This is a genomic window from Paraglaciecola mesophila KMM 241 (assembly GCF_000315015.1).
GTDB lineage: Bacteria > Pseudomonadota > Gammaproteobacteria > Enterobacterales > Alteromonadaceae > Paraglaciecola > Paraglaciecola mesophila.
In genome coordinates, this window is sequence record NZ_BAEP01000089.1 from 1 (window position 1) to 115,343 (window position 115,343).

Below are 115,343 nucleotides of genomic sequence, written 5' to 3' on the forward strand. Positions count from 1 at the left end.
CCTTGCATCACGCTGATTAAAGGCTTTAAAAAAGTCTTAAATCACCTGGTTAAAACCAGTGTCAGTACAGCTGTTTTAGCGGCTGTCCCGAAGCGAGAGGCGCATTATAGAGATCCAATCTTAGAGCGCAACCCTTTATTTAAAAAAAGCGTTCAACTGAAGAATTATTAAACAATTCGTTCAAAGTAAAAGCGATACGATGATTTTTAAGACAGTAATAGTGATTCCAAGACATATTCAGTTTGTTATCATCACGCCATAACACAGCAAAATGGACTGACAATGAGCATTAGAACGTATAAAGGCATAAAGCCAACTCTGGCCGAGAGTTGTTATATAGATGAGTCAAGTGTGGTGGTCGGTGATATCGAATGCGCCGATGAGGTGAGTATTTGGCCATTGGTTGCAGCACGTGGTGACGTTAACTACATCAAGATAGGTGCTAGAAGTAATGTTCAGGATGGTTCAGTGCTGCATGTGAGCCGAGTGAGCAAAGAAAACCCTAAAGGCCATCCGCTTGTTATTGGGGAGGATGTCACTGTCGGTCATAAATGTATGTTGCATGGCTGCGTGTTAGGTAATCGCATTCTGGTTGGTATGGGTGCGATCGTAATGGATGGGGCTATTGTTGAAGATGATGTATTTATTGGAGCAGGCAGTTTAGTTCCCCCGAATAAGCGTTTAGAAAGCGGTTATCTTTATGTAGGCAGTCCAGTCAAACAAGCTAGGCCATTGAAAGATTCTGAACGTGCATTTTTGAAAGTATCGGCTGATAACTACGTCAGGCTTAAAAATGAGTATTTGGAAGAAGTATAGGCGTATCTTAGAAAGCTCAAGAAAGAGCTTTCTGACAGGTTTTACTCTAGGCTTCCATTGATTTGGCGTTAATGTGAATAACGCCGTTTTCATCCCATTGCTCATTCTCTACAAGTTCGGAGATTATTTCTTCCAAGTCGAACTGATTCGCTTGGTAAAATTCATCCATATCACCTATTGCTATTCCACGCACATGGCAATGCATGATGAGCCCAGACACTATTAGTTTTATAACCATAATGTCGTCTAGTATTTCGAAGCCATCTTGAATTTGAACAGCCTGATTCACAGCATTTCTCGCACAATTTCAATAATAGGTTCTATTTTGGGTCGAACATTTCGCCAAACATAGAAGCTTTCGGCTGCTTGACCCACTAACATACCCAGTCCATCAGCCGTTCTAATGTCAGGGTTACATTCTTCAGCCCACACCATAAAAGATGTTGCTTGTGCTTTATACGTCATGTCATAAGCATATGATGCGTTGGTAAAAATACTCGGAGTGATCTCGGGTAACCCCCCATCCAGGCTAGAAGAGGTACAGTTAACAATTAAGTCGAACTGTATTTCGGGTATGTCGTTAAAGCCTGAAGCAGTAATAGCCCCTTCTTTTTTAAACCTATCCGCTAGTTGCTGGGCTTTGCTGGCCGTACGATTAGCAATATGAATATTTTGTACCTTGGCAGTGAGTAGAGGAAGTATGACTCCACGAGTCGCCCCACCAGCGCCAATCAATAATAAACGCTTCCCGTTCAACTCCCCCCATAAGCGCTGAAGATCCTGAACTAAGCCAGCCCCGTCGGTGTTGTCACCCAAAATTGAACCGTCTTGTCGCTTATATAGCGTATTGACCGCTTCAGCAGCTTTCGCGCGTGGTGTTAGTTCATTTGCAAAGCGAAATGCATCAAGTTTGAATGGGGAAGTAACGTTTGCTCCAATGAAGCCCTCAATAAAGAATGTATTGATTGCATCATTGAACCCGTTAGCATCGGGTTGTTGACGTCCATATTCAATAACTTGTTGGGTCTGCTTGGCGAACAACGTGTGGATCAAAGGGGATTTACTGTGCTCAATGGGATTACCAAAAACTGCGTATCGGTCCATAGTCTCAAAGGTCGTAATCAATTTGTATGGCAAGACTAGCGTAAAATTATGTTCGACTGAATAGCAAAGGTGCTGAACGAAGATAAGAAAGGCTAAATTAGCAACAAGTAACTGGAAGCGACGCGCTTACGTCGCTTCCGTTTGTATTAAAATTTGTAGCCTAACATGAGCGAATATACCCATGGGTCGATATCGACTGATACTTGAGCAGGTAAATCCAAAACATCAAACTTTGCTTCTGTATCAATATCGATATAGCGCACTGACGCGTTTACTAACCAATGCTCATCTAACTTGTAGTCCATGCCTATTTGAGCAGCAATACCAAACGACTCATCAAGTCTTAAATTATTAAAAGACTGTACTTCTCGATTACCTTCAAATTGCTCATCGAAGAAAACGGTGTAGTTTAGCCCAACCCCCACATAAGGCTGAATGGTTTCAGAGATAGGGAAATAATAAAGAACACTAAGGGTCGGAGGTAATTGTTTACTTTCAGCTAATTTACCGTCACCTAACCCTAACTCATTATCGAGTGTGTTATTCAACGTAATATCATGTGTAAATGGGCTGGCTGCCAATAATTCTAAGCCAATGTTGCTGGTAAACATATAAACCGCATTCAGACCTAGCTGAGTATTGCTGTTTACTGATGCCCCCATGCCCACATTGCCAACGCTTTGCACCGTAACATTTGAACTTGATTCATCCGGAGCGACGGTTGTTAAACCAGCTCGTACTATGATGTCACCTGGTTCGTAGGCATTGGCTGCGCCCATTATGCTGGCTGTTAAAGCTAAACTGGATAACACTATTTTGAAGACTTTCATTATTACCTCTGCGTATAAATTTTAACGGCAGTGTAATGAGCAATCGCCAGTCGTTATTGATCTACATCAATATTTTTATCAGGTTATAAGTGAGGGAATTCAAGGGATGAATAAATTTGAGCTGGATCAAGAAAACAAAAGATTCGCACCGACACCAATTGATGGTGCCAAGTGCTAATACTTATCTAATAAAGGACTATTCGCTTAACCAGTCCCGAGGATGCAAATAATCTGCATACAAAGCATCTTCTTTACTGCCTGGTATTGGGTGGAAGTCATACTCCCATCGAGCAAGAGGCGGCATAGACATCAATATTGACTCTGTTCGCCCGCCCGTTTGCAAGCCAAATAAGGTTCCTCTGTCCCAAACCAAATTAAACTCCACATACCGGCCTCGTCTGTATAGTTGGAAGCTTCTTTCCTGCTCTGAATAAGACGTATCTTTGCGTTTTTCTAAAATAGGTACATAGGCATCTAAAAAACCATTACCAACGGCTTGCATGAATGCAAAACTACGTTCAAAGCCCCATTCATTTAAATCATCAAAGAAAAGCCCCCCTACTCCCCGCGTTTCATCGCGATGTTTTAAGTAAAAGTAGTCGTCACACCATTTTTTATATTTGCTATATACATCTTTACCAAAGGGCTCACATAAATCCTTGGCCGTTTGGTGCCAATGGAGTACATCTTCATGTACTGGGTAGAAAGGCGTTAAGTCGAAACCACCGCCGAACCACCAGATAGGCTCCTCACCTTCTTTTTCAGCAATAAATATGCGCACATTCGCATGGGAGGTCGGTACGTGGGGATTTTTAGGATGAATAACGAGTGAAACGCCCATCGCTTGAAAGCTCCGCCCTGCTAGCTCTGGTCGAGATGCCGTTGCAGAGGCTGGAAGTTGCCCGCCGTATACATGAGAAAAGTTAACTCCCCCCTGCTCAATCACGTGACCATTCGTCAGCACGCGCGTACGTCCGCCCCCACCTAATTCTCTCTGCCAATTATCTTCTATGAAACTACCTTTACCGTCAGCCATTTCTAGCGTTTGGCAAATATTGTCTTGCAGATTAAGCAAAAACTGTTTTACCGATTCGGTATCGGTCACGTGTGGTTGAGGCATGGTCTAATTATCTCTAATGATTTGGCCACTATGGCCGTGACGAATTTTACTCGGGCTGTGTGATCCACCAAGCGAGCCATCAATTAAGACTACTTGGTCAGAAAAATAAGATGTAACTTCAGCGGCGTTCAGCGCTGGCGGATGACCAGCGGTGTTTGCACTTGTAGAAACTAGCGGCTTATCGGCTCGTTGACAAAGGTCTTTTATAAGTGGATGGGCACTGACTCTGACAGCAATGAATTCAGACTCGCCTGTTACCCAACTCGGTGCTGTTTTCGATTTAGGAAGCAGCCAGGTTATCGGCCCAGGCCAACTTGAAAATATCTCGGTACGCTTAGTCATTTTAATTGCGCTGTCATCTACATATGGCAACACCTGTGAATAGTTATCCGCGACCAGAATCAATCCCTTGCTTACATCGCGTTGCTTTAGAGCAAGCAGTTTCGTGACCGCCTCTTCATTATCAGGATCGCACCCTAGGCCAAAGACAGCTTCCGTCGGATAGGCAAAAACCTTCCCAGCTAAATAGTCGAGTAAAAAGGGATCGTCAGTGTGGTTTGCTGTCATTTTTATATTGCTTAGAGTTTAGATGGCACTGAGTGTAAAACAGGACGCAACAAGGATAAACCTAAAGTCATTCTTGCGCAGGCTGCTTGTGCCCACATCTACGCTCAGGGCACTGCCAAATAAGTCCTGCCGCTGCTTTTTTCTCCTGCATAACAGGCCAAGCGCATTTTGGGCACGCATGGGCGACTGGTGTAAAATTCAGTGCGTAGTGACATTGAGGATACTGGTCACAGGGATAGAAGTTCTTCCCATATTTATTGGCCCTCTTTGTTAGGTGCCCTTTATGGCAAGAGGGACATTCAACCTTGTCTGTGTCTTGCGCTTTATTTGATTTTACGTAGTGGCATTCAGGAAAATTGCTGCAAGCGATATACATACCGTAGCGCCCTTTTCTAATCACCAACTCGGACTCGCATTCAGGACAATGGGAGCCTTCAATAACGGTTAATTCAGTATTGTCGCTATCATGAAGTGGTTTGCTGTATCCACATTTTGGGTAGTCACTACAACCGATAAACGCACCATTTTTGCTATGTCGAAGTTGCAATGGCGCATTGCAATCCGGGCAGGGTCCGGGGTCAAACGCGGATTCATGAGTGTTGAAAAGAGAATGATCAATTTTAGACATGTAACAGGTGTGCCTTGGCAATCACGGGTTTACGCTCTAAACCCGTGTCAGAGTGATTAATGCAACGGCCCTTCTGGCTCTTCAAATAATAAATCTTCCATTTGCGCATAAGCATTTTCTTTACCTGGTACATTGAACAGCACCATAAGCACAACCCACTTCATGTCCTCTAAACAGAATTCTTTAGAGTCGATTTCCATGACGCGATCGATAACCATCTCACGCGTTGTAGAGTCCAGCACATTGATTTGCTCTAAAAACATGAGAAAGCCACGACACTCGATATCGAGGCGCATCTCTTCTTCATGCGTATAAATACGCGTAACAAAAGAAGTAGGTCCTTTGACTAAATAAGGGTTTATGTCTGTTTCTTGTAAAGCCGCTAGTTTTTCGAGCCAAGATAATGCTTTATATATTTCATCTTGATGAAAACCGGCGCGCACCAGTTCATCGGTCAATTCATCTTGATCGACGCGAATTTCTGTTTCACTGTGAATGAAATTTTCAAAGAGATACATGAGGATATCAAACATGTTATTTTTCCCCCAATTTAAGGTAACCACCTGGGACTGCTGCTACTAACCCACGCAATTCGTATTCTAATAATTGAGACATAACCTCAGCAACTGGCATGCCACATCGCTCTACAACTATATCCAACGGTGTGGTTTCAAAATCTACACTATCTAACAATTTGTCAGAAGCCAAGCTTTGTCTCGCGCTTTTTTGCAATTCATTCTGCTGGATATTCAAGAAATTAAGTGCCAGATGCTGATATTCATCGTTAATATCACTCACGCATTCCACCAGCTTTGCACCCTGTTTTATTAAATAGTGACATCCTTTAGATAATACGTTGTTTATATTACCAGGCACCGCAAACACGTCTCTGTTTTGTTCTAGCGCATAGCGTGCGGTGATTAAGGACCCGCTTTTTATCGCAGCTTCAATGATTAATGTACCTAACGACATACCGCTGATAATACGATTCCGCCGAGGAAAATTTTCAGGCTTTGCTGGCATGTCAGGGACAAATTCAGAAACAAGCGTACCGCCTTGTTCAAGTATACAGTCAGCCATCTTAACGTGCCGCTTGGGATAAATATTATTTAGGCCTGTCCCCAGCACCGCAACAGTACTGCCCTTAACTTTCAGTACTGCGTCATGAGCAAGGCCATCGATACCTAATGCCAACCCGCTGGTTACTGTCCATCCGCATTGAGATAAACCCTGGGCAAAATACTGAGCGTTTTGCTTACCTGCGATAGAAGGATTGCGGCTTCCTACTATTGCTATCTGATGCGTATTTAATAAGTCTTTATTTCCAAAGCAATATAATAATATGGGTGGTCTGGCCGTTTGCAATAGCACTTTAGGGTAATGCTTCGAGGTTATGTTAAGCAATGAGCTACTTGTTTGCTCAGACCACTGTAAGCTTTTATCCAATTGCCGCTCATCAGGATGCTGTAGTTGCTGTATTTGCGCATCGCTGAAGCCGTAGGCAGTTAGTTGCTTTGAATCAGCATCAAATAAATCCGCTATTTGTATAGCGCTCTTGCGCAATATCGTTGCCAGTTTAGCAACAGAAAACCGTGGTAGCTGGGCGAGTATTAGCCACTGACGCTGCTCATTCTCAGAGGTTTCACTATAGGCATGTTCGTTTTCTTGATACATAAGGCTCCACTTAAACTGGCAGCCCTACGGTTTTGCAACGATAGCGCCTTTTCGAATAACTGTAGACGAACGCGTGACGAGTGCATAACTTACCTTGTCAAAGACGCTAAAGACTAAAAGTTCTCCGACCTTCATCCACGGCTGAGGCAATACATCATTTTCTGCAAAAAGTTTCTCAATCGTTTGAGCCTCGGCGAGATACTTAGGGGGCTCTCCATCGATCACTGCTGCTCCCTGTTGATAAATGCCCATTACCGTACCGCGTTTAATATTACTGCTGCCAACATCGATAACTACCACGCTAAACTTGCCTGATAATTGGTATTGGGATACATCAGCAATAATATTTCCCCTTTGCTCTATAGCTGCTGTTATATCTGTCATAGCTTTAGTAATAGCATTGGGGACTTTTTTTAAGAGTTTATCACCGCGCTTTACTTCCAAATTAGCGGATGACAACGTGACCAAGGACTGCTTGGGTAAAACTGGGGCCAGCGCTTGCCCGTCGGCCACATGGCGAATTTGCACGCCCAAAAATTCGCTTTTGGCATTAAATAGAGACTGCTGCTTACGCACGACCTGATAATGACCCAATGGCAATTTTTCGTGATTAACCAACACCAGATCGTTGTTAGAAAAGTATTCAGTTCCTTTTGTGCTACCGACAATAGATGGCAATTCAGAGTACTGCTTTTCACTCAGCACAAGTTCTTGATTAAAATACGGTTCTATCTCATGCCAAGGGAGTACAGCAATAGGTTGATTCGATTTATTGATTTGTGAGGCTGAGGGTGAGCGCACTAGATACGGCTTTTTTTCGCCACGAATTAAATCAACGAAAGGCTCTCCCGCGGCATTAATCGTTAGGCGTAATTCGTCCCCCGGAAAAATGAGATGCGGATTGATAATTTGCGTATTCGTTCGCCAAATTTGCGGCCAGTACCAGGGTTTGTGCAGAAAAAGGTTAGAGATATCCCATAATGTGTCGCCATGCTTTACGACATAAGTACGTGGGGCGTTCTCTTTTAGTGTTATCACGTCCGCATGCGCCCAAAATGGCAAAAGTAAAAGCACAAGGCTCAAGCGAAGTAGATTATTCAACATGTGGCATGGCACCTTGTATCTAGGGCTATTATGTTTTTATTCGATATCGGTTAGAATAGCCTGTTATTGCAAAGATTAAATAGCCTGATGATCAGGTTCGTATGATAATTGATACCAAGAGCACCGATGCCTCCTCGATTGACAACCGTAACATTGAGGAACCAAGTGCGATATTTTTTGAATACCTCCTTGCCATTTTCTATTTATTTGGTGGGAGCAAAATGAGTTAAATGTAAACATGGCTATATTAGATGTATTGAGATTTCCTGATGAGCGCTTGCGCACAGTTGCCACCCCTGTTGATAAAATAGACAGTTCCATAAAGACACTGGTGAGCGATATGCTTGAAACCATGAAGGATGAAAATGGAATTGGGTTAGCAGCAACACAAATAGACGTGCATAAGCGCGTAGTGGTCATTGACGTTTCTGAAGAGCAAGATAAACCACAAGTGTTTATTAATCCTGAGATCACGCACATGGATGGCACAACGATCAGTGAAGAAGGCTGCTTGTCTGTTCCTAATAACTACGCCAAAGTTGAGCGAGCAGAGAAAATAACCGTAAAAGCGTTAGATGAGAATGGCGATGCATTTACCTTGGATGCAGATGGTTTATTGGCTATTTGTATTCAACATGAGTTGGATCATTTGAAAGGTAAACTTTTTGTAGATTACTTGTCACCACTTAAGCGCCAGCGCATCCGCACTAAGTTAGAAAAAGAAGCCCGCCTAGCAGCCAAGGGTTAAGAGGTTACATTGAAATCAGGTCTTAAAATTGTTTTCGCTGGTACGCCAGAGTTTGCCGCCAATCATTTATCCGCGCTGATAGAATCTGAACATCAGGTAATCGCGGCTTACACTCAACCTGACAGGCCTGCTGGGAGGGGGAAAAGACTGCACGCTAGCGCGGTGAAACAGCTTGCCCAGCAGCACGATATACCGGTATATCAACCAGCATCACTTAAATCAGAAGAAGCCCAACAGCAACTTGCTGCATTAAATGCGGATGTCATGGTTGTCGTCGCCTATGGCTTGATTTTACCGCAGATTATTCTTGATACGCCCAAATACGGTTGCTTGAATGTACATGGTTCACTGTTACCCAAGTGGCGCGGTGCGGCCCCTATTCAAAGAGCAATATGGGCAGGTGATGCAGAAACAGGGGTCACCATTATGCAAATGGATAAAGGTTTGGATACAGGCGCGATGCTAAGCGAATTACGTATTGCGATTACCCCTACAGATACCAGCGCGACTTTATATACAAAGTTAGCGCAGCTTGGCCCTAAGGGATTATTAGAGACTTTAGCCTCTTTAAGAGACATTACGCCTCAGGCACAAGATAATACGTTAGCTACTTACGCTGAAAAGCTATCCAAACAAGAAGCTAAAATTGATTGGACCATGACTGCAGCTCAGCTTGAACGTAATGTTCGTGCATTTGACCCTTGGCCTGTTGCGTATTTCGAAGCAAACGGCGCCGCTATTAAAGTGCGCAGCGCTGAAGTGCAACAGACGCCAATTCGCGATAATGCCCAGCCAGGGCAAATTGTTCAAGCAGATAAGCATGCAATTGGTGTACAAACAGGTGACGGCGTTTTTTTGATTAAAACATTACAGTTACCGGGTAAGAAGCCGCTGGCGACTCAAGACATACTCAATGGTCACAGCGATTGGTTTAGCGTCGGTACAATACTTTCATGAGCCAATCAAAAGGTAGATACCAGCAAAACTTGCGCGCCGATGCCGCCCGTGTGCTTTTTCAAATATTAGAGCAAGGTATGTCAGCTAGAGAATGCTTACCTGCAGCACAACAAGATCATAATGAAAAAGACAAAGCATGGTTGCAAGAAATGACTTACGGCGTACTTCGCCAGCTGCCCTTACTACAGCACTGGCTAAGATTGTTGCTCGATAAGCCGTTAAAGAAAAATGTGAAAGTGGTAGAGCACCTAATTATGCTTGGGTTTTATCAACTTGCCTTTTCTCGAGTGTCAACTCATGCCGCTGTTTCTGAATGTGTAAATGCCTGCGTGCCATTAAATGCAATAGCAACCAAGGGTTTGGTAAATGCTGTTTTGCGTAATTTCATACGCCAAGATACGGCGCAAAATTTACCTGATAATGAACAAGTTTTGAGCGGACAGCCAAAATGGTTCTACAAAAAGCTCGTTGATGCTTACCCCGATAATTACAAGACCATACTAGACGCAATGCAGGTAAAAGCACCTATTTGGTTGCGCGTTAATAACAAGTACAAGAGTACTGATGAATATTGTCGACTTTTAGACGAAAGAGAAGTGGCCTATGAGCGTCAAGCAGCCCAGCATCAAGGTATTATTTTATCAAAAGGGTGCGACATCACGACTCTGCCAGGTTATGACGAAGGTTGGTTTGCGGTGCAAGATGGCGCAGCGCAATTAGCCGCGGGGCTGCTAGGCTCACAGCCTAATGATCGCGTATTAGATTGCTGCGCAGCGCCGGGAGGAAAAACGTGTCACATACTTGAGCTACAACCCGATATAGCCACATGCGTAGCAATAGATATAGAAAGCAGCCGCCTTAAACGCATCGAAGAAAATTTAACTCGCTTAGGGCATCAAGCAACACTCATTTGCGGTGACGCCAGCAAGCCAACATCATGGTGGGACGGCCAGTTATTCGATCGCATATTGCTAGATGCGCCTTGCTCAGCCACAGGTATTATTCGCCGCCACCCAGATATAAAGTGGTTGCGTAAATCTAGTGACATTGACGTACTTGTAGCATTACAAAGCAAAATAATCGATGCAATGTGGGCGTTGTTGAAGCCAGGTGGAACCATGCTTTACGCGACGTGTTCGATTCTTCCAGCAGAAAATCAGTTGCAAATTAGTGCGTTTTTAAATCGTACACCTGATGCGCTGTTAGACGACAAATTCGAAAATGACGCAGCACAAAAACCAGGAAGACAGATTCTACCTGGTGAAAAACAAATGGACGGTTTTTATTACGCTCGACTGCTAAAAGCCTAAAAAACCGTATATTTTCTAAACAGAGCAACACGTTAGAATGAATCTACAATGAAAATAATAATTATTGGTGCGGGCCAGGTTGGCGCAACACTCGCCGAAAACCTCGTGGGTGAAATGAACGAAATCACTGTTATAGATTCTCATCAAGACACCCTTAGACAGTTGCAAGACCGATTAGATTTACGTGTTATTAATGGCGTTGGCTCGCACCCTGATGTGTTAAAAAAGGCCGGTGCTGAAGATGCTGATATGCTCATCGCTGTTACGAGCAGCGATGAAAGCAATATGATGGCCTGTCAGGTAGCTTATAGTTTATTTAAGACCCCGACCAAAATCGCCCGTGTTCGTTCAGAGCAATACATTATTTATCAAGAGCAGCTCTTTAAGCATCAGGATGTGCCTGTTGATCACTTAATTGCTCCCGAGCAATTAGTTACCAAGGCGATTAAACGCTTAATTGACTATCCCGGTGCGCTGCAAGTCGTTGAGTTCGCTGACGGCAAAGCCAGCCTAGTGGCGGTAAAAGCCTATTACGGTGGCCTACTAGTTGGCCATGCCCTGTCAACGTTAAAGCAACACATGCCGAACGTAGAAACTCGTGTAGCTGCAATATACCGACGTGGCCGCCCTATTCGCCCGCTTGGTACTACCGTGATAGAAGCGGACGACGAAGTATTCTTTATCGCTGCGACCAAGCATATTCGTGCGGTAATGAGTGAACTACAAAAATTAGAGTCCAGTTATAAGCGCATTATGATTGCTGGCGGCGGTCTGATAGGCGCAGGCTTGGCTAAACTGCTAGAACATAATCACAACGTAAAGTTAATCGAGTACAGTCAAGAACGGGCTAAATACCTATCTGCTCACTTAGACAAAACCATCGTGTTTTGCGGTGACGCATCTGACCATGAATTGCTCACTGAGGAAAATGTTGAGCAAGTTGATGCGTTCATCGCAGTCACCAATGATGACGAAGCGAACATTATGTCTGCCATGCTCGCTAAACGCTTAGGCGCGCAAAAAGCCATGGTATTAATTCAGCGCAGTGCTTATGTAGATTTAGTGCAAGGTGGGGAAATAGACATCGCGTTCTCGCCTCAACAAGCCACCATTTCAGCTCTACTGACCCATATACGCCGTGGGGACATTGTCAATGTCTACTCACTTAGACGTGGTGCCGCAGAAGCAATTGAAGCGATAGCGCACGGCGATCAAAATACGTCTAAAGTCGTAGGACGTGAAATTCGCGACATCAAATTACCCCCAGGCACGACAATTGGCGCCATCGTCAGAGCTGACGAAGTGATTATTGCCCACAGTAATACTAAGATTGAAGCTAACGATCACGTGATCTTATTTTTGGTCGACAAAAAGTTTATTAGCCATGTTGAAAAACTGTTTCAACCCAGCGCTTTCTTCTTTGGGTAAGCAAGCACTTAAACTTAACTCCCTTAGCCTAAAGACTAGATTGGCGAATGGACGGAAGTAACCTAAAATCCGCCTCACCAATTTGGTTAATTAAAGGAATGATAATGAAAAAACTAAGTATCGTACTTACAGTCGCAGCACTCAGTATTCAGCCTCAGGCACACGCAGAAGGCTGGTTAGATTCAATTAAAAGCATGCTAGGTATGGAAACACAGCAAGAAGCTGCCACTCCTTCTATCTCCGGCATGGTTTCCTCTGTAACTGATTCTCTTGGCGTTACACAAACTCAAGCCTCTGGCGGTTTAGGCGCAATATTTAATTATGCCAAAGAAAATATCTCTTCAGATCAATACGGCCAGCTGACCGATGCTCTACCCGGCGTAAGCGGTTTATTGGAATCAGTGCCTGATATTAGCAATATGACGAGTGAAGGTGGTTTAGGAGGCATCTTAGATAAAGCTGCAAGCTATAATGAATCACTAAAAGCAATTAATGATGTGAAAAAGCAATTTGAAGCATTGGGTTTGAAGCCTGAAATGATTACGCAATTTGTTAGCAAAGCTCAAGCTTACTTGGATACCCCAGAAGGCCAGCAAGCCAAGCAATTGCTGACTCAAGGTTTAGGTAAACTACTTGGTTAAGTCCTAAAGTGAATATACCGACGCTCATATGGTAGACAAAATGAATAGTTCAAAAAGCCACTTCGTGGCTTTTTTCATTTCAGATAGCTTCGTTTAGATTCAAAAATTTACCGTTAATCAAGACTTTCAGCGAAAAAGCTAAAAATTCACACAAATGCACTTTGCATTACGTGAGTTTAGCGTTAAGGTTTTTAGACGCTGCTCAGGAAGAGGTCGTGTCAGCTCGATTGTCATGATGAATTTATGGAGGAATATTATGCTAAATACCAATTCATCTCTCAAAAAATTCCCCACTTTACCGCAAGTGCTTTTAGGCTTTTGCTGTATGTTGCTGTCGCTTTTTACCTTCGCACAGGAAGAAACTGAAGAAGAAGCGCTAGCGAGAATGCAAGCACAACTCAATGGTGAGGTAATGTCACGCCCATTTTTGGCTGAACGCCCAAAAGAAGTGGATAACTATATTGAGAGCATGCTTAAAAAGAACGTTAAGCCACCAGAATACCAAGGCACTTATTGGCGCCGAGGATATACATGTCGTGACTTGTTACGTTACAACTGGACGCAGTACCGAAACTGTCGTTACTACCATAGGTACCATGGTCGGTATTACTACTAAAACCACAATTTAATCAATAACATAAGTAAAGGTAATTACTATGAAAAATTATGTTCGTTCCGCCAAAATCGCATTCGTCGGACTCGCTATTTTAGCTTTAACAAGTTGTGCTGCGGTTCACACATCAATAGCGAAAAAGGACTTAGATGTTCAAACTAAACTCAGCACTTCAATCTTTGTTGATGCAGTTCCACCTGAAAAGCGCAAAGTGTATTTAGAAGTACGCTCTGCCGTGATGGAATTTGACCGAAATGCATTTAGACAGGCGCTTAACGAACAAATTTCTGGTAGCGGCAATGGTTACTCTTTTGTGGATAGCCCAGATAAGGCTCAGTACACCATGAGCGTTTTTGTGCGTAACCTTGAGAAAGCATCACCTAGCGCCGCTGAAAACTATCTTTCTAGTGGTTTCCAAGGTGTAGCAGCTGGTTCAGCTATTGGCTATGCCACCGGTGGTAGCTATCGAGGCGCAGCAGCAGCGGGCCTAATTGGAGGTTTAGCATCAACGGCAGCAAACGCATTCGTTAAAGATGTTACCTATTTACTTGTTGCAGATATTCAAATTCGTGAACGCGCTAAGAAAGGAGTCATCGTACGTCGTGACTCTAAGGTAAACAGCAAAATTTCTGATGACGGCGCAACAACGCAAACGTATTCTGAAGCAACAAATCAAAAAGAATATCGTACACGTGTTGTGACCACCGCTAATAAAGCAAATCTTGAACTAGAAGAAGCACAGCCTCTTATGTTCGAAAAAACGGCTTACGCTATGGCATCATTCTTCTAAATTGGAATGAAATGAAATATGGCAGTGCGAAGCTGCCTTTTTAGCATTCAAAGGCTACTCGCCGTAAAGGTGAGTAGCCTTTTTTATGGGCCAGGGAAAGTAAGCGCCTCATACCAATTCCAAAACCGAGAGCGCAGTACTAAACCCACTAGGGCTTTGCCTACGGACAAGTTTTAAAGGGAGTTACACTGCGCAGCTCGAATTCGAAAGAGCATAAGTTAATTGTTTAGTAGAGTTGGTATAACGAGCAACACATACTCAATAGCATAATTAACTGCGCCAAAAAGTCGGCGAGAACAGTACAAGCAGCGAAAACACCTCTAACCGGCCAAATAGCATGGCTAAGATAAGTAGCCATTTTCCTGTATCAGACACATCAGCAAATGAACCGGACACAGTGCCTAAACCAGGGCCTAAGTTATTCAATGTTGCAGCGGTCGCGGTAAAAGCGGATACATCATCCATCCCTGTAGCAATAAGACAGACCATGATGATAACGAAAATCATCGCATATGCAGAAAAGAATCCCCATACCGCTTCTACTACCTTATCAGGCAAGGCTCGATCTCCTAGTTTTACGGTATAGACGGCCTTAGGATGAATCAAGCGGTCAACTTCACGTTTACCTTGTAAGAAAAGTAGCAATACGCGCACAACTTTTAAGCCGCCTCCAGTTGAACCTGCACACCCACCTATGAAGCTAGAAAAAATCAACATAATTGGTAAAAAAGCGGGCCAATGTGAGAAGTCAGTAGTGGCGAAACCAGCGGTAGTACTAAATGAAACAGATTGAATCAATGCTTGGTCAAAGGCGATCCCTGCACCATCAAACCAACTGAATTTCATTAGTACGAAAAAATACACCGCGACCAGCACAAACTGAATTAGAAAGAACGCACGTAACTCAGGATCATAAAAATACCCCATTAATGTTCTGCCACTGGCAGCAGCATAATGCAGGGCGAAATTGAGCGCTGCTATCCACAGAAATATAACGCATACGATGTTAATCCAAGGACTATCAAAATAACCAATACTTGCGTCATAATTTGAAAAGCCACCTATTGCGACGGTTGAAAATGCGTGGCAAAGGGCGTCAAACCAATTCATACCAGCAAACCAATAGGCCACACCACAACAAATTGTTAACGTAAGATAGATGTACCATAAGTGCTTGGCAGTATCTGCGATGCGAGGCGTCATTTTTGAATCTTTGACTGGCCCGGGCGTTTCAGCTCGGTACAACTGCATTCCACCGACGCCAAGAATAGGCAGAATAGCAACGGCCAGTACGATGATCCCCATCCCACCTAACCATTGAAGTTGTTGCCTGTAAAACTGCACCGCTTTAGGTAGATAGTCGATCCCTTGGATCACCGTAGCCCCAGTCGTCGTTAGCCCGGAAAACGCCTCAAAGAACGCGTCAGAAACCGACATTTCAGGCTGTTCTAGTAAAAGCAGCGGTAACGCACCAAAACTTGCTAGAACAGTCCAAAAAAGTACAACGATTAAAAATCCTTCCTTAGCGCGCAAATCTCTGCGGTGAAGCCGATTTGGATACCAAAACATCAGGCCAGTGCCTAAGCACAGCAGAAAGGCGAGGAAAAACGGAAGGCCACTGCCGTCTTTGAAGTATAATGAAATGATGGCAGGTGGGATCATAGTCACACTAAACAACGCAACAAGTAGGCCTAAGATCCGAATTATCGTTCGGTATTGCATCGCTTAACTTTTACCAACTAAAATACGCACGCCAGTGCGCTTAAAAAATACCAGCATTAGTAGTCTTTCTTAATCTTTTTATTTACCAAGGGATATGAGGTGATTGTCCGCCCCAATAAATTCAAAAGCAATACACAAAGCCGAATAATAGTACAAACAGCCTTTTATGAGCATTAGCAAAGACTTAGGTAACACAGGTATTTCCGAACTGATATGGAAAATACAGAGCAACTCATTATTTTACGTATTGACGCAAAAACTCTTTTATAGGATTAAAGAGCTACAAGTCTACAGCAGCAAAACAAACAGTTTATTAACAACCTTTCCCAGTAGAAATAAAAGAAAGAGGTCTAAATAACTTTGTTGTAGGTTATCTGCTAAGTTTACGAACCATGATGTTAATGAATCGTAAGCGAACAAACCCCTATCCCTTACTATTCCTGCCTTATACTTATAGACAGCAAAACTGTATTATTTTCAGACAAAAATAGTTTAACATTTAACCTTTCCTCTCCAGTAAATTACGTGTAAAGTCTTCATCCCCTTTGGATAGCACCGAATATTTATTAATAATGTTATCCACATCGGTAAATTCTCTTAAGTAGTTACATTTTGCCTGAAGTAATTAATTTCACCCCAATAAATTCAAGGGCTGTGGATCGTTAACTTGATCCATAACGATCCGTTTAGTCTTCATCGAAAAATTTATTCAACAGAGTTATCCACAAATTGATCTGATCTCTGCATGGATGAATAGTGCTGTGTGTGGCATCCTTTACGCGTTTAAATAATTCCTGAGAAAAATACCATATGAGCAATACTGATCCCGCTACTACGCCCGTCATTCCCAATAACCCGTTTATATTAGTCGACGGATCATCTTATTTATTTCGTGCTTTTCACGGCATGCCCCCTTTGACTAATTCTAAAGGACAAGATACCGGCGCGATCTACGGTGTGATTAATATGTTGCGTAGCTTGATCAAGCAGTTTAGCCCTACGCATATGGCGGTTGTATTTGATGCTAAAGGTAAAACATTTAGGGATGATATTTATAGCGAATATAAGGCTAACCGTCCCTCCATGCCTGAAGAACTGCGCAGTCAAATTGAACCTTTGCATAAGATCATTAGGGCAATGGGCCTTCCTATTATTGTGGAGTCCGGTGTGGAAGCGGACGACGTGATCGGTACACTGGCTGATCAAGCCAGTAAACTGGGGATTCCCACGCTTATTAGCACAGGTGATAAAGACATGGCGCAGTTGGTTAATGAGCACGTAACGCTGATTAATACGATGAACAATCATGTGATGGATCCACAAGGCGTGGTCGAGAAATTTGGCATTCCCCCAGAATTAGTCATCGATTTTCTCGCTCTCAAAGGCGACAAAGTAGACAACATTCCTGGCGTACCCGGTGTAGGCGATAAAAGTGCGTTGGGCCTACTCCAAGGTATTGGCAGCATCAACGACATATACGAAAATCTTGATAAAATTGCCTCGTTAGATTTTCGTGGGGCTAAGAAAATGGCAGACAAGATGCGCGAATATGAAGAGCAAGCGCGCTTGTCTTATACATTGGCGACAATCAAGTTAGATGTCGAAATGGATTGTAACCCCACAAGCCTATCACCCATCGCGGCTGACTACGCGGTATTGAAGGAGCTCTTCGCAGAACTTGAATTCAAACGTTGGCTTAAAGATGCCACTGATGCTTTGAATAACGGAGCAGAAACAGAACAAGCAATGTCAGCCAGTGACAAGCTCCCCCCTAAGTCAGAGGTTCAAGTCACCTACCAAACAATACTCACGCAAGATGCACTTGAAAAATGGTTAGCTAAGTTGCAACAGGCTGACCTATTTGCTTTTGATACAGAAACCACAAGTTTGAATTATATGCAGGCTGAGTTGGTCGGTATGTCATTTTGTATTGAAGAGGGCGAAGCGGCTTACCTACCTTTAGCACATGATTATGTCGATGCTCCACAGCAGCTTGATCGCAGTGAAGTTTTGGCCTTGTTCAAACCTTTACTAGAAGACAAAAGCAAAGCCAAAGTTGGACAACATCTAAAATACGATAAAAACGTGCTCGCGAACTATGACATTAATCTGCAAGGTATTGCTTACGACACCATGCTTGAGTCATATGTGCTAAACAGTGTCGCAACACGCCATGATATGGACAGCTTAGCGCAGTACTACTTGGGTATATCTACAGTTCATTTTGAAGATATTGCGGGCAAAGGGGCAAAACAGCTGACCTTTAATCAGATCCCATTAGATCAGGCGGCGCATTATGCAGCCGAAGATGCCGATATCACCTTGAGATTGCACAACCATATTTGGCAAAAGCTACATCAAACCCCCGAGCTAGCGTCGGTCCTGACAGAAATCGAGGTACCCTTAGCGACCGTGCTGGCTAAAATGGAGCAGTTTGGCGTATTGATCGATAGTCAAAAACTCAGTCAACAAAGTCAGGACCTTGCTACAAGGATCATGCAGCTAGAGCGCGAAGTTCACGAATTAGCAGGTGAGGAGTTTAATTTAGGTTCAACGAAACAATTGCAGGAAATTCTGTTTAATAAATTAAGTCTTCCGGTGTTGAAGAAAACTCCTAAAGGCGCCCCCTCTACCTCTGAGGAAGTTTTACAGGAGTTAGCACTTACATACCCACTACCTAAATTATTAATGGAATTTAGGGTGTTAAGTAAGTTAAAAAATACCTATACAGATAAGCTTCCTAAAATGATAAACCCGCGTAGTGGCCGAGTGCATACTTCATATCATCAAGCCATCACTGCTACGGGGCGCCTCTCTTCTACAGAACCCAATTTGCAGAACATTCCAATTAGAACGGAACAAGGACGCAGAGTAAGACAAGCGTTTATTGCTCGCCCTGGGTACAAAATAGTTGCAGCAGATTACTCCCAAATAGAACTTAGAATTATGGCGCACCTTTCCCAAGATGAAGGTTTATTAAAGGCCTTTTCTCAAGGTAAAGATATACATACTGCCACAGCGGCAGAAGTATTTAACATTTCGCTAACGGATGTAACCACAGAACAGAGACGTAACGCCAAGGCTATTAATTTTGGGTTGATTTACGGAATGTCTGCTTTCGGCCTATCGAAGCAACTCAATGTATCTCGCCATGATGCTCAGCATTATATGGATCTTTACTTTGAACGTTATCCTGGCGTGCTGAAGTACATGGAAGACTCCCGTATTGTCGCGAAAGAAAACGGTTATGTGTCAACGGTATTTGGTCGCCGCCTCTATCTACCTGAAATTAATGCGAGTAATGGGCTGCGCCGCAAAGGCGCAGAAAGAGCCGCGATTAACGCCCCAATGCAAGGCACGGCTGCCGATATTATTAAAAAAGCTATGTTGAAAGTGGATGCTTGGATTGACACCTTACCAAGCGATCAAACGCGTATGATAATGCAAGTACACGATGAGCTAATTTTTGAAATAAAAGAACAAAGTGTAGAAAGTGACAAAAGTACTATCGTCGACCTTATGGAAAAAGCAGTTTCATTAGACGTACCGCTTATTGTTGAAGCTGGAGTTGGCGAAAATTGGGACCAAGCTCACTAGGCAGTACCTCAGGAACACAAAAAATAAGCGCTTTATGTAATTTAATTACATAAAGCGGTTGGCATTTTAATGAACTTTGCTAATATCTGTGATGTAGGGTACAGAGGTATGTATTTTCAGACCTTTGCTTCGACCCCAGCAATTTGCTGGGGTTTTTTTATGTGCGCGTGAATATCCGCCTCATGCACAGACGGCGCAAACATCTCTGAAAAACTGACGACTTTTACTACGCCAAGATAAATACTGAATTAAATTGCAAAACATTGAACTTATGTCAACGATTACGCTCTTATTATCGTGTGTGTTCTAGATGTGAAAAAACCTTGTCAATTGACAAGGTTTTTTTTTGGCCATTATTCTTGTTCTAGCGCTTCATCTTGAGCATATCCAAACCACTTATCTAGCACCCGCTCACAGTTATCTAAGCCTAATCCGTTTAATGACGAAAACAGATGGATCGTCACATCACCACAAAAAGCAAGAGATGCTTCTCTTGCCATCAGCAATTGTGCTTTACGCTTACCGGATTTAAGTTTATCCGCTTTAGTGAGTAAACCTAACACTGGCAAATCTGCTGCAACAGCCCATTGAATCAACTCTTGATCTAAATCTTTAAAAGGGTGACGAATATCCATTAATACGACAAGGCCTTTTAGGCTCTCGCGTTTTTGCAGGTATTCCCCTAACGATTTTTGCCACTTCAGTTTGATGGCCATTGGCACTTTTGCATAACCGTAACCCGGCAAATCAATTAGACGTCGGTCTTCGTCTAAATCGAAAACGTTAATCAATTGCGTGCGTCCTGGTGTTTTACTGGTGCGGGCTAAGCTTTTTTGCCGTGTCAAACGATTAAGCGCACTAGACTTACCCGCATTTGAACGCCCAGCAAAGGCGACTTCAATCCCCTGGTCTGCACATAGGTGGCTAATATCCGGCGCGCTTAAATTAAACTTGGCTTGACTATAATGACTCACACTTGCTCCTAGTAATAAAACGATTTTTGATCATTACCTTTATTGATAAGCTCATTATATCAGGTAAATACGAATCGAAAGTGGTTGTTATGTCGTATAATATTGCGCTAATCCTTTGGAATATATTTTACTGACGCTGTAAATGTGTAAAATACGCAGTTACTATTCTGATAATGGTCAATTAATCAGCAGCTTAATGAGAAAGAATATGAAAATGATGGGTTTGTTAGTTAGCGTTTTTTTAGGTTTATCTGCTAGTGCAATGGCAGCCGGTGATGTTGAAGCAGGTAAAACGAAGTCTGCTTCTTGTGGTGCTTGTCATGGTGCTGACGGAAACAGCATGATTGATATGAACCCCAAATTAGCCGGTCAACATGCTGGTTATCTTGTTAAACAGTTAAAAGAATTTAAACTTGCTTCACAAACAGGTGGTGAAGAAGGACGTAATAATGCTGTGATGAATGGTATGGCTGCCGTGCTGTCTGAGCAGGACATGCAAGATATAGCCGCTTATTTTGAAAGCCAAACACCTTCTGAAGGCGAAACACCTGAAGATGCTATTGCCGCAGGTAGTAAACTGTATCGTGGTGGTGATTTAGATCGTGGTATTACTGCATGTACAGCGTGTCATGGCCCTAGAGGGAATGGTACCAGCTTATCAGGCTTCCCTGATATTAGTGGACAACACACAACGTACCTTAAAGCCCAATTAGAAGCTTTTAGATCAGGTCAACGTGCAAATTCACATAACGGCATGATGGCGGACATAGCGAAACGCTTAACCGACCAAGATATTGACGTGTTGTCTAAATATATTTCAGGCCTTTATTAGGCAATCAAAAACGACCCTTCTGGGTCGTTTTGTGTATTTAAGACATAAAATGTAAAAGTAATAACCGAATACTATGTAAATGAGTTGTAAAATATTAGTTATCGTGTATTCTCTGTTCCCAGAAAAACAACATGGACTGCAAACGAACGTTTGCTCACGGAAGATAATTAGCAAGCAGTGCTAAAACTTAGTGCCTTTGGTGAAAAGGCAAGGACGATAATAATAAAGTGTCAGGAAGACCTAAAACTATATTCTGTTTTCGTTAAAATAAATAAAAAGTGAAAACATGAAGGACCACCATTCACTGTTCAGGAAGAACAAATGTCGGGATTCGTGTCGCAAGACACATCTATGATACGAAGGGCGATAGCTAAGCTATCGCCCTTTTTCTTATCTAAATTTCACTCCATCGATACTGAGCCATATTTAACCCGTCTAATTTAAGGTAAAATCTGCGCAAATATTGTGGAGGTTAAAATGCCTAGAAAAAAGAAGTCACGCAAAATCGGTCAAATCGGTACCCCGTTAGCACCTAAAGCTAACCGTAAACCAGCGCCGGCAAGCCCAAAACGTAATAAAAAAACCTTAGGCAAGCCCTCTGGTACCCGTAACAACCCGGAGCAAACAAGCTCACAAAGCAGACCAAGCAAAGTGCAGAAAGACCCACGGGTAGGCAGCAAGAAGCCGATACCCTTAATTGTTGATGACAAGCCTAAAGCCAGAGTTACCAAACCTAAGTTCTTCTCACCTGCTCAAGAGTTAGAAAGCATTGAACAGAACGAACGTTTCGGTATGCTGTTAGAAAAACTCGATTCTGAGGTAGCCTTAAGCCGCGAGGAGCGAGCGTTTGTCAATAAATTAACTGCTCGACATCAAGAGTTGTGTGATTTACTGGGCATATCCAACGATGATGGCAGTATGGCCGATGCAGGCAACAGCGAAAACTCAACTGACGATGATCTTTATGATCAATTTGAATCTATTGATATAAACAAATTCAAGTAAGTTTTTATATGAGTTCTATTACTATTTTACTGATCCTTGCTGCCTTCGTTATTATTGCGTCATTAGCATTCTATGCTGGCAAATTATTGTTTATGCTCAACAAGCAAAACAAAAAAATAGGCTCGAACGAAACAACAACGAGTAGAGCGGCTTATGGAAAGTATCCATACTATTTCCATGGCTGTTGAGCAGCAACAATGCAATCTATCAGAGGGAAGCATTCGCTTATATCATTTGCATGAGAGCTTACCCATTGACGATAAACCAGATTACGAGTCCCACTACCCTGGTCTATATGCCTTATATGCGAAAGTGAGTGATTTACCCACGCATGAAGCAAGAGATAAGCTTTCTACTCTTGAGCGTAAAACTCAGGATGTTGCTCGTGAAGCATTAGAAAGTGAATTAGAAAGCCAGATCTTGAAAGACGTAGCCAAGTTAAGAGCGTTTACACCTTAAACGCTCTTAACCGTTTTCTTTTATCCCTTTTTGTTAACTGGGTAACAAAAGCAGTCTTGAGTGTGGTCATTAACCAACCCAACGGCTTGCATAAATGCGTAACAAATAGTGCTACCCACGAATGAGAAGCCGTGCTTTTTCAAGGCCTTGGCCATTGCATCAGATTCGTTAGAGGTATTAGGTACCTGACTTTTCTCAGCCCAAGCGTTTATGATCGGCTCATTTGCGACAAAAGACCAAATGAATTCTGAAAAGTCAGTGCCTTCACGTTCTATTTCAAGAAACCCCCTAGCATTCTTAATAATTGAATTTATCTTAAGTCTGTTCCTGACGATCCCTTTATCTTGCATTAAGCGCTCAACGTCATCTTCTGTCATTTTACTGATGCGTTGCGGGTCAAATTGATGAAAGGCTTGATAATAGTTTTGCTGTTTTTTTAGAATAGTTATCCAACTTAAACCAGCTTGTTGGCCATCTAGGCATAATTTAGCGAAAAGCTCATATTTGTTTCTTACTGGGCGACCCCAAACTTTGTCGTGATATTCTTGATATATGGGATCCTGTGAAACCCATGCACAGCGTATATGTTGCATTTTTCGGCCTTTAAACGTTCAATAGCGTATTAATATGGTTATTTAACCTACATTCATCGATGCGCAGCAGGTATACTATCCGGCGTTTTTTCGGATTATTTTGTGGCAGCAATTAATGAATAAGTTTGATAGTAAAACCTTCCAAGGACTGATCTTATCACTCCAAGACTACTGGGCAAGACAAGGGTGCGTAATCATTCAACCTCTCGATATGGAAGTTGGCGCAGGTACTTTTCATCCCATGACGTTTTTACGCTCTATTGGTCCAGAACCGATTAGCAGTGCTTATGTTCAACCATGTCGTCGACCCACAGATGGCCGATATGGTGAGAACCCAAACAGATTACAGCATTACTACCAATTTCAGGTTATGTTGAAACCATCGCCGAGTAATATTCAAGAACTCTATTTGGGCTCCTTAAAAGAGCTAGGCTTTGATCCGTTAGTGCATGATATCCGCTTTGTGGAAGATAACTGGGAATCCCCCACCCTAGGTGCTTGGGGTCTAGGCTGGGAAGTTTGGCTAAATGGTATGGAAGTCACTCAATTCACCTATTTCCAACAGGTTGGAGGGATTGAATGTTCGCCTGTCACCGGCGAGATCACCTACGGTTTAGAGCGCCTTGCTATGTACATTCAAGGTGTAGACAGTATTTATGATCTCGTTTGGACTGACGGCCCTATGGGCAAAGTCACCTATGGTGACGTTTTCCATCAAAACGAAGTTGAGCAGTCTACTTATAATTTTGAGTATGCTGACGTAGACGCGCTGTTCGGTATGTTTGACCACTGCGAAAAAGAAAGTCAGAAGATGATTGAAGCTGGATTACCTCTACCTGCATACGAGCAGGTGATGAAAGCATCTCACGCGTTTAACCTATTAGATGCCCGCCACGCCATCTCAGTAACAGAGCGTCAACGTTACATATTGCGTGTTCGTACGCTCTCAAAAGCCTGTGCAGAGGCTTATTATCAAGCACGAGAAAAGCTTGGATTCCCAATGTGTAAGAAGGAGGCTTAATTCATGCGTTACGAAAATCTATTGGTTGAAATTGGTACCGAAGAATTACCACCTAAAGCGCTGGGTAAATTAGCTCAGGCCTTCGCTGATAACTTGCAAGGCGCTCTGGACACAGCTGAACTTAAATATACCTCGATTAAATGGTTTGCCTCCCCTCGCCGCTTAGCTGTCAATGTCATTGGACTGGCTGAGCAACAAGAAGACAAGTTGATTGAAAAGAAAGGTCCTGCCGTGTCAGTGGCATTCGATGAATCAGGCCAGGCAACGAAAGCCGCTCAAGGTTGGGCTCGTTCTAATGGCATTACCGTCGAGCAAGCGGAACGGTTAACTACCGACAAAGGCGAGTGGCTTTTATTCAAAGGTGAAGCAAAAGGCGAGCAAGTCTCTTCGTTGTTAACAGCCATGATTGATGGAGCCCTTAAAAAGCTGCCAATCCCTAAAGCGATGCGCTGGGGAAGCAGTCCCATTCAGTTTATTCGCCCTGTTCATACCGTTACTATGCTCTTTGGCGCGGATGTTATTGAAGGTAATATTTTAGGTATCGATTCAGACCGTATTATTAATGGCCATCGCTTTCATGGCGAAAAGCAATTTAGTCTATCTCATGCCGATGATTACCTTGCACAGCTTGAAGCGCACTACGTATTAGCCGATTTTTCAGCTCGTAAAGATAAAATACGTCACCAAGTTAACGCGGCAGCACAAAAAGAAGATGCTGTTGCTGATATGAATGAAGACCTGTTGGACGAAGTTACAGCGCTGGTTGAATGGCCCGTCGCATTGACCGCGAGTTTCGACGATTCCTTCTTAGAAGTTCCCAAAGAAGCCCTTATCTACACGATGAAGGACGATCAAAAGTACTTCCCGCTTATTGACCAAAACGGCCAGTTAAAGTCTCGATTCGTGTTTGTGACAAACATTGAAAGCAAAGACCCAATGCAGATCATTAGTGGCAACGAGAAAGTGATTCGACCTCGTTTGGCTGATGCGGAGTTCTTCTTTAATACCGATAAGAAGACGACGCTTGAATCACGTCTTGAAAGCCTGAAAACAGTGTTGTTTCAGAAACAGTTAGGCACCTTATACGAAAAGTCACAACGCATATCTGAGCTCGCAGGCACTATCGCGAACATGCTTAGTAGCGATGTCTCTCAGGCTTCACGCGCCGGTTTACTATCAAAAACAGATCTTATGACCAATATGGTCATGGAGTTCCCTGATGTTCAGGGTGTAATGGGTATGCATTACGCAAAACATGATGGCGAACACGATAAAGTCGCATTAGCACTGAATGAACAATACATGCCTCGTTTCGCTGGTGACCAATTGCCCACGTCGAACATCAGTTGTGCAGTAGCAATAGCAGATAAAATTGATACGCTGGTAGGTATATTTGGCATTGGCCAGGTTCCTAAAGGCGATAAAGACCCTTTCGCGCTCAGACGTGCGGCCATTGGTGTTTTACGAATTAGCGTAGAGATGAGATTACCACTGGACCTCGCTGCCTTAGTGCAAGCATCAATAAACTCGTTCGGCACTAAGTTAACTCATGTTGAAGACTTAGAGTCTCAAGTAGTTGATTTTATCTTAGGGCGCTTCAGAGCATGGTACCAAGACCAACATATTGATATCGATGTGATTCAAGCCGTAGCAGCTCGCCGCCCTACTAAACCCGCTGATTTCGCAGCACGAATAGAAGCAGTATCTGCTTTTAAGAGTCTAACCTCCGGGTTAGCACTTGCTTCTGCCAATAAACGGGTAGCAAATATTCTCGCTAAGAATAAGGTGACTGATACCAATAGTATCAATCCGAGCTTGTTTGAAAATGAGCATGAATCAGCGTTAGCTGAAGCATTGAGTGACATAGAAGAAACAGTCAATGCGTTCGTCGTGGATGCTAATTACCAAGGGGTATTTACAGAATTAGCCACACTACACGACAAAGTGGATGCGTTTTTCGACAATGTAATGGTCATGGCAGAAGATCAGAATGTAAGAAACAATCGCTTAGCCTTATTGTCAAAGTTGAGAACGCTGTTCTTACTCGTTGCCGATATTTCTATTTTGAATCAACAACAGTAAGGTAGTAGGATAAATTATGGTTTCAGGTACTCATCTATGAGCAAACTCAAACAGCTGTACAGCCTAATGGCGGTCTGCCTACTTTCTGGTTGTGCTAGCTATACGGTAGAACCTTACAAAGATATTCAGCAGCTCCCTGAATTGTATTTGAGAGGAGTGTTTACTTGGTGGGAAGCCGATCCGCAATATATACTTAAAAAACAAGGTGGTAGCACTTATGTTACCACTATTGAGCTTATAGCTGATGGCCAGCCCTATGACTTTAAATTCGCGGATAAGGATTGGACGCCAGGCTCGAGTTGCGGTTACAAAAGTCAGTATCGAGATCAAAATATTTCGTTAGGTGAAGCAGTCAATGCGGATTGTAATACCACGGACGAAAATTTTAAGTTCGTCCCTAAGGAAACTGGACGCTATGAGTTTTCAATAGACTTTACGAATATAGATAAACCCATAGTAATGATATCTAAATTGTAGAGTGACCTTTTGATAGAATTTTTGCTATTTTTCAACATGTTATATTGATTGTAATAAATGGTGGTTCTGTAAATTGATAAATATTAGCGGCAAAATTTACATTAAAGTAGCGCTTTCCATCGCTATTGGCGCTATAGGTACGTCGCTAGTTACATCAGTGCTGCTTTACTTTAGTGCCGTTAATAGTGAACAAAGTAAAGCTGAAGCCCTTATCGAGCAGATTGGGGCGACAATTCGTAGCACCGCATCTATCGCTTTGTATGTACAAGATGAAGAGCTTGGGCAAGAGATAGTGCAAGGCCTAGTTATCAATGATTTGATAGCAGGTGCACAACTAACAGATTCCCTTAGTCTAAATGTAAGTTTCGGTGACCTAGCTGATATGGACGGCTTAATCCACACTAACGTCCAACATCCTTTTATTCCAGAGCAATCCATTGGGCAGTTGTTAATTCATCCAAACCGTAATTATATTCAAAGTATTGCAAGACAAAAAGCCACCAATGACGCTTTACTATTACTACTTTATTCAGCTATCGTCGCGCTCTTCGTTTCTATTCTAGTGCATAAACTACTTACCCAACCTATTCAAAACCTTACTGCGAGTTTTCTTAAGATTGACCCTAGAAATACGCAAACAATGCGTACGTTGATCCACTACGATAATGATGAAATTGGACAATTAGTCCAGGGTATTAATGATCTAATGGGTGAATTGAAACTCACTCTAGAAAATGAAACTGATTTACGTAAAAAAACTCAGGCGTTAGAAAGTAAATTTAGACTTATTTTTGAACAAGCCAGTGCTGGTATTTGCTTAATTAACAGCGATAACATAGTTACAGCCGCCAATCCTGCGTTCTATCACATTCAACCCAGTTCTTCAGAAAGCACTCCTTTTATTGATCTTTTTGAAAACTCGAACCAATTAGAGAGTTTACTGCTTAGAATGCGTAGTGAAGAATCGGTAAATCATTTATCAATCGATCTTAAATGTAAGTCTAACGATGGCGCTGTGAATAAGTGGGTTCATTGTTTGTTTTCACGGATCACTAACCAACGGGCTCAACAGCGTGATATTGATTCTAATAGTGAAGAACCTATTATCGAAGTCATCATGTATGACGTTACATCTCGGGCAGAAAAAGAGCTTAAAACCCGTTTTGAGGCAGACCATGACGCATTAACTCATCTGAAGAATCGCCGTGCAGGTGAATTTGAAATCGATAATCTTTTACAAACAGTTAATTTGCTGGATTTGAGCTTAATCATTTTTATGATTGATTTAGACAAGTTCAAGCCTGTAAACGACACCTATGGTCATGATGCTGGCGACAGGGTTTTAATCGAAGTGAGTAAACGTTTACAGTCGGTCTTTAATGGTAAAAACGAGCTTTGTAGTCGCTGGGGTGGCGACGAGTTTGTTACCGCTTTCGTGGTAAACAGTGTCAATATGGATGAAATAACAGCGTTAGCCCAATCTACACTGAGTAGTTTAAGTCACCCTATCGAAATATCAGACGAAATAAGTTGTGAGATTGGCGGCAGTATTGGTGTTGTTATCGCTCCACAACATGCCAATAACATTAAAGAGCTACTCGCCTGTGCTGACAAGACCATGTATAAAGTCAAAGAAAGTGGCCGCGGTCATTTTAAAGTTTACGATCCCAATTGGAAATAAATTAGTTTTAATTATTTCCTTCAGATAAATATTTATTCTACCTATCGCCACAAACTTCCTTTGTCTTTCCTCGAAATTACTTTAAGTTTAACGAATGAGTAGGTAAACCTGTAGATATAAACTACTCCTTTGCTAGCGCCAAAGCGACTGCCGCTAATGCATGAATTTTGGTTGTGTCATACAGCGCGATATCTGTATGTGACTGATTCACCAACAATGGTATTTCAGTACATCCTAAGATAACACCCTCGCATCCTTCCGCGTGAAGTCTATCAATGACTTTCAAATAGCCCTGTCTCGATTTATCATTGATAACGCCTTTACATAATTCATCATAAATTACGTTATGAATAAGTGACCTATCCTCAGCGTTTGGAATTACCACATCAATGCCAAATTTAGTTGCTAAGCGGGATTTGTAGAAATCTTGTTCCTTAGTGAATGCTGTGCCTAACAACCCTACTCGCCTAATATTATCTGTTTTAAGTACCTGCCCCGTAGCATCAGCAATGTGTAAAACTGGAATGGTAACCGCAGCTGCAATGTCAGGCTCAACTTTGTGCATAGTATTGGTACAAATAACTATAAAGTCCGCACCAGCTAGCTCTAGGTTCAACGCATCTTCACTCAAAATATCGGCCAGTTCGCCCCACTCAGCCGCTTTCTGCAATAGCTCGATATCGTGAAAGTCTACGCTATTTAAAACTATTCTCGCGCTATGTAGGCATCCTAAGCGCCTATTTAATTCTCGATTAATTAACTCATAATATTGAGCCGTTGATTCCCAACTCATTCCTCCTAACATGCCAATTTTCTTCATCATATTTTCCCTGTTTAATTGGGTCACTGCATCTTGTACCAATCTGCACTAACAAATGCCTCCTCAGAATACATCCAGCGATTTTTGATTGAGCCGTCGCTATGCAGTAATGGTCGTTCCCTTTCAAATAATGAGAACGCAGAGCAAAAGCCGCTAAGGCATTCCTTGCAGGCGAATTTTAAAAGGGCTTACACTGCGTTACATGACTTCAAAAGAGAACCACTATTCAGTCATTCATGTGCCTTGTTATGCCCTTTCATCTCTCGCTAAGTGATCACTCATTAACGTGGAATGGTATTATCATACTTCGAATATAAAAAAACCCGCTAGTAATGCGGGCTTTTTCATCGTTATATCACTTTATGAAAGAGTAAACCTATACATCTAGGTTAGCTACTCTTAGTGCATTTTCTTCAATGAACGCTCGCCTTGGCTCTACGTGGTCGCCCATAAGCGTAGTAAACAGTTGATCAGCTGCTATTGCATCCTCCACTTTTACTTGTAGCATACGGCGAGACGCAGGATCCATAGTCGTTTCCCAAAGCTGGCCAGGGTTCATCTCACCTAATCCTTTATAGCGTTGGATATACTGACCTTTCTTGGATTCTGCCATCAGCCAGTCTAAGCCTTCGGCAAATGATGAAATTGTTTTGACTTTATCATTACGCTTGACGTAACCACCTTCTTCAATCAGCCCATTGATAGACTCATTCAGTTCGCGAAGACGGGTATACTCAATTGATTCAATAAACTCTTGATCGATTTTATACTCGGTATCGATTCCGTGTAGACGGATAATCAACGCGATATAATAGTTCTTACGCTCGTTGTTCAGTCTAACTTCGTAACGATACGTAGCACCATCAACTTCATTTCTTGTTAGGCTTTCAGTATAACTCTTAGCAACAACTTCTAAGCTTGCTTCGTCTTGTAAGTCTTGTAACGTAATTATTTTACTATAAATGAGACTGGTTAGAATTACCTCAGGCATAACGCGACTAACGCGTTTTATCATTTTCATACCGTTTTGATATTGATTAACAAGCTTCTCTAAAGACGCACCGCTTAAGCCAGGTGCTTCTTCGTTTACATGAATTGAAGCATTGTCTAAAGCGATAGCAGTTAAATATTTAGTCAGTGAATCGTCATCTTTCAGGTACTGTTCTTGTTTGCCTTTCTTTGTTTTATACAAAGGAGGCTGCGCGATGTAAATGTAGCCACGTTCGATAATTTCTGGCATTTGACGGTAAAAGAACGTCAATAGCAATGTACGAATGTGTGAACCATCAACATCAGCATCGGTCATAATAATAATGCGATGATAACGTAGTTTTTCTGGATCATATTCGTCACGCCCAATGCCACAGCCCAATGCAGTGATAAGCGTTGCCACCTCTTGAGACGATAGCATTTTATCAAAACGTGCTTTCTCGACGTTAAGAATTTTTCCTTTAAGAGGTAAGATTGCTTGGTTTTTTCTGTTTCTGCCCTGCTTGGCTGAACCGCCAGCAGAGTCCCCTTCCACTATATATAATTCAGATAGAGATGGATCTTTCTCTTGGCAATCTGCCAGTTTTCCTGGCAAACCAGCAAGGTCTAGCGCACCTTTTCTGCGTGTCATGTCACGTGCTTTTCGCGCCGCTTCTCTGGCTCGAGCTGCATCGATAATTTTACCAATAATGATTTTACTCGCAGATGGATTTTCTAATAGGAATTCATTTAGCTTTTCGCCCATCACAGTTTCAACGGCGGGACGCACTTCAGAGGATACTAATTTATCTTTCGTCTGTGATGAGAATTTTGGATCAGGTACTTTAACTGAAACGACCGCAGTTAGCCCTTCTCTAGCATCATCACCGCTAGCACTGGTTTTGTTCTTTTTGTTATGCCCTTCCTTCTCCATGAAGGTATTAAGCGTTCTGGTTAGCGCACCACGGAAGCCAGCCAAGTGACTCCCACCATCGCGCTGAGGAATGTTATTAGTGAAACAAAATACATTTTCTTGGAATGAATCATTCCATTGCAGCGCAACTTCTACCGAAATACCATCATCACGTTGGCTATCAAAATGAAATACTTGTTGGTGAACAGGCGTTTTGTTTTGATTCAAATATTCTACGAATGCTCGAATACCACCTTCGTACATGAAGTGATCTTTCTTACCATCACGTTCATCTTCTAATATGATACTAACACCTGAATTCAAGAATGATAATTCACGTAGACGTTTGGCCAGAATATCGTAATGAAACTCTATCCCTGTGAATGTCTCTTCGCTTGGCCAAAATCTAATACTTGTACCAGTAGTATCGGATTCTCCAATAACTTCTAGAGGCTTTTGAGGTACACCATGTTGATACTCTTGCTCGTGCACTTCACCAGCGCGACGTATCATTATTTGAAGCTTGCGGGATAGTGCGTTTACGACTGATACCCCAACACCGTGTAGTCCACCTGAAACCTTATAGGAGTTATCATCAAACTTACCACCGGCATGAAGAACGGTCATAATAACTTCGGCTGCGGAAACGCCCTCTTCTTCATGAATTTCAGTGGGTATGCCTCGTCCATCATCTTTAACTGACACAGAGCCATCAGTATGAATTTTTACATTTATGTTTGTACAGTGACCGGCAAGTGCCTCATCGATAGAGTTATCAACCACTTCAAATACCATGTGATGTAAACCTGTACCATCGTCAGTATCACCGATATACATACCAGGTCGTTTACGAACGGCATCCAGTCCTTTCAATACTTTAATACTCGACGAATCGTACTTATTCTCTTCTGCCATTTGATTAACTCTCCTCTCTCACCTGGCCATGTTCCACGTGAAACATTTTTTTATTTTGGTATTTATCTATAAATTCTAGTTGATGCTCTTCTATCGCCGTGACGAAAAGTTGAGTATTTGATTCAAGAAGTTTATCAATAAACACTTCTCGCTTTGCTGCGTCTAATTCCGCACCAACATCATCTAATAAGAAAATACAGGTCTTTTGTGTGTAGGACATTAAACACTGTGTAGTCGCTAACTGTAAAGCGGCTACAAGCATCCTCAGTTGCCCTCGAGACAACACCTCATGTGCAGGCTTGCCACTTATTCTAAATCTGACGTCAGCCTTATGAGGGCCAACGCTAATGTAACCATTTTTATAATCGCGGTCTGCTGCCTTCGATAAGGCTTCGTTTAATTCGAGACCTTTTTCCCATCCCCTATAATACGAGATTTCGACACAAAACTCAGGTAAAAATTGCGCAAGATTGGAAGTAATTAAAGGTATAAGCCGTGTCATCATTCCGTTTCGGAACTCTGTTAACTGTGAGCCATATTGTGCAAGTAAATCTGTCCAATACACCCTCTGTGGATTCGCGTAACCTACTTGTTGTTTTCGACATAGGGCGTTGTTGTGTTTCAGCAATTTAGAGTATGCACTGGAGCATGTAAGGAAACTATGTTCCACGTGAAACAAACACCAATCTATGTATTTCCGCCGTAGTTTTGGTGCTCCTAGTAAAATATCGGAACTTTGAGGAGTGAATATTTGAACGGGTAAAAGACTAACTAGATCCGAAACCTTATTTCCTTTTATGCCGTTAATACTCACACTAACCGTATCGTTGATGCTGCGAGATAACCCTAGCCGTTGAGTCGTACTATCTTCTAAGCACTCACAAAAAACGGTAAACGATTCTTGCTCGTTTTGAATGACATTTTTATGTTTTGAAGTACGGAAGGAGCGGCCAAACCCAAGGTAGTGTATGGCCTCCAGTATTGAAGACTTGCCACTACCATTGATTCCCAAGATGAAATTTACACCATGACTAGGTTTGAATGTAACATGCTGCAGATTACGCAAGTTGCGGATCTGGACTGAGTCCAGCTTCATAATAAATTCAACAAGAAGAGGACTACAGCCTCATTGGCATTATAACGTAAAGTGCAGAGTCATCAGACCCATCTTCAATTAGTGCACTACTGTTTGAATCCGCAAGGGTGAATTTCACTTCTTCAGCATTCAGTGCATTGAGCACGTCAATTAGATAGGCAACATTGAACCCTATCTCTAAATCACCACCTTGATAATCTACATCTACAATCTCTACGGCTTCTTCTTGTTCTGGGTTATTAGCAGTAATTTTTACTTCACCAGATGATAAGTTTAAGCGCACACCTTTGAATTTTTCATTTGAAAGAATCGATGCACGAGAAAAAGCGTTTTTAAGACCAAGTTTACTAGCAATAATATTCTTATCACCATCTTTTGGTAAAACTCGGCGATAATCAGGGAAACGCCCATCAACCAATTTGCTGGTGAAAATAAAGTCATTGGAAAAAATACGGATATGGTTTGAACCCACCTGTACCTTTAATGATTTGTCACTGTCTTCAATAAGCCTAGTAATCTCCATAACCCCTTTACGAGGGATAATTACCTGGCGATTAGGCAACGTAGCATCAGTATAATTTAAGCGGCATAGAGCAAGCCTGTGGCCGTCTGTGGCAACAGTGCGAATAACATTGTCTTCGGTTTCCAAAGACATGCCATTAAGATAATAACGCACATCTTGTTGAGCCATTGAGAAATGAACACTGTCAATTAATCGCTTAAGGTTTGACTGAGAAATTTCAAATTCGAGTTCCCCCTGCCAATCCTCAAGATTCGGATAATCGTTAGCAGAGAGAGTAGATAAACTATATTTGCTTCGACCACATCGAAGAATAGCTTTATTGCCATCTACATGAAAACTAATCTCGCTACCTTCAGTCAAACCACGAATGATATCTAAAAGTTTCTTGGCCGGTACTGTGATTTCACCTTCTTCAAAATCGCCCGTCAAAGTAACATTTGAAATTAATTCAACTTCCAAATCGGTACCTGTTAGCCACAAAGCATTATCGCTTACTTTGATCAATACATTGGATAGAATAGGTAATGTGTGTCTGCGTTCTACAGCGCCAGAAACTAATTGAAGCGGTTGTAGAAAGTTTTCCCTGCTTATACTGAATTTCATCTAAATTCTCGTAACTTTTTTTATGAAGATAAGGTGCGAATTAAATTTTGATAGTCTTCTTTTATATCATGACTCTCTTCTCTAAGCTGCACAATTTTCCTACATGCATGCAACACAGTTGTGTGGTCCCTACCACCAAAAGCATCGCCTATTTCTGGCAAGCTGTGGTTGGTTAACTCTTTCGACAAAGCCATGGCCATCTGTCTTGGTCGAGCCACACTTCTACTTCTGCGCTTAGATAAAATATCCGCCATCTTAATTTTGTAATACTCAGCCACCGTTTTTTGAATATTGTCTATCGTGACGAGCTTTTCTTGCAACGCTAGCAAATCACGTAACGCTTCACGAACAAAATCAATAGTGATTGGTCGGCCAGTAAAATTAGCATTAGCGATGACTCGATTAAGCGCCCCTTCAAGCTCTCTCACATTAGAGCGAAGTCGTTTAGCAATAAAGAAAGCCACTTCATCTGGCAGCACAATCTTATTCTCTAACGCCTTACGCATTAAAATGGCAACACGTGTTTCCAATTCTGGGGGTTCAATAGCAATTGTAAGTCCCCAACCGAACCGAGATTTAAGCCTGTCCTCTACCCCATCAATTTCCTTAGGGTAACGGTCAGAAGTAAGGATGATTTGCTGATTACCCTCTAACAAAGCATTGAAGGTATGAAAAAACTCTTCTTGTGAACGCTCTTTATTAGCAAAGAATTGAATATCATCGATAAGTAATGCGTCAACCGAACGGTAATAACGTTTGAACTCTTCAATCGCGTTATTCTGCAACGCTTTAACCATATCTTGAACAAATCGCTCCGAATGCATATACACGACGGTTGCGTCTTTTTTATTATCGATAATCCCATTACCGACGGCGTGTAATAAATGTGTTTTACCTAAACCAGTACCACCATAAATAAATAATGGGTTATATGCCTTACCTGGATTATCAGAAACTTGCTTAGAAGCCGCTCTTGCTAACTGGTTTGATTTACCTTCCACGAAGTTATCAAACTTGTAATTAAAATTGATATTACTTTTATGAGACGCCGCAATTTTAACATTAGGTGGGCTGTTATCTGCTTGGACGTTTACGCTGCTTCGAGCCGCTTGATGTTTTTGTAAAGATTTGATGCTGTTTTCTACTGCTGAGGATTGATGAATGGCAGGAGTAGTATTCTGCGAATAACTCTGTTGAACACTAGCGGCAGATTTTACCTCTATTCTAAGTTGAGGTACCGCATCATTAGCACAAAACTCAGCGAATAATGCTTCAATTTGAGCTATGTATTTATCACGTACCCAATCTAAAACGAATCGATTAGGGGCAAAAAGAGTCACTGCAGCAGCTTCTTCATTTGCTATCAAAGGTCTTATCCACATACTAAATTGCTGAGTCGGCAAATCTTGCTGCAGCCTTTCAAGGCAACGATTCCATAAAGACATTAAAAAACTACTCCGAACCAACAAAATAAAGGGGAAAAAAAAGTGTAATAAGACAACAGAAGAAAATCGAAAAATAAAAACTGAGCTTGAGCGATTAATTATTCAGCATCATTTGCAAAATAGGCGCTAATTATCACTCTAAACTGTGCATAAGTAAAACAACCTTTTTAGCATCGCTAAAATATTCTATAAAAAAACTATATATAATTGTTTTTTATACATATTATTATTTAAACATCACATTACAAAAATTATAACAGTTAAATATAAAATCAAAAATCGGGCCAGAAAATAATAGTAAATCAAAATAATAATAATAAATGTGGATAAAGTAGCTACACATAGACTAGTTACCCAAAGACCATCAGAAACGCTAGATGATCATTAATTACACAATGATCTCGATAACTCATTGACAAACGTTGGCCGGATCTCTAGAATTCAGCGTCCTTTTTGAGCATGCAAGTGTTCATTTGTTTTTAACCTTATGTAGCGGAACTAGGTCATGAAAAGAACTTTTCAACCAAGTAACTTAAAGCGTAAGCGTTCACACGGTTTTCGTGCCCGTATGGCGACTAAAAATGGCCGCAAGGTTATTGCCAATCGTCGTGCTAAAGGCCGTGCTCGTTTAACAGCTTAATCATTTAAAGTGGGTGAAAATTCATTTTCTCGGGAGTTGAGACTTTTAACTCCCACCCACTTTGAATTTGTTTTCAAAAATGCCACTCCTGCCGTATCCCCAAACTTAACCTTACTTGCTCGTCACAATGATAGTCCTAATCCCAGACTAGGAATAACTGTCGCTAAAAAACGTGTCAAAAAAGCACACGATCGCAATCGTATTAAACGCATTGTGCGTGAAAGTTTTCGCAATCATCAGCAAAGCTTACCTAACATTGATATAGTAGTGGTTGGTAAAAGTGGGCTTGATAAGCTCTCGAATCAGGAACTATTCCTAGTTTTAAGTAAGTTATGGAAAAAGTTAGCCAAGCGCTGCGAAAAATCCCAATAGGTTTGATTAGACTATACCAGCTATGGCTTTCACCCATGCTGGGGCAAAATTGTCGATTTCATCCAACTTGTTCTTACTATGCAATTGAAGCAATAAAACAACACGGAATCATAATTGGTGGTTGGTTAAGTATCAAACGCATACTAAAATGCCATCCGCTGCATTCTGGTGGAATCGATCTGGTGCCCGAAAAGAAGAAGCAAAACAAACACTGAAATATTTGAATTTACCCGTTTAAAGATACGGACAAATTCACAATCGAATGAAGGTCGTCGCCTAGGCAAAACGGCTTAAATTAATAATGTAGTTAATATAGAGTATTTTATGGAATCCCAACGCAGCTTTTTATTAATTGGCCTTGCCATGGTCAGCTTTCTTTTATGGCAACAATGGCAAGTGGACTATGGTCCTCAACCTGCCCAGCCAGTAGAAAGTCAACAAACAGTGGGCAGCGATGCTCCAAACAGCAATGGCGATGTACCTATTGCTACGCCAACAAATAAAAGTGCGTTACCGACTCAAAGCGTTGTTGGTAAGGTCATATCTGTGACTACTGATACGTTGCAACTGAGCATTAATACCGTAGGTGGTGATGTTATTTCAGCAAACTTGCTTAAATACCCTCTTGAGCAAGGTTCACAGGGCACCTATAGCTTACTGCGCCCTAGCGGCCCGACGATTTTTGTGGCTCAAAGTGGATTGGTCGGTACCAATGGAATAGATAAAGGCTCACGTCCTACTTATTCTGTAGGCCAAGACAATTTCGTTATGGAAGGTGACTCGCTCACAGTACCTATAACGTATACAGCTAAATCCGGTTTACGCGTGACTAAAGAATTTATATTCAGTAAAAACAGTCACGAAGTGAAAGTAAATTATCATGTTGAGAACACCTCTTCAGATGTAAAAAGCGTGAAACAGTTCGGACAGTTAAAACAGAGCACCGTGGATCAAGGCGGAAGCATGTTTATGCCAACTTATCGTGGTGGTGCATTCTCTACTGAAGACGAGCGTTACGAGAAGTACTCCTTTGATGACATGCAAGACAAAAACTTAAATCAATCCACTCCTGCTGGTTGGGCAGCAATGATTGAGCACTACTTTGTTTCTGCCTGGGTACCACCACAAGATCAGATCAACTCTCTCTATAGTAAAATGACTCAAAACGGTAACGCGATTATCGGTTTTATTGGTCAACCTGTAGATATCGAATCAGGCCAAAGTGTTGATATTCAAAGCTCGCTTTACCTTGGCCCTAAAGACCAAGATACCTTAGAAAAAATCGCGCGCGGCTTAGATTTAACAGTTGATTACGGATTTCTGTGGTGGATATCTAAATATCTCTTCGCCTTCTTGCAGTTCATTCACAGCTTAATTGGTAATTGGGGTTTCTCGATAATCCTTATCACTATTGTCGTTAAAGGCGCTATGTATCCACTAACGAAAGCACAATATGAATCAATGGCAAAAATGCGTGCTCTGAAACCGAAAATGGACGCGTTGAAAGAACGTTATGGCGACGACAAGCAGAAGATGCAGCAAGCCATGATGGAAATGTACAAGAAAGATAAAGTGAACCCTATGGGTGGTTGCTTCCCTCTTCTTTTACAAATGCCTATCTTTTTAGCCTTATATTGGGTGTTGTTAGAAAGTGTTGAATTACGTCACGCTGACTTCATTTTCTGGATCACTGATTTGTCCGTTAAAGACCCTTACTTTGTCCTACCGATATTAACTGGCCTTAGTATGTATCTTCTACAGAAGCTGCAACCTATGACAATGACAGACCCAATGCAGCAGAAAATAATGCAATTTATGCCTGTCGCTATGAGTTTGTTCTTCTTCATATTCCCAGCAGGTCTAGTGCTATATTGGTTAATCAGTAACATCATTACCCTTATACAGGCAAAGATTATTTATGCATCAATGGAAAAGCGCGGCTTAAAAACTAAGTAAATCGCCACTTCCCATGTGCAAATAGCCCGCCTTACACAACTATGTAGGCGGGCTTTTTTATATTCACACCTAGCATTACAATATGTTCATTCAAACAATAGGAAATCAACATGCCCTCATTTGATATTGTGTCAGAAATTAAATTAGAAGAAGTGAGAAACGCCGTCGAAAACGCTAACCGCGAGCTTTCGACCCGCTTTGACTTTCGTGGCGTAGAAGCCAGTTTCGAGCTTAAAGAAAACATCGTTACTATGTCTTCTGATAGTGATTTTCAGTTAAAACAAATGCTAGATATCTTGCGCGGCACTTGTGTAAAACGCGGTGTAGATACCGCAGCCTTTGAAGAAAAAGACGTTCAGCACATAGGTAAGATATACAAACAGGCTATCGCGTTTAAAGAAGGTATTGAACAGCCAGTGGCCAAAAAGCTGATCAAGATGATCAAAGACGCTAAGATTAAAGTGCAAGCTTCGATTCAGGGCGATCAAGTGCGTGTCACGGGTAAAAAACGTGATGATTTGCAGCAAGTCATGGCGTTAGCGAAAAGCAGTGACCTAGAGCAACCCCTACAATTTACCAATTTTCGAGATTAGGCAACACTGTGACTGTTGAGCAAAATACTCCAGACCAAGACACTATCGTCGCCCAAGCAACCGCGAGCGGTCGCGGCGGCGTTGGAATAGTGCGTGTATCAGGCTCCTTAGCAGCAAAAGTAGCCGAGAAATTAATTGGACATGTACCGCCCGTTCGAAATGCCCAATACGTGCCGTTTAAGGCAAATACTGGCGAACCGCTTGACCAAGGTATAGCGTTATTCTTTAAAGCGCCCCACTCCTTTACTGGCGAAGATGTTTTAGAACTACAAGGCCATGGTGGCCAAGTTGTTTTAGATATGCTCATAAAAGCAACTCTACACGTTCCTAATGTGCGTTTAGCAAGGCCAGGTGAGTTTAGTGAACGCGCCTATTTAAACGACAAACTAGATTTAGCCCAGGCTGAAGCCATAGCGGATTTAATTGATGCCAGTTCAGAGCAAGCCGCTCGCGGGGCGCTACGCTCTTTACAGGGCGAGTTTTCAACACAAATTAACTCGCTTGTTGAGTTGCTAACGCATTTGCGCATATACGTGGAAGCAGCAATTGATTTTCCTGACGAAGAAATCGACTTTCTTAGTGACGGCAAAGTACAGAATGACCTCAAGGCAATAACGAAACAATTAAGCTCAGTAAAAAGCAAAGCACAACAAGGCAGTTTGCTGCGAGAAGGTATGCGCGTTGTTATTGCCGGTCGGCCCAATGCAGGCAAATCAAGTTTATTAAATGCTTTAGCCGGGCGTGACGCAGCAATTGTTACTGCAATAGCAGGCACCACACGTGACGTGTTAAAAGAACACATCCACATTGATGGTATGCCTCTGCATATTATCGACACTGCTGGCCTTAGGGACAGCTCAGATGAAGTAGAACGCATTGGCATTGAACGCGCTTGGCAGGAAATCGAACAGGCCGATCGTGTTTTGTTCATGTTAGACAGTACCGAAACCCATGAGAACGACCCACATAAAATCTGGCCAGAATTTATGCGCCGCTTACCAAAAAATATCGGGCTGACCGTTATTCGTAATAAAGCGGATCTCTCTGGTGAAAATGTTGGAAAGGTACAATACGATGATTATCCGGTTTTCCAACTCTCAGCGAGTCACAAACAAGGCATAGAGGTACTGGCAGAGCACCTTAAGGAATGCATGGGTTTTCATTCGTCAAATGAAGGTCAATTCATCGCAAGGCGACGTCATATTGATGCTATTGAGCGAGCAGAAGAGCATTTATTATTAGGTAAGCAGCAATTAGAAGACAACCTAGCGGGTGAGCTATTAGCTGAAGAACTGCGCCTAGCCCAATCATATTTGAGTGAAATAACTGGTGAATTTAGTTCTGATGACTTGCTAGGAAAGATATTCTCATCTTTCTGCATAGGTAAATAACTCTTAGCACGCTCTAATCTGTAGGTCGGTATTCGCTAACCACTATATAACAAGGCACGCTGACTAGTGTGTCTCGTTTCTATTGTTTGAAATTTCATGTTTAAAAAACACTCAGATTAATCATTAACTTAGTCTCGAAGTAATTGGTGGCAGACACAAGGTTATATTTACTTTACTTGATAATATTTTCCCGCCTATCGTTTTATACCTTGAGTTAATACGTAGTCGCGCCAATCTATGCAAGGTACAATGAATTCAATTAATAACGAGAAAGAATAATGGTAGATTTTGAAATAATTGTCGGCAGCATGCTCGGTGCCAGCGAATACGTTGCAGAAGCGTTACAAGAAACATTGAGCAAACACCAGCTAGCTTCGAATGTACATTTGACTCCTGACTTACCTGATATTTCTCATTCAGCTATTTGGATTATTTGTACCTCTACCCATGGAGCAGGCGATTTACCAGATAACATTCAGCGTTTCGCAAAGCAAATAGAAACCACAGATGTCAGCGATGTATCTTTTATCGTCATTGGATTGGGAGACAGCAGTTATGACACTTTTTGTTCTGGCGCAGCCAAAATGGAACAAGTACTAAAGAACAGTGGTGCAAGAATGGATGCTCCAGCACTCAATATTGATGTACTTCATCACCCTATTCCGGAAAATACCGCCGTCGAGTGGTTAGAAACTTGGATAAGTAGTAGAGGTTAACAATTGGACACCTGGTTGAACGAAGCAGAACAAAAAGCACTTAATCAAGCCGTGAGCAATGATGCCAGGGTATTATATTTGATGGGTTTGAGACCCACTGTTGATGGAACAACAGGTAATACGCCCGCATTAAATTACAAATCACTATTAAGCATGCTCAACGCAAAAGAAAGCAAATTCAACCTTGGCCGGCAAGTGAATAACCTAATCAAAGAATTGCTTCATGTTGAGTTAGTCAGCTTTGTGGAAGAGGTCGATTTGAATAAGAGTTTTAACGGAAAAATTCTTACCTTACCTTTACTAAGGATCAAACCTGATGATTACAGCCAGCTCCATTTACAGTGGCAAAAGATGAGTGCAAACTGGACCCCAAACACAACTTTATATCAAGATTTAGCTAAACTGGTAGGCATCATTGATAGTGAATTTTCTGATCACGAACTGGGGGATTTTGTAGCCTATTGGTTGGGACGCCCCCAAACTCAATTTACTCAGTTTCAGTGGACGCAGAAATTTGTATTTAACGTTAAACAAAAACGCTTAGCTAAAAACATCAAGGCTATCCACAAGGTAGGTAATCAAATCGTCACAGCCAAAGCAGGTGTTGTTGCGGATGAAAATGCCAAAAATCTTGTTGCCAAATACAGTAGCAAAGCAAAAACCACCTCTAACTCATGATCATTAGCGGAAAATTAACATGCTAAGTTTGAAAGACAGAATCGCTCAACTCGGTAAAACGCTTGGCAGGAAACATATTCCTGATACCTATACTGATTATAAGACGGTAAGGCTCGAACACGAAGCTCTTGCTAATCGCGACGTGCGCCAGCTACAAAAAGACGGCAAACGCGCCCGAATTCAAACGTTACATGGACGTTCTGATCTTAATCCTAAATGGACGTTCGACAATCTTATTCAAGACAGTGACGACGTAAAAGAAGCGATAAGTATTGCCCATTCGTTTATCGCAGCCCATGAGGATCCCGCTTGGCGCAAAAGTGGCTCGCATATGATGATATTTTATGGTGATTATGGCCGTGGAAAATCTCATACCGCTGGTGCTATTGCACACGAGTTGATCAATCAATACGAGATCACTGTTTTATACAGACAACTTTCAACACTGCTAGAAATGCGCTTCTTCTCATACGATTACAGCGCGACAGATAAAGTAGGTGAGAAATTTCGTGAAATAAACCAAGAACTACTCGACGTTGATTTATTAATATTGGACGAGGTGTGTGTCAATGAGTCTGCACTTAAGAAGAACGCCCAAAGCTGGTTAGGAAATTTGTTAAGACAGCGTCTGGCACATAATAAAAACTGCATACTAATCACCAACCATAACCTGGCTGAACTCGAACAAGCCTTAGGTAGCTACTGTTTTGAGTCAATAAAAGAATACGATACCTACAAGGTTCGCTTTGAAGGCCCAAGTCGCCGAAAAGAGATTATTCCTTCACAAGTAGAGACCCACAGAGCAACCGGTTATCAGCCTAATCAAGTAAAATAAGGAATTGTCATTTGCCGCTAGATATATTTATATAGCGGCATTTCCTTGGTGATAAGAGAAAACCATAAGAGTAATCTTTCGATTAGAGCTCTCAAGCTAGCACAATAATCACGCGCTATCCCCTTCCTCTTGTTCCATAAAATTGTACTAGTCAATGCGATATAAGTGACTATATCTCCTTTACAGACTATATCCGCTCATGAGTGCTCGCTCAGCGTTAATCATGATTAAATAGGCGCTATGATCCACACTCAACCATCACCGTACGTTAGGCGATACGTTATAAGTGCTCACCTAAAAAGTTAATAAACGCAGATAAATAGCCGAAAAGGAAAGCTCATGTTCATAAGCAAGGATCCTCATAAACAGGATCTTCGTCATTTGAATGTTACTTTAGGATCTTTTTAGACGCTCTTTTACTCTCTCTTTTAGAAATTTTCAGGAAAATTGCGTCCTAATATCCTGTTTATCTTTAGACAAAAAAAGCCCCAGCAGTCTTAATTAAGTGTTTATAGTGCTGTTTTCCAATTATTTAAAAAAAAATCATAATTTAATTTTCGCTTAGATCCAGCAGTTATACACAACTCGATCGAAGATCGTGATCTAAAGGGTATAGGTCATGTAGAATAGGGTTTATGGACTGATCCTATTGAAGAAGATCACATTTTATACACAGTTAGATCAAACCTTATCCTTTATTGTGCACAAGATCCTGAATAACTGCTGTATAATCACTACATATCCACTTGATAAATATAGGCTTGGATCCGCTTGTGGATAAGATCGCTACTTACCCCCAAGCTATACAAAATAGATCAATGAATGATCACAACAAAAAGTTCAATATAACTTACTGATAATATTGAATTAATAACGCTTACACACAGATCCATCGATCACTAATAATAATAACATTAAGTAAAGATCTAAATAGATCATATAAATATTAAGCAAGATCGGTTTGATCTTCTGAATGAATTTTAAGCATTTCACTTCTGCTAAATAACATATAGAATACGCGCCCCTTTTTTGGGATATACATGATTGAAGAGGTACTAAATGTTTTATCAACAACAATTTGACGTAATCGTAGTTGGTGGTGGTCACGCAGGCACTGAAGCGGCACTTGCTGCTGCGCGTATGGGATCAAAAACCCTATTATTGACACATAACGTTGAAACTCTAGGCCAGATGTCATGTAACCCAGCGATTGGTGGGATCGGTAAAGGTCACCTAGTAAAAGAAATTGATGCTTTAGGTGGCAGTATGGCTAAAGCTATCGACAAGGGTGGGATCCAATTCAGAACACTGAATTCAAGCAAAGGGCCTGCCGTAAGGGCGACTCGCGCACAAGCTGATCGATCCTTATATCGATCTGCTATTCGCGATATTGTTGAGCATCAAGATAATCTCACTCTTTTCCAACAATCTTGTGACGATCTTATCGTGGAAAACGATCAAGTCACTGGTGTAGTGACTCAGATGGGTCTGAAATTCCGTGCGAAATCCGTTGTAATCACCGTAGGCACGTTTTTAGGTGGTACCATTCATATCGGTATGGAAAATTACAAAGGAGGCCGTGCTGGCGATCCTCCTTCGATTGCATTAGCAGATCGCTTACGCGCTTTACCTTTTCGTGTGTCACGCTTAAAAACGGGTACTCCCGCACGCTTGGATGCCAGAACACTCGACTACAGTGTGATGCAAGAGCAATTGGGTGACAGCCCTACTCCAGTATTTTCATTTATGGGAAAAAGGGAAGACCATCCTAGACAAATCGCGTGTTACATCACCCATACAAACAGTAAAACCCACGATATCATTCGTGGTGGGCTAGACCGCTCCCCTATGTACACTGGGGTGATAGAAGGTATTGGACCACGCTATTGTCCTTCGATAGAAGACAAAATTAATCGCTTTGCAGACAAAGATTCTCATCAAATATTTGTAGAGCCTGAAGGCTTGAACAGTATCGAAGTATATCCAAACGGAATATCGACAAGTCTGCCATTTGATGTTCAGTTTGAGCTCGTTCGTTCAATTAAAGGTTTCGAAAATGCCCATATTATCCGTCCGGGGTATGCGATCGAATATGATTTCTTTGATCCGCGAGATCTAAAACAAAGCCTTGAGACCAAATTTATTAAAGGCTTGTTCTTCGCTGGTCAAATCAACGGTACCACAGGCTATGAAGAAGCAGGGGCGCAAGGTTTAATTGCCGGAGCGAATGCATCTTTACAGTGCCAAGGGAAGGATCCATTGATCCTGCGTCGCGATGAAGCATACATGGGCGTACTGATCGACGATCTCGCTACCATGGGCACCAAAGAACCCTATCGCATGTTCACTAGCCGCGCTGAATACCGTTTGTTGTTACGTGAAGATAACGCAGACATTAGATTAACGGCCAAGGGTCATGAGCTAGGTTTAGTTGACGAACAACGCTGGCAAGCATTCAATATTAAACTGGAAGCCATAGAGCTTGAACGCCAGCGTCTGCGAGATACTTGGGTACATCCTAAGCATGCAGCAGCAGAAGCACTGAATCCATTGTTAAAAAATGCATTAAGCAAAGAAAATACCTTAGAAGATTTAATCCGTCGTCCTGAAATGACGTATGAAACGTTAATGAAACTCACTGATTTTGGCCCAGGGATCGCCGATCCTAAAGCGGCTGAGCAAGTGGAAATACAGATCAAATATGCGGGCTATATTGAACGCCAACAAGATGAGATCGCAAAATCACGTAAAAACGAAAATACTTTGATCCCCATTGATTTCGATTACAGCCAGATTTCAGGTCTATCAAATGAAGTTGTGGCAAAGCTAAGCGACGCCAAGCCCGAAACATTAGGCTTAGCTTCACGTATATCAGGTATTACCCCTGCCGCTATTTCTTTGCTTCTGGTCTATTTGAAAAAGCACGGCTTGCTTAGAAAAACAGAGCGTAAAACTGCATAATGTCAGATAACACAGAGTACTTAACGGGTTTACTTACTACTCATATCAAGCGCACTGAGCTACAGGTAACAAAAGATCAGATCAGCCAGTTAGTTGGTTTTGTCCAAATGATCGATAAATGGAATAAAACCTACAACCTAACGTCAGTACGAGATGTTGAGTCTATGTTGTTAAAACACATCATGGACTCCATCGTTGTTGCTCCTCATTTATCCCAAAATCACTACATTGATGTGGGAACAGGTCCTGGTTTACCAGGGATACCACTTGCTATTATGTTACCGGAAACACATTTCACCTTGCTTGATAGCCTGGGGAAGCGCGTAAGATTTATGAAGCAAGTTGCTTACGAGTTGAAACTCGATAATATTCAGCCCGTTCAGTCTAGAGTAGAAGATTATGTCAGCCCTCATCAGCTCAATGGTGTTTTAAGCCGAGCGTTCGCGTCACTGAATGATATGTTGAACTGGTGTCAGCACTTGATTGGAAATGACGGAACTTTCATCGCGCTTAAAGGGCAATTACCTCAACAAGAAATAGATGATTTGCCTGCGGGCTTTGCCGTCACTGAGATTGTCCAGTTGCAGGTACCTGAATTGGATGGTGATAGGCATCTGATAAAGATTGTTAAGTCATAAATGAACATTTCTTTTTAACGTTAAAAGCATTATCTTCTGCAGATAATTTTTTTATCACGCTATTTGTCTGAATCTCACTCAATAGCGTCAAATAACCACTGGAATACTATTTTGGGAAAAGTCATTGCCATAGCCAATCAAAAAGGTGGCGTAGGTAAAACCACTACTGCGGTGAACGTGGCTGCTTCAATGGCGGCAACTAAGCGTAAAGTCTTGTTGATCGACTTAGATCCACAAGGTAATGCCACCATGGGTAGCGGTGTTGATAAATACGACGCCCCCAATACGTGTTATGAACTATTGATCGAAGAAAAACCGATCAAGGATGTGGTTATTTCAGATACTTCGGGTAAATATGACCTGATTGCCGCTAATACAGATGTAACCGCTGCCGAAATTAAATTGATGGAAGTGTTCGCCCGCGAAGTGCGGTTACGCAATGCACTCGCTCCTGTGCGCAATTACTATGACTTCATTTTTATTGATTGCCCTCCTTCGCTTAACCAACTCACCGTTAACGCTATGGCGGCTGCTGATTCAGTGTTAGTACCCATGCAGTGCGAATACTATGCGCTTGAAGGGCTAACCGCATTGATGGATACCATTAAAAAGCTTGCTTCAGTGGTAAATCCAGAATTAACAATTGAAGGGGTGTTGCGCACCATGTACGATCCGCGCAATCGCCTTGCTAACGATGTATCCGAGCAATTAAAGCGTCATTTTGGTGAACAGGTATATCGCACGGTTATTCCGCGCAATGTACGTTTAGCGGAAGCACCAAGTTTTGGTACACCTGCGATGTATTACGACCGCTCTTCAACAGGGTCAAAAGCATACTTAGCGCTTGCCGGTGAAATACTGCGTCGCAGTAAAAAAGAAAATATAGCTAACGTTAGTTAACTTAATATCAATACGGGTCGAATAGAGAAATACATGTCAGCAAAAAAACGAGGATTAGGAAGAGGACTAGATGCGTTGTTGGCGACAAGTCAGGCATCACGAAATGCGGAAGGTCAGCATACGCAACAAAATGACAGCGAATTACAGCAATTAGCCGTTGAGTTTCTTAAGCCTGGAAAATACCAACCCCGTAAAGACATGTCGCCAGATGCTTTGGAAGAATTAGCATCTTCTATTCGCTCACAGGGTATTATCCAACCTATTATCGTGCGTGCGGTAGGCATTAACGAATTTGAAATTATTGCAGGAGAGCGTCGTTGGCGTGCATCGCAGTTAGCTGGTTTAGACACAGTACCTTGCTTAGTCAAAGACGTACCCGACGAAGCTGCCGTTGCTATTGCGCTTATTGAAAACATTCAGCGTGAAGATCTAAACGCAATGGAAGAAGCTCAAGCATTAGAGCGTCTCATGAGTGAATTCGAATTAACCCATCAAGAAGTAGCCACCGCAGTCGGCAAATCTCGTACGACCGTGACGAACTTACTGCGCCTCAATAATTTGCATGAAGACGTTAAATTATTATTGGAGCACGGTGACATTGAAATGGGTCATGCTAGAGCGTTACTTGGCTTAGAAGGTGATTCCCAGCTAGAAGCTGCTCATATCGTGTCTGGTAAAGGCTTGACCGTTAGAGACACTGAAAACTTAGTTCGCAAATTCCTAGAGCCTGCCAGCCCTAAAGAAGAGAAGAAACTTGATCCCGACGTGCTACGTTTACAAGACCAATTGTCGCAAAACTTAGGTGCTCCAGTACAAATTGCGCACAATGCTAAAGGGAAAGGCAAAGTCGTGATTAATTTCTCTAGTTTAGACGAATTAGACGGAATTTTGTTGCACATAAAGTAATGTTACAAATAGGCAGTCGAAATACCCTTTTCAGTTGTAAATTCGTCGCAGATAAGTATACTTTCGGCGCTTTTGAAGGTATCAGCAAGTAGAGGAATAAGTTGATAGCGAGTTTAACCGCACCAGGTCGAGCGTTGGCAAAAAATATTTTTTACTGCCAAATGACTATTATCATCGCCTTAAGTGCATTTTTTGCCGTAATTTACGGACAAAACTCGGCAATATCATCCTTGTTTGGTGGAGTTATTTGTTTGCTCCCAAACGTCATTTTCGCTTACTTTGCCTTTAGATATGCCGGTGCTAGTAAGAACAAACTGGTTGTACAGCAATTTAATAAAGGCTCAAAACTCAAATTTTTCGCCACCATAGTGTTATTCATCGTGGCATATCAATGGAAAGACCTTCAGCCTCTACCATTGATGTTGAGTTACGTAGTGACTTTAGTAAGCCAATGGCCAGTAATATTATTTTTAGGTCGCGTTAAACAATAACGAGACCAACACAGATTTTTTAACTTTACATACTTGGGTGGCAAAATGGCAGGATCTGCTGGCGAACAAACCATTAGTGGTTATATTCAGCACCATTTGACCAATGCATCGGTCGGCGAAGGTTTCTGGACCTTCCACGTCGATACATTAGCGTGGTCTGTGGTACTCGGATTAGTATTTATATTGAGCTTTCGCGCGGTTGCGAAAAAAGCGAGTGCAGGCGTGCCAGGCAAATGGCAAGCCTGTGTTGAACTGATTGTTGAGTTTGTTGACGACACAGTAAAAAGTACCTATCACGGTAAAAGTGCCCTAATCGCACCATTAGCGTTAACCATATTCGTATGGGTATTGCTAATGAACTTGATGGACTTAATTCCAGTTGATTTTCTTCCTACGGCCGCGGCATTAATTGCTGGTGAGTCGATGGATGTTATTGCTGCTGGCCAGTCTCATACTTACATGAAAGTGGTACCGACCACTGATGTAAACATGACTTTCGCATTGTCGTTAGGCGTGTTTGCACTCATGATTTTTTACTCTGTAAAAATCAAAGGTTTCGGCGGCTTCATGAAAGAGCTTTATGCTCATCCGTTTAATACGCCTTGGTTATACTGGTTCAACTTTATTCTTGAGTTGGTGTCTTTGGTTGCCAAGCCGTTGTCATTATCACTTCGTTTGTTCGGTAACTTATATGCCGGCGAGCTTATCTTTATTCTTATTGCAGGAACTATAGGCGTGTGGCAGTTGCCAATTCACTTCTTATGGGCTGCATTTCACTTGTTAGTTATTCCATTACAGGCGTTTATTTTCATGATGTTGACCATCGTGTATTTAAGCCTAGCGAGTGAAGAACACTAGTTTTACAACGTTTTATTTTTTTAACATTAACTTAAACACAAAGGTGAAAATCTATGGAAATCTTAGGAAATCTTTATATCGCGGTTGGTATTTTGATAGGACTATGCGCATTGGGCCCAGCGATCGGTTTCGGTCTTCTAGGTGGTAAATTTCTTGAGTCTGCTGCTCGTCAACCTGAGCTAGCGCCTCAACTACAAGTTAAAATGTTCATTGTTGCCGGTCTTATCGATGCAATCGCAATGATCGGTGTTGCTATCGCTCTTTTCTTATTGTTCGTTGAAAGCGCGAAGTTTGCTGTTTAAGCACCTAACTAGACAATAACGAATATAGGAGGAGCGGTTTTGAATATCAATGCCACTCTATTTGGCGAACTTCTAGCATTTATATTCTTCGTGTGGTTCTGCATGAAGTTTGTATGGCCCCCAATTATGGGCGCGATTGAAGAACGCCAAAAGAAAATTGCTGATGGTCTTGCTGCGTCTGAACGCGGTGAAAAAGATCTAGAACTAGCTCAAGCGAAAGCGACAGAGCAGTTGAAAGAGGCGAAAACTCAAGCAGCTGGAATTATCGAGCAGGCTAAGAAGCGTGGTTCTCAAATAGTTGATGAAGAAACGCAACGTGCCCACCAAGAGCGTGAGAATATCATTGCTCAAGGTCATGCTGAAATCGAAGCTGAGCGTAACCGTGCAAAAGAAGATTTGCGTAAGCAAGTCGCAGCGTTAGCTGTAGCCGGTGCTGAGAGAATTCTTGAGCGTCAAATTGATGCTGCAGCGCAAAGTGACATAGTTGAAAAACTTGTCGCCGAGCTATAAGGGGAATTTGAGCTATGTCTGAATTGACAACGATTGCTCGCCCTTACGCAAAAGCTGCGTTCGATTATGCGGTTGAGCAGAAAATCATTGCAGGCTGGCAGGAAATGCTAGTTTTTGCTGCGCAAGTTGCACAAAATCCAGACATTAAAAACTTGATGTCTGGAGCGGTTGCTCCTGAGTCGCTAGCAGAGATTTTTAATAAAATCTGTGGTGAACAACTTGACCAACATGGTCAAAACTTGGTGAAAGTTTTGGCTGAAAATAAACGCCTTCAAGCGTTACCTGATATCGCTGAATTGTTTAGTGAATTCAAAGCTGAATTCGACAAAGAGATCGAGGTTGATGTTACATCAGCCACAGAACTCAATGCTAAACAACAAGCAGACATCAGTGCGGCTCTTGAAAAGCGTCTTGCACGAAAAGTTAAGCTGAATTGTAGCGTCGACCCTACCCTGATTGCCGGAGTTAAAATAAAAGCCGGTGATACAGTGATTGATGGATCGGTTAAAAGTAAATTAAACCGTCTCACAGACGCGTTACAAGCATAACGGGGAAAAGAGCATGCAACTGAATTCCACTGAAATTGCAGAACTGATCAAACAGCGAATTGAACAGTTTGAAGTAGTAAGTGAAGCTCGTAACGAAGGAACTATCGTTGGTGTAACCGACGGTATTATCCGTATTCATGGCCTTGCAGATGTAATGCAAGGTGAGATGATTGAGCTTCCTGGTAATCGCTACGCTATCGCATTGAACCTAGAGCGCGACTCTGTAGGTGCGGTTGTTATGGGTCCTTACGCTGACCTTCAAGAAGGCGCAAAGGTAACTTCATCAGGCCGTATCCTTGAAGTACCAGTTGGTCGTGGTTTACTAGGTCGTGTTGTTAACACACTTGGTGCTCCGATCGATGGTAAAGGCGCAATCGAAGCTGATGGTTTTGAACCTGTAGAAAAAATTGCCCCTGGCGTTATTGAACGTCAATCGGTAGATCAACCAATCCAAACTGGTTATAAATCAGTTGATGCCATGATCCCAGTTGGTCGTGGACAACGTGAATTGGTTATCGGTGACCGTCAAACAGGTAAAACTGCTTTGGCCATCGATGCAATCATCAACCAGAAAGATTCTGGCGTTAAATGTGTTTACGTAGCGGTTGGCCAAAAGGCATCAACTATCGCTAACGTAGTACGTAAGCTTGAAGAGCACGGCGCAATGGCTCATACCATTGTTGTTGCAGCATCAGCTTCTGAATCAGCAGCATTGCAATACCTTGCTCCTTATTCTGGTTGTACTATGGGTGAATACTTCCGTGACCGCGGTGAAGATGCGTTGATCGTATACGATGACCTGTCTAAGCAAGCTGTTGCTTATCGTCAAATTTCACTATTACTACGTCGTCCGCCGGGTCGTGAAGCATATCCTGGTGACGTTTTCTATTTGCACTCGCGTCTTCTAGAGCGTGCGGCACGTGTTAACGAAAACTACGTAGAGAATTTCACCAAGGGTGAAGTAAAAGGTAAAACAGGCTCTTTGACTGCATTACCGATTATCGAAACCCAAGCAGGTGATGTATCAGCATTCGTACCTACTAACGTAATCTCAATTACCGATGGTCAGATCTTTTTAGAAACTGACTTGTTTAACTCAGGTATTCGTCCTGCTGTTAACGCAGGTATTTCAGTATCACGTGTTGGTGGCGCAGCCCAGACTAAAATCGTTAAGAAGTTAGGTGGTGGTATCCGTCTAGCGCTTGCTCAGTATCGTGAATTGGCTGCTTTCTCTCAATTCGCATCTGACCTTGACGAAGCGACTCGTGCTCAATTAGAGCATGGTGAGCGTGTTATGGAATTAATGAAACAGAACCAATATGCACCGCTTTCAGTGGCTGACATGTCTGTTTCATTGTTCGCTGTTGAAAAAGGTTACTTGAAAGACGTTGAGCTAGACAAGATCTTAGATTTTGAAGCTGCGTTGCACTCGTACATGAACAGCGAATACGCAGAGCTGATAAAAACTATCAATGATACAGGTAATTTCAACGGTGAAATTGAAGCCACGTTAGCTGAAGCTTTAGAGAAATTTAAAGCGACACAAACTTGGTAATCAATGGCACTGCCTTTACTGGCAGTGCATTCGTTGAATAATCGGAGATAGATTTATGGCTAGCGGTAAAGAGATAAAAGGTAAGATCGGGAGTATTAAAAATACTCAGAAAATCACCAGTGCTATGGAGATGGTTGCTGCGTCTAAAATGAAAAAGGCGCAAGACCGTATGACTGCAAGTCGTCCATACGCTGAGAATATTCGAAACGTGATCGGTCACCTGGCTAACGCTAACCTTGAATATCGCCATCCTTATTTAGAAGACCGTGAAGTTAAACGTGTCGGCTATATCGTTATCTCGACTGACCGTGGTTTGTGTGGTGGCTTGAACACCAATGAATTCAAAAAGGTCACGAAAGATGCGAAGAAATGGCAAGAACAAGGTGTAGAAGTTGATTTTGCAGCTCTAGGTTCTAAATCATGTGCGTTCTTTAATCGTTTCGGCGGCAATATGTTGGCTGCTGAATCTGGACTTGGTGATGCACCAAGTGTGAAAGACGTGATTGGTTTAGTGCGTATTATGCTTAACGCCTTCAACGAAGGTAAAATCGACCGCCTGTATTTGGTGTTTAATAAGTTTGTTAACACCATGGCTCAAGAGCCACTGATCGATCAATTGTTACCTTTGCCTAAATCTGAAGATAAAGCATTAAAGCACCGCTGGGATTACATTTACGAACCGGATCCAAAACCTATTTTGGACACGTTATTGGTTCGTTATATTGAATCTCAAGTATATCAAGGCGTAGTCGAAAACGCAGCGTCCGAGCAAGCTGCTCGTATGGTCGCGATGAAAGCGGCCACAGATAATGCTGGTGACTTAATTGATGACTTACAACTGATATACAACAAAGCACGTCAAGCAGCGATCACACAGGAAATCAGTGAGATTGTAAGCGGCGCGGCAGCGGTGTAGGCAAAGGTTTTAGAATTTAAGAGGAATTAACATGAGTCAAGGTAAGGTCGTCCAAATCATTGGCGCCGTTGTGGATATTGAATTTCCACAAGATTCGGTTCCAAAAATATATGACGCATTGCGTATCACTGAAGGTGATTTGCAAGGTTTGACCCTAGAAGTGCAGCAGCAACTAGGTGGTGGCGTAGTACGTACAATCGCCATGGGTTCTACTGACGGCTTACGCCGTGGCCTAGCGGTTGAAAATAGTGGTGAAGGCATTCAGGTTCCAGTGGGTAAGGCTACTCTTGGTCGTATCATGGATGTACTGGGTAACCCTATTGACGAAGCTGGCCCTATTGGTGAAGAAGAGCGTATGTCTATTCACCGTGCTGCACCTACATATGAAGAACAGTCAAGTTCAGTTGAGCTACTCGAAACAGGCATCAAAGTTATCGACTTGGTATGCCCGTTTGCCAAAGGTGGTAAAGTTGGATTGTTCGGTGGTGCCGGCGTAGGTAAAACTGTAAACATGATGGAGCTTATCCGTAACATCGCTATCGAGCACAGTGGTTACTCTGTATTCGCAGGTGTTGGTGAGCGTACTCGTGAAGGTAACGATTTCTATCATGAAATGAACGAATCTAACGTACTTGATAAAGTATCGTTGGTTTACGGTCAAATGAACGAGCCTCCTGGAAACCGTTTACGCGTGGCGTTGACTGGTTTAACCATGGCTGAAAAATTCCGTGACGAAGGTCGTGACGTACTTTTCTTCGTAGATAACATCTACCGTTATACGCTTGCTGGTACTGAAGTATCTGCATTGCTAGGTCGTATGCCATCTGCGGTAGGTTATCAGCCTACATTGGCTGAAGAGATGGGTGTGCTTCAAGAGCGTATCGCATCAACTAAGACGGGTTCAATCACTTCAATTCAAGCGGTATACGTACCGGCGGATGATTTGACCGATCCATCACCTGCAACTACCTTCGCTCACTTAGATGCGACAGTTGTATTGTCACGTGATATCGCCTCTCTTGGTATCTACCCAGCTGTTGATCCACTTGATTCAACTTCACGCCAGCTTGACCCACTTGTTATTGGTCAAGAGCATTATGATACTGCACGTGGTGTTCAATCGGTTCTTCAACGTTATAAAGAGCTTAAAGACATCATCGCTATTTTGGGCATGGACGAATTATCTGAAGAAGATAAATTGTCTGTATCACGTGCTCGTAAAATTCAGCGCTTCTTGTCTCAGCCTTTCTTCGTTGCTGAAGTATTCACCGGTTCACCTGGTAAATATGTATCATTGAAAGATACGATCAGCGGCTTTAAAGGCATTCTTGAAGGCGAATTTGACGACCTTCCTGAACAAGCTTTCTACATGGTTGGTTCAATCGAAGAAGCATCTGAGAAAGCCAAAAAAATGTAAGCGTATCTGCGGATACGTTTAACTTTTTTTGTTAGGAGGGTATATGGCAATGACAATTCAACTGGATGTGGTAAGCGCAGAAGACAGTATTTTTTCTGGATTAGTGCAGAGCATTCAAGTCACCGGTAGTGAAGGTGAGCTTGGTGTTCAGTATGGTCATGCTCCTTTGTTGACTACCATCAAAGCTGGAATGGTTAATGTGGTTAAGCAGCACGGCGAAGAAGAATTGATTTATGTTGCTGGTGGTGTACTCGAAGTACAACCCGGTCATATATCAGTACTTGCAGATACCGCACTTCGAGCTGGTGACTTGGATGAGCAAGCCGTTCTTGAGGCAAAAAAACGTCTTGAAGAAAATATTGCAAATCCTAGTGCTGATTTCGAGTATGCAGAGGCTGCTGCAGAGCTTGCCGAAACCATCGCGCAGTTAAGATTGATTCAAAAGCTACGCAAATAATTGAGCAAGTTATTGAGATAGAAATGTTTCATGTGAAACCCGGCTATAGGCCGGGTTTTTTATGTTCGGTAGTTTCGCTATTACACTATATTCTTAATATGGCTTTCTAGCGCTCTGCTAATGTTTTCCAACACACTTCTGACCTGTTGCAATACAGTTTCATGTCTAGCAGAGTTGTAATCCCTACACGCGATTGAGGAGCATATTTCATCCAACAAGGAGGCTTCCTTCTCAAAAGCATAACGATTGAACAGCTCTTGCGCATTTTTAATCAATTGGGTGGTCTTGATGTCATCCCCTGCGCGTAATGCTTGTGCAATATCGCCAAGTTGGTTTTCACATTGACTTATGGCATCAGGTAACTGGGCTAGATAAAGTGGAAATGAATGGTTGAAATTGACTACTGCTAACGCTACGTCCACGCCCGGCATATTAATACAAGCATAAGCATACCTTAATGCTTGCGGTAGGGTTGTCTGTAAAGCGACTTCATCATTGTTTTTAACGGATTTCTCAATTCGGCTAAATACATCACCAATATTAGCTAAGCCGAACGAACCCGCTGCACCCTTAATTTTGTGTATCGAAGCAGTTATTTCAGCTAAATCCCGCTTGTGCCAGGCTTGCTCTATGGAACCCAGTTCTCCCCGTAAATCGGTAATATAACCTTGCACAAGTGGCAGCATTTTATCGTCGTCAATATTTGCTTGCTCTGCTTTTGCTAAATTTAAATAGCGACTGACTTTGCTGAAAAAAACTTCTCTATCTATAGGTTTGGCTAAGTGATCAGCAAATCCTATTCTCAGATAGTGGTCTACTTCGTGTTTCATGGTATTGGCGGTTAACGCTATTGCAGGTGTTTTATTGCCAGAACCGCGGACCGCTTTAAGTGTCTCGATGCCGTCTAATTCAGGCATATGAATATCCAGCAACAATAAATCAAATTGGCCGGTGTGCATCGCCTGGAGCGCTTGATGGCCATCAGCCACTTCCACTACGTTAATGTTCATACGCTTAAGTAACAAGGCAACGAGCTCTCGATTATTAGGATGATCATCCGCAAGAAGTACGTTGCATGCTGCAAATTTAGGCACGTCCGTTTCATGGGTAATTTGATGAATATTCGACATATCAATTTCACCAACAGTGCTTAGCCAATGTACATTTTTGGGTGTGACCAACTTAATACTGACGGCGAAGGTGCTGCCTTTTCTGAGTTGGCTAAGTGCGGATATATCACCGCCTAATCCTTGAGCTAATCGTTTGGCAATACTTAACCCTAACCCAGTCCCGCCAACCTGACGGTTGATCACACTGTCTGCTTGGGTAAAAGGATGAAATAACTTGTGCATATCGCTTTGGCTTATCCCTTCACCAGTGTCGATTACCTTAATTATTAAGGTGGTATTAGCGATACTTACATTTAACGTGATATGACCGCTTTGGGTGAATTTAAGGGCGTTATTGGTCAGATTAAACAATATTTGCTTAAGCCTAATGGCATCAGTGATGATTTTATCTGGCAATGGGAAGTCATAGTTAACATGAAAGCCAATGCCCTTGTCTCGCGCACGTTTACCTGCGACCGATTCAATCTCTCCTAATAAGGTAAATAAGTGGCAAGGTTGCGCGTCAAATTCTAGTTTATTCGCGTCGATCTTACTTAAATCTAATATGTCGTTGATGATGCGAAGTAAATGCGCACCATTTTGGTAGATAATATTTGTAACGCGCTCTTGTTCGGCTTTGTCTATATCGCCTAATAAGATCCCGTCAGCGTAACCTATGATCGATGTGAGAGGGGTACGTATCTCATGACTCATATTGGCTAGAAAATGATCTTTGGCTGAATTGGCTTCGACCAGCTCTTGATTCGTTTTAGCTAGCTTTGTATTTGCCTCACTGAGTGCCTGCGTTCTTATCTTTACCTTGTATTCCAACTGTCGCTTAAGCGCGGCGTTTCTTGAGTTCACTAAACGCATTTTCTCCGCTAATGCAAAGGCCAATATTAGGGTGTCTGCTGCGATACCCATCAAACCTAACAGATAAATATCGAGGTTGATATCAGACAGTATTCTCAGATTAAGTAGATTTCCGATGAGATTAGGGATGATGACGCACAGTATCGCGATAGTGAAATAGCGTGCTGGCCGATAGCCCTTGCTCCAAGATATTATGCCAATGGTTAAGCCTGTCAACAAAACCGCTGAGGTCATAATGGACACAATAATAAGACCTAGCGCTTGACTGTAAATCTCCAAGGGTAAAAACAATAAACATAAACAACCAAGTGCAAGTAATAAGTACATGGCAGGTTTAGATGACACATTTAACCGAAAAAACTCTATTTGAAAAAAAGCTGAAAACGCTGAACCCAAAAGAAAGCCTGACATTAACCAATCTTTAGCGCTGAACATATGCAAATATTCGAAAATACCAAAAACTGCAGCCCATCCACTGGTGTAAAAAAGCGTAGAAAGAGCGTAATACAAGTACTGATTGTCACGCATTACTAAATAGATAAATAAATTGTATATGCCTAATGCTAAACACACGCCAATGCATAAAAACAATATAATGTTATCTACTGCGACGACTTCCTGCATTTTCTGATCAGCCTGCAGTGCAATCTTGATAGGGGCGAAAAAGAAATCGCTGTTAAACACCATCAACACGGTAACGCTTTCGCCAAAGGGGATCTCTATCTTACTTCCATAATGAAGAGGGTAAATATTAGTGTGATCGAGCCCACTAAATGAAGAAACAGCAGGACTGTAGTCTTGATAAACCGCAACTTGAATTGACTCTACAACAGAGCCATATGGATGAATAAACCAATCTCTGATTTGCGTGTCATTGTGAATCTCGAACGCGGTGACATACCTGTCTTTAAACATGTCACTCATGTTGTGCTTGTTAAACATCTTCAGCCAATCGGCTAGGGGGGCTTTATATTTTGGTAGCTGAGAATTGCCAATGCTAACATATTGTAAACTATGGCTAATATCTTGTTGTTGAATTTTAGATGCAGAGAATTGCGTTATTGAGCTATTTTGTGCCTCAACCTCGAAACTAAAAAATGACAAAAACAAAATGACAAAAAATACAGACTTCACACTAGCACCACCTAACTAAAGCGGCTCTGAAAGCTGAGCTTTGATCCGCAAACTGTAATCGCAACATCCAGCGATAAAAATCGAAATATGTCGCTGATCTACGACTGCATGAAAGTATGCACGACAATCCTTTATACGGTTAGCGTTTTTACCATTTTGCTCATAATTCCTGATGATATGAACAAAAAATAGGCACTTCTTACATCAATTCAGATCGCCCGATTAGGTTATGTGCTTCGAGGTATGACGGGCAAAAACGCGATTTTGCATTTCACCGAATGTAGTTACTAACTCACTTGTGTCTATCTCTTGGGTTAACGTAAGCGCATGAGCTAGGGCTTCCAACGTAGATAAGCCACCTGCAATGGATGTTTTACGAATGTCATATTGACTCGTGGGGGGAGTAGCAAAATGCCATGACGAATATTGCTTTAACCACGGATTTAGCTGCCATACTTTGTATGCCTTACGCCATGTGGCATCAATCAGGATCAGCGTGTCAATTGATGTACGTTGCTTTCTACACAGCGATTCCAAGGCAACGCTGTCTTCATTAGGGTACACAACGGCTACCTTCCCGCCACGCGTTTTAATACTTCGTTGAAGCCCTGTAAAGTCTTCGGCAGACTCTCCTAGCCAGATCTCACTTTCGGGGATACAAAGCTTGATTAACTTTGCACTATTTTTAGCATGCCTTGCCTCACTGGGATGTTGCAGAATGACAATTCGCTGTGAACTGACAAGCTCGCATAATAAATCGCAGATACATACGGATTGAGGGTAATCGCAACGTCGGCAAACAGCTCTTTTCACTCTTAAAATCCTATATAACGCAGTGCTTTTACTCTGCGTTCTCACAACCTGAAAAGGAACAAGCATTACGACATAGCGACGCCTTAATCAAAAGCCGTTGAAGGCATTCTGAGAGGCGCTTAATAATGCAGATTGGTATAATGTCTAATCCACGTTCGCTTTTAGGTAAACAATGCCATGTCACACAATCCCCATTATAAACAAATTTGGCAAACAGTTTGTGCTATCCCAGCCGGCAAAGTCGCTAGTTATGGACAGATTGCTGATCTTGCCGGTTTGCCAGGCCGTGCACGCCTAGTGGGTAAATCTTTGGGTTACATTCCCTCTGATATGAACGTGCCTTGGTATCGAGTGTTACGTTCATCGGGCCAACTGGCTTTTCCTAAAGGGTCAGAGCAAGCCATGAAACAGACCGGGTTGTTACAAGACGAGAATGTGGCGGTGTTAAGTCACAGAGTCAAATTAGCCAGTTTTCAGTGGCAGCCCACTTTAGAAGAGATGCTTTGGAAGCTCCAGCAATAGGGTAAATAAATGCTAGTTTGCACTTACTAACAAAATTTAATAAACGTATTTGCAGTAAGACGGCCTGTTATCTGGTCAACATTAATGTCTTTATCCATGATAAGTGCACTGTGTAATGTGTTTCCGGGGTAAAGCAGCAGCCTATTCTGCTTATAAGGTATCTCATGAATACAGGTATAAGCTTGATGGGCTGTGGTGCAGTATTGTCGCGTGTCGGACGAGGCCAAAATTCGGGTCACTTCTGTTCCATAGGCTTGTTCATTACTCTTAGTGACTCGTTCAATACCACTGCGAGTATGGCGGTAGAAGCCGGTTCCACCATGCTCGGTTGTATTTAAATAGTGTACAACAGCCAAGGAGTTTGGATCGTTAGTATCGAAATGAGGTAGTGTTTGTTGGGGCAACAATTGGTTAGGTTGTTTCGTGACTTATGAAAAGTAGTTATCTACCGGAGCGGACGCTAATTCACGGGCGATGTTAAAAATGTTATACAGCCCCTTCATCAAAGGCTTTAAGCTAGCGAGTACATATTCCTTCGGTAACTTACTGCGAACACCTGGATAGTAAGTGGCTTCATCAGGGGCAAAATGTGCAGTGTGCTGAGCGAGACTCAGCACACTAGTGAGAGAGTCAAAGTAATTATCTATGATCAACACAGGCGTTCTTTGATGCCCTATCTTGATCACTTGGATCTGATGATTTGGGTTTATCCGCAGTTGTTCTGTGGTCAATGTTACAGCCGACTCTCCCATATTCATTGCCCTCTTTTACTGACAGTAATGGCGAATAAAATCTAGATGATTAGGTAATTGATTAACGCGTCGCTCAGTTTGCTGTTTTACGCTGGCTAAGAATTTAGCCAGTTCTTGTTCTGGCATTAAATCCACTATGGGGTGATATGCTTTTGGCGTTATACCCTGCCCTAGCATCACTTGTAACCAAGATGCTTCTCCGAATAGTTCACCATTGCCTTGATACACGTGGCCGCTTTGGGCAAATTGATCCATTCGCGCCTGTAGCGAATCAGGTATTGGCATATCTTTACAATAGCGCCAAAATGCTGAGTCTTTACGTGCGGTCGCGTGGTAATGCAAAATAATGAAATCACGAATATTATCGATTTCTTCACGCATGGATGCATTAAATCGATCCCTGAGCGCTGCTTCCATTTTCTTGGTGGGTAATGACTGCATCAAACGTATAATACTTTGTTGTATAAGATGTATGCTGGTGGACTCGAGTGGCTCAATAAAGCCACCAGCCAGACCAATCGCAACACAATTTTTATTCCACAGTTTACGCCTTACACCCGTCTTAAATTTCAGTACTCTTGGGGGATTTAACGTTTTACCCTGAATATTCGCTAACAGTTGTGTTTTGGCCTCATCGTCGCTGATATATTTGCTACAAAACACCATGCCATTTCCCATACGAGTTTGCAGTGGTATTTGCCACTGCCACCCTGCATGATGGGCAATTGAGCGCGTGTATGGAACCGTTTCGTCGTTCAATTCAGTTTGAACAGTGACGGCACTATCGCAAGGTAACCAATGGCTCCAATCTTCGTAACCAGTGTTCAATGCTTGTTCTATCAGTAACCCCCTAAATCCGGTGCAGTCGATAAATAGGTCACCCTGAATTTGACGCCCATTATCTAGGGTGAGTGACTGAATAAAGCCGTTGTCGTGATCAAGATTGACTTTGTCGATTTTGCCTTCAATTCGCTGTACCCCGCATTGCTGAGCAATATTGCGTAAAAATTTAGCATATAGGCCAGCATCAAGATGAAAAGCATGATTACGTTCTTGTTTTGGTGCTATTGCGAATTTCCCCATTCTGCAAGCAAGATGCTCAGGGCAGTAATCACCTATCTCAGAAGCAATATCTAGCTGTCTTCCTCGCAACCAAAAATGTTGAAAACCAGCCGCCCAGCATCCATGGTTGAATCGACCAAAAGAATGAATATAAGATTGCGGCTTTTGGTACCAATCATCGAATTTTATACCCAACTTAAATGTCGCATTGGTGGCAGCCATAAACTCTGATTCTTTAATTTTCAGCAGGTCGTGAAACAAATGCAAAGTTGGTATGGTTGCCTCACCGACGCCCACTGTGGGAATAGCGTCTGACTCAACCAGGGTTACGTCTATATTTTTACCAAATAGCTTTCCAAGAGCTGCCGCTGACATCCAGCCGGCTGTGCCGCCACCAGCAATAACAATTTTTTTTATCGCGTCCTGTTGCATAATTTTTCACTCGATTTGTTAACGTTATTATCTTCTGAGTTTATTTTGTAGATCAGCGCGCAGTTTTCTAATGTTTGTCTCATCCATTGGGCTCGCCAGTATGCTTTTAGATGTTTCTGGGATATGCGAAAAATCCTCTGGATGGTGCTTAAATACATAATGGTCAAACTGGTTTTTCCATGCATTTCGCTGCTGCTCAGGTAAGTCACGAATACTCATCATGGCTAATAACAAGGCATTCATAGGTCTACCCATTTGTGCTGGCGTGTCGCGCCACCAATGAGTAATAAGCACATTAAACTCGCTTAACCCTTGCACATGGTGCCACCACATACTGGGGAGGATAAGTGCGTCTCCTGTTTCTAATTCAGCCATTTGAGCCGCTCCTAACGCCAGTGCGAATTTCGGATACTTCACCAAGTCGGGCTGATTAAAATCCACAGTGCTAATTGCTTGACCACCTGGGGCCTTATCCAACGGACCAACGTATAGATTTTCTAATTGCTCAGGTGGAAACAAGGTAAAGCGACGTTTACCAACCGCGCAGCACGCTAGGTTTTGGGCAAAATCATAATGCGCGGCTATATGACTCGCATTACCCAACCAAATATTCACTAATGGGGCGTTAAGCTCGGGTAAGGTTTCTATTTGCTCGAGTAAACCAGGCAAACTTTGCTCAAGGCTGGTGGCGCTAACATACACGCACTGCCCTGTTTTATTGTGAGCGTTGTGCAGAATATCTGTCAGTATTTGCGGCATGCGCTGTTGGCTTGACTCAAAGTTAAACCCTGTCATTGCAGTGTTATAGAACACTCGACCTTGGGCGGAGCTCGGCAAATAATGAGTATGAAAAGAGGCACCTTTATCGAACTGTAAAAGGTGTTGTGCCGCTGCTTCATCAGAACGTTTAGCGGCATTTACCAATGGCCAGTGGTTGCAATAACCTTTCAGTACAATGGGTTGTTGGCTGTTGAGCAAAGCTTCAGGGATATTCTTAGGTGTGATCCCCTCAAGATGTTTAACCGTTTGAGTGATCTGCTTCGCGTTTGATAAAGGCACGTCAGTGTTCTCCGATTATTCCTCTTGTGCGACCCGCTTGTTTTTCAAGGCCACTAAATCATTGAAATGCACTTGCGAGGCTAAAATCAGATAAGCAGCTTGTAAATACCCTGCTTTATGTAACTGCACTATATTGTCTGAACTAAGGGTATTGAGTACGTCTTCATTAATGGTATAGAAACCCACTAATTTATGATTAGCACCGTTATCTAAGGTGATATCAAGTGTCATAGGCTCCAACAAATTTAGGCTTATCAGCGCATTTACGAAGTTGTCATTGCCTTGCAGGCCATGATGCAAGGTTTCAAGTATGGCGGCTATGTCTTCTAAGTATTGACTATTTCCACCGTATTCTAAAAACAACTCGACACCCTGCGTTTTACTGACGCGTGGAGAATCAATATCCAAGGTAATCACACGTTGCTGCTCAGTCACGCCATCGGTAGTCACGTCTTGCCTACCAATGAAGAAAGGCATACGTTGAACAGACAAGGGGATGTAGTTTGCACACCATTTTGAGGATTCTAGAAATAAGTTTTCTTGCTGCTCGAAACCAAAAAGAGCGACAGGCGTGAACTGGGCACTGCTTTGGTCTTTGTGAAATACGATGGGGTAATGCGCTTGCACACTACGTATCTCGTCAACAAAGGTGGGCGAAAACCAAAGGTTGTCTCCGTATTTATCAGCGCGCTGAGTAATAAGACGCAGATCACTATGCTCAACACTGTTCAGTAATACATGGTTTGCCATAAACGTCCCATTCGTTATTGTTATGCATATCACTATTCGCTCTTATCTATACTTAACTAGTACTCGTTAGAGGCACTGCACAAAAACCACAGGACTTATGTAAAGCATAAGCCTGTGGCTACCTTTTTATTTTTATAAACAGAGTGTGGAGTTAAAACGTATACCTCGCTCCTACGTTATAACGCGCTCCTGTTTGAGTTAACTTATAGATTAAACGGTTATCACGACCAAATTCATTGGTGTATTCGTCAGTAATGTTAATGCCTTCAACAAAAACGGTCAGTCCTTCAAGCTGCTTAACCTCATAACTGATGTTAAAGTCAATTTGATAATAAGCGTCGGTAAAAATAGGCGCGGTTAAATCACCGTTTACCCGGCGCTCATTTAAATACTCATCCCGCCAGTTGTAAGCTACTCGAGCCTGTAAACCATCTTTGTCGTAGAACAATACTAAGTTAGCTGTGTCACTTAAACCCACAAGTGCTTCGGTATCACTCAGTGAAGACTTATCGTATTCTAAACCTGAGTCCACCATGGTGTAGTTGGCAATACCCCCAAAACCAGACTCACCAAACAGATGTTGAACGTTAAACTCTATCCCATCTATTGTGTGCTCAGTGTCGCCATTGACAGGTACGTTAATTCTGAAGTTAACCAGGTTATCTGTCGCTGGGTCGCCTAGTATTGTGCCGCCATCTAACTCCCCATTCTCATCGAAGTTAGGGGTAACATTCGGATCATCTGCGAAGTTTTCGAAGATGTAAGCTCGAAGCTCTTGGTTACTCGCACCTGCGCCCAATGCGGCGACAGCAGCATCAAACTTCTCTCCGTCCAGTGGGTTAGCAAGATTAAATATGGTTGAATCAACAGTGCCCGTGGTTATCCAATTAGTGACGTCTTTTCTGAAGTAGCCCAATGAAACGTAACTCCCTTCATCGTAATACCACTCGGCAGAAAGGTCATAATTCACAGATTCTAATGGACGCAAGCCTGGGTTACCTGAATTTCCGGAATAGCCACTCAAGCTACCTGATGTATTGATAGTTGTGCCGCCCTGTAATTCGCCGTAGCCAGCTCGTGAGATAGTTTTCCCCACAGCTGCGCGTAAAATGACGTCATCCGTTACGGAAATATTAAAGTTGAAACTCGGTAAAAATTGAGAATAATCAGCCTCTTGGCTTAACGTCTCTACCTCAGTAACACCGGTGACAGCGGTTGACGTATCTTCTGACCATTCAACACGGCTATAGCCGGGAGCGGATGCGGTTGAGGTAACATCGGTTCTTTCGTAACGCATGCCCAAGTGAGCATCGTATGGCATATCACCTAACTCACCTTCGTAGTGCAATTGCACGAATGCGGCGGTCGTTTCTTCTTCGGTGAAACGGTTAGTATCAGCGTCCCAGTCGGTTGAAGCACAAAAGTGTCCCTCTCCATTTGGCCCCGCAGATGCGCCCTCAGGTGCTAAACAATCACCCCATACGGTGTCTACATTTGCAACCGGGTCGGCAAATTCAGCAGCCCTCACTATCTCATCAAAATCAGCGAACCAAATGCGGTTGAATAAGTCATATTCGCTTTGGGTGGCTGTACCTCCGAAGTTACCTGCATCGGCGTCGAACTTGTCTAGAATAGTGTCTTCGGTCCAATTAACATCGGCAAAATCACCTTCAACCCCTACGCCGGCCCAGTCCGCTCTTTGTACTTGAGTATGCCGGTAGCGGTTATTAACGGTGTTGATTGATACACCAAAGTCGATACTGGCTTCATCGTTGTAGTGATATTTACCTGTAACTTGGGTCTGATCAATTTCAGAGGTGTAAAAATCGTTAGCAAACCAACTGCCCGACAAGCGCATGGTGTTAGGGTTAAAGTTCTCAATATTACCTGTGGCAATACCGGGTAAATCACCCGTTAAGTCTAAGCCTGTGCGTGTTCGAGTATAAGAAGGTAATTGTAAGTTGTTGCGCGTACCATGGCGCGGGTCCGACGCCTTCATTTCGGCTTCAGAACTATGGTGATCTAGGGCAAACTGTAAATCGTCGTTGACCTGCCAGTCTAAATTTAGGCCAATAGAATCAATGCTCTCTTCGCGCCCCCAAGCACCTACGGTTAAAGAGGTATCTTGCAAATCAGCGTCACTGTTGATTTGGTATAGCTCTGAGTAGATTAATGGCACTGCATTGGGTTCACCGGCCCATACCGACTCGCTGCGATCCCCTGCATAGGTAAACCACACAGATGCATCAGTATGTTGCTCTTCTATATTGTTGCGGATTAAAGTGTAATCTAGGGTGGCGGTCAGGTTATCTGTTGGTCTAAATTGCAGAACCAGCTGTCCATTGGTTCGTTCGCGCTGGCGCTCTTCAAATACATATCTAGGTTGCTGTGGATTAGAATAAATACCTGATGTAGGGCGATTGATACCGCCCTCTTCACCAGCGGGAACACCTCCCCAGCCTGTATTCGTATAGTCACTTGCGCGATAACCTTGGTCTGCTAAAAACTGCTGCATGCCGCTTTCGCGTTCTTGATAACTACCAGATATTGAAATACCAAAGGTTTCATCAGCAAAGGTTTGCGAGTACAAACCGCTTATTTCGGGCGTAACATCACCCTTATCTGTAGACTTATCGTCCACTAATTTAGCGCCAAACGTTGCTTTTGTGCCCGGAGATTGAAAGGGTCTATGCGTTGATAAATTAATGGTTGCGCCTATACCACCTGAGGTAACGCTGGCATCAGCGGTTTTATAAACTTCAACGCCTGATACACTTTCGGAGGCTAAGTTTGCGAAGTCGAATGTTCTGCTGCCGGTTGTGGTCGGCAATTGGCGACCGTTTAGGGTAATTAAGTTATTGGCTGCGCCAAAGCCGCGTACAGTAACCTGCGAGCCCTCACCACTGGCGCGATCAATGGATACACCGGTAATACGCTGTAATGATTCAGCTAAGTTTGTATCGGGGAACTTCCCCATGTCTTCTGCAGATATAGCATCCACTATGCCGCTTGAATCGCGCTTTATATCCATGGCGCGTAATAAACTGCCGCGAATCCCGCTGACTTGTATCACTTCTACATCTTCTGGTGCTGCTTGATCTTGGGCCATGACAGGCATTGTTATTGTTGCTGCACTACTGAGGAGTAGTGAAATACTGCTAGTCAGTAGTGACTGCTTAAATCTTTTGCGTGTGTTCATAAATGTACCTTGTGATCCTGATTTATAATCATCAAATGAGGCGCGTTCCTTGGTGTTCCAGCTAGCGTTGAACTAACAGCAAGATGTAAACGCAGGATTACGTTAAAGTCATGTTAACTATATGTCAATTGATGGTATTTAACTTACTGTTAACAAAAATTGTTATTAATTTATTTTTTTTCGTGAATTGTCTCTTTACAACGCAATTGCGGAATATCGGTGCCAAATAAAACCCAAATTGATCAAATGTGAACAAGACAGCGATAAAAACTCCATTGATAAAACGCCGCAAGTGCCGCTATATTTGCGCTAATTTGTAAAATCGTTTATTTTTCTCTCAACCAGCGTTCTTCACCCAATTGGAATCTATTTTTAGTGTTGAAAACTATCCCTGTGAGCGATTTAGAAGTCGGCATGTATGTAGACTCAATTGCAGAGCAAAATGGCAATCTTAAAATCAAAAGCAGAGGAAGGGTGACGACAAACGCGGCGATCACCGCTATGAAGAAGCAGGGTATTGTTTCTATCGTCATTGATTTAAGTAAGCAACTGATAAAAGAAGAAGAGCCTTCTCCTGAAGTGGAGCCACCTCCAGAGCAGGATATTCCTTTTGTTGATGAAATAAGTAAGGCAGCAAAGCTTCACGAGAAAGGTAAAGTACTGCAGCGGCGAATGCTTCAGGCGGCGGATAAAGGTTTGCCGATTGACATTGCCATTCCAAAAGAGTTTACCTCTAATTTGGTGTCTTCTATTGATCGTAACCCAAATGCACTTTTGTGTATGACCAAAATTCGCGAAAAAGACAGTTACCTACTTGAGCACTCCCTGAACGTTGCTATCTTGCTAGCCAATTTTGCCAATTATTTGGAAATGCCAGAAGATGAGGTGCAAGAGCTCGCCCTATCGGGCTTCTTGCACGATATTGGAAAAATCAAAGTACCTGATGAGATCCTGCATAAACCGGGTCGTTTGACTGATCAGGAAATGGTGATAATGCGTGATCACGTTTATTACGGTATCCGAGTATTAGAAGACATGGGTATACCAGAGCGTATGATCGAAACCATCTCACAACACCATGAGCGACTCGACGGTTATGGTTACCCAGATGGCGCCCGAGGAGATGAAATAACCAAATTTGGTCGTATGATAGCCATAGTGGATACCTATGATGCCATTACCGCAGATCGTTGCTATAAAGCGGGAATGCCCTCGCAAAAAGCACTAAAAATACTGCATGAGGAAACACCGTTAAAGTACGATCAACACTTAGTTGAGCAGTTTATAAAGTGTATTGGTGTGTATCCAGTGGGAAGTTTAGTGAAACTTTCAAGCGAGAAAATAGCTGTTGTGATTAAGCAAAATGAGAATAACCCCCTTAAACCGTTGGTGAAGGTTTTTTATTCAGTGCGCAGCGCTCACTATTTGCAACCAGTAGAGATTGACTTACTTCACTCTCAGTATCGCGTTGAAAAGGCGGTGCTGGCCAGTGAATTCAAATTAGATTTCAATCGTTATTTCAACGAATCGATCGCCATTTAGCTACTGCGGGCGTCCTGCAGTATCACTTTGACCTGATCGGTGGTGACGTCTGAAGGGCATACGCCTTTACTCACAAGTACATCGCGAATTTGCTCTGCATCGTTAGCGGCTAATACATTGCTATTTCGTTGGATATAACGAGTAAGCTGCTGCTGTAATTTTCGTGTTAAACAAGACATCTGCGCATTTAAACCAGTTAGTTATCTATCAGTTAAAATAGGTATGCCATGTTAGGGCATACTCAGTACTACATCTCTTTTCTATAAAAAGCATATAGCAAGCCACATAATTAAAAATGATAAAAATCAATGTGTTAATTTCTGAATTCGAGGTTTTTTACAGTTACTGTCAAATTTTTCGACACTTATATCCATGGTATTCGCCATGTTTTTGACCATTCTAAAATCGCCAAATAGTGATATTTAGAAGAAATAGTGGTTAACTCGAGTGGTCGGCATACTAGGGCACTCGCCCTTATAATTAAACCCCAGTGCTAGTGGAAATGCTGCTTATATATGCAGTTAGGTTGTAAAGAACATGAAGCGCGATTGTCATGTGTTCGAAAGCTTCCGTGTTTCACATGAAAATCAGGCAAGGGTAACTATTTAAAAAACACGAAAATGAGTAACACAAGTATTTTTCAAATTATTGCGGCGACACTAACCTTTGTATTTCAGATTTACGCTCGGCCAACAAGTTCACGAAGCTAGACACGGTTGGGTTCATAGGAGAGTGTTTATATTGAGCGACGAAAGGAATGGGTACGCTGATTTCATTGATCTTCACGAAAGCACAAACTATTGCTAACCAATCATTTAAAGCAATACTGTGCCACGCCTATACCGAGCCATGAACCCACTTCAACCATCAAGGTTTGCATTGAGCGTGGCTGGCTAGAGATTACAGGCGTCACGCCGGCGGCTTTAAATGCATTCAATGTTTGCTCGTATAAACCAACTGCTTCTTCACGCTTAAATACAATAAACGGGCTATCACGCAGCACGATTAGCGCAATGCTAGGCACCTTAGTGAGGTGATGGTCTTGGGGTAAAACTAACACAAACTCGTCGTTGTAAATCAGCTCGGTTTTGAGTTCCATAGGTTGAGCAGCGTCAGAGATAGGGCTAGTCAAAGCAATATCAATGTCGTTGTTCTTAAATGCTTGCTGCTGACCATGAACGGTTAAATCAAGCAATGTGACCTGCACATTGGGGTGCGAGACACTGTGCTGCCTGACTAAGTCAGGTAAGAAATTCGAACACGCTGAGCTGATATAACCAATGCTAAGCTGCCCTGCTTCACCTTTGGCCACTCTACGTACTTTTTCGGTGGCGCTTTTTTGCAGCGCTATCATGCGGTTACTTTCAATGAGCAATGCTTCCCCAGCAGAGGTGAGTTTAACCTCTCGGGTGTTACGCCAGAAAAGCTTTACCCCTAGTTCGTTTTCTAAGTCTGATATTTGCCGACTCACTGCCGGTTGAACCGTGTGAAGTGCTTGGGTAGCACCAGCAAAACTGCGGTGCGAAAAATAAGTCGGCGTAATTGCGCTAGAGCTACCGCCTGAAATCAAGCGCTGTTTCAGCTTAAATAAAAAAAGCCCCAATGTTTCATTAACACAGGGACTTTTTTATGAATAAATTTGTTGGTATATCGTTACTCTATATTGGCTATCTGCTCGCGCATTTGCTCAATCAATACCTTTAACTCGACCGCTGATTGCGTGATGTCGCTATTGATTGACTTAGAGCCTAGTGTGTTTGACTCACGGTTAAACTCTTGCATCATAAAATCTAACCGACGACCTACTGGGCCGCCTTTTTTAAGAATTTTACGGGTCTCACCAATATGCGATACTAAGCGGTCTAGCTCTTCCGCTACGTCGACTTTTTGCGCCAGGATGATCATCTCTTGCTCTACGCGAGTAGCATCGAGTTCAATCTTAGCTTCTTCAAAGCGGGCAAGAATCTTGTCTTTTTGCCACTTGAGCACATCAGGCATGTGCTGGGTCACTTTATCGACTTCCACTTGAATGCCATCAAGGCGTTGCTCGATCATCGCTCTAAGGTTAGTACCTTCGGTGGCGCGGGCCGTGATAAAATCACTTAAAGTGGCGTCGAATTCAGCTAAAACATCGGCTTGAATCCCTTCCATATCAGTTTCTTCTGCGGCGATAACACCGGGCCAGCGCAATACGTCTAACGGGTTTACACCTGATGATTGGCCATGAGATTGCACCCAGTCGGCTGCATTCATCACTTGGCGCGCCAAATCTTCATTCAAACTTAATTTACCGACCGCTGCATCGTTCGCTACAAAACGCAGTGCACATTCTACTTTTCCACGTTGTAATTGTTTGCGAAACCGTTCGCGCAATATGGGCTCTAGGCTTTTGAATTGCTCAGGCAGACGAAAATAGGTTTCAAGAAAACGTTGGTTAACAGAGCGGATTTCCCATACGGCTGTACCCCACTGTGCTTTAAGTTCGCGACGGGCAAATGCGGTCATGCTGTAAATCATTAGGTTCATTCCTTGGTGAAAACTGATGGGTATTATACCCCTGTGACATCAATGCGCGATAGCTAACATTTTTTAAGACCTTTTCAGTAACAGAATAAGTGCAATATTGGCCACATTTTTGTAAGAACCCGCGCTGTCATTTGGGTATAATGCGCGCAAATTATTTAAAGGAGTTATCCATGCGCCCGAACGACAGAACTGCAAGCCAAATTCGCCCAGTTACTATTACCCGCAATTTCACTTGTCATGCAGAAGGTTCTGTATTGATTGAGTTCGGCAACACGAAAGTATTGTGCAACGCCTCTGTTACTGAAGGTGTGCCACGTTTCATGAAAGGCCAAGGCAAAGGCTGGGTGAATGCTGAGTACAGCATGTTGCCACGTGCGACCCATACTCGTTCGGATCGTGAAGCAGCTCGTGGTAAACAAGGTGGTCGCACATTGGAAATTCAGCGTTTAATCGCTCGTTCATTGCGTGCCGCCCTTGATTTAAAACTGCTTGGCGAAAATACCATAGTCGTAGATTGCGATGTGATTCAGGCCGACGGCGGCACTCGTACTGCATCTATCACAGGTGCATGTGTGGCGCTCGTTGATGCGCTAACGTGGATGCGCAGCAAAGGGATAATCAAAACCAACCCTATGAAACACATGATAGCGGCGATTTCTGTTGGTATTTATAAAGGCAATGCGATTGCTGACTTGGAATACACAGAGGACTCAGAAGCAGAAACCGATATGAATGTGGTGATGACCGATACGGGTAAAATGATCGAGGTACAAGGTACTGCCGAAGGCGAACCTTTTAGTATCGAAGAAATGCACGAAATGTTAGAGCTAGCAAAACACGGTATCCGTGAATTGTTCGACGAGCAAAAAGCAGCACTTAACTAAGAATTAGCCAATCAACATCTCAAAACATAGGTAGATAAATGCTAGATTATCAAAAAGAGTTTATTGAGTTTGCCTTGGGCCGTGGTGTGCTCAAATTTGGTGAATTCACTTTGAAATCTGGGCGCAAAAGCCCGTATTTTTTCAATGCCGGTTTGTTTAATACAGGCCGTGATTTGGCCAAATTAGGTCAGTACTATGCTCAAGCGCTGCAAGCGTCAAATATTGAATACGATTTGCTATTCGGGCCTGCTTATAAAGGGATCCCCATCGCAACAACAACTGCTGTAGCATTGGCTGACAAGCACGATGTTGATAAGCCCTACTGCTTTAACCGAAAAGAAGCCAAAACCCACGGTGAAGGTGGAAATTTGGTGGGCAGTGCATTAGCTGGCAAAGTTATGTTAGTAGATGATGTCATCACAGCGGGCACGGCAATACGTGAATCTATGGCATTAATTGCGGCCCATGATGCGAGCCTAGCGGGTGTGTTGATTGCACTTGATCGCCAAGAGAAAGGCCAAGGTGAGTTGTCTGCCATTCAAGAAGTCGAGCGAGATTTTGCCACGCAAGTGGTGTCTATTGTTAGCTTGGCTGATTTAATTGAGTACTTGCAAACCCAAGTTTCAACGCAACCTGATTTGGCTGAGCATTTGGCAAATATTAAGCAGTACCGTGTTGATTATGGGATCTGAAGTGACATCTGCTAATTTTGAGGACGCTAATCATCAACTTGACGCTCTTGGTCTGCGTTGCCCTGAGCCTGTGATGATGGTGCGATTAAGCATACGTAACATGCAACTCGGGGAAACCTTGGCAATCAGCGCCGATGATCACTCTACTACCCGCGATATCCCTAGCTTTTGTCGCTTTATGGGGCATACTTTACTTGCCAGTGAAGTGGACGCAAAGCCCTATCGCTACTTGATCCGTAAAGACAAAAGTTAGTACTTACTTTCTATATGCTCTTAGAATTAATGTAATTTCGATACAAGCCGCTGTTCTAAACAGCAGCGGCTTGTAACAATAGATTCATTAATATGCGTTTACTGCTAGTACAATCGCAATGCAGCTCTTCGGCGCATACGTTGTGTTCAGCCAATAAGCGTTTAAGTACATCTACCCGTAATTGAATGGGCACAAACTGTTCTTGGTCGCGTGACTTAGGGCTATAAGTTTGCATGTTCTATCCACCCGTTATAAAGATTAATGAAGAGCGTGCTCCTCGTTGAGCTGTGACTGCATGAACTTCTGATGAAAGCCCGCCCCTAGTGCCAAAGACTTAATACAGTCGATAACACAACGCTGTAGTTTAGGTTGCTGGTAACTGAGGGTCAGTTCTGGCTTGAGGCGTTTTTGTGCCTGATCGTATATGGCTAAACTAAGGGTTTTTTGTCCTAGCTTTTGCAGAGTATCGGCCAATAGCACTGCGGTTGCGGTGAAATCAACGACTTTTGAAGAGGTTTGCCTATCAGCTTGGGTCATCACTATTTCAGCGGTTTCATAGGCGCAGCCCAAATAAGGTAGTGCTTGTTGCCACGCACCCTGCTCTCGGTAATATTGGCCTGTGTCTTGGGTTTCACGTAGATGAGTATGTGCGGCCATAGGGTTGGTTGCTAACCACTGGCGGTGGTTGGGGCATAGAAAGTTCTGTGACATATCGATTCTCGTGTTGATTGCGTAAAATTAAATTAACGCAAATGAGAATGATTATCAATTATTATTGTTAAATTTATTAACCTTTCTCGAGAGGCCTAGAATAGGTGCTTAAGAAAGGTTAATGACGTATTTTAACTGATTGTTTTAATTAGTTAATTTTCTTTACAGCATTTTAAACTAAGGCTTTTTAAATTTTAGCGTCCAGCGATCAGTATTCCCTGTTACGCTTTTTGCACCGACTTCAAACCTAAGCTCATCATCTTCTCTGTAATGCAAATCGCTCACATCCACTAGCTCGAAGCCTGCTTGCTGAATTTCATGAATAGCCAATACTGGGTCTACTCTGCGGCGGTTTGCATTGCTCGCTGGCTCGTTATGGCGCGCGGTATGGTCAACCACCGCATAGATACCACCTGACTTGAGTGCGGCAAAAGCCACTTCATTCATTTTACGACGGCCTTGCTCGTTAAAGTTATGATAGTTGCGAAATGTGAGCACCATATCTAAGTTGCTTACATCGAGTGAGTCAACATCAAGAGAATAGAAACGGGCCCCGTCCTCACGCCACAAACGGGCATCTTGTGCGGTCACTTTCGCTTTTTCAAATCCAGGTTCTTTGAAGAGAGTGTCAGCGACGCGACCTGCCCCTATTGCTGCGTAGTACTGCCCTTCATCAGCAACCACTGGAGCTAATATCTTGGTGTACCATCCCCCTCCAGGTATAAGCTCGACAATATGCATATCAGGTTTTAATCCAAAGAACGCTAAGGTTTCTAGGGGTTTTCGGTTGTCGTCCCGTGCGGTCTCTTGGGTGCTTCTTATGTCACTGGTCATAGCGGCTTGGATTTTTTCTTTAAGGGTGTGTTGATCGGCCATTGCCGAGCCTGCCAATAAAAAACTGCTGGCAGTCAAAACAGTTAATGCGAGTTTGCTTAATTTCATGTGTCGCTCCAAAGTGGTAAATAGTATTGTGGTGCTAAGGGGTTTAAATAAATCACCGAGTTGAGTGTGGCGCGCAATATTTTTAAGGCATCACAACTCGACTGTTCTCAAATTCTAGGCTTCAGGTGTTTTATATATCTGACCGTTTTTCATCACAAAACTGATTTGCTGCATTCTTTTGATATCGTCTAGCGGGTCACCAGAGACTGCGACTAAATCTGCTAACTTTCCATCTTCGATGGTACCTAAAGAATCGAGTTGGTCGATTAATATTGCGCCATGATAGGTTGCGGCTCGAATAGCCTCTATGGGCTTCATGCCTGCTTCGACCATAAGCACAAACTCTAAGCCGTTATCACCGTGAGCGGATACACCTGAATCTGTACCAAATGCAATTTTAACCCCGGCTTTGTGTGCATTAGCCAAAGTTTGCAGGATCAGAGGCCCTATGGTCGCAGCTTTTGGTCGTACTAACTCTGGGAAGAATCCATCAATTTTGGCTTTCTCAGCTACCCAATTACCAGCCATCACGGTAGGAACATAGTAAGTCTGATGCTTTTTCATCAGTTTAAAGGTTTGTTTGTCCATGTAGGTGCCATGCTCGATGGATGTCACCCCTGCTTTAATCGCACGCTCCATGCCTTCTTTACCATGAGCATGAACGGCGATTGTCATACCATAATCTTTAGCGGTATCAACAATAGCCTTTAATTCATCATCCATAAACTGTGGGTTTTGGCCGCTTTTAGCTACTGATAGCACGCCTCCGGTAGCCGTAATCTTAATTAGATCAGCGCCATCTTTGTAACGTTGACGAACCGCCTTACGCGCTTCTGCTACACCATTAATTACGCCGTCAGTGGCGCCTGGGTCGCCTTGGATTTTCTTTGCGGTACCGTTGGTTGGGTCAGCATGCCCGCCCGTTGTGGCAATCGATTTTGCCGCTGTGAAAATACGTGGTCCTTCAACTACTCCCTTATTAATCGCATTGCGTAGGGCCACCGATTCGTTGTAACCATCGCCTAAGTTACGAATAGTGGTGAAACCCGCCAGCAGCGTACGCTTAGCGTACTGAACGCCTTTTATGGCGTAGTCGGCTTCATTTAAGGTAAAACGCTCCATGTAACTCGAGGGGCCGTTATGTTGCGAGGTAACGTGGGTGTGCATATCCATTAAGCCAGGCATAAGGGTGTGCGTTTTAAGATCGACCAGTTCATCTTGTTCGCCGCCGGTAATATAGCCTTGGTGGATTTCTCTGATTTTATTGCCATCAACCACCACGGTCACTTCACTCATTACTTTGTCTGAATTGGCGGGGATAAGTTTACCTGCTTGTATATAGGTGGCTGCTAGGGCTTGGGTGCATATCAGTGATGCGGCTAGGGCAACGCTGAGCATTGAAACTCGCATAGTATTATTCTCGTTTTAGCTAGTGAGTGTTCAGATTAGGGGAATAAGGTCGGTAGGTCAAAACGATGCGAGGTACTAAATGTTAACAAAATGTTATGTCGCTAAGGTGATCACAACACAATGATTCTAATCGACAAAAGTTAACTGGAAGGGATGAAAAAGTAGGATGACTATAACTTACCTAAACAAAAGCGATAATCCCCACTACTAATATACAAAGCGTCATTCTTTTGCTCGGCTTGCTCAATTAATTGGTAATAAACGTTCTGATGCAATCGCGCCCATAAATTGCGTCTTACATTGATATAGGGCAAAGCAAGGTTGTTTTTGCTGTCTTCTTTTAACTCAACAGGATTTTGCGCGCTAACGATTATTTGCTCCTCGGTCTGAGTCGTAAATACCAGTAAATCGCCTTGTTGTTCCCACTGGGTGATCACGTAAGGTACGTCTTCTACCGTGATACCGAGCTTTTCAACTGGGGTGACCAAAAAGTATTGGTCACCCTCTTTTTTCAATACACTAGCAAACAGTTTCACCAACGCTTTGCGACCAATAGGCGTACCCATGTAAAACCAGCTCCCATCGTGCTTTATGACAAGATCCATATCGCCACAAAAATCTGGATTCCACTTATCAACCGGCGGCAGCTTGCCTTGTTGATCGCCAAGCTGCTTTTGTAGTGTAGCTAAGTCCATATTGAAGACGGCCTATTCTTGATCTGCTGCGATTGCGGTCTTGACCTCTCGAAGTTTGGCTTTAATACGGCGCATATTTTCAGGACCTGTACGCAGCAACTGTTTTTGAGGTGACGCTAAGGCTTCTAAACGCTGATCTTTAAACTTAAACATGACACTGTCAGTGTAAACTTCAACAGGAACAGGTACTTCTGGTGTATCAAGTAATAAGTCAATGGCATCAAGTAAGGTGTCATCGAAATCTTGCCCAGGGCTGCTGATCTCTGCAAATATCTTGTTGATAGCAGGTTTGTATTCTTGATAAAGCTGCTCCAAAGATTGTGGATCAAGTGATTCAAGTACATCTACATAAGGCGTATAGCGTTTGTAGCTAGCTGGGTCTATCCACTCTTTGTCTGCTTGTTGGAATGTGCGAAAAGTTTGTTCGGGCTTTTTCAGCACCTGATGATTCGCGGGTAATTCTTCATCTGCCAAGTTGTTGGTGGTGATAACGAAACGTTGTAGCAGGTCATCATTAACTAGTAGACGAGCAAGCTCTCCATAATCTGACAACTTTAATAATTCGGTTTTGACTGCGCCATCGCTGGTATCAAGTGGCTCCGGCTCAGGGATGGGCTCAGGCTCAATTTCTGGCTCAGGCATTTCTTCGGGCTCTGGTGCCATAGGCTGTTCTTCTGGCAAAGGTAACGGGGCAACTTCAGGAATAGTGGTTACAGGTACTTCAACCGGAGGCTCAGGCTCTACAGGTTTATCAGCCGGCCAAAAAAGCACTGCGCCAATCACTACGATCAATACAACCGCGATCACTACATAAGGCACTAATGATTTATTTTTTACGTCTTCTTCACTCATAAAAACTCCTTTAGAGGCATCAATTTGGCCTGAAACTGTGACTGAGCATATATATACTTTATTGAGAGCACGTCGCTTCATACTGGCTAAGTTATAGTGTTGTGATAAAAGATCAATCTATCAAGGGCTATATATCTCAATTCATTGAAATTAATCTGACAGGTAGCAACCTTCAAAGCTTCGTTTTAATAACCCTTCCAATTATGGGGTTGTTAAACTTTGTTAATAAAATGTTGCTAGCGAGCAGCGAACACCTTAATTTAGAAGGTATTAGTTGAAATAAGTTCGTTTAGGCAGCTTTGCAATGAGTTATATAATTTACGCTATACCCTTTTTCTTTTTGTTGATCGCGTTAGAGCTATTGGCGGAGCATTTCAGAAAAACAGATTACTACCGGACTAATGATGCGATTAATAGCTTAACGGCGGGTGTACTGAGCCGTATGTTCGGTATTTTAAAAGCCTTAGCGCCCTTCACGATATATGTGATGTTATATGACAACTATGCGCTTTTTACCTCGGGAGATAGCATCTGGCTTGGGCTGATTGCATTTGTGCTGTATGACTTTTGCTATTACTGGAATCACAGATTTGGCCATGAAATGAGTATTTTATGGGCTGCCCACGTGGTACATCACTCTAGTGAAGAGTACAACCTCACCACCGCCTTGCGACAAACAAGCGGCAGTTTTTTAAGTTGGATATTTTACCTACCGTTGGCCTTTCTAGGTGTCGATCCGTTGCTGCTACTTACCGTGGGCTCACTCAATCTTATTTATCAGTTTTGGGTGCACACTCGCCATATTGGCAGATTGGGCTGGTTGGAATGGATATTTGTCACGCCCTCTAATCATCGAGCTCACCATGCGCAAAATCAGATTTATATCGACCGTAATTACGGAGGGGTTTTCATAATATGGGATCGGTTGTTTGGCTCATTTCAAGATGAGTTGGACCAAGAGCCCCCTATTTACGGTATTCGTAAAGCATTACACAGTTGGAACCCTATTTATGCCAACACCCATGTTTACCAGCAATTGATAAAGGATAGCTGGCGCACCAAAGCATGGTCTGACAAATTCAAAGTATGGTTTGGCAAAACTGGCTGGCGCCCCGCTGATATGGAGCGCGATTACCCCTTAGGGCGAGTAGATTTAACGCGTTTCAAAAAGTTCGACATAGTCATTTCAACACGGCGTAAAGTCTACGCACTGATACAGCATGGACTCACGACTTTTGTAGGCTTGGTATTTTTACTAAATATTACCCATTTAGCGCTTATGCAACAGCTACTAATAATTGCTTGGGTCATATTCGCCAGTGTGTCAGTAGGTGAAGTATTGGCAATGAAAGTGGCGGTTTGGTGGCTTGAGGTAGCAAAATACTTAGCGTTAGTGAGTGTGCTCGTGACTCAGCCAATCCCTTTCTGGCTAATGTTAAGCATTTCATCTTTTACGGTGGTGAGTGTTGCCATGTGGCCGAGCTTAAAAAAAGAATACACCAACATCGTCGAGCAAAAAGAGGATATGGCGATTGTAGGGTGATCTGACTTCATTTTGTGTGAGTAAAAAAGCCATCAACTGCAAAACGATCCTGTCATGCGCTGAAGGTCATACTCACTGGAGTCATTATGCTTAAGTATATACTACAAGACATTATGTCAAACAAACCTAACATTGAAGTGGCCTCAGTTGAGTCCCACGAAATGAGCCTTTACATTTTGCGCTTAACCATAGCAGGCAAGCAAGGCGTGGTGTATGACAAGTCTACGCTTAGGCCGATGCCATTTAGAAGTACGGAGCATATTCGTGAAGCACTCAAAGAATGTGATGTCGCTCACGCTGAGTTGATTCACTTGTCACCTTATGACGAAATGATTGGCAACCCAAAATCTGAACGCGCTATGGTATTGCCATTCTCAATGCAAAACCAAACATAATGAAACTTAGCGATTCTCGATAGTGTTATGTACGAAAAGGTAAGCATAATAACAACACAACGCCACGATAACGCCTATACCTAGAATTGAACCCCAAGCAACCGGATCGGTTAATATTAATGCCATCATGATTATTTCCCCTCAGTGATTTGATAACGTAATGCTAGCGGATCGCTGAGGGGCAGAATTGATCTGAATCAATTTTTACAATGGCTTATTGGCTTTTCGCTTCGATGATTTTTAACCAGTGAGTCCAGATACTTAATTGGGCCAGCGTTAACTTTATGCACACTAACAAGGGTACTGCTAACAAAACGCCGACTGCACCCCACAACCAACCCCAGACCAACAACCACAAGACAACGATAAGCGGATTAAGCTGCATATTGCGTCCTAATACGGTAGGGGTAACAAACTGGGACTCAACAAGATTTAACCCAAAGTAAACGGCTGGTGGAATGAGCGCAGTCACTTGCACGCCAAACTGAACTAAGCCTGCGAGGGTTAAAATGGTTGCTCCAATAAGTGAGCCCACATAAGGAATAAAGTTTAATAGACCTGCCAACACGCCCCAAAGTAGCGCATCTTCAATGCCGATTAAGTACAAAACGAAAGCCGTGCTCAGGCCAAGGCCGGCGTTAATAATACTGACGGTCACAATATAGCGAGATAGCTCTTTTTGAATAGTTGCCACTAGGCATCGAGCTTGGTCCTTATCGGTGATTTTCGGAAAGTGCTGGATAAACGCTTCAAATAATTGAGGGCCAAAAATAAGCAAGAAAAGGGTTAAAATGATCCCTGTCATAAGCTGAGCCAATATCAACGGAGTACTTGATAGCACAGAGAGCATGATCTCTAACCCCCCTTGCTTTAAGCGTTGAGACATCACGTTTTCATCTTTCTCAACGGGCCCCTGTTCTGCCTTATTTTTGAATAAACCGAAGAAGCTAAATTCATCATCATCGGCTTTAGCCGGCACATTACTTTCGTTTTCACCTTCCATGGCATCACTGATTGAATCGAGTTGCTCGGTAACATGCTGGGTCAACTCTGGTACTAGCTTGGCCCATTTTTGTGCGGGCTCGGCTAGTTCTGCACCAAGAAACGTAAAAGGCGCTATCAAGGTTGAAACGAGCAAAAATGCAGACACTGTTCGAGGAACATGTAAACCTTGTAGCGCAGCGACAAGTGGGCTCAAAAGCAGTGCTATAAGTGAAGTAACAACCAGAGGCATTAATAGACTTTGAGTGAAATACAGCGTGTATAAAACGCCTAAGAAAAGTAACCAAACCGCAGGTTCGGTTCTTTTTGCCCCCGGTTGACCAGAAAGTGTTGCCATTGATATCTCTTAGAATGTAGGTAATTGTTTATAGAATACACGGGAAATGTATTTGGTGAGATATAAAAATGCCCGTTAGAACTTTCGGGCGTTGACGTGTTTTTTGTTATGCGTTTGACTTAATCAATGATGCCCAAACTCAACCTTTAAAAGCTCAATAGAATCTTCAAAAGTCAGGGTTTGAATATCACCCTTACCTTCTACATTGATGGTATTGATTTGGCTGGGCCATAAATCACGCAAGGCGTTGTGGCTAATCACTAGATTATCTAATTGCTCAGGCTCAGCCGTTTCTTGATACACCCAGAAGAATTTGCCTTCTATTTCAAAGCCAGCGGATTTAAGTGGTATTGATTGGCCACCTTCTTTGCTCATAGCAAAGCGTTTACTCACGTAACCGCTAAATTGCTGTTGGGTTTTGGCTGAGCCAATAATGTCCGCATTTTTACCAAAAATATGCCGTACAGCATGCTCTGCGTCATGCAGGCTAAACCTATGCATCACTTCTATGTTTTCAGTGCGAGGGTTAAACAACACGGTACTAATGGCTGTTTTCTGTTGATGTGCAAAAACCGCACTTGTTGCTATTAGCAACAAGGCGGTTAACGTACGTATGAACAATTTAGGCATGACTAGTCATCATTCTCGTCTTCGTCATCACTTTTAAGCTCGGTCTTGATGTCTTGCATGATATCGCGAGACACTTTTTTGGTGCTCTTCTTCGCTTTGTAAGCTTCGATACGTGAAGGAATAATCTTACGAGGGTAATCATTGTTGCTTACATCTACGTCGGCGGTTTCCCAGCGCGGATCGACTGAAACGCTAACCAACTCTTTGTCCTTGTCAGTCACGATTAGTTTACTCACCGCTTTAGGGGTACGACGCCAAATTTCAGCTGGGATGTATTGATTATCCTTGCTGCCATCGGCAAAGGTAAGCTCAAGAATGATTGGCATGACCAAGCCACCTTTGTTCGAGAAATCAAGCACGTAATAGTTTTTATCTTCTTCCACGGCGCGATCAAACGCAGTGCGTTCCCAAGGCTCAAGGTCTTTCAGAAATTTGTTGTATTTATTACGCTCTTTGTTGGTCACTGTGAAGCGATCATTCTCGTCATAGAAGTCGGTAATGTCTGAGAATCTGTCAACCCAAAGCTCTTTACCTTCGGCTTTGTTACGCTCGTCGGTCAAAGACAAAGGCTTATCTAACTCTTCTTGGCGCTGACGGTCGAAGTCGATGTCTGGATTTTTGGTGTCTAAACGCAGTTTAGAGATTTTATCCAATGAGATATCAACGTGATCTGTGGTGTAAAACCAACCACGCCAGAACCAATCTAAATCAACACCACTGGCTTCTTCCATGGTGCGGAAAAAGTCTGAAGGTGTTGGGCGCTTGAACATCCAGCGTTGGGCGTATTCTTTAAAAGCAAAATCAAATAGCTCACGACCAAGAATAGTTTCACGCAATATATTAAGGGCAACGGCTGGTTTGGTATACGCGTTAGGGCCAAGGTGCAATACGCTATCAGACTGGGTCATCACAGGCACCTGCGATGAAGATTTCATGTAACCTACTACATCACGCGGCTCCACACCCCAAGGAATGGTTGGATCCCATTCGCGACCAGCAACGCCGTCTAAAAAGCTGTTTAGCCCTTCATCCATCCATGACCATTGACGCTCATCTGAGTTAACAATCATTGGGAAGTAGTTATGCCCCACCTCGTGAATAACCACGCCAATCAAGAAACGTTTTTCAGCTTGTGAATAGGTGCGGCTGCCGTCGTCCTGTAATTCAGTACGTGGGCCGTTGAATGAAATCATTGGGTATTCCATACCACCGACAGGGCCGTTTACCGATTGCGCCGTTGGGTAGGGGTAATCAAACGAAAAGCGAGAGTACACATCTAATGTATGTACTACTGATTCAGTCGAATACTTCTTCCACAAATCGCCGCCTTCTTTAGGATAAAAAGACATCGCCATGACTAAAGACTGCTCTGAACCTTTCTGTGGATGGCCTTTGGCATCCCACATGAACTTACGTGACGATGCCCATGCAAAATCGCGTACATTTTGAGCGCTGAATTTCCAGGTTTTTTCTTTGCTGGTTCCGGCCTTTTCGTTTTCCAATGCTTCATCAGCCGTTACGACAAACACAGGACGTTTTGCGGTTTCAGCTTCTTTCAAACGCTTACGTTGAGTTGAAGTAAGTACTTGCTTAGGATTTTGTAGCACACCTGTAGAGCTTACGATGTGATCCGCTGGAACGGTCATTTCAACATCATAATCACCGAACTCGAGAGTGAATTCGCCACGACCAATAAACTCTTTATTGGTCCATGCTTCGTAGTCGGTATAAGCGTGTAGGCGTGGGAACCACTGGGCAAGCAAGAATATATCGTTACCGCCATCACGTTCGTCATCAGGGAAGTGCTCATAACCAGAACGAGCTGATACGGCATCTTCTTCCACTATGTTGTAAGCAAAATCAATCGCAAAATCGACAGTCTTTCCAGGCGCTAAAGGCTGCGCCAAATCTATGCGCATATTCGTACCGACAATAACGTGGTGCAGCTTAGAACCAGTAGAATCAACGACCTTTTGAATGTCGTAGCCAAGTTCATGATCAGCCACGAATTGGTCTCGGCGCAATGCGGCTAAGCTCAATTGTGCTGGCTTACTGCCAGTTGCCCCTTGAGTGGCAGGACCACGAGCCCCAATGCCACCAAAGGTGGTAGTCATTGCTGACATGGAGTCATTTCTGAATTTATTTTGATCTAACTGCAGCCACAAATATCTTAACGTGTCAGGCGAATTATTTTTATAGGTAATGGTTTCGCTGGCTTCTAAACGACGCTTTTCTTCGTTTAAATGCACTTTTATTTTGTAGTCTACAGCTTGTTGCCAATATTGATGACCCGGTTGCCCCGCGGCATTTCGGTATACATTTGGCGTGGGAAGTGACTCATCTAACTGGCGGAACTTATCTTTAAAGTCGCCTTTGGTTTGTTCGATAGCGGCATTAGCAGCACTGACCGATAACAGCGAAATTAACGCTGTAGTGATTATTTTATTAAACATTTTATTCCCTGACTTTGTATTTCGAGCTGCATTGAATTCGTTATTATTTTTCACCGCAGCTGGGCATAATATTATAAATACAAGCTAAGATCTCGCCGCAGACTTATATGTGTTGAACTTGTTTGTAAGAAAATTGTACAGCTTGCTGAACGTATAGTTTTAAGCACTTCATATCATTTGACATATTTTGTACCTAAAAGGCCATAGCTTATAACGACTAATGCTTGTTTCTAGGCGGGTTTGTCGTACTCTAAAGGCATATTAACTCGGTAGGATTTCTCATGTCACAACTCTCGTGGCAACGGGCCGTTATCAAAGTCGGTAGTGCCCTAATCGCCCCTGATGGTAAAGCGTGTAGTAGTAAATACTTATTACCCATAGCGCAATTTATTGTGACCAGCCGCGCTCAGGGGAAAGAAGTGATTTTAGTCTCTTCAGGCAGTGTTGCCGCTGGGCGCAGTAAAATAGGTTATAAACATCACCCATCGATCGCTGAAAAACAGGCGATGGCTGCGATTGGGCAAACTCATATGATGGCGAATTGGGCGCGTTTATTTGATTTCGACTGCGCACAAATTTTGCTAACGTCTGATGATCTGCATAATCGCACGCGCTACGTCAATATCAAAAACACCTTACGAGAACTACTGCGTAACAATGCCCTGCCGATTGTGAATGAAAACGACACGGTTGCTATCAATGAACTAAAAGTAGGCGACAATGATAATTTAGCGGCTTATACCGCGTTAGTTGCCCAAGCTGATAGCTTGATTATTTGTTCTGATATTGATGGCTTGTATGAAGCAGATCCAAGGAGAAATCCACTTGCCAAATTCATTCCTACAGTACATGAGATTGACCAAAGTATTCATGACTTAGCCGGTGGCGCAGGCACGAGCGTAGGGACTGGAGGCATGCGCACCAAAATTCAGGCTGCGGAAAAGTGCGCTAAAAGTGGGATTCAAACGTTAATCGTCAATGGGCGCAATCCAGATGTGTTCGAGCAACTTGCCCAAGGGCGACAGCCCGGAACGTTATTTTTGCCCAGTAAAAACCGAGACAGTGCTCGTACTCAGTGGTTACGGCATACGTTGCGCTCAAAAGGCACGTTAGTCATTGATGATGGTGCACAAAAGGCGCTGATCCACAAAGGCGCGTCGTTGCTGCCTTCAGGTATTACCAGTGTTCTAGGCTCGTTTAAACCCGGTGAAGCAGTTGATATTCGGTTCAAAGACCAGATAATAGCTAAAGGCCTTTCCTTATATGGCAATAGTGAATTGCAGCAAATAAAGGGGCAACGAAGCGATAGAATCGAACCTATTCTTGGTTATTCATCAGGTGAGGTTGCCATTCATCGTGACGATTTGGTTTTACGCTAGCTATCGCGGTTTAACGAAGTTTAATATCAATTTAAAAGGTGTTTAAGAATGGAATTTTCAATCGCACAAGCGGCCAAAGCGGCACGTATTGCCTCGCGTCAGGTAGCTAAACTGTCTGCCACTCAAAAAGAGACACTGTTAAAAGACATCGCAGAGCGTATGTTGGCGCAAACTGAAACCATTATTTTAGCCAATGAGAAAGATTTGGCGGCAGGGCGAGATAACAATTTAGATGATGCCATGCTCGACCGTTTATTACTGACGCCGCAGCGCATCCAAGGCATTGCAAATGCGGTTTTTGATATCGCTGCTCAAGCAGATCCCGTGGGCAGCATTGACCATATGCAACAAATGCCTAGCGGCATTCAAGTGGGAAGAATGCGTATTCCCCTCGGCGTGATCGCTATGATTTACGAGTCTCGCCCGAATGTAACTATTGATGCCGCAGCGTTATGCCTAAAAGCTGGTAATGCGGTTGTATTGCGCGGTGGTAAAGAAGCGCTTCATTCGAACTTAGCGCTCGCTGCGTGTATAAGTTATGCCTTAGAGAAGCACGAAATTGATCCTGCTGCGGTGGTTGTTGTGCCAAACCCTGACAGAGCAGTCATGAATGAGCTAATGACCCTCAACGAAGATATTGATTTGATTATTCCACGGGGCGGCGAAGGTCTGATTCGGTTTGTAAGCGAAAATAGCAGAATACCAGTGATCCAGCATTACAAGGGCGTGTGTCATTTATATGTGGATGATGCCGCTGATGAAAATAAGGCACTCAACCTACTAAAGAACGGTAAAACTCAGCGCACAGGCGTATGTAACTCACTTGAGACATTATTAGTGCATCAAGATATCGCCCCAACGTTTATGCCAAAGGTGAAAGCGTTGTTTAACGAGCATAAAGTGAAAGTTCATGGCTGCGAGCGTAGCCTTCAATATTTTGATAATGCATCCCTTGCGACAGAAGATGATTGGCATGCTGAGTACTTAGCGATGGAAATCGCAGTGCGTATAGTAGATGAGTTTGATGCTGCAATAGAGCACATTGAAACATACAGCTCAGGGCATACGGAGGTGATTGCCACGCAAGACTTCAGCCGAGCTCAGCAATTTATTCGTACTTTGAATTCAGCGGTGGTGATGGCTAATGCGTCATCGCGTTTCTCGGATGGCGGCGAATTAGGTTTAGGCGCAGAAATAGGCATTTCTACAAGCAAACTACACGCTTACGGACCTATGGGCGCTGAGTCGCTAACCACACAAAAATTTATTGTGTTGGGTGATGGTGAAGTACGCGGGTAGCTATTTAATTAGCCTATTTGAGCTTTTTATAAATATGATCAGGGCGCAGAACTCGGTCCCTGTTTCACTTGGAGTTAACAGTGTATAAAGTGTTAGCGGCATGGCTGCTTACTTTTTCCCGAGCTTGGCTATATGTGAATGATAAGTGCACTCTGGTGGCCGTTGTCACCGGGCGCATAAGCATTTTTCGGCCAATATACGCACTAGGCGACTTCATTACGTCTTCGATGAACCGCTGTTCGTTCGCTATACAGCATGCGGTTAGTGTGTACTTGCTTACTTTTGTTTCATGCTTTTTTCATAGCATTTATTCATTTAAAATCAGATGTTTAATCGCAGTTGATAATTTAGCATCTTTCCTTGGCCAATTCTCCGCTGCTTGTTTCACCGGCTGCTTATTCCAGTCCCAAGCGCAATTTCTCGTGTCTTCAGCTCATGGCAAGGTTAAACCCCATTCTATCGCAACTTTAAAAGGTAATTTTTATGAAACGAATAGTCGTTGTAGGCGGCGGGGCGGGTGGTCTTGAGTTAGTTGCTCAGCTAAGCCGATATTGTCGTAAGCACGCAGCTGTGGAGCTGGTCTTAGTCGATAAGGTCAGAACACATGTATGGAAGCCACTTTTGCATGAAGTGGCTGCCGGCATTATTGATAAAAACTCCGATGGTGTAGACTATCGTATTCACGCCAGTCGTCTTAAATACGAGTTCCAGCAAGGCACGTTGAAAGGCATAGATGAACAAAATAAATCGATAGCACTGGACGCACTGTATGACGAAGAAGGTCAGTTAATTCTGCCCGAGCGCAGTATCGAATACGACATACTCGTGTTAGCGATTGGCAGTGTGAGTAACGATTTTGGTACGCCAGGCGTGAAAGAGCACAGTTATTTCTTGGATTCTTTAGAACAAGCTGAGCGTTTCCATCGGGCGTTGCTCAATCAAATGTTGAAGGTCAACCAGCCTAATACACAGCAATCAATGCTACGTGTATCGATAGTCGGGGCTGGCGCCACTGGCACCGAGTTAGCAGCGCAGTTGCATCACGTTGCAAATTTATCTCGCGCTTATGGTATGCCTGCCATGTCGGCACAGCGTTTAGAAATTTCGATCATCGAAGCTGGCCCTAGAATATTGCCTGCACTGCCAGAGCGTATCGCTTATGCGGCCAAAAACGCGCTACAAAAAATTGGTGTGAAATTATATGAAGACACTAAAGTAACTAGGGCTGAGAAAAATGGATTTGTCACTGCTGACGACGAACTCATCGAAGCGGACTTAATGGTTTGGGCGGCAGGTGTTAAAGCGCCGAACCTGATCAAAGAGCTTGATATGTTTGAAACCAATCGTGCGCAGCAAGTCCTTGTTGATCCGCAACTGAGGGCCAAAAACCATCAAGATATATACGTGCTGGGTGATTGCTGTGCGTTTCAGCAAGAAGACGGTACTTGGGTCCCCCCTCGTGCGCAATCTGCTCATCAAATGGCATCAACAGTGTACAAAAATATAGTTAATCAACTCCAAGGTAAGGAGTTTGAAAACTATCAATACAGTGATTATGGTTCCCTCGTTCATCTGAGTAAGTACAGCACAGTAGGCAGCTTAATGGGCAATCTGTCTAACAGCAGCATGTTCGTGGAAGGTAAGCTCGCGCGCTTGGTGTATACTTCACTGTATAGCATGCATCAGTTCGCGGTGCATGGTTGGTTAAAAGCAACCTTAACCATGCTTAGCCGCAGAGTCAGCAAATTCGTTGGGCCAAAACTGAAATTACATTAACATAACAATGAGTTACCCGAGCCAAGCATTCGTCTTGGCTTTTTTCCACTACCTAAAACCCACTCAAAGAGTATTTAATTAACCTCACATTTCACAATATCTGTCAAATAATTTTACATTTCGAATTTTCGGAATCTCGATTTGAACGCTAAGTATTTGTTTTTAAAAAGATTTAAACTAATGGTCTAGTAATTGCTATTGCGCATCTCAGAATGATTTCGATGTAAACAAAAGGATGTAATAAATGTTTGATTTCAAGAAGTTAGTTAAAGCCGTCGCCCTAAGTGGTGTTTTAGTAAGCAGTGTTTCTTCCCTTTCCGCCAACGCGAGTGTGTTGTTAGAGGGTTGGAGCGGAGCTGGTGAGTCAGGTTTTGGCCAAATAGCATTAGAAAAAAATGATGATGGATCAAGCGGAGAAATTTTCTTCAACAATTATGAAGGCTTGGGTTTTGACTCGGGCGTTAACTTTTTCGGACGTACTCACGATTCCTTCTACATAAACAATAATGGCAACATTAGCTTCAATGGCGCCGTGAGCTCTTTTACGCCAGAAGAGTTCCCCATTACTCGCTTTGGTGACAATGACATCGACAATGACGGCGGCGGAGGATGTGAAGTAGACTGTATTGAGATGCCTCAAGCGCAAACTAATTCAGCATTTTTCACAACCGAAAATGATGATATTCCAATGCCCGCTGATTTAAATACGATTGCTATGATTGCCCCCTTTTGGGCTGACGTAGATACAGGTTGTGAAGACTGTGGTGACGTATTTATTGGCTCGCCCAATGCTGAAACTATGGTGATTACTTGGGATAGCGTTGGCTTTTTCAATGAAGATAGTTCGCTAACGAATACCTTTCAGTTAGTCCTAATTGACCGTGCTGACACTGGTGCTGGCAACTTCGATGTGGAGTTCCGTTATGAAGACATTAACTGGACCACCGGTGATGCATCAGACGGTGAGAACGGCCTTGGTGGAACACCTGCTCAAGCGGGTTATGATGCTGGTGATGGGGTGAATTTCTTTACTCTTCCTGGTTCACGTACAGATGAAGTTGTGAATTTAGATACAGCTGATAGCAACACAGGTACTGCAGGTATTTGGAAATTTGCTATTCGTGATGGTGAATTACCGGGTGATAACGCTGAAAACCCGATTTTGCCAGTGATTAATCCTGAAACGCCATCTGACTACAACTTTGAATTCGTTATTATCGAGCCAGAAACACCGATTTTCATCGACCCAGACGTAGCGGTTGGTTATGACTATATCGTCAATAGCGGCCCTAGCATTACTTCGGTTATGTTGCCTACTGGTTTTGGTGATGACGTTTATGACCTTTGGTTGTGGGATGTTACCTTGATGGATTGGTACGACACTGGGGAAGATTTGCTTGGTGGTGTAAAGTTTGACTTCACTACAGCGGTTGACCGTTTCCGTATTCTTGGTATTGAGACTTCAGAAATGGTGGATCCAACGGATCCTAATGCGTTTGTAACTGCATTGACCTTCGATGCTGCAGGTGTAATCAACATGAACCAAAATGCAATTACCGAGTTTGTTGACGACTCTCAAGCGGTTTCTGCGCCTGCTGGACTTGGTATCTTCGCACTATCTTTATTGGTATTCTTACGCGCAAGAAAGCGTCGCGCTTAAGACTTTATCTATTGAAAAGAGGAGCGATGGCTCCTCTTTTTTTTGCCCAAACGGAGTAGTGTAATGCGTTTTATTTTTGCTTTTTTTATTCTCGGCATGAGCATTTCTAGTGCGGTACAAGCACAGAGTAAACAGAATTTTGGCTCGTGGAGCTTGTTATGCGGTGAGCACGGAAATTGTTCAGTTAGTCAGTTGGTGGCGATGGATCCAGAGGGAAAGAAGGTCTTGCTTGGCGCCAACATAAATTTCTCTATGTCCAACAGCTTTCCGGTTTTAATGCTGCGTATGCCGCCAAATTTGAACAAAACCAGCGGTGTTGGAATTAAGATAGATGATAACAAAGCCATTCAAGTTGCCTTGTCCCAATGTACCTCTGTGGCATGTCAGAGCGTGATCAAAATCGATAAAACCTTGTTTGCGGAAATGCGTGATGGTCAACTTGCAAAAGTCGCATTCGCGTTAGAAAAAAGTAAGCAACTTACCTTACCTTTATCACTTGATGGATTTGCAGACGCATATGCAGCTTTGCTTGCTACGCGCAAAGCATCTTAATTCCTAACACTTCGAGGTGGTTGTGTTTTATTTCCACCTCACGATAAGCATCTCAAGTTAAGCACCTCATTCTTTCAATTACGCATCTATCATTATGTCGCGGCGATTACACTCTCGTTTTCGCGCCTGACACTCGTCTTTATTGGCCTTAATGAAACTAAGACTTGTATCGGCAGTCAATAGCCTTTAAGTTTCTGAAAAATAGTATAAAAACCACGAAGAATTAAAAGGATGTATTGCAATGGCATATGATTTTGGTACCAATACGTTGGGGATCAGCAACCCATTTAAGCCCGAAGGTATGGCAAAAGCAGTCAGTGGAGCGGCTATTGTTGTTCTTGGGGTTATTGCGCTTTTAGGCGTGGCGGAAGACCTAAAGACGGATATGGTGTTGGCTTGGGTAAATGCGCTGCTGGGCTTGACCCTGTTAACTTTAGGATTGCGCCATGCTGGCGTTGGTTTGTTTCAGTTATTTAAGTATTTTGTTGGTCGTTCTGTGCCAACTTCCCTCGCTTACAATCATAATTCGAGTGAAAAACAAAACGCCCAGCGTGAACGCTTGCAAACGGCCTATGACGCACAAGAATTAGAATCTATGTTAATGGGACGAAAAAACGCCACCTTTACTGAGCCCGAAGGCTGGATTGCGCGCCTTATTCATACTCTATTACCGCGCTTGATATTTAGCCCCTACCCGATCCGCAACTTTGTACAGGAGTTGGGTGGTCTAGTGTGTGCCACTATCGTTGGCTTAATTGCATTTGGTGCGGCTTACTTTGTGTCTGCATCGGGCTTAGTCGGTAATGCGGGCGTCATTATTACCCCTATCCTATCTGTATTATTGTTAGTGTATTTAATTGCCCAGTGGCGTGGCACGTCGCATTCATTAGCAGCATCCAACATGCGCAAGCTGCAAGCAAAGACGGCAGCCAGTCTAGCGAAGTTGCTCGTGTTTGCCATTGTAGTACCGATCGCCATCGGTTTTGGCTACAACCAATTAGATGGCAGCACAGCTCAGGATGTTCAGCAGGTGCTAGCCGATGTTGTCGCGTTTGATGCATGGTGGAACTTATTGCTACTGATCGTACTGGTTTTGGCTGTTATTGCTTTGTCCTGGGTGATGATACGTGAGCGTTTAGCGCTGGCAAACCCAAGCACAGAAGTGAGTGAATTTCGTGAAAATTTACAAGAGTCGGTGCACCCGAATGAAATATTTATCAATATTGAAAACATTGTTTTAGCTAATCGTCGCTATAAAGAAATTCCCAATCGCATGTATCAAGAATTTGACCCTAAGCTACAAGAGCAAAGCCAAGGCAAGGGCAGTTTTAAGGGAAAACTGCTTATTGAAACGCAGCCAGAGTACAGCCAGTTAACCTTTAGCGAGAAATTTAAAGCATTTCGTCTTCTGGCAACGGTTGCCGCGCAAATCATGATATTTGTGGGGGCTTTGTTGTTCTTTTTTACTGTGCAAGATGGATATCAGTTGTATCAATTTATGGCGCAGCAGCTAATGAACATGGACGGTTTGAGCCAAGCTCGGGTTGACGTCATTTTGCAAGCATTTGGCTTGCAGTTAAGCGGGTTTCTGGTTCTGCTATTTAGTTGGTTAACTGTATCTGCAGGGGCAACTATTTTGGCCAGAGGCACACATTTATTTTGGTCTGAAATGCAATTCAGTAGCCTGTTAATGTGGATGAAAACGGAAGGAACATTTACTGAAAGTAAGGTCTCTACTGGCATGTCGATTCATGATTCAACCCGCTCTGAAAATGTCGTGGTACGCAGCTCCATTACACCTTGGATAATTACTTCTCGCGTCATGACATCAACTTTTGCTACCACGGGTACTAAAAACTTGGAAATGCCGCGTTATGTCATGCAAATGGACAAGAACAATCAAGAGTTACAGGGCATAGTTGGGGAAATTACCCAGTTTTTACGCAAGCGTGAAGCCATCGCTTCGATCACCAATGAGCAAGATTTATCCAGCGCTGAAAATATCTATCGGGTGAATGAGGCGAGCCGAGCGAAACCTGAGCGATTAGAGGGGGAGAAAAGCGAAGCGGAAAAACGCAAGCTTGAGGAGCAAGCGGCCGGTAAACTGCACCAAGACGACCCTAACGAGTCGTCTTAAATTAGATAGGATGAGCAGGTTAGCCTTGTGCTGCCTGCTCAACCATTGCGTAATAAAATTGAATTGCTTGGATATAATCTTTAACAGAGATTTGCTCATTTACCCCATGAAAACGTTTCATGGTTTTCGGGTTGAGACGCACCATCATAAATCGATATACATTGTCCGAGAGTCCATAAAAGTGAGAGGCATCCGTTCCGCCTTGGACTAAATATGGCGCTACAAGTAGGTTTTGATCTAAGCGACGAATAGTTTGCTCAATTAATTTATAACCGTAGCTTTCGGTGGACGATACCGGAGATGCCTCATTAGTCATAAAGGCTTCAATGTTTACTCTAGTGTCGTCTATAGCGCGAGTGATGTGTTGCGTGACGCTGTCTACGGTATCGCCGGGTAAAATTCTAAAGTTCACCACTGCTTGTGCTTCAGTAGGCAAAATATTCGACTTAGAGCTGCCTTTGAGCATAGTGACCGCTGTAGTGGTGCGAATGCTCGCAGCTGAACTGGGGCTTTTGAGCATCATACTTTCAACTGCAGGCGAAAAGAGCCACAAGTTAGACATAGGCAACCGCGTAGCTAAATCGGTAGCGAAACCTATATGATTGAAGGTATCTTGAATAAACCGCATGTCTGTAGCAAATGGGTTTGCTTCTACTTTTACAATAGCTTGGGCGAGAATACCGGCAGCGGTATGTTCAGGAGGTTGTGAAGAATGCCCTCCTGGCGCGTTTACCGTCAAACGTAAATTAACGAAGCCTTTCTCAGCAATACCAATGACGGCAACAGGCTCGGTAATACCGGGCAGCATATCTTGGGTTACTACGCCGCCTTCATCTAGCACAAATTCGAACTCGACATTTTTTGTCGCTAGAAAGTCAGCAATTTTGCGCGCACCTTCTTTTCCGCCTGCTTCTTCATCGTGGCCAAATGCATAGTAAATGCTTCGTTTAGGCTGGATATTCTGTTCAAGCAGCATTTCCATGGACTCCATCAGGGCTACCACACTGATCTTGTCATCTATTGTTCCTCGGCCCCAAATGGTGCCGTCAATCACCTTGCCACTAAACGGTGCTTGCTCCCATTGGCTTGCTGTTGCTTCGTCGACCGGTACTACGTCCATATGGCCCATGAATAGCGCAGGTTGTAGACTTGGGTCACTGCCCTTTAGGTGGTAAAGCAAGCTGTAATCATTGATGACTTCAAGCTCGGCTTGTTCATGAACCAGCGGAAAATTCTCTTTTAGATAATCTTGGAAGGCTAAGAAGGCGCTTTGGTCAAAATGATTGCGATCGTCATAGGAAATAGTAGGGATCTGAATCGCTTTGGTGAACCGAGATAGTACTGCTTGCTCATCAACCGTAACTGGAATGATAGGCGTATCGACCACGTACTGTTTATTTTCAAAAAAACTGCTGGCGCGGTAAAATAAAAGCCCACACAGTATCAATAATAAAACCGCAAAACTTATGATTATTTTTTTCATATTGCGCTACTTATTGCCCGTTTGAAGTTAGAATCGCCTGCCAGTATAACGCTATCTGATTCAGGGGATCTAGTTGTCAAATTCAGTCTTGTTTTCAACAGTTGCTCTGATATGGGGTACAACGTGGATCGCTATTACCTTTCAGTTAGGAGAAATTAATCCTATTTTGTCTGTGGCTATTCGCTTCACTTTAGCTGCCGCTATTTTAGGTGGTTACTGCGTGCTAAAGGGCCTTTCGCTGCGCCTACCCCTTCATCTACATATCAAGATGGCTTCTGCAGGACTATGTTTGTATGGCCTAGAATATAGTTTGCTGTATTTAAGCCAGCAATACATTATTAGCGCGCTGGTGGCTTTAATGAGTTCGGGCATGATTTACATCAATGTGGTTTTGCGAAGAGTCATTCTAAAAAAGCCGATACGCATGGAGGTGGTTATTGGAGCGGCGTTTGGCATGTTGGGTATGGGCTTTATTTTTTATCCTGAGTTTTCTCAAGTACAGGCTGATACGGTGCTCGCGTTAGGAATTGCTTTAGCTTTGGCTTCATTCCTATTCGCCGGTTTTGGCAATGTAATATCGGAGCGCATTCTTGATCATGGGACGCCCGTTATTCAAATGAATTTTTGGGCTATGAGTTACGGTGCTTTAGGTATTTATACCTCCGCTGTGTTAAGCGGCGCGAAGTGGTCAATGCCAAGTCATTGGCAGTATTACGCGGCATTAACGTACTTAACGCTTTTCGGCTCTGTCATTGCTTTTGGCGCATATATGAAACTGATTCGACAAATGGGTTCTGACAAAACGGCCTATGTTGCGCTGGTGTATCCTATAGTAGCCTTGATTGTTTCCACTATATTCGAAGGGTATCAATGGTATTTCGCTTCTGTGCTGGGGGTACTGTTTGTCATTTTGGGTAATGCTATTGCCATGGGTAAGTTACCGATCAAACGTTTCAGCGAGGATGTATGAGCGATATAAAACAGCTACTTGAGAACAACAGAATGTGGTCTGAAGGTATGAAAGAAGCTGAACCAGACTTTTTTGACAAGCTTTCTAAACGTCAAAAACCTGAGTACCTTTGGATTGGCTGCTCTGACAGCCGGGTGCCAGCTAATCAGCTTTTAGGGTTGGTGCCTGGTGATATCTTCGTACATCGTAATGTAGCGAATTTAGTGGTGCACACCGACTTTAATTGTTTGTCGGTTCTGCAATACGCAATTGAAGTACTCAAAGTAAAGCATGTCATTGTGTGCGGCCATTATGGCTGCGGTGGGATTGATGCGGCATTAGATGACCAACAATTGGGGCTGATTGATAACTGGCTTGGGCATATAAAGGACATCGCTAAATTTCACCAAGAAGAGCTAGCAACACTTTCAGACGAGCAGCGTTCGGCGAGATTGTGTGAATTAAATGTCATCGAGCAAGCTAATAATATTCGTCGCAGTAATATTTTCAAAGACGCTCAAACGCGTGGGCAAGAAACACGCATTCATAGCTGGATTTACAGCCTTAGAAATGGCCGAATCAAAGATTTAGCAAAGTAAGGATCGTGATGATAAAAAGAGTCAAATTCCTACGCTCGTCACTGGCGTTTTTTATTGCACTGGTGCTGAGTATTGCAGTTAATGCGACGGTCAATATACGTGTTGCGGCAAGCGACCTAGTTGAGAGCCAATCACAACAGCGATGGTATTTTGTGCGTCATTTTGAAAAACAAACTGGTGCAGATCCCACCTTAACAGACATAGGGCAAAGACGTGCAGTCGCATTGGCCGAGTATTTTCGTTATGTGCCATTAACCTCGGTGTATTCAACAGATTATAAGCGCACCATGGAAACGGCAACGCAAAGTGCACAGCAACAAGGTTTAATGATTAATTCGTATGATCCTAGCAACCCCAAAGAATTGATAAAACTGATCGCTCAACAAAGCAGTGTGCTGGTGGTTGGGCACAGCAATACTGTACCAGACTTAATTCGCGCAATAGGCGGTAAGGCTGATGATTTATCAGAGATGGATTATGGGCGTCTGTTTATTGTGACAAAAGCAGGTAGCCGTACTAGCACGCAAAGCATCATTATTCCCTACTAGGTTTTTCATTTTATGACGGAGATATATCACCATTTCATGTGGAATAGAGGTCTAAGCCCACTGAAATTGTTCACTATTTCTTACCTTAATTTTCCATCAAAGCAGATAAAACATTCAAGTCACACTTCAGTCGATGATAGAATTATCATTTAGTCTAACAAAGGAATTCTCATGGCCAACGCCCGCTTTACTACTGATGCTAAGGTAAAACCTGCCCTAGGGTTAGTTGAGTTTGTGGCTCTAATGGCGTTGATGACTTCTTTGGTGGCTTTGAGCATAGATGCCATGCTGCCGGCGTTAAATCAAATCGCTTTAGATTTGGTGATTACTGACCCACAAGATACGCACTTAATCGTTTCGCTATTTTTCATTGGCATGGCTTTCGGCCAGTTATATTTTGGCCCTGTATCGGACGCAAAGGGACGCCGCTTTACCATCATTACCGGGCTGATTATTTTTGGTTTGGGTACGGTTGTGTGTATGTTCGCTGAGTCTTTGACCGTGCTGTTAGTTGGCCGTGTAATACAAGCCTTCGGTGTATCTGGACCGCGTATTGCGGCGTTAGCCGTTATACGAGATCAGTATAAAGGCGAAGCTATGGCTCGGGTGATGTCGTTTATCATGATGGTGTTTATATTGGTGCCCATGCTCGCGCCCAGCTTTGGTCAGGCTATTTTATTCTGGTTTTCTTGGCAGCATATATTCTCATCCTTTTTAGTTATCGGCCTTCTTACTGGGATTTGGTATTTTAGCCGCCAGCCCGAAACATTGCCTAAAAATAAACGCGTTCCCTTTAGCTGGAAGCAGCTATCAATCTCTAGTCGCTATATTTTGAGCAATAAAATGGTGATGTTTTATACCTTAGCAATGGGGTTCGTTTTCGGGAGTTTCCTAGCGTACATCAGTGCCTCTCAAACCGTTTTTCAGGTGATCTACGATACAGGCGAGCTTTTCCCTCTGTATTTTGCTTTGTTGGCTTTCTCTATTGGCTTTGCTTCATTTATTAATGGGACGTTAGTCATGCGTTTAGGTATGCGTAAATTGTGTACTTGGGCTGTTTTTGGCTGGTTAGGTTTTACCACTTTGCTACTTGCAATGTGCCTAATATATCAAGGGCTTCCGCCGCTATATGGCTTAGTCAGCATTTTGTTTGCCGCCTTCTTTTGCATTGGTATTTTATTTGGAAACCTCAACTCTATGGCAATGCAACCTCTAGGGGATACAGCAGGCCTTGGGGCGGCGATAATAGGGTCGTTAAGTAGTATGGTATCAGTTCCTGTCGCGGTATTTGTGGGTAGCTTTATTGATAGGACAATGACCCCTATCGCCGTCGGGTTCGTTGCCTTCGGGGTTATCACCTCTTTGTTTTTCTGGTTTGCTGAACGCCCCCAAACCAACGCTTAGTTTTATCAAACTAACAATCAATCAATTTAAACCCCTGGTGCAAAATATGATACCCGGGGGTTACATTGGAACAGTTCCTGCTTTCTCTCAATCATTCATATATCGTTCAGCTATAGGTTGGATAATTCACATTATAAATTTTGCCTTGCGAAGTGCAGTTGCAAAGTTAGGTCAAAGACGTTTTATAAGGAGTGTCAGATGTACAAGAAACTAGTTATTGGTGTAGCGCTATCGGGCCTAGTATTGAGTGGGTGTGCGTCGAATTCTATGGGCGGCGCATCAAATACACAGAAGGGTGCAGGCATCGGCGCTATCGTAGGCGCATTAATTGGTAAAGGCACTGGTGACAATGATAAGAGCCGTTATGTTTGGGGCGCGGCGGTAGGTGCACTAGCAGGTTCAGCTATTGGTAATTACATGGATAAGCAAGAGGAGGAGTTCCGTGAGGAGCTTGCCGACAGCGGTGTAGAAGTATACCGAGAAGGCGATACTTTACGTTTATACATGCCTGGCAGCATCACATTCAGTTCTGGAAATGCCAGCGTTGATAGTAGCTTCTATCCTGTACTAAAAGATGTGGCTTTGGTGATAAACAAGTATGAAAAAACTACATTGATGGTAGAAGGGCATACAGACAATACCGGTGCAGATGATATGAATCAGCGATTATCTGAAGCCCGTGCGAACAGTGTAAAAAATTATTTAGTACAAAACGGCGTTGATAACAGACGCGTTTCAACTTTGGGTATGGGCGAGTACACACCAATCGCAGATAATGCCACGCAAGCAGGTCGGCAGAAGAATCGCCGGGTAGAGCTGAAAATCATTCCGATGAGTAAGAACTAAGTCGTAATCTGTTTTGAATAAGTGGTTACACAGGCAATGGACAAAAAATAATGAGGCGCAATGCAACGTGCCTCATTGTTATCCTTAACAATGAAAGCAATACGTCGATAATACGATTTTAAGATTTTCTAAAGCGGGTAGGTAATTTTGAGAAGGTTTACTTAACTAAGCGAATTGCAGGACGTTGAACTTTAGCTGGTTCTATCTCAATTACTTTTGAGCTACGAACACCGTTTTTCATTCGGTCATAAGATACATACTTCATATCTAATGATTCGCAGAACTTATAAATAGTTAAGAAATCGCTTTTAGAAAGCTCTTCATTGTCTTTGGTAAGCTGCGTATCAATATACATTTGCTCGCCGTTTGCCGTTAGCATCGCAACAGCTGAATAGGGATCGCCATGGTTGGCTACTTTTAGTGCTCTAACCATTTTTACTTCAAATACCCAATCGCCCATTTTAGTCATTCTTGTGATTCTTTCGCTCATTGGATTTCCTGTTGTGTTAGTGGGTACATACTTAGGGAGTTCGGGATCATCCTATAAGCAATACGTGGGCCACCTTTCTGATCGCGCTATATAAGGGATGACAGCGATAAGTCTCAGGTTAGTGTTTCTTTTTTGCTACAGCGCTGTTCGGTAAACGCCGAAATTGTTAAAGAGTTGTACCAATTTTGCATGGTCAAATTTTTGACCTTTGATTTGTAAGGAAAAATTCTTACGAATAGCTGTATGTATTTGGTAACACTCTTTGTGTTTTATTTAAGGGCTGGACATAGTTTGAGACAAAATCAGTTATCGAAAATTTCGATTACAAAGTTAAGCTAGTCTCATTGGGTAAAATAATTGGTCGCACATAAGTGACAGATCCTAACACTAAACCGAATTTGATCGTGCCTTTCCACCCTTTTAAGAATTTGTTTTAATGTGTGTTTTAGAAAATCACCCATAAAAAAGCCCAGCCAAATTGGCTGGGCAAAGAGGGCTTTTTACAGCACCTAACGACAGAAATCGTTCAATTTACTATTCGTTTCTAGAAGGGTTATACCGCTTCAACTATGGCTTTCATGTCAGTCATGTAACCACGTAGTGTGTCGCCTACACTTTCAACGCCATGCTCTCGAATAGCTTTGTTAACGGCTACAAGCGTTTTATTGTCAACGCTATTGCTGACTGCAGCGAAAGGCTTACCAATTAACTCTGTACCAATGCTTGGCATTAATTTATCAGCTAATAATGGAATAGCAGCGTTAGCGAACAGGTAGTTGCCATATTCTGCAGTATCAGAGATAACAACATTCATTTCGTACAAACGCTTACGAGCGATCGTGTTAGAAATGAGCGGCGTTTCATGCAATGACTCGTAGTAAGCAGACTCAGGTAAAATGCCAGCTTCAACCATAACGTCGAATGCTAACTCAACACCCGCTTTGATCATGGCCACAATGAATACACCGTTATCGAAGAATTCTTGCTCGTCGATTTTGCCATTGTATTCAGGAGCATTTTCAAAACCTGTTTGGCCTGTTTCTTCACGCCATTTCAACAAGTTAGCGTCACCATTGGCCCAATCTTCCATCATGGTACGAGAAAATTCACCGCTGATGATATCGTCTTGATGCTTCCCAAATAATGGCTTCAACATGTCTTTAAGTTGCTCAGATAAATCAAATGCCTTGATTTTAGCTGGGTTTGATAGGCGATCCATCATGTTGGTCACGCCACCGATTTTAAGTGCTTCGGTGATGGCTTCTAGGCCAAATTGAATCAATGCTCCGGCATAAGCTGGGTCGATGCCGTCGGCCACCATTTTCTCGTAACCAAGAACGGCCGCCGCTTGTTGCATACCACAAAGAATCGTTTGCTCGCCCATTAAGTCAGATTTAACTTCGGCTACGAATGAAGACTCAAGTACGCCTGCACGATCGCCGCCTGTTGCGCTTGCGAGTGCTTTAGCGATATCCCAACCTTGTTGCTGAGGATCGTTTTCAGGGTGGACCGCAATTAACGTCGGAACACCGAATCCACGCTTGTACTCTTCACGTACTTCAGTACCTGGGCATTTTGGTGCACACATCACCACTGTGATGTCTGAACGAATTTGTTGGCCTTCTTCAACGATGTTAAAACCGTGAGAGTAACCTAGTGAAGCGCCTTCTTTCATAAGAGGCATAATGGCTTCAACTACGCTTGAATGCTGTTTATCAGGGGTTAGGTTGTAAACTAAATCAGCACTTGGAATAAGCTCTTTATACGTACCAACAGTAAAACCATTGCCGCTTGCGCGTTGGAATGAATCGCGTTTTTCATCGATAGCGGCTTGACGTAGCGTATAAGCAACATCCAAACCAGAATCTCGCATGTTAAGGCCTTGGTTTAAACCTTGAGCGCCACAACCTACGATGACAATTTTTTTGCCTTTAAGGAAATTACAGCCTTCTGAAAATTCGTTGCGCTGCATGAATCGGCAACGACCAATTTGGTCAAGTTGCTGACGTAAAGATAATGTATTGAAATAATTTGCCATTTTTATAAATCCTAGTAAGTGCAACAAGTCAGTGACGATCTCGTGTGATTGAGAGAATAGGGTATTTCATCTGTTGAATAAAATGATATATTTGCAACTTAATATTTCATATTCTGCAATAACGGTTTTGTGAGGGACTAAAATGGATATTCGAAGCTTGGAATTGTTCCAACATTTGGCCAGTAGCTTACATTTCAGTAAAACTGCTGAGGCGTTATTTGTCAGCCCTTCAACCCTTAGTCGTGTCATTCAACGCCTTGAGGATGACTGCGGCACGCCACTGTTTGTGCGGGACAATCGAAAAGTAAAACTCACCGCCGCTGGAGCAAAATTACTGCGCTTTTCACAGCAAACCTTATCTGAATGGAAGAAAGTCAAATGGGAGCTGCAACAAGATCACGAGCAAATTCAAGGCGAATTAAGTTTGTTTTGTTCAGTGACGGCCAGCCAAAGCCATTTGCCAAAATTACTTGATAGCTTTCGTCACCAGTATCCCCAAGTAGAGATAAAGTTAAACACCGGTGACCCTGCTCTATCTGCTAGTAAGGTGATGAAACAAGAGGTGGATGCAGCCATTGCCATCCATACCCCCGATTTTCCCCCTGACTTGACGTTCTTACCCCTTGGCGAGGTGCCTTTACTGCTTATCGCACCAAAAGAAACACAGCTAACCCGTTTGAGCCAAGTGGATTGGCGTGAGCATTCTGTCATTCTGCCCGACTCGGGGCCATCAAAACGAATTGTGCATCACTGGTTTGCTGAGCAAGGTATTCGCCCTCGCGTGTACGCAACAGTTGCGGGTAATGAAGCGATTGTAAGCATGGTCGCGCTGGGTTGTGGCTTGGGTATTGTGCCTGAAATAGTGTTAGATAACTCCACCATAAGCCAACGGGTAAACCGCATTCGATTGGATGATATTGAGCCGTATCAAATTGGATTGTGCTGTATCAGTAAGCGGCAAAGTGAGCCTGCTATTCAGGCTCTATTTAACTGCTAACGAATAAATTACATTTTCAGTGCTGGCGGAGTTTTTTTGCCCGTGCGCAATCGCCAGCGAGTGAAGCCCAAACAAAATAAAGCCAATACGATTAAGCCACAAATTACCCACAAAATTCGAAGTGCCATGCCCCCTACACTGCCATTGTGTAAAGTATGCAACCAACCTTTTATGTTATTTGCAGGGCCATGTTTCCACGCAGAAAATATATTAATGATCTGGCCTGAATCGGCATCCACGTATACAAAGGTATTGGGGAACCGATGAGATGGATCTTCAGGTATTTGGAAGCGAAACGTATAGAATCGTTGAGCGCTCAAATTGTTGTCGGGGGTTTGGATCCAAGCGAGACGTGATTGCTGCAGGTTAGCGCCATTTTCAGCAACTTTTGCCTGTCTGGCTGCGGTAATTGCATCAGAAATCGGCACTGTGTGCTGTATTTTCGTACTCGCAACACCGCTTAGTTTTGAGGGGGTTTGCACAGGTGAAAACAGTAGTTCCAGGACCTTATTCGTTTTTTGTGGCAGGGATAGCATGACTCCGGTGGCAACAAGCAGGAACAAGGGAACGATGCTCGCGAGTCCTAATATTTTGTGCCAATCGTAAAGCAAACCGATACGTGTGCGGCGTCGTTTAAATTTGAACGCCATAGGCCACTGGCCTTGCTTCGGCCACCATGAAACTAATCCGCTCACCAGCAAAAATAATGCTGCTAAACCTATATAGCCTATGACGAAAGTGCCTGTTTCACCAAAGAGCAATGTGTAGTGTAAATTGTATAGCCAAGTGGCTAAATAGTGTCCCCAATAGTCTTCGCGAAGCACTGATAGGCCATCGTTAGTTAACCACACCATTAACGGGGCAAACCCTTCACTGCGAGTTTCTATGGGGTTGTAATAGCGAGCTGACATTGCTCTTTTGCTGCCACTAACCTCAATTCGCCAAGGGCCTTTTTTATCTGGATAGCTATTATTGAGCGTATGTAATGCGCTGTCCCAACTGCTATCTGTGGCCAGTTGTGAACGTTCGAGTTCTGGGTGTAGCCAAGTATCTATCTCAACGTAAAATACTAACATCGTCCCTGATAGGCATATTATTGTCAGTAAAACGCCGAGACTTAAGCCTAACCATAAGTGAAGCCTTCTGGTGTATTTACGAAGTGAAATTGAATGCAATGTTGAGCCTTGATGCGCTAGGTGTTTTGTTTTTAGCTAATACCAACTCCCATAAATTATCGCTAAGTGGCTAATTATTTAACAGAGTCGGTAGAATAAGGGCTACTATAGCCGTGATTGAGAAAGCATAACCTGAAAGGTTTTTAATTCACAAGAAACGCCCACATCCAGTGAAAATTTAATTGTAAGCAAGCTGCGCCAACATACGATCAAAGGCCCGATAATTAAGTGCTTCGGCCAAATGTTGGCGGCTTATGTGCGGCTGGTTAGCAAGGTCTGCAATAGTGCGGGATACCTTCAACACTCTATGGTAAGTACGAAGTGACAAGCCTAACTTTTCAACTGCAACTTGCAAAAAACGTTGATCGTCACTTGAAAGCTGACAGTGCTCTTGTACCTCTTTGCTGCCAAGCAAAGTGTTGGGTTTGTTGCTGCGCGAAAGGGCGATATTGCGTGCAAAAACGACTCGCTCTCTGGTTTCTTTACTGCTACACCCTCGGCTCTTAACTTGCTCAGAGAACTCATTGCCATTGAGTTTAGGCACATCAACTTGTAAATCGATACGGTCCAAAAAAGGACCTGAAATTCGATTTAAATAACGCAATATTTGGTCAGCAGTACAGCGCCCGTCATTAAGACTGCCCGTTGGGCTTGGATTCATCGCCGCGACTAACTGAAACTGAGCCGGAAATTGCGCTTGCCTAGCGGCACGCGAAATAGACACCGTGCCCGACTCTAGCGGCTCTCGAAGTACATCAAGCACTTTGCGATCAAATTCTGGCAATTCATCTAGAAATAGCACGCCGTGATGAGCGAGGGATATTTCGCCTGGTCTTGGCACGCTGCCACCACCGACTAATGCGACGGCCGAGCTCGTGTGATGGGGGTGGCGAAAAGCGCGCTGCTTCCACGTTTGTGGATTAACCGGTTTGCCTACGATCGAATGAATGGCAGCGCTGGCGAGGGCTTCTTCATCCGTCATGGGCGGTAAAATAGTGATCAACCGACTGGCCAACATCGTTTTACCTGTGCCAGGTGGGCCAGTGAATAACAAGTTGTGCCCGCCGACTGCGGCTATTTCTAGTGCGCGTTTTGCTGAACTTTGCCCGACCACATCTTGTAAATCAACGCCGTATTCGGCTTCTTGCGAGATGTTGTTTGATGTAAACAAGGGGAGAGTTTTTTGCTTGCCCAAATGGTGAAATACGTCAAGCAATTGATAAGCAGGGACTATCTTCGCGCCGTTGATAAGAGCCGCTTCATTCGCATTTTCAGCGGGTAATATGGCGGTGCGACCTTCCTTAAAACACGCATAAGTAAACGGCAATGCGCCTTTGATGGGGCGTATTTCGCCGGAAAGTGCAAGTTCCCCTACTAATTCAATGCCCTCTAGGCTTGCGCCTTTAAGTTGATTACTAGCAGCTATAATACCGATAGCGATGGCAAGATCGAATCGCCCGCCTTCTTTCGGTAAGTCTGCGGGGGCTAAGTTAACGGTAATACGACGAGCAGGAAATTCGAAGCCTGAATTTATCAGGGCGCTACGTACGCGATCTTTGGCTTCGCGCACTGATGCTTCTGGCAAGCCAACTAAGTTAAAACAAGGCAGCCCGTTGGCTAAGTGCACTTCTACAGTGATAAGCGGTGCGTCAATGCCGACACTCGCTCTTGAAAATACTACCGCTAATGACATAAGCAAGGCCTTTTGCACGTCAAACTAGAATGCCATAAGGCTAGTCAAGTGAGCAGGTTAGCGCCACTTAGCATAAGAAGCCAAGCGGTTTAAGGCATCAATCCATGTGTTCGGGATTAAACACAGGTAAATGCCAGTGCCATTTCATGGCGGCTAAACGGGTGGTTAATGTGACCGCAAAGCCAATGATCATGCAGCTATAAGTGGATAGGTCTAAATAAAATGCCGCGATGTACGTGGCGCCACCAATGATACATGCCGTTGCATACAAATCGCCCTTTAAGACTAATGGGATCTCGCGACAAATCACGTCACGAATTAAGCCACCAAACACAGCCGTCATGGTACCAAGCGCAATTGCAATAAACGGGGATGCGCCGTAACTAAGGGCTTTTTGTAGACCCATGACATTAAAAAAGGCCAAACCAAATGCGTCAGCAACTTGCAAATATCGCAGGGGAAAGCGATGGCTAATACGTAGCCATATGATGGTACAAAGCGCTGCGCCAAGAATAGCGAAGAAGAAGCTATGGTCCTGCACCCAAAATACGGGTAAATCGAGAATAATGTCACGCAAGGTACCGCCACCAATTGCCGTCACGGAGGCTAAAACAACGACGCCAAAGCCATCCATGTGTTTTTTATAGGCCATTAAGGTGCCAGACACGGCAAAAACCGCCACGCCCATCAAATCAATCCAATGTAACCAGGTACTCATATTATTCTCACTGCTATTTGAGGCTGAATGATACCGATAAATGACAAATTCTAAATAGCCAAACTCAGTGTTTGTGTATAAACGACACAAAAAAAGCCTATAGCATTGCTTGATCCGTTGTGGGGGTTCGTGTTACCAATATAGGCAGTGACGATTTACCCAATTTAAGTTAGAAATTTATCTAATGTTCTATTCCGACTCGTGCAGCAAAGTAATTATTTTGGTGACAGTGGTGGAGACATGTTCTCCGCGGGGATAGATCTGAATTAACGTCAGACAATTTTAACCCCCCGCACGAAAGTTCGGGGGGTTTTTTGCTTTTAGCAGCAACATTTTCCGATATATCAATTTCGACGACCGGACGAGGTTTTTCGCGCATACCGTTTCACCTGCGACCTCGACGGATTTTACACTATTAATAAACAATTTAAGTTAGAGAGAAGAGACAATGCCAAAGTTACGTTCAGCAACCACAACCCAAGGTAGAAATATGGCCGGTGCTCGCGCGCTTTGGCGTGCGACTGGTATGAAAGACGGGGATTTCGGTAAGCCAATTATTGCGGTGTCTAACTCATTTACTCAGTTTGTACCGGGTCACGTGCACCTAAAAGACATGGGGCAGTTAGTGGCGCGTAGTATTGAGGCGGCTGGTGGTGTGGCAAAAGAGTTCAATACTATTGCGGTCGATGACGGTATTGCTATGGGTCACAGCGGTATGCTTTACAGCTTGCCTTCTCGCGAAATCATTGCTGACTCGGTTGAGTATATGGTTAATGCGCATTGCGCCGATGCGATTGTGTGTATCTCTAACTGCGACAAAATCACCCCTGGCATGTTAATGGCGTCAATGCGCTTAAATATTCCGGTAATATTTGTTTCTGGTGGTCCAATGGAGGCAGGTAAAACCAAGCTTTCAGATCAAATCATTAAATTGGATTTGGTGGATGCCATGGTAGCGGGTGTTGATGACAACGTTAATGACGAGCAAAGTGGTGAAATTGAACGTTCTGCGTGCCCTACATGTGGCTCTTGCTCAGGTATGTTCACCGCTAACTCAATGAACTGCTTAACGGAAGCGCTTGGTTTGTCATTACCAGGTAATGGTTCAATGCTTGCGACGCACGCTGACCGCGAAGGTTTATTCAAACAAGCGGGTACGCAAATTGTTGAGTTGTGCCGCCGTTATTATCAACAAGAAGATGAATCAGTTTTACCGCGTAACATTGCCAACTTTAAAGCATTCGAAAATGCCATGAGTCTTGATATCGCCATGGGCGGCTCAACCAATACGATTTTGCATTTATTGGCGGCAGCGGTTGAAGGTGAAGTGCCTTTTACTTTGGACGACATTGATCGCTTATCTCGCAATGTACCCCACCTATGTAAGGTTGCGCCATCTACCCCGCAATACCACATGGAAGATGTCCATCGTGCAGGTGGTGTGCTTGGCATATTAGCCGAGTTGAATCGCGCCGGATTGTTGCACGAAGACACCCCACACGTGTTAGGCAAATCTATCGGTGAAGTGATAAGTGAGTGGGATATAACCTTGCCTGAAAACGCTCACGCTCTCGAGTTCTTCCGTGCAGGCCCTGCTGGCATCCGTACCACGAAAGCATTTAGCCAAGATTGCCGCTACCCGACTGCTGATACTGACCGTGAAAACGGTTGTATACGTAGTCGTGCCAATGCGTTTAGCGAAGAAGGTGGTTTGGCAGTGTTGTTTGGTAATATTGCTGAAGCGGGCTGTATTGTAAAAACAGCCGGTGTGGATGAGTCCATTCACGTATTCACCGGTCGCGCACGTATTTATGAAAGCCAAGACGACGCAGTGAAAGCCATTTTAGCCGACGAAGTGATTGCTGGTGACATAGTGGTGATTCGCTACGAAGGCCCTAAAGGTGGCCCAGGCATGCAAGAAATGCTGTACCCCACGACTTACTTGAAAGCCAAAGGGTTAGGCAAAAAATGCGCACTTATTACTGATGGTCGCTTCTCAGGCGGTACGTCTGGTTTATCGATTGGTCATTGCTCGCCTGAAGCCGCTAGCGGTGGTGGTATCGGTTTAGTGGAAGAAGGCGACAGCATGACCATTGATATCCCACAGCGTAAAATTGGTGTTGATATCAGTGATGAAGAGCTTCAAGCAAGGCGCGAAAAAATGGAGCAAAGTGCTAATCCTTGGAAGCCAGTCAGCCGTGAGCGTAAAGTATCACTCGCGCTTAAGGCGTACGCCTTACTAGCAACAAGTGCCGATAAAGGTGCTGTGCGCGACGCAAGCAAATTGGAAGACTAATGACCACCAGTGCCCAAGAATATTTAAAAAAGATTTTAATGTCGCCAGTGTATGACGTGGCGGTTAACAGCGAGTTTGTCCATCTAGACAAATTCTCCGCTGTTTTAGGGAATGATGTATGGCTTAAACGGGAAGATCAGCAACCGGTTAAGTCGTTCAAATTGCGTGGGGCATATAACAAGATAAGTCACTTAGATGATGAAGCGCTAAACGCGGGGATAATTACCGCATCAGCGGGCAATCACGCCCAAGGTATTGCTTATTGTGCCTCTCGCAAGAATATTCAGGCCACTATTGTGATGCCGGAAACCACCCCTGACATTAAAGTGGATGCGGTGCGTAACTTCGGTGGTGCCAACGTCAATGTGGTGCTTCATGGTACTAGCTTCGATCAAGCCAGTGAAGAGTCTAAACGTTTGGCTGCGCTGCATGGCTATACCATGATCCCGCCATTTGATGACCCAGACGTTATAGCCGGGCAAGGCACCATTGCCAAAGAAATGCTTGAGCAAAACCCGAATCTGGATATCGTCTTCATCGCAGTGGGTGGCGGCGGTTTAGCCGCAGGCATGAGTGTGTATTTAAAGCAGCTCAAGCCTAGTATTAAAATTGTCGCCGTTGAGTCCAGCGAATCTGCTTGTTTGCAAGCGGCTTTAACAGCCGGTGAGCCTACTCCACTGCCCTTTGTAGGGATTTTTGCAGACGGTGTAGCAGTGAAGACCATAGGTACTGAAACATTTCGTTTGTGTCAGCAATACGTAGATGAAGTCATTACCGTTAACAATGATGAGCTGTGCACGGCAATCAAAGATATTTTCGATGATACCCGAGTTATTGCTGAGCCTGCAGGCGCGTTGTCAGTTGCAGCCATGCGCAAATACGCCAGGCTAAATGACGTCAAAGGTAAAGTTTTTGGTGGCGTGCTATGTGGCGCTAATATTAATTTTCACACTTTACGTTACGTGTCTGAACGCTGTGAATTAGGTGAGCAAAAAGAGGCCGTATTTGCAGTTAAAATCCCTGAGAAAAAAGGTGCGTTTAAGCACTTCTGTGAACTGCTCGGTGGTAAAATTATTACTGAGTTCAACTATCGTTTCTCAAGCGAAAAAGAAGCGCATATTTTTGTAGGTGTGAAACTGCGAAGAGGCCAAGAGGAATTTGCTGAGTTGATGGGCACTTTGAGTGCGAATGACTACCCTTGCTTGGACATGTCAGACAATGAAATGGCTAAACTGCATGTGCGCTATATGGTCGGTGGCCGTCCGCCTGCACTACTTCATGAGCACTTGTTTTCGTTTGAGTTCCCTGAACAGCCGGGTGCACTAATGACCTTCTTGAAAACCTTGGGCGAACGCTGGAACATTACTTTGTTCCATTATCGTAACCATGGTGCTGCGGAAGGTTTAGTGTTAGCGGGTTTTGATTTCCCTGATAGCGAACGTGCTGATTTTGAGCAACACTTAGCGCAACTCGGCTATCAATACGCCGAAGAAACCGAAAATCCTGCCTATAAGTTTTTCTTATCAGACGTGAACGGTATTTTTAGCTAATAATTAGCGGCTACCGGTTAATAAAAAATGCGCTCGGTTAATCACCTAGCGCATTTTTTATGTGCTCAATATTCACTCATTAGCCCATAAGCCATTTAAATTTGCTGAAGTCGTTGGGTGATCTCAGGCGAAATTAATTCCTCAACACTTGCTAGCAGTGCTTGGCTAGTATCTGAATGCTCCAACTGCCCTTCGCTAGATGCGTTAATTAATTCGTTATCTTTCAAGGCGTGAATGAACGTAGACAGTACATTTTTGTCGAAAAACTCCGGTGAATTAATGCCATGTAACGCCGCTAAGCGTTCGGCAAACTCCCTACTTTGTTTCTCGAGTCGACCTCGGCTAATGGTTTGTTCCTTTTTAAGGATGGTCAGCACGGCAGCATAACGTTGCAGGGTTTCTTGGATACTGCGATTAAGCAACCAAAATGAATAAAAGGCCTTGCTGGTGGCCGCGGGTGGGCACACTGTGTCACCTTCAGCGCGTAACAAACCCATATCGATCATGGTACTAAGTAAGCGGTCCGTGTAATCCATTGCTTCTTCGTGGCTCATATAAATAAATAGCTCGCGCTGCAGTAAAGGATAAAGTTGGCCAACAAGAGCTATAACATGCTGTTTTGCTAAGCCTTTGTGAGCAAACACAATGGCGCTGACTAAACCTGGTAGGGCGAACAAGTGCAAAATATTATTGCGATAGTAGGTCAATGCCACCGCATTTTTGCGTTTTAGGGAGATGATAGTGCCAAAGCTGTCTTGGGATACTTCCAGCTTATTGAGCTTTAACGTACTTTCTACCAGTGCTTTGCCATCAAGCTCAGGGATGCTGGATAACTCACTGTAAGGCGCAGCCTTTAATAAGCCTAAGTAGTCGTCAATGGCGCGTTCGAGTTCGTCCTGTGCCATTGCGTGCTTCTTAGCAGAAAGTAAGCACATGGCACACAGTGACATACCGCTGACAGCAGCCGCTTGGTTGATTCGGCCCATTACATCATTGGCTAAGGTATTAACGGCAGGTGTTAACCAGCGTGGTTTTTTATCAGGCTCTAAATTCTGTGCATCACGCCAATCTGGTACTTCACCATCAAGAAAGTTGCTCAAATTAATCGGATCACCGAAATTTAAAAATCCGTTTCCGTAGTTTTTCAACTTGCGTACCGCAGAGAACACCTGAAAGAAAGACTCTTTCTTTTTGTCTGTGCCTTTAAGCTCTTTCAAGTAGCTTGAGACTTCCATTACGTGCTCGTAGCCAATGTACACAGGCACAATACTGACGGGGCGGTTAATGCCTTTAATCAGCCCCTGAAGGGTCATGGCTAACATACCCGTTTTAGGCGGTAGTAAGCGACCTGTTCGACTTCGGCCTCCTTCAGGGTAATACTTCACGGAATAGCCTTTGTTGAAAAGTAACTCCAGATACTCTCTAAATACCGCGGTATACAGCTTATTGCCGGCGAAGCTGCGACGTAAGAAGAATGCCCCACATTTTCGTAAAATTCCGCCAATCGGCCAAAAGTTAAGATTGATACCCGCAGCAATATGCGGTGTCACTAAACCTTCGTGATAGATGACATAGGTTAAGAGCAGGTAGTCCATGTGGCTTCTATGGCACGGTACATAGATAATTTCGTGGCCATTTTGCGCTAACGCTCTGACTTTATCGGCATGTTTTACTTCAATGCCATTGTATACTTTGTTCCATATTTTTGTGAGTAATCGGTCGCCAATTCTTACTAGCCCTTCGCGATAATCTGCGGCAATTTCATCTACATATTTCTTCGCTTTGGCTTGTATTTGGTGGTTTGACTGCTTCTTGCTGCGCGCTTCGTCGCTGACTGCTTGACGAACTGAATCTGCGCCTAATACCGCGTTATATAATTCTTGTCGCTCGAGTAGCATTGGGCCTATAAGATTCTGGCGACGGCGATGAAAATGCGTACCTGCTAGGCGGATAAGCTTGTGGCCTATTTCTTCATCACTGCCTTTTAAATCTGCCATGGTACGGGAGGATACGGCCTTGCTGTAACAAACGAAATTATCTCTACCTAAAAACAGCACAATAAAAAACTTACGCAACCAGTTAGGCGACACCTGATTGGCGATAATATCTGACCAGCCGGATAGTTTTCGACCGGGTGCTCTGCCCCAAAAAATGGAAACAGGTACGATTTGCAAATCTAACTCCGGGTGTTCTCTGTGTATCTGGAACAGACGAGTCACATCATCCGCAATTTTGGTGATCTTTACTTTTCGAGTAAGCAAAGAACGTGGTTGTTGTAAAAACAAACATGCGGGTAATTCCTTACCACCGATTTGCACCGCCTCGGAGGGCTTAGGCAATCCTAGGGAATTAGTAGAAATTTTTAAGGCAAATTGATCAGTGACCGAGTGTGTGCGTAATAGGTAAATAATGGGTTTGGTGGTGTCGATCCCAAGTTCGGTCGCTATATCTGTTGGTATGCTATTGACTTTAACCAGCCATTTTAGCGGAACAGATATCATTGTTAGCAGCAGTTTATGCAGCCATGCCATAAGAGTGGTACCTAGATAATAAAAGACTTCCATAGGATACCACGTTATTCGGCTTTTCCACCCCGCGTAATCAGTTTACAGGTCAGAGGTCTTATAGAAAATTACCTTTGTTAAACAACAGAGAAGAAAAATTTGAGATTTAGCAACGACTGTATATACTCACAGTTAAACTGTATGAAACAACAGGCTGTGTATGCGTCCACTAACTCCCAGACAAGAAGAAGTCTTGCAACTGATTAAAACCACTATGCTAGAAACAGGCATGCCGCCAACACGTGCAGAAATAGCACGGCACCTTGGTTTTAAATCAGCAAATGCGGCTGAAGAACACCTCAAGGCTCTGGCTCGTAAAGGAGCGATTGAGATATTGCCCGGCACGTCAAGAGGTATCAGACTCACTGAGCCTTTAGAAGATCAATTAGAAGACCAAGGTCTGCCGCTTATTGGCCGTGTTGCTGCCGGTGAGCCCATTTTGGCTCAAGAGCATGTTGAAATGCATTACAAAGTTGACCCAAATTTATTTAAACCCAGTGCTGATTTTTTACTTAGAGTTAGCGGTATGAGTATGAAAGGCATTGGTATTTTAGACGGTGACTTGCTGGCCGTGCATAAAACAACGGACGTACATAATGGACAGGTGGTCGTTGCGCGAGTAGATGAAGATGTAACCGTTAAACGGCTAGAGCGAAAAGGTCGACAAGTCGTATTACATGCTGAAAACGAAGATTTCCAACCTATTAAAGTCGACTTAGCGACGCAGCCTTTTAATATTGAAGGCATCGCGGTTGGTGTTATTCGTAATGCTGACTGGATGTAGTTGAAGGTTTTTTAAGCAGCTTGTTGTTAAATTATTGGTTATTTTCGAGCTTCGCAATGGAGTTCGAAAATATTATTTTATCCCTTGAATACATCCCTTCTCACCTACCCTATATTACTTTTTTGTATATCATTTAACTCGGTCGTTTGTTATTAAGTTGTTAACGTAACACACTGATAGGCTGGTTAAAATTTGGCCAATCGAATATAAAATATACAAAAAAACTGGACTACTCCCCCCATTTTGAGTAATGCTTGTTTCACGGTTAACAAGTCAGTAACAAAATTTGTCGCGTGCTGAACCTTACAATAATAAATTAGAACGTAAAGTTTGATGGTTATCACCACTATTTTGAGCGTTTGACAAGCAGGGGGTCGAGTGAAGAAAATTTCGTTGAGTGTCATGGCAATGTTAGGTGCATTTAATTGCAGCACCGCTTTTGCAGATTCAGTGTCCGACTTAGATCAGTATCAATTAAACATGCGCAAAGGTGTGACTGATATCAGCGCCGAGGTGTATGACCTACATATGTTGATGTTCATCATATGTGTGGTTATCGCTGTTGGTGTTTTTGGCGCCATGTTCTACTCCATTTTATTTCACCGTAAATCTCGTGGTGCTAAGCCTGCTAACTTCCACGAGAGTGTAAAAGTTGAAATCGCTTGGACCGTCATCCCTTTTATTATTCTCATTGTAATGGCTATCCCTGCAGCGAAAACGTTGATTGCTATGGAAGATGCCAGTGAACCGGAAGTGACGGTGTTGGTAACAGGCTCACAATGGAAGTGGCACTACAAGTACATGGATAACGACGTCGAATTTTATTCTCGCATGGCAACTCAGGCCGGTGAAATCTCGGGTAAATTAGACAAGGGTGTGAATTACCTTTTAGAAGTAGACCAGCCACTGGTGATCCCTACCGATAAACGCGTACGTTTCCTCATTACCTCAGACGATGTTATCCATTCTTGGTGGGTACCTGATTTCGCAATCAAGCAAGACGCTAATCCAGGCTTTATTAACGACGCTTGGGCCAAAGTCAATGAGCCGGGTATTTATCGCGGGCAATGTGCTGAATTATGCGGAAAGGATCACGGCTTTATGCCGGTGGTCGTTATCGCAAAAGAGCCCGCCGAATATGATAAGTGGATAGGCGAGCGTCAAGCCATCCAAGAACAGGCAAAAGCGGAAGAACAAAGATTACTGGCAATGAACATGAGCAAAGAAGAACTCATGAGCAATGGTCAAAAAATTTACAATTCTGCATGTGCAGCCTGTCATATGCCTAATGGTGAAGGGTTGCCAGCTGTATTCCCAGCATTAAAAGGGAGTGACATTGCGCTGAACGATATGGCTGCGCATATTGATATCGTGCTTAACGGCAAATCAGGTACAGCAATGGCCGCCTTCGCGAAACAGTTAACAATGTCAGAACTCGCCGCGGTTATTACCTACGAGCGAAATGCGTGGGGTAACGATACGGGTGACCTAGTTCAGGCGAAAGATATTAACGCTGCATTAAACGGGCAGTAGGGAGACGATCATGAGCACAGTAACCGACACGATCCATCACGAAAACGATCTTCACGAACATCATGCGCCTCCTTCCGGTATTAAGCGCTGGCTGTACACGACAAACCACAAAGACATAGGCACGCTGTACCTTTGGTTCGCATTTATCATGTTCTTAACCGGCGGTGCGATGGCGATGGTCATTCGGGCGGAATTATTTCAGCCCGGACTACAGATAGTTGAGCCTAATTTTTTCAATCAAATGACGACAGTCCATGGTTTGATTATGGTCTTTGGTGCTGTCATGCCTGCCTTTACTGGGCTAGCTAACTGGTTGGTGCCTATGATGATTGGTGCGCCAGACATGGCTCTGCCTCGTATGAACAACTGGAGCTTCTGGATCTTACCGTTTGCATTCTTGATTTTACTGTCTTCATTATTTATGGAAGGTGGCGGTCCTGCATTTGGTTGGACGTTTTACGCCCCTCTATCGACCACTTACAGTGGAGACAGTACGGCTCTGTTTGTTTTCTCGGTACATATTATGGGTATTTCATCCATTATGGGGGCGATTAACGTCATAGTGACGATCTTTAATATGCGAGCCCCGGGGATGACATGGATG

Annotated in this window: 105 protein-coding genes and 2 pseudogenes (1 of these 107 running past the window's edge); 63 read left to right on the top strand and 44 right to left on the bottom strand. The window is 43.3% G+C overall.

Annotated elements, in window-relative coordinates:
* Nucleotides 1–282 precede the first annotated feature (282 nt).
* Nucleotides 283–816 (top strand): gamma carbonic anhydrase family protein, encoded by a 534-nt coding sequence (locus GMES_RS21145; RefSeq protein WP_033185036.1) that lies wholly within the window; start codon nt 283–285, stop codon nt 814–816.
* A gap of 46 nt (nt 817–862) precedes the next feature.
* On the opposite strand, the gene GMES_RS21150 is transcribed toward GMES_RS21145, so the two are convergent.
* From GMES_RS21150 to GMES_RS21190, 9 genes are all read right to left on the bottom strand, one after another.
* On the bottom strand, nt 863–1,105 hold the full coding sequence (locus GMES_RS21150; RefSeq protein WP_033185035.1) for a hypothetical protein: 243 nt from the start codon (nt 1,103–1,105) through the stop codon (nt 863–865).
* Nucleotides 1,102–1,920 (bottom strand): shikimate dehydrogenase, encoded by an 819-nt coding sequence (gene aroE / locus GMES_RS21155; protein ID WP_006994868.1) that lies wholly within the window; start codon nt 1,918–1,920, stop codon nt 1,102–1,104. Before aroE ends, GMES_RS21150 begins: the two co-directional genes overlap by 4 nt.
* 146 nt (nt 1,921–2,066) lie before the next feature.
* Nucleotides 2,067–2,750, bottom strand: coding sequence for an OmpW/AlkL family protein (locus GMES_RS21160; RefSeq protein ID WP_006994869.1), 684 nt, complete (start codon nt 2,748–2,750; stop codon nt 2,067–2,069).
* A 196-nt stretch (nt 2,751–2,946) separates the two neighbouring features.
* The gene (hemF, locus tag GMES_RS21165; RefSeq protein ID WP_006994870.1) at nt 2,947–3,870 is read right to left on the bottom strand and encodes an oxygen-dependent coproporphyrinogen oxidase; all 924 of its coding nucleotides are present in this window, start codon (nt 3,868–3,870) and stop codon (nt 2,947–2,949) included.
* A gap of 3 nt (nt 3,871–3,873) precedes the next feature.
* Nucleotides 3,874–4,437 carry an L-threonylcarbamoyladenylate synthase type 1 TsaC gene (locus tag GMES_RS21170; RefSeq protein ID WP_006994871.1) on the bottom strand — a complete coding sequence of 188 codons (564 nt, stop codon included), beginning with the start codon at nt 4,435–4,437 and terminating at the stop codon, nt 3,874–3,876.
* A gap of 67 nt (nt 4,438–4,504) precedes the next feature.
* The gene (locus GMES_RS21175) at nt 4,505–5,065 is read right to left on the bottom strand and encodes a DNA topoisomerase family protein (RefSeq protein ID WP_006994872.1); all 561 of its coding nucleotides are present in this window, start codon (nt 5,063–5,065) and stop codon (nt 4,505–4,507) included.
* Between the two features lie 56 nt (nt 5,066–5,121).
* Nucleotides 5,122–5,598 (bottom strand): DUF494 family protein, encoded by a 477-nt coding sequence (locus GMES_RS21180; RefSeq protein ID WP_006994873.1) that lies wholly within the window; start codon nt 5,596–5,598, stop codon nt 5,122–5,124.
* Between the two features lies 1 nt (nt 5,599).
* On the bottom strand, nt 5,600–6,739 hold the full coding sequence (gene dprA, locus GMES_RS21185; protein ID WP_006994874.1) for a DNA-processing protein DprA: 1,140 nt from the start codon (nt 6,737–6,739) through the stop codon (nt 5,600–5,602).
* A 24-nt stretch (nt 6,740–6,763) separates the two neighbouring features.
* The gene (locus GMES_RS21190; protein WP_006994875.1) at nt 6,764–7,843 is read right to left on the bottom strand and encodes a LysM peptidoglycan-binding domain-containing protein; all 1,080 of its coding nucleotides are present in this window, start codon (nt 7,841–7,843) and stop codon (nt 6,764–6,766) included.
* Between the two features lie 238 nt (nt 7,844–8,081).
* Here GMES_RS21190 and def point away from each other — a divergent pair, with 238 nt between their 5' ends.
* From def to GMES_RS21225, 7 genes are all read left to right on the top strand, one after another.
* Nucleotides 8,082–8,591 (top strand): peptide deformylase, encoded by a 510-nt coding sequence (gene def, locus GMES_RS21195; RefSeq protein ID WP_006994877.1) that lies wholly within the window; start codon nt 8,082–8,084, stop codon nt 8,589–8,591.
* 9 nt (nt 8,592–8,600) lie between these two features.
* Nucleotides 8,601–9,548 (top strand): methionyl-tRNA formyltransferase, encoded by a 948-nt coding sequence (gene fmt / locus GMES_RS21200; protein WP_006994878.1) that lies wholly within the window; start codon nt 8,601–8,603, stop codon nt 9,546–9,548.
* A complete protein-coding gene (gene rsmB / locus GMES_RS21205; RefSeq protein WP_006994879.1) occupies nt 9,545–10,858 on the top strand; it encodes a 16S rRNA (cytosine(967)-C(5))-methyltransferase RsmB in 1,314 nt (437 codons plus the stop codon). Before fmt ends, rsmB begins: the two co-directional genes overlap by 4 nt.
* A 48-nt stretch (nt 10,859–10,906) precedes the next feature.
* The gene (trkA, locus tag GMES_RS21210) at nt 10,907–12,286 is read left to right on the top strand and encodes a Trk system potassium transporter TrkA (RefSeq protein WP_006994880.1); all 1,380 of its coding nucleotides are present in this window, start codon (nt 10,907–10,909) and stop codon (nt 12,284–12,286) included.
* A 104-nt stretch (nt 12,287–12,390) separates the two neighbouring features.
* Nucleotides 12,391–12,927, top strand: coding sequence for a DUF2780 domain-containing protein (locus tag GMES_RS21215; protein ID WP_006994881.1), 537 nt, complete (start codon nt 12,391–12,393; stop codon nt 12,925–12,927).
* Nucleotides 12,928–13,183: 256 nt separating this feature from the next.
* Nucleotides 13,184–13,543: a hypothetical protein gene (locus GMES_RS22360; RefSeq protein WP_006994882.1), complete on the top strand. Its 360-nt coding sequence runs from the start codon at nt 13,184–13,186 to the stop codon at nt 13,541–13,543.
* A 40-nt stretch (nt 13,544–13,583) separates the two neighbouring features.
* Complete coding sequence (locus tag GMES_RS21225; protein ID WP_006994883.1) at nt 13,584–14,330, top strand: complement resistance protein TraT; 747 nt, start codon at nt 13,584–13,586, stop codon at nt 14,328–14,330.
* Between the two features lie 270 nt (nt 14,331–14,600).
* On the opposite strand, the gene GMES_RS21230 is transcribed toward GMES_RS21225, so the two are convergent.
* Nucleotides 14,601–16,052: a TrkH family potassium uptake protein gene (locus GMES_RS21230; protein WP_006994884.1), complete on the bottom strand. Its 1,452-nt coding sequence runs from the start codon at nt 16,050–16,052 to the stop codon at nt 14,601–14,603.
* 810 nt (nt 16,053–16,862) lie between these two features.
* On the opposite strand from GMES_RS21230, the gene polA reads away from it, so the two are divergent.
* Nucleotides 16,863–19,649, top strand: a complete 2,787-nt coding sequence (polA, locus tag GMES_RS21235) for a DNA polymerase I (protein ID WP_006994887.1) — start codon at nt 16,863–16,865, stop codon at nt 19,647–19,649.
* Between the two features lie 353 nt (nt 19,650–20,002).
* On the opposite strand, the gene yihA is transcribed toward polA, so the two are convergent.
* Nucleotides 20,003–20,623, bottom strand: a complete 621-nt coding sequence (gene yihA, locus GMES_RS21240; RefSeq protein ID WP_006994888.1) for a ribosome biogenesis GTP-binding protein YihA/YsxC — start codon at nt 20,621–20,623, stop codon at nt 20,003–20,005.
* A 208-nt stretch (nt 20,624–20,831) separates the two neighbouring features.
* On the opposite strand from yihA, the gene GMES_RS21245 reads away from it, so the two are divergent.
* The 3 genes and pseudogenes from GMES_RS21245 (at nt 20,832) to GMES_RS21255 (ending at nt 22,919) form a co-directional block, all read left to right on the top strand.
* Nucleotides 20,832–21,455, top strand: a complete 624-nt coding sequence (locus tag GMES_RS21245; RefSeq protein WP_006994889.1) for a c-type cytochrome — start codon at nt 20,832–20,834, stop codon at nt 21,453–21,455.
* Between the two features lie 477 nt (nt 21,456–21,932).
* Entirely contained in the window at nt 21,933–22,460 is a 528-nt protein-coding gene (gene yihI, locus GMES_RS21250) for a Der GTPase-activating protein YihI (RefSeq protein ID WP_006994890.1), read from the top strand.
* Between the two features lie 8 nt (nt 22,461–22,468).
* Nucleotides 22,469–22,919: pseudogene (locus GMES_RS21255) on the top strand (DUF2489 domain-containing protein).
* A 20-nt stretch (nt 22,920–22,939) separates the two neighbouring features.
* Here GMES_RS21255 and GMES_RS21260 read toward each other — a convergent pair.
* Complete coding sequence (locus GMES_RS21260; protein ID WP_006994893.1) at nt 22,940–23,512, bottom strand: DNA-3-methyladenine glycosylase I; 573 nt, start codon at nt 23,510–23,512, stop codon at nt 22,940–22,942.
* 115 nt (nt 23,513–23,627) lie between these two features.
* Between GMES_RS21260 and glyQ the strand changes: the two genes are divergently transcribed.
* The 4 genes from glyQ to GMES_RS21280 all read left to right on the top strand — a co-directional run bounded on the left by glyQ (nt 23,628) and on the right by GMES_RS21280 (nt 28,773).
* A complete protein-coding gene (glyQ, locus tag GMES_RS21265) occupies nt 23,628–24,533 on the top strand; it encodes a glycine--tRNA ligase subunit alpha (RefSeq protein ID WP_008305116.1) in 906 nt (301 codons plus the stop codon).
* A 3-nt stretch (nt 24,534–24,536) separates the two neighbouring features.
* Nucleotides 24,537–26,615: a glycine--tRNA ligase subunit beta gene (glyS, locus tag GMES_RS21270; protein ID WP_006994895.1), complete on the top strand. Its 2,079-nt coding sequence runs from the start codon at nt 24,537–24,539 to the stop codon at nt 26,613–26,615.
* Nucleotides 26,616–26,651: 36 nt separating this feature from the next.
* Nucleotides 26,652–27,092, top strand: coding sequence for an early set domain-containing protein (locus GMES_RS21275; protein ID WP_006994896.1), 441 nt, complete (start codon nt 26,652–26,654; stop codon nt 27,090–27,092).
* A gap of 73 nt (nt 27,093–27,165) precedes the next feature.
* A complete protein-coding gene (locus GMES_RS21280; RefSeq protein WP_006994897.1) occupies nt 27,166–28,773 on the top strand; it encodes a sensor domain-containing diguanylate cyclase in 1,608 nt (535 codons plus the stop codon).
* Between the two features lie 121 nt (nt 28,774–28,894).
* Here GMES_RS21280 and GMES_RS21285 read toward each other — a convergent pair whose 3' ends face one another.
* The 5 genes from GMES_RS21285 to dnaA form a co-directional block, all read right to left on the bottom strand.
* Nucleotides 28,895–29,593 (bottom strand): aspartate/glutamate racemase family protein, encoded by a 699-nt coding sequence (locus GMES_RS21285; protein WP_006994898.1) that lies wholly within the window; start codon nt 29,591–29,593, stop codon nt 28,895–28,897.
* 376 nt (nt 29,594–29,969) lie between these two features.
* Nucleotides 29,970–32,390: a DNA topoisomerase (ATP-hydrolyzing) subunit B gene (gene gyrB, locus GMES_RS21290; protein WP_006994899.1), complete on the bottom strand. Its 2,421-nt coding sequence runs from the start codon at nt 32,388–32,390 to the stop codon at nt 29,970–29,972.
* A 4-nt stretch (nt 32,391–32,394) separates the two neighbouring features.
* On the bottom strand, nt 32,395–33,486 hold the full coding sequence (gene recF / locus GMES_RS21295) for a DNA replication/repair protein RecF (RefSeq protein ID WP_006994900.1): 1,092 nt from the start codon (nt 33,484–33,486) through the stop codon (nt 32,395–32,397).
* 22 nt (nt 33,487–33,508) lie between these two features.
* A complete protein-coding gene (dnaN, locus tag GMES_RS21300) occupies nt 33,509–34,612 on the bottom strand; it encodes a DNA polymerase III subunit beta (protein WP_006994901.1) in 1,104 nt (367 codons plus the stop codon).
* A gap of 20 nt (nt 34,613–34,632) precedes the next feature.
* Nucleotides 34,633–36,057 carry a chromosomal replication initiator protein DnaA gene (dnaA, locus tag GMES_RS21305; RefSeq protein WP_006994902.1) on the bottom strand — a complete coding sequence of 475 codons (1,425 nt, stop codon included), beginning with the start codon at nt 36,055–36,057 and terminating at the stop codon, nt 34,633–34,635.
* Nucleotides 36,058–36,562: 505 nt separating this feature from the next.
* On the opposite strand from dnaA, the gene rpmH reads away from it, so the two are divergent.
* From rpmH to GMES_RS21410, 22 genes are all read left to right on the top strand, one after another.
* Nucleotides 36,563–36,697 carry a 50S ribosomal protein L34 gene (gene rpmH / locus GMES_RS21310; RefSeq protein ID WP_006994903.1) on the top strand — a complete coding sequence of 45 codons (135 nt, stop codon included), beginning with the start codon at nt 36,563–36,565 and terminating at the stop codon, nt 36,695–36,697.
* A gap of 9 nt (nt 36,698–36,706) precedes the next feature.
* A complete protein-coding gene (gene rnpA / locus GMES_RS21315; protein ID WP_006994904.1) occupies nt 36,707–37,069 on the top strand; it encodes a ribonuclease P protein component in 363 nt (120 codons plus the stop codon).
* Nucleotides 37,030–37,284, top strand: a complete 255-nt coding sequence (gene yidD, locus GMES_RS22370; protein WP_081974735.1) for a membrane protein insertion efficiency factor YidD — start codon at nt 37,030–37,032, stop codon at nt 37,282–37,284. The genes rnpA and yidD overlap by 40 nt, the downstream gene beginning before the upstream one ends.
* A 109-nt stretch (nt 37,285–37,393) precedes the next feature.
* Nucleotides 37,394–39,025: a membrane protein insertase YidC gene (yidC, locus tag GMES_RS21320; RefSeq protein WP_006994906.1), complete on the top strand. Its 1,632-nt coding sequence runs from the start codon at nt 37,394–37,396 to the stop codon at nt 39,023–39,025.
* Nucleotides 39,026–39,135: 110 nt separating this feature from the next.
* A complete protein-coding gene (locus GMES_RS21325) occupies nt 39,136–39,618 on the top strand; it encodes a YajQ family cyclic di-GMP-binding protein (protein WP_006994907.1) in 483 nt (160 codons plus the stop codon).
* 8 nt (nt 39,619–39,626) lie between these two features.
* Entirely contained in the window at nt 39,627–41,009 is a 1,383-nt protein-coding gene (mnmE, locus tag GMES_RS21330) for a tRNA uridine-5-carboxymethylaminomethyl(34) synthesis GTPase MnmE (RefSeq protein WP_006994908.1), read from the top strand.
* Nucleotides 41,010–41,287: 278 nt separating this feature from the next.
* The gene (gene mioC, locus GMES_RS21335; protein ID WP_006994909.1) at nt 41,288–41,725 is read left to right on the top strand and encodes an FMN-binding protein MioC; all 438 of its coding nucleotides are present in this window, start codon (nt 41,288–41,290) and stop codon (nt 41,723–41,725) included.
* 3 nt (nt 41,726–41,728) lie between these two features.
* A complete protein-coding gene (locus tag GMES_RS21340; protein ID WP_006994910.1) occupies nt 41,729–42,403 on the top strand; it encodes a DnaT-like ssDNA-binding domain-containing protein in 675 nt (224 codons plus the stop codon).
* Between the two features lie 19 nt (nt 42,404–42,422).
* Nucleotides 42,423–43,238 carry an ATP-binding protein gene (locus GMES_RS21345; protein WP_006994911.1) on the top strand — a complete coding sequence of 272 codons (816 nt, stop codon included), beginning with the start codon at nt 42,423–42,425 and terminating at the stop codon, nt 43,236–43,238.
* A gap of 1,059 nt (nt 43,239–44,297) precedes the next feature.
* Complete coding sequence (gene mnmG / locus GMES_RS21350; protein WP_006994912.1) at nt 44,298–46,199, top strand: tRNA uridine-5-carboxymethylaminomethyl(34) synthesis enzyme MnmG; 1,902 nt, start codon at nt 44,298–44,300, stop codon at nt 46,197–46,199.
* The gene (gene rsmG / locus GMES_RS21355; RefSeq protein ID WP_006994913.1) at nt 46,199–46,837 is read left to right on the top strand and encodes a 16S rRNA (guanine(527)-N(7))-methyltransferase RsmG; all 639 of its coding nucleotides are present in this window, start codon (nt 46,199–46,201) and stop codon (nt 46,835–46,837) included. The genes mnmG and rsmG overlap by 1 nt, the downstream gene beginning before the upstream one ends.
* A gap of 111 nt (nt 46,838–46,948) precedes the next feature.
* Nucleotides 46,949–47,737, top strand: a complete 789-nt coding sequence (locus tag GMES_RS21360; RefSeq protein WP_006994914.1) for a ParA family protein — start codon at nt 46,949–46,951, stop codon at nt 47,735–47,737.
* A 33-nt stretch (nt 47,738–47,770) separates the two neighbouring features.
* Nucleotides 47,771–48,643: a ParB/RepB/Spo0J family partition protein gene (locus tag GMES_RS21365; protein WP_006994915.1), complete on the top strand. Its 873-nt coding sequence runs from the start codon at nt 47,771–47,773 to the stop codon at nt 48,641–48,643.
* A gap of 101 nt (nt 48,644–48,744) precedes the next feature.
* Nucleotides 48,745–49,134: an ATP synthase subunit I gene (locus tag GMES_RS21370; protein ID WP_006994916.1), complete on the top strand. Its 390-nt coding sequence runs from the start codon at nt 48,745–48,747 to the stop codon at nt 49,132–49,134.
* Nucleotides 49,135–49,179: 45 nt separating this feature from the next.
* Nucleotides 49,180–49,992: a F0F1 ATP synthase subunit A gene (gene atpB, locus GMES_RS21375; protein WP_006994917.1), complete on the top strand. Its 813-nt coding sequence runs from the start codon at nt 49,180–49,182 to the stop codon at nt 49,990–49,992.
* 53 nt (nt 49,993–50,045) lie between these two features.
* Nucleotides 50,046–50,294, top strand: coding sequence for a F0F1 ATP synthase subunit C (gene atpE / locus GMES_RS21380; protein WP_006994918.1), 249 nt, complete (start codon nt 50,046–50,048; stop codon nt 50,292–50,294).
* 39 nt (nt 50,295–50,333) lie between these two features.
* On the top strand, nt 50,334–50,804 hold the full coding sequence (gene atpF, locus GMES_RS21385) for a F0F1 ATP synthase subunit B (protein WP_011576978.1): 471 nt from the start codon (nt 50,334–50,336) through the stop codon (nt 50,802–50,804).
* 14 nt (nt 50,805–50,818) lie between these two features.
* Nucleotides 50,819–51,352 carry a F0F1 ATP synthase subunit delta gene (atpH, locus tag GMES_RS21390; RefSeq protein ID WP_006994920.1) on the top strand — a complete coding sequence of 178 codons (534 nt, stop codon included), beginning with the start codon at nt 50,819–50,821 and terminating at the stop codon, nt 51,350–51,352.
* Nucleotides 51,353–51,365: 13 nt separating this feature from the next.
* Complete coding sequence (gene atpA / locus GMES_RS21395; protein ID WP_006994921.1) at nt 51,366–52,907, top strand: F0F1 ATP synthase subunit alpha; 1,542 nt, start codon at nt 51,366–51,368, stop codon at nt 52,905–52,907.
* A gap of 55 nt (nt 52,908–52,962) precedes the next feature.
* Nucleotides 52,963–53,823 carry a F0F1 ATP synthase subunit gamma gene (gene atpG / locus GMES_RS21400; protein ID WP_006994922.1) on the top strand — a complete coding sequence of 287 codons (861 nt, stop codon included), beginning with the start codon at nt 52,963–52,965 and terminating at the stop codon, nt 53,821–53,823.
* A 31-nt stretch (nt 53,824–53,854) separates the two neighbouring features.
* The gene (atpD, locus tag GMES_RS21405) at nt 53,855–55,240 is read left to right on the top strand and encodes a F0F1 ATP synthase subunit beta (RefSeq protein WP_006994923.1); all 1,386 of its coding nucleotides are present in this window, start codon (nt 53,855–53,857) and stop codon (nt 55,238–55,240) included.
* Between the two features lie 43 nt (nt 55,241–55,283).
* Nucleotides 55,284–55,697 carry a F0F1 ATP synthase subunit epsilon gene (locus tag GMES_RS21410; RefSeq protein WP_006994924.1) on the top strand — a complete coding sequence of 138 codons (414 nt, stop codon included), beginning with the start codon at nt 55,284–55,286 and terminating at the stop codon, nt 55,695–55,697.
* An 80-nt stretch (nt 55,698–55,777) separates the two neighbouring features.
* Here GMES_RS21410 and GMES_RS21415 read toward each other — a convergent pair whose 3' ends face one another.
* Complete coding sequence (locus GMES_RS21415; protein ID WP_006994925.1) at nt 55,778–58,813, bottom strand: 7TM diverse intracellular signaling domain-containing protein; 3,036 nt, start codon at nt 58,811–58,813, stop codon at nt 55,778–55,780.
* A 222-nt stretch (nt 58,814–59,035) separates the two neighbouring features.
* Entirely contained in the window at nt 59,036–59,626 is a 591-nt protein-coding gene (locus GMES_RS21420) for a tRNA-uridine aminocarboxypropyltransferase (RefSeq protein WP_039988008.1), read from the bottom strand.
* A gap of 177 nt (nt 59,627–59,803) precedes the next feature.
* On the opposite strand from GMES_RS21420, the gene GMES_RS21425 reads away from it, so the two are divergent.
* On the top strand, nt 59,804–60,148 hold the full coding sequence (locus GMES_RS21425) for an MGMT family protein (protein ID WP_006994927.1): 345 nt from the start codon (nt 59,804–59,806) through the stop codon (nt 60,146–60,148).
* A 26-nt stretch (nt 60,149–60,174) separates the two neighbouring features.
* Here GMES_RS21425 and GMES_RS21430 read toward each other — a convergent pair.
* The 5 genes and pseudogenes from GMES_RS21430 to GMES_RS21450 form a co-directional block, all read right to left on the bottom strand.
* Nucleotides 60,175–60,906 (bottom strand): annotated as a pseudogene (locus GMES_RS21430) (DUF6445 family protein).
* A gap of 9 nt (nt 60,907–60,915) precedes the next feature.
* On the bottom strand, nt 60,916–62,394 hold the full coding sequence (locus GMES_RS21435; protein ID WP_006994929.1) for a tryptophan halogenase family protein: 1,479 nt from the start codon (nt 62,392–62,394) through the stop codon (nt 60,916–60,918).
* 27 nt (nt 62,395–62,421) lie between these two features.
* Nucleotides 62,422–63,453, bottom strand: a complete 1,032-nt coding sequence (locus GMES_RS21440) for a cupin-like domain-containing protein (RefSeq protein WP_006994930.1) — start codon at nt 63,451–63,453, stop codon at nt 62,422–62,424.
* 15 nt (nt 63,454–63,468) lie between these two features.
* On the bottom strand, nt 63,469–64,203 hold the full coding sequence (locus GMES_RS21445; protein ID WP_006994931.1) for a SapC family protein: 735 nt from the start codon (nt 64,201–64,203) through the stop codon (nt 63,469–63,471).
* A gap of 151 nt (nt 64,204–64,354) precedes the next feature.
* Complete coding sequence (locus tag GMES_RS21450; protein WP_006994932.1) at nt 64,355–67,402, bottom strand: TonB-dependent receptor; 3,048 nt, start codon at nt 67,400–67,402, stop codon at nt 64,355–64,357.
* A 375-nt stretch (nt 67,403–67,777) separates the two neighbouring features.
* Here GMES_RS21450 and GMES_RS21455 point away from each other — a divergent pair, with 375 nt between their 5' ends.
* Nucleotides 67,778–68,944, top strand: a complete 1,167-nt coding sequence (locus GMES_RS21455) for an HD-GYP domain-containing protein (RefSeq protein WP_006994933.1) — start codon at nt 67,778–67,780, stop codon at nt 68,942–68,944.
* On the opposite strand, the gene GMES_RS21460 is transcribed toward GMES_RS21455, so the two are convergent.
* The 3 genes from GMES_RS21460 to GMES_RS21470 all read right to left on the bottom strand — a co-directional run bounded on the left by GMES_RS21460 (nt 68,941) and on the right by GMES_RS21470 (nt 71,461).
* Nucleotides 68,941–69,123: a hypothetical protein gene (locus tag GMES_RS21460; RefSeq protein WP_006994934.1), complete on the bottom strand. Its 183-nt coding sequence runs from the start codon at nt 69,121–69,123 to the stop codon at nt 68,941–68,943. The genes GMES_RS21455 and GMES_RS21460 overlap by 4 nt on opposite strands.
* Nucleotides 69,124–69,755: 632 nt before the next feature.
* Entirely contained in the window at nt 69,756–70,547 is a 792-nt protein-coding gene (locus tag GMES_RS21465; RefSeq protein WP_006994936.1) for a LysR family transcriptional regulator, read from the bottom strand.
* A gap of 50 nt (nt 70,548–70,597) precedes the next feature.
* Nucleotides 70,598–71,461 carry a YicC/YloC family endoribonuclease gene (locus GMES_RS21470; protein WP_006994937.1) on the bottom strand — a complete coding sequence of 288 codons (864 nt, stop codon included), beginning with the start codon at nt 71,459–71,461 and terminating at the stop codon, nt 70,598–70,600.
* Nucleotides 71,462–71,640: 179 nt separating this feature from the next.
* Between GMES_RS21470 and rph the strand changes: the two genes are divergently transcribed.
* Genes rph through tusA form a run of 3 tightly spaced genes read left to right on the top strand, consistent with a single transcriptional unit; the run spans nt 71,641 to nt 73,299 of the window.
* Nucleotides 71,641–72,354, top strand: coding sequence for a ribonuclease PH (gene rph / locus GMES_RS21475; RefSeq protein WP_006994938.1), 714 nt, complete (start codon nt 71,641–71,643; stop codon nt 72,352–72,354).
* A gap of 38 nt (nt 72,355–72,392) precedes the next feature.
* On the top strand, nt 72,393–73,046 hold the full coding sequence (gene pyrE, locus GMES_RS21480) for an orotate phosphoribosyltransferase (protein WP_006994939.1): 654 nt from the start codon (nt 72,393–72,395) through the stop codon (nt 73,044–73,046).
* On the top strand, nt 73,036–73,299 hold the full coding sequence (gene tusA, locus GMES_RS21485; RefSeq protein ID WP_033185006.1) for a sulfurtransferase TusA: 264 nt from the start codon (nt 73,036–73,038) through the stop codon (nt 73,297–73,299). Before pyrE ends, tusA begins: the two co-directional genes overlap by 11 nt.
* Nucleotides 73,300–73,354: 55 nt before the next feature.
* On the opposite strand, the gene GMES_RS21490 is transcribed toward tusA, so the two are convergent.
* The 6 genes from GMES_RS21490 to GMES_RS21515 all read right to left on the bottom strand — a co-directional run bounded on the left by GMES_RS21490 (nt 73,355) and on the right by GMES_RS21515 (nt 77,909).
* Entirely contained in the window at nt 73,355–73,534 is a 180-nt protein-coding gene (locus GMES_RS21490; RefSeq protein ID WP_006994941.1) for a hypothetical protein, read from the bottom strand.
* Between the two features lie 23 nt (nt 73,535–73,557).
* Nucleotides 73,558–74,010, bottom strand: coding sequence for a hypothetical protein (locus GMES_RS21495; protein WP_006994942.1), 453 nt, complete (start codon nt 74,008–74,010; stop codon nt 73,558–73,560).
* Between the two features lie 177 nt (nt 74,011–74,187).
* A complete protein-coding gene (locus tag GMES_RS21500; RefSeq protein WP_006994943.1) occupies nt 74,188–74,952 on the bottom strand; it encodes a class I SAM-dependent methyltransferase in 765 nt (254 codons plus the stop codon).
* 114 nt (nt 74,953–75,066) lie between these two features.
* On the bottom strand, nt 75,067–76,362 hold the full coding sequence (locus GMES_RS21505) for a metal-dependent hydrolase family protein (RefSeq protein WP_006994944.1): 1,296 nt from the start codon (nt 76,360–76,362) through the stop codon (nt 75,067–75,069).
* Between the two features lie 170 nt (nt 76,363–76,532).
* Nucleotides 76,533–77,057: a DUF1285 domain-containing protein gene (locus tag GMES_RS21510; protein ID WP_006994945.1), complete on the bottom strand. Its 525-nt coding sequence runs from the start codon at nt 77,055–77,057 to the stop codon at nt 76,533–76,535.
* 12 nt (nt 77,058–77,069) lie between these two features.
* The gene (locus GMES_RS21515) at nt 77,070–77,909 is read right to left on the bottom strand and encodes a DUF3014 domain-containing protein (protein WP_006994946.1); all 840 of its coding nucleotides are present in this window, start codon (nt 77,907–77,909) and stop codon (nt 77,070–77,072) included.
* Between the two features lie 304 nt (nt 77,910–78,213).
* Here GMES_RS21515 and GMES_RS21520 point away from each other — a divergent pair, with 304 nt between their 5' ends.
* A complete protein-coding gene (locus GMES_RS21520) occupies nt 78,214–79,452 on the top strand; it encodes a sterol desaturase family protein (protein WP_006994947.1) in 1,239 nt (412 codons plus the stop codon).
* Nucleotides 79,453–79,538: 86 nt separating this feature from the next.
* Nucleotides 79,539–79,847 (top strand): DUF6482 family protein, encoded by a 309-nt coding sequence (locus tag GMES_RS21525; protein ID WP_006994948.1) that lies wholly within the window; start codon nt 79,539–79,541, stop codon nt 79,845–79,847.
* A 6-nt stretch (nt 79,848–79,853) separates the two neighbouring features.
* Here the strand turns inward: GMES_RS21525 and GMES_RS22935 are convergent, their stop codons facing one another.
* The 4 genes from GMES_RS22935 to GMES_RS21540 all read right to left on the bottom strand — a co-directional run bounded on the left by GMES_RS22935 (nt 79,854) and on the right by GMES_RS21540 (nt 84,269).
* Nucleotides 79,854–79,976, bottom strand: a complete 123-nt coding sequence (locus tag GMES_RS22935) for a hypothetical protein (protein WP_006994949.1) — start codon at nt 79,974–79,976, stop codon at nt 79,854–79,856.
* A gap of 85 nt (nt 79,977–80,061) precedes the next feature.
* Complete coding sequence (locus GMES_RS21530) at nt 80,062–81,186, bottom strand: AI-2E family transporter (protein ID WP_006994950.1); 1,125 nt, start codon at nt 81,184–81,186, stop codon at nt 80,062–80,064.
* A 123-nt stretch (nt 81,187–81,309) separates the two neighbouring features.
* A complete protein-coding gene (locus GMES_RS21535) occupies nt 81,310–81,816 on the bottom strand; it encodes a DUF6702 family protein (RefSeq protein WP_006994951.1) in 507 nt (168 codons plus the stop codon).
* Nucleotides 81,817–81,818: 2 nt separating this feature from the next.
* Nucleotides 81,819–84,269, bottom strand: coding sequence for a M1 family metallopeptidase (locus GMES_RS21540; RefSeq protein WP_006994952.1), 2,451 nt, complete (start codon nt 84,267–84,269; stop codon nt 81,819–81,821).
* A 281-nt stretch (nt 84,270–84,550) separates the two neighbouring features.
* On the opposite strand from GMES_RS21540, the gene proB reads away from it, so the two are divergent.
* The 6 genes from proB (at nt 84,551) to GMES_RS21570 (ending at nt 93,072) form a co-directional block, all read left to right on the top strand.
* Nucleotides 84,551–85,648: a glutamate 5-kinase gene (proB, locus tag GMES_RS21545; RefSeq protein WP_006994953.1), complete on the top strand. Its 1,098-nt coding sequence runs from the start codon at nt 84,551–84,553 to the stop codon at nt 85,646–85,648.
* A 48-nt stretch (nt 85,649–85,696) separates the two neighbouring features.
* Complete coding sequence (locus GMES_RS21550) at nt 85,697–86,947, top strand: glutamate-5-semialdehyde dehydrogenase (protein ID WP_006994954.1); 1,251 nt, start codon at nt 85,697–85,699, stop codon at nt 86,945–86,947.
* 483 nt (nt 86,948–87,430) lie between these two features.
* Nucleotides 87,431–88,723, top strand: coding sequence for an NAD(P)/FAD-dependent oxidoreductase (locus GMES_RS21555; RefSeq protein ID WP_006994955.1), 1,293 nt, complete (start codon nt 87,431–87,433; stop codon nt 88,721–88,723).
* A gap of 244 nt (nt 88,724–88,967) precedes the next feature.
* Nucleotides 88,968–90,383, top strand: coding sequence for a nidogen-like domain-containing protein (locus tag GMES_RS21560; protein WP_006994956.1), 1,416 nt, complete (start codon nt 88,968–88,970; stop codon nt 90,381–90,383).
* 63 nt (nt 90,384–90,446) lie between these two features.
* On the top strand, nt 90,447–90,935 hold the full coding sequence (locus tag GMES_RS21565; protein WP_006994957.1) for an invasion associated locus B family protein: 489 nt from the start codon (nt 90,447–90,449) through the stop codon (nt 90,933–90,935).
* A gap of 241 nt (nt 90,936–91,176) precedes the next feature.
* Nucleotides 91,177–93,072 carry a hypothetical protein gene (locus GMES_RS21570; RefSeq protein ID WP_006994958.1) on the top strand — a complete coding sequence of 632 codons (1,896 nt, stop codon included), beginning with the start codon at nt 91,177–91,179 and terminating at the stop codon, nt 93,070–93,072.
* Between the two features lie 19 nt (nt 93,073–93,091).
* Here GMES_RS21570 and GMES_RS21575 read toward each other — a convergent pair whose 3' ends face one another.
* A complete protein-coding gene (locus GMES_RS21575; protein ID WP_006994959.1) occupies nt 93,092–94,555 on the bottom strand; it encodes a M20 family peptidase in 1,464 nt (487 codons plus the stop codon).
* A 73-nt stretch (nt 94,556–94,628) separates the two neighbouring features.
* Between GMES_RS21575 and GMES_RS21580 the strand changes: the two genes are divergently transcribed.
* The 5 genes from GMES_RS21580 to GMES_RS21600 all read left to right on the top strand — a co-directional run bounded on the left by GMES_RS21580 (nt 94,629) and on the right by GMES_RS21600 (nt 98,901).
* Nucleotides 94,629–95,525 (top strand): DMT family transporter, encoded by an 897-nt coding sequence (locus GMES_RS21580; RefSeq protein WP_006994960.1) that lies wholly within the window; start codon nt 94,629–94,631, stop codon nt 95,523–95,525.
* Nucleotides 95,522–96,103, top strand: a complete 582-nt coding sequence (can, locus tag GMES_RS21585) for a carbonate dehydratase (RefSeq protein ID WP_006994961.1) — start codon at nt 95,522–95,524, stop codon at nt 96,101–96,103. The genes GMES_RS21580 and can overlap by 4 nt, the downstream gene beginning before the upstream one ends.
* Before the next feature lie 8 nt (nt 96,104–96,111).
* Entirely contained in the window at nt 96,112–96,651 is a 540-nt protein-coding gene (locus GMES_RS21590; protein WP_006994962.1) for a SixA phosphatase family protein, read from the top strand.
* A gap of 171 nt (nt 96,652–96,822) precedes the next feature.
* Nucleotides 96,823–98,055 carry a multidrug effflux MFS transporter gene (locus tag GMES_RS21595; RefSeq protein WP_006994963.1) on the top strand — a complete coding sequence of 411 codons (1,233 nt, stop codon included), beginning with the start codon at nt 96,823–96,825 and terminating at the stop codon, nt 98,053–98,055.
* Nucleotides 98,056–98,253: 198 nt separating this feature from the next.
* Complete coding sequence (locus GMES_RS21600; protein WP_006994964.1) at nt 98,254–98,901, top strand: YiaD family glycine zipper/OmpA-like lipoprotein; 648 nt, start codon at nt 98,254–98,256, stop codon at nt 98,899–98,901.
* 157 nt (nt 98,902–99,058) lie between these two features.
* Here GMES_RS21600 and GMES_RS21605 read toward each other — a convergent pair whose 3' ends face one another.
* Nucleotides 99,059–99,370 (bottom strand): hypothetical protein, encoded by a 312-nt coding sequence (locus tag GMES_RS21605; RefSeq protein ID WP_006994965.1) that lies wholly within the window; start codon nt 99,368–99,370, stop codon nt 99,059–99,061.
* Nucleotides 99,371–99,944: 574 nt separating this feature from the next.
* The gene (gene ilvC, locus GMES_RS21610; protein WP_006994966.1) at nt 99,945–101,429 is read right to left on the bottom strand and encodes a ketol-acid reductoisomerase; all 1,485 of its coding nucleotides are present in this window, start codon (nt 101,427–101,429) and stop codon (nt 99,945–99,947) included.
* Nucleotides 101,430–101,571: 142 nt separating this feature from the next.
* On the opposite strand from ilvC, the gene ilvY reads away from it, so the two are divergent.
* The gene (gene ilvY, locus GMES_RS21615; RefSeq protein WP_006994967.1) at nt 101,572–102,426 is read left to right on the top strand and encodes an HTH-type transcriptional activator IlvY; all 855 of its coding nucleotides are present in this window, start codon (nt 101,572–101,574) and stop codon (nt 102,424–102,426) included.
* A gap of 8 nt (nt 102,427–102,434) precedes the next feature.
* Here ilvY and GMES_RS21620 read toward each other — a convergent pair whose 3' ends face one another.
* A complete protein-coding gene (locus GMES_RS21620; RefSeq protein ID WP_226990357.1) occupies nt 102,435–103,592 on the bottom strand; it encodes a PepSY-associated TM helix domain-containing protein in 1,158 nt (385 codons plus the stop codon).
* Between GMES_RS21620 and GMES_RS22905 the strand changes: the two genes are divergently transcribed.
* Nucleotides 103,523–103,675 carry a hypothetical protein gene (locus GMES_RS22905; RefSeq protein WP_006994969.1) on the top strand — a complete coding sequence of 51 codons (153 nt, stop codon included), beginning with the start codon at nt 103,523–103,525 and terminating at the stop codon, nt 103,673–103,675. The two genes, GMES_RS21620 and GMES_RS22905, sit on opposite strands and share 70 nt — an antisense overlap.
* Before the next feature lie 104 nt (nt 103,676–103,779).
* Here GMES_RS22905 and GMES_RS21625 read toward each other — a convergent pair whose 3' ends face one another.
* Nucleotides 103,780–105,294 (bottom strand): YifB family Mg chelatase-like AAA ATPase, encoded by a 1,515-nt coding sequence (locus GMES_RS21625; RefSeq protein ID WP_006994970.1) that lies wholly within the window; start codon nt 105,292–105,294, stop codon nt 103,780–103,782.
* Between the two features lie 97 nt (nt 105,295–105,391).
* A complete protein-coding gene (locus GMES_RS21630) occupies nt 105,392–106,012 on the bottom strand; it encodes a trimeric intracellular cation channel family protein (RefSeq protein WP_006994971.1) in 621 nt (206 codons plus the stop codon).
* A 448-nt stretch (nt 106,013–106,460) separates the two neighbouring features.
* Here GMES_RS21630 and ilvD point away from each other — a divergent pair, with 448 nt between their 5' ends.
* Both ilvD and ilvA read left to right on the top strand, forming a co-directional pair.
* Nucleotides 106,461–108,308 carry a dihydroxy-acid dehydratase gene (ilvD, locus tag GMES_RS21635; protein WP_039988015.1) on the top strand — a complete coding sequence of 616 codons (1,848 nt, stop codon included), beginning with the start codon at nt 106,461–106,463 and terminating at the stop codon, nt 108,306–108,308.
* Entirely contained in the window at nt 108,308–109,858 is a 1,551-nt protein-coding gene (gene ilvA, locus GMES_RS21640) for a threonine ammonia-lyase, biosynthetic (protein WP_006994973.1), read from the top strand. The genes ilvD and ilvA overlap by 1 nt, the downstream gene beginning before the upstream one ends.
* A 95-nt stretch (nt 109,859–109,953) precedes the next feature.
* On the opposite strand, the gene plsB is transcribed toward ilvA, so the two are convergent.
* A complete protein-coding gene (gene plsB, locus GMES_RS21645) occupies nt 109,954–112,389 on the bottom strand; it encodes a glycerol-3-phosphate 1-O-acyltransferase PlsB (protein ID WP_006994974.1) in 2,436 nt (811 codons plus the stop codon).
* Between the two features lie 193 nt (nt 112,390–112,582).
* Between plsB and lexA the strand changes: the two genes are divergently transcribed.
* From lexA to ctaD, 3 genes are all read left to right on the top strand, one after another.
* The gene (gene lexA / locus GMES_RS21650) at nt 112,583–113,206 is read left to right on the top strand and encodes a transcriptional repressor LexA (protein ID WP_006994975.1); all 624 of its coding nucleotides are present in this window, start codon (nt 112,583–112,585) and stop codon (nt 113,204–113,206) included.
* Nucleotides 113,207–113,614: 408 nt separating this feature from the next.
* On the top strand, nt 113,615–114,739 hold the full coding sequence (gene coxB, locus GMES_RS21660; protein WP_456152305.1) for a cytochrome c oxidase subunit II: 1,125 nt from the start codon (nt 113,615–113,617) through the stop codon (nt 114,737–114,739).
* A 10-nt stretch (nt 114,740–114,749) separates the two neighbouring features.
* Nucleotides 114,750–115,343, top strand: partial view of a cytochrome c oxidase subunit I gene (gene ctaD, locus GMES_RS21665; protein ID WP_006994978.1) — the 5' end (the start) only. Its footprint extends 1,005 nt past the window's final position; the window shows 594 of its 1,599 coding nt (coding positions 1–594); its start codon is at nt 114,750–114,752; its stop codon lies beyond the right edge, outside the window.

Coding starts and splice junctions, on each gene's coding strand:
- ilvC (WP_006994966.1), bottom strand. CDS start 101,429: ATGGCAAATTATTTCAATACATTATCTTTACGTCAGCAACTTGACCAA.
- proB (WP_006994953.1), top strand. CDS start 84,551: ATGTCACAACTCTCGTGGCAACGGGCCGTTATCAAAGTCGGTAGTGCC.
- glyS (WP_006994895.1), top strand. CDS start 24,537: ATGCGTTACGAAAATCTATTGGTTGAAATTGGTACCGAAGAATTACCA.
- glyQ (WP_008305116.1), top strand. CDS start 23,628: ATGAATAAGTTTGATAGTAAAACCTTCCAAGGACTGATCTTATCACTC.
- can (WP_006994961.1), top strand. CDS start 95,522: ATGAGCGATATAAAACAGCTACTTGAGAACAACAGAATGTGGTCTGAA.
- GMES_RS21540 (WP_006994952.1), bottom strand. CDS start 84,269: ATGTTTAATAAAATAATCACTACAGCGTTAATTTCGCTGTTATCGGTC.
- mioC (WP_006994909.1), top strand. CDS start 41,288: ATGGTAGATTTTGAAATAATTGTCGGCAGCATGCTCGGTGCCAGCGAA.
- GMES_RS21550 (WP_006994954.1), top strand. CDS start 85,697: ATGGAATTTTCAATCGCACAAGCGGCCAAAGCGGCACGTATTGCCTCG.
- GMES_RS21245 (WP_006994889.1), top strand. CDS start 20,832: ATGAAAATGATGGGTTTGTTAGTTAGCGTTTTTTTAGGTTTATCTGCT.
- GMES_RS21230 (WP_006994884.1), bottom strand. CDS start 16,052: ATGCAATACCGAACGATAATTCGGATCTTAGGCCTACTTGTTGCGTTG.
- GMES_RS21575 (WP_006994959.1), bottom strand. CDS start 94,555: ATGAAAAAAATAATCATAAGTTTTGCGGTTTTATTATTGATACTGTGT.
- plsB (WP_006994974.1), bottom strand. CDS start 112,389: ATGGCATGGCTGCATAAACTGCTGCTAACAATGATATCTGTTCCGCTA.
- rsmG (WP_006994913.1), top strand. CDS start 46,199: ATGTCAGATAACACAGAGTACTTAACGGGTTTACTTACTACTCATATC.
- GMES_RS21625 (WP_006994970.1), bottom strand. CDS start 105,294: ATGTCATTAGCGGTAGTATTTTCAAGAGCGAGTGTCGGCATTGACGCA.
- GMES_RS21510 (WP_006994945.1), bottom strand. CDS start 77,057: ATGGACTTAGCTACACTACAAAAGCAGCTTGGCGATCAACAAGGCAAG.
- gyrB (WP_006994899.1), bottom strand. CDS start 32,390: ATGGCAGAAGAGAATAAGTACGATTCGTCGAGTATTAAAGTATTGAAA.
- GMES_RS21175 (WP_006994872.1), bottom strand. CDS start 5,065: ATGTCTAAAATTGATCATTCTCTTTTCAACACTCATGAATCCGCGTTT.
- atpB (WP_006994917.1), top strand. CDS start 49,180: ATGGCAGGATCTGCTGGCGAACAAACCATTAGTGGTTATATTCAGCAC.
- GMES_RS21490 (WP_006994941.1), bottom strand. CDS start 73,534: ATGCAAACTTATAGCCCTAAGTCACGCGACCAAGAACAGTTTGTGCCC.
- atpA (WP_006994921.1), top strand. CDS start 51,366: ATGCAACTGAATTCCACTGAAATTGCAGAACTGATCAAACAGCGAATT.
- GMES_RS21365 (WP_006994915.1), top strand. CDS start 47,771: ATGTCAGCAAAAAAACGAGGATTAGGAAGAGGACTAGATGCGTTGTTG.
- GMES_RS21180 (WP_006994873.1), bottom strand. CDS start 5,598: ATGTTTGATATCCTCATGTATCTCTTTGAAAATTTCATTCACAGTGAA.
- yidC (WP_006994906.1), top strand. CDS start 37,394: ATGGAATCCCAACGCAGCTTTTTATTAATTGGCCTTGCCATGGTCAGC.
- GMES_RS21525 (WP_006994948.1), top strand. CDS start 79,539: ATGCTTAAGTATATACTACAAGACATTATGTCAAACAAACCTAACATT.
- recF (WP_006994900.1), bottom strand. CDS start 33,486: ATGAAGCTGGACTCAGTCCAGATCCGCAACTTGCGTAATCTGCAGCAT.
- ilvD (WP_039988015.1), top strand. CDS start 106,461: ATGCCAAAGTTACGTTCAGCAACCACAACCCAAGGTAGAAATATGGCC.
- lexA (WP_006994975.1), top strand. CDS start 112,583: ATGCGTCCACTAACTCCCAGACAAGAAGAAGTCTTGCAACTGATTAAA.
- GMES_RS21520 (WP_006994947.1), top strand. CDS start 78,214: ATGAGTTATATAATTTACGCTATACCCTTTTTCTTTTTGTTGATCGCG.
- hemF (WP_006994870.1), bottom strand. CDS start 3,870: ATGCCTCAACCACACGTGACCGATACCGAATCGGTAAAACAGTTTTTG.
- ilvY (WP_006994967.1), top strand. CDS start 101,572: ATGGATATTCGAAGCTTGGAATTGTTCCAACATTTGGCCAGTAGCTTA.
- GMES_RS21435 (WP_006994929.1), bottom strand. CDS start 62,394: ATGCAACAGGACGCGATAAAAAAAATTGTTATTGCTGGTGGCGGCACA.
- aroE (WP_006994868.1), bottom strand. CDS start 1,920: ATGGACCGATACGCAGTTTTTGGTAATCCCATTGAGCACAGTAAATCC.
- GMES_RS21630 (WP_006994971.1), bottom strand. CDS start 106,012: ATGAGTACCTGGTTACATTGGATTGATTTGATGGGCGTGGCGGTTTTT.
- GMES_RS21590 (WP_006994962.1), top strand. CDS start 96,112: ATGATAAAAAGAGTCAAATTCCTACGCTCGTCACTGGCGTTTTTTATT.
- atpH (WP_006994920.1), top strand. CDS start 50,819: ATGTCTGAATTGACAACGATTGCTCGCCCTTACGCAAAAGCTGCGTTC.
- rph (WP_006994938.1), top strand. CDS start 71,641: ATGCGCCCGAACGACAGAACTGCAAGCCAAATTCGCCCAGTTACTATT.
- GMES_RS21410 (WP_006994924.1), top strand. CDS start 55,284: ATGGCAATGACAATTCAACTGGATGTGGTAAGCGCAGAAGACAGTATT.
- dprA (WP_006994874.1), bottom strand. CDS start 6,739: ATGTATCAAGAAAACGAACATGCCTATAGTGAAACCTCTGAGAATGAG.
- GMES_RS21345 (WP_006994911.1), top strand. CDS start 42,423: ATGCTAAGTTTGAAAGACAGAATCGCTCAACTCGGTAAAACGCTTGGC.
- GMES_RS21535 (WP_006994951.1), bottom strand. CDS start 81,816: ATGCCTAAATTGTTCATACGTACGTTAACCGCCTTGTTGCTAATAGCA.
- GMES_RS21450 (WP_006994932.1), bottom strand. CDS start 67,402: ATGAACACACGCAAAAGATTTAAGCAGTCACTACTGACTAGCAGTATT.
- GMES_RS22360 (WP_006994882.1), top strand. CDS start 13,184: ATGCTAAATACCAATTCATCTCTCAAAAAATTCCCCACTTTACCGCAA.
- dnaA (WP_006994902.1), bottom strand. CDS start 36,057: ATGTCTTTATGGAATCGTTGCCTTGAAAGGCTGCAGCAAGATTTGCCG.
- atpD (WP_006994923.1), top strand. CDS start 53,855: ATGAGTCAAGGTAAGGTCGTCCAAATCATTGGCGCCGTTGTGGATATT.
- rpmH (WP_006994903.1), top strand. CDS start 36,563: ATGAAAAGAACTTTTCAACCAAGTAACTTAAAGCGTAAGCGTTCACAC.
- rsmB (WP_006994879.1), top strand. CDS start 9,545: ATGAGCCAATCAAAAGGTAGATACCAGCAAAACTTGCGCGCCGATGCC.
- GMES_RS21275 (WP_006994896.1), top strand. CDS start 26,652: ATGAGCAAACTCAAACAGCTGTACAGCCTAATGGCGGTCTGCCTACTT.
- GMES_RS21145 (WP_033185036.1), top strand. CDS start 283: ATGAGCATTAGAACGTATAAAGGCATAAAGCCAACTCTGGCCGAGAGT.
- GMES_RS22935 (WP_006994949.1), bottom strand. CDS start 79,976: ATGATGGCATTAATATTAACCGATCCGGTTGCTTGGGGTTCAATTCTA.
- trkA (WP_006994880.1), top strand. CDS start 10,907: ATGAAAATAATAATTATTGGTGCGGGCCAGGTTGGCGCAACACTCGCC.
- dnaN (WP_006994901.1), bottom strand. CDS start 34,612: ATGAAATTCAGTATAAGCAGGGAAAACTTTCTACAACCGCTTCAATTA.
- tusA (WP_033185006.1), top strand. CDS start 73,036: ATGGGATCTGAAGTGACATCTGCTAATTTTGAGGACGCTAATCATCAA.
- coxB (WP_456152305.1), top strand. CDS start 113,615: ATGTTAGGTGCATTTAATTGCAGCACCGCTTTTGCAGATTCAGTGTCC.
- GMES_RS21565 (WP_006994957.1), top strand. CDS start 90,447: ATGCGTTTTATTTTTGCTTTTTTTATTCTCGGCATGAGCATTTCTAGT.
- mnmG (WP_006994912.1), top strand. CDS start 44,298: ATGTTTTATCAACAACAATTTGACGTAATCGTAGTTGGTGGTGGTCAC.
- GMES_RS21500 (WP_006994943.1), bottom strand. CDS start 74,952: ATGAAATTAAGCAAACTCGCATTAACTGTTTTGACTGCCAGCAGTTTT.
- GMES_RS21555 (WP_006994955.1), top strand. CDS start 87,431: ATGAAACGAATAGTCGTTGTAGGCGGCGGGGCGGGTGGTCTTGAGTTA.
- GMES_RS21425 (WP_006994927.1), top strand. CDS start 59,804: ATGTCACACAATCCCCATTATAAACAAATTTGGCAAACAGTTTGTGCT.
- atpG (WP_006994922.1), top strand. CDS start 52,963: ATGGCTAGCGGTAAAGAGATAAAAGGTAAGATCGGGAGTATTAAAAAT.
- yihI (WP_006994890.1), top strand. CDS start 21,933: ATGCCTAGAAAAAAGAAGTCACGCAAAATCGGTCAAATCGGTACCCCG.
- GMES_RS21285 (WP_006994898.1), bottom strand. CDS start 29,593: ATGAAGAAAATTGGCATGTTAGGAGGAATGAGTTGGGAATCAACGGCT.
- def (WP_006994877.1), top strand. CDS start 8,082: ATGGCTATATTAGATGTATTGAGATTTCCTGATGAGCGCTTGCGCACA.
- GMES_RS21170 (WP_006994871.1), bottom strand. CDS start 4,437: ATGACAGCAAACCACACTGACGATCCCTTTTTACTCGACTATTTAGCT.
- GMES_RS21215 (WP_006994881.1), top strand. CDS start 12,391: ATGAAAAAACTAAGTATCGTACTTACAGTCGCAGCACTCAGTATTCAG.
- GMES_RS21445 (WP_006994931.1), bottom strand. CDS start 64,203: ATGGCAAACCATGTATTACTGAACAGTGTTGAGCATAGTGATCTGCGT.
- yidD (WP_081974735.1), top strand. CDS start 37,030: ATGGAAAAAGTTAGCCAAGCGCTGCGAAAAATCCCAATAGGTTTGATT.
- pyrE (WP_006994939.1), top strand. CDS start 72,393: ATGCTAGATTATCAAAAAGAGTTTATTGAGTTTGCCTTGGGCCGTGGT.
- atpE (WP_006994918.1), top strand. CDS start 50,046: ATGGAAATCTTAGGAAATCTTTATATCGCGGTTGGTATTTTGATAGGA.
- GMES_RS21530 (WP_006994950.1), bottom strand. CDS start 81,186: ATGGCAACACTTTCTGGTCAACCGGGGGCAAAAAGAACCGAACCTGCG.
- GMES_RS21225 (WP_006994883.1), top strand. CDS start 13,584: ATGAAAAATTATGTTCGTTCCGCCAAAATCGCATTCGTCGGACTCGCT.
- GMES_RS21160 (WP_006994869.1), bottom strand. CDS start 2,750: ATGAAAGTCTTCAAAATAGTGTTATCCAGTTTAGCTTTAACAGCCAGC.
- GMES_RS21605 (WP_006994965.1), bottom strand. CDS start 99,370: ATGACTAAAATGGGCGATTGGGTATTTGAAGTAAAAATGGTTAGAGCA.
- GMES_RS21515 (WP_006994946.1), bottom strand. CDS start 77,909: ATGAGTGAAGAAGACGTAAAAAATAAATCATTAGTGCCTTATGTAGTG.
- GMES_RS21495 (WP_006994942.1), bottom strand. CDS start 74,010: ATGTCACAGAACTTTCTATGCCCCAACCACCGCCAGTGGTTAGCAACC.
- GMES_RS21260 (WP_006994893.1), bottom strand. CDS start 23,512: ATGCAACATATACGCTGTGCATGGGTTTCACAGGATCCCATATATCAA.
- GMES_RS21460 (WP_006994934.1), bottom strand. CDS start 69,123: ATGTCTTGTTTAACACGAAAATTACAGCAGCAGCTTACTCGTTATATC.
- GMES_RS21600 (WP_006994964.1), top strand. CDS start 98,254: ATGTACAAGAAACTAGTTATTGGTGTAGCGCTATCGGGCCTAGTATTG.
- GMES_RS21325 (WP_006994907.1), top strand. CDS start 39,136: ATGCCCTCATTTGATATTGTGTCAGAAATTAAATTAGAAGAAGTGAGA.
- GMES_RS21190 (WP_006994875.1), bottom strand. CDS start 7,843: ATGTTGAATAATCTACTTCGCTTGAGCCTTGTGCTTTTACTTTTGCCA.
- ilvA (WP_006994973.1), top strand. CDS start 108,308: ATGACCACCAGTGCCCAAGAATATTTAAAAAAGATTTTAATGTCGCCA.
- GMES_RS21595 (WP_006994963.1), top strand. CDS start 96,823: ATGGCCAACGCCCGCTTTACTACTGATGCTAAGGTAAAACCTGCCCTA.
- GMES_RS21470 (WP_006994937.1), bottom strand. CDS start 71,461: ATGATTTACAGCATGACCGCATTTGCCCGTCGCGAACTTAAAGCACAG.
- GMES_RS21505 (WP_006994944.1), bottom strand. CDS start 76,362: ATGCGAGTTTCAATGCTCAGCGTTGCCCTAGCCGCATCACTGATATGC.
- polA (WP_006994887.1), top strand. CDS start 16,863: ATGAGCAATACTGATCCCGCTACTACGCCCGTCATTCCCAATAACCCG.
- GMES_RS21570 (WP_006994958.1), top strand. CDS start 91,177: ATGGCATATGATTTTGGTACCAATACGTTGGGGATCAGCAACCCATTT.
- GMES_RS21560 (WP_006994956.1), top strand. CDS start 88,968: ATGTTTGATTTCAAGAAGTTAGTTAAAGCCGTCGCCCTAAGTGGTGTT.